The sequence below is a fragment of the Cupriavidus sp. 05N39 genome, assembly GCF_056397325.1.
This window is the reverse complement of record NZ_JBFTNE010000017.1, coordinates 1-85,614: the sequence shown is the minus strand read 5'-3', so window position 1 is coordinate 85,614 and position 85,614 is coordinate 1. Positions and strand designations below refer to the sequence as shown.

The following is an 85,614-nucleotide window of genomic DNA, read 5'->3' as shown; positions in this document are numbered from 1 at the left end:
AAATAGAAGGCATTGCCGATCTCGCCGGCATCAAGGAACCGCTTGATCGTCGCCGACTGTGTTCCCAGCAACCGGGTTGTCTTGCTTTCGGCATGCTGAAGCGAGTCGAGTTCGGCCTGCGGCAGATACCGCGCAAGCGCCTGTTCCAATGGAGTCTCCCACTCTGGAACCCGGTAGTACTTTCGATACTCCACGTTCRATACCTTGCCCGCATTTTCCCAGATCCTTGGGGTTCTCAGCTGATAGCGAAGCGCCGTCAACCACGCGCAATGCCGGAGAATCAGTTCCCGCCCGGCTGCCTGCCCCGCCAGAAAGTCCCGGCCCATCACACCCAGACATCGGCTGCCATTCAGTATCTCAGTCCAGATTTGCTGCGCCTCCAAGGCTCTGCTGTAGGTCTGCACGTTCCTGAAACCCACGATGAATGACGTGGCCGTGCCCAGCAGCAGCACAACCGAGACCGGAATCGACAGCCATTTCAGCCCGAAGAACTGATAAAGGAGAACGGGCAGCGAACCGCATGCTAGCGAGGCATAGAGTTGCCGTCTCGACCAGAACGTGAACTCGGATACGGTGTACGATTTTCCCAGGTGCATGGTGCGCATCTCCCGGCAGTGTGGCAGCTCGCAGGGCCGCGGTCCGAACTGCCGACAGGCAATATCGCCAACCGCCCTCACCACTGACAAGATAGCTGCCGGGGACCTGATTCTGCAATGGTGGATTGCCGTTCGGCCGCTCGAGACAAAACAGGTCGGCTCCGCCGTTCGCTGAAACCCAGCGGCTGACCAGTCTCCAAACGCGCCCTCAGACGCGATATCCGTAGAGTGTTCCGTCGGCTTCGCGCGCGTTGTCCAGCGGGTCGCCCGCAAGTTCGCTGCAGGCATTGCCGTTCGGCTGAACTGTGCCGACAGCTGGCCCTCCCGCGTGGTCATTGACCGTAGCCAGGACAAGGTTGGCGGCAACGGCGAAAGCGGCGGCTGTAATCGCCCGCCTTAGCATGTGTGTGCGGATCATCTGAAATCCCTTAGTTGAGTAGGAAACATGCAAAACGCAGGTTTCATGGGCAGTTGGCCAGCAGCTGCACGAATACTTGCAAGCGCCGGTCGACGTCCTCGGGCATGCGCAGCCAGTTGAACGGGCTGGCCACAGTTGCGGGAAGAGCGAGGCAACGGCGATGACAGTGCCATCTGCAAGCGCTTACGCGGACCTACGCGCGGATGATCGGCAGGACCGGGATGACTTCCGTAAATCCGGCTGATGAGCTGGGGCTGCGCTCAGCCCAGTTCAAAGCCTCTTCCAGCGTCTCGACATTGATCACCACAAAGCCGCCAAATAGCGCGCGCCCTTCCGGGGATGGGCCATCCTGGACTTCGCGCTGGCCGTCCCCTGCTCGAAGGTGCCGGTCATGCGGTCGTAGCGGTTATCGCGATGTAGCTGGGCCATGACGACCAGGTGTGCGGTCAGATGCGCCGGCTGCTGGATCTCCTGGAGCTTGGCCTCCCAGATCTGCGGTGGCACGTTGACGTATTGGATGGTGCGGCCCAGAGCGCCGCTGAACTCCTGTGCGAGCTCCGCCATCGTCAGCGACTGGGGGCCGGTCAGTTCGTAGAGCTTGCCGATATGCGGCTCCGGGTTGGCCAGCACAGCTGCGGCGACAGCCCCCACATCGGCGGCGGCGATCGGCGAGGTCTTGCCGTCGGCGAACGGCAGGCGGATGGCGTTGTCGTCGCGGATGCCCTTGGCCGCCGGCAGGAACAAGCCTTCGAAGAAAGCAGTTGGACGCAGGTAGACCACCGGCAGGCCGGACCAACGCAGCATCTGCTCTGCGAGCCAGTGCTGCTTCTGTTGCGGGCTGCCGGTGGTCTCTGTCTCGCTCATCTGCGACAGCGTCATCTGCGACAGATTGACGAAGGCCTTCACACCCAGGCTCTTGGCTGTGACCGCGACGTTGGCGGCTGCTTCCAGGTAGTCGGGCGAAACCGACATCGTGAAATAGACCACTGAGCAGCCTTGCATGGCCGCGCGCACGGCAACGATGTCGAGCATGTCGGCGACCACGACTTCGGCGCCCAGGTCGCCCAGCATGTCGGCGCGCTTGTCCAGATTGCGCACCATGGCGCGTACGCGATGGCCTTGCTCCAGCAGGATGGCGATGGCCGCGCGCGCGGTCGAGCCGACGCTGCCGGCGGCGCCGGTGACGAGGATGGTTTCTTGGGACATGAGTCTCTTCCTTGTATCAATGATCAAAAYGAAACCGGTGTAGCTGATGTTGTCGGCACCGGCCGGCGCCGCCTCGTCCAGGCAACCTTGGCGCTCAGAGGCGGCGACACGGCGGACTGGCCGCACCCGGTCAACGCCGCCACGCCTGGCGCAGTCGCTGCCCTGGGAATAGGGTAAGATTCAGTATGTAGAAAAATACATAGTGGCACGGTTTTTTGACTATGTCAAAAAAAACATAGTCATTCCGCGTGCGCGCTGACGCAATCAAGGAGCAATGCGAGTGAGTGATCTGAAGGAAGCCAGGGCAAGCAAGGAAAAGCCGCTGAAGCATGTTCTTCTTGCCGGGATACATTGCCAGCCGCGTTCCGGCTATGAACTGACCAAATGGCTGCAGATGGCGGGCCAGCATTGCTGGTCGGTCGAGCACAGCTCGGTGTACCCGGCTTTGCGAGAACTGGAGACGGATGGACTCATCACATCGGAGCGCTTGCCGGGAACGCGCGGGCCGGAACGCTCGATCTACAGCATGACTGTTGCCGGACGCGAGAAGCTGAGGTCTTGGGTGGCGAAAGGTTCACCGCGCCCGGCCATCAAGGACGAACAGATACTGCGGGTGTTGTGCTTCGATTTGCTGTCGCGCGAGGCAGCGTTGCAGCAGATCCGTGAGGTGCGTGCAGACCACCAGGTCCAGCTTGAATTTTTTCTCGCAAGGCAGGCCGAGCTGAGCGAGGATCAGCTTGGACCGCTGTTGGTGACGCGCCGCGGCGTGCTGGCTGAACAGGCCTATATCGCGTGGTGTGACGAGGTGGCGGAAATGATTGCTCGCAGGCCAGCCTGATGTCCGACTGAATTCAGGCTGGTGCGCCAGCTACTGGACTTTGCTGGCCGCTGCGATGATCGCGGCGGCAACCGCCTTCGGATGACTCAACATTGCGACGTGACTTGAATCGACGTGTATCGTTGTTGCGCCGATCTGCTTTGCCATTGCTTCCTCGGCTCGCGGATCGATCATGCGATCCTGGTTGGCGACCACGAACCACGACGGCTTCGTGTGCCACGCGGCGATGCTCACCTTGTCGTCCAGAGAGCCCGCGAACCACGGTCCTTGCGTCGCTGCGAGGGTGCGTGCTTGTGCCGGCGTCAGATCCTGGGCGAAATCATTCACCACGGCGTCGGTGGACAACGTCAGGAAGTTTGCGGAGTCTTTCCTCAATTTCCCTGCCCAGGCCGGCGCCGGCTTGCCTTTCATCATGTCGTTGACCGATACGCCGCTATCCGGAACGAGAGCGGCCACGTACACGAGTGCCTTGACTTTATCGTCGTTGCCGGCCTGGGTGATCACGAAACCGCCCCACGAATGGCCTACGAGCACAACCGGACCGGTTTGCAGTTCTATCGCACGCCTGGTCGCCGCCGTATCATCCGCAAGCGAGCTGAGCGGGTTCTGAACCGAAACCACGTGAAGACCGTGCGCTTCGAGCAGCGGGATCACCCGATTCCAGCTGGAACCGTCGGCGAAAGCGCCGTGCACAAGCACGACGTTCGTTCCTTTCAGATCCTGCGGCTGGGCGGCATGGGCCGCATTCAGCGGAAACACGCTGGCGAGCAACATCGCCGATGCGAGACATCTCTTCAACAAACGGTTCATGATGGGCTTTTCCTCAAATGTGTGGAGTGAGCCGTTAGCATCGCAGGCAGCCCACGCGACACGTTGGCACTTAGTAGCCGGCAACCTCGATCACCGCGTCCGCAAAGGCCTTGGGCGCTTCCTGCGGCAGATTGTGGCCGATTCCGCCTCCCATGGTCCGGTGCGTGTATTTGCCGGAAAATTTCTTCGCGTACGCTGCAGGCTCGGGATGAGACGCACCATTGGCGTCGCCTTCGAGAGTGATGGTCGGCACGGTGATGACCGGCGCGGCTGCGAGACGCTTTTCGAGCGCGTCGTACTGCGGCTCCCCGTCCGCAAGACCCAATCGCCAGCGGTAGTTGTAGATCACGATTGCCACGTGATCCGGGTTCTGGAAGGCTTTTGCGGATCGCTCGAACGTCGCATCGTCGAAATGCCATTTCGGCGATGCGAGTTGCCAGATGAGCTTCGTGAAGTCGTGCCGGTTGGCTTCATAGCCGCGCCTGCCACGCTCCGTCGCGAAGTAGAACTGGTACCACCACGTGAGCTCCGCCTGCGGCGGCAAGGGCGCCTTGTTGGCTTGCTGGCTGCCGATCAAATAGCCGCTCACCGATACCAGCGCCTTGCAGCGCTCCGGCCACAGCGCCGCGACGACGTTGGCCGTGCGTGCACCCCAGTCGAAACCGCCGATGATCGCCCTCTCGATCTTCAGCGCATCCATCAGCGCGATGACGTCGACGGCGAGCACCGCCTGCTGGCCATTGCGGACCGCGTCGCTGGAAAGAAACCGCGTCGTCCCGTAGCCGCGCAGGTACGGAACCACCACCCGATAGCCCGCCGACGCGAGCCGAGGCGCGACGTCGACGAAGCTGTGGATGTCGTATGGCCAGCCATGGAGCAAGATCACGACCGGGCCGGTACCCGGGCCGACTTCGGCATAACCGACATTCAGAGCGCCGGCATCGATCTGCCTGATCTCGGTGAACGATGCACTCGACGCTGAGGCGTTCGCGCCTGCAGCAGGCCCGCTGGCTTGACTGGACTGTGCGTGCGCCAGCCCGCTCAAGACCAGTTCCATCGCACCTGCGCTGACGGCCGCCGTCCCAACAAAGCGCCGACGACCGGTGTTGATCCGATTCGACATCAGTACCTCTCCTCTTCAGGTCGATTCAATGTGCTCGAATGCGCGCCGCACGCTTCGCTCTCTGCGCAGAACACGAATGCTTCGCTCCATTGCACCGGGGCACGCGCACATGCAATGCCGGTAACCGGGCGGATGGTCAGCCCTTGCAACGTGAAGCTTGGCGAACGAAGGGCCACACCAGGACCCCAGGATCCGGCATGAAATCAGACCGCGCGACGCGGCCAGAGAGCTAGCGGCCGTTGAGCAATGCAACACAGAGGGCTATCCCGAACGCGTAAGTTCCCAAGGCTCCGATAGCGCGAGCCGGATTGGGCTTCGTCATCGATGGCCAAGCAAGTAGTCCAACCACCAGGAGCAAGCGGCAGGCAGTTGCACCTGCCATGCACCAGAGCTGCCAGTGAGGCGGATTCCGAAAGCCGAGGTACAGAAAAAGCAACGCGAAGAACGGGACGTACTCGGCAGTGTTGCCGTGAGCGCGAACCAGTTTCGTCAGCAGCCGATCAGGCTCAGGAGCGTATCCGCTCAGCACGCCGACACGAGTGCGCAGGACCGAGATGGCGAGTCCAAGTGCGAACAAGAGCAGACCAAGCACGGCGGTGCAGGCCAGTGCAGTGCTATTCATTCGACACCCCCTTCCTGACATTCGAAACCAGCCATGCCCCAAGCGACCGCCAGGGTGAGCCGGGTCAGCGCAGCCACGTTCAGTTGAATCGTGTTTCCCTTCGAGCTGTCGGTAGCGCTCATCTGGAGTCCTCATGCCGAGCGGATTGACAGCTCCATGGTAGATGCCCACCCTGAGGCCTGAATGACGAATTTCCCTCCTTTTAGGACAAGATGAAGCGCATCGGAGTCGTGGTGTTCCCCGGCTTCCAGTCCGTCGATATGGCCGCCGCTTCTTTCTTCGAGATGGCCAACTTCAAGGTGCCGGCCCATGCCTGCGAAATCCATGTCGTCTCGGAAGCCGGCGGCGCCGTGAAGAGCGCTATGGGTACGGCAGTCCACACGATCGCGTTTGACCCGTACACGTACGAGCCGATTCAATGGTTCCATCTGTTCGCGCGTTCGCCCCCCGGACTTGCCCATGCACAAAGACCTGATCGTGCCTGAGCGTTCTGCCGCCCATGGCGTGGTTATATGGCGGACGTCGTGCGACATTACCTGCGCGAAGAACGAATTCGCCCCGATGACCTCGTCGCGCACCGTAGCAATCGCTGCCGCGAGTTCCTCCTTCGCCCACGAGGATGGCAAGCCGCAGAGGCGGATGCAGTGTCTGCAGGCATGAAGGTCTCCTTGCGGATCCATGGAAGAGACTTGCTCTGTGGTGCCGCGCCTGGCCCAATCCCCCTGATGTGATACGCCAGGCCGGCGTACAAACAGATCACAAACCAGAGCGCGCCGAAGGCAATCAGGAAGTCATCCATGATCTCTCCGTTTTCTCTGCCATGTCGGCCACCTCGCGGGTCAGCCGTCGTGCTTGCGAGAAAGAGTTGTCGGACGATTTCAATTGCGCTCCTTCATATCAGGTTGAGTTCGGACTGACCCCAGCAACACTCGACGGCCCCATTTCTGGACGGGCAGACGAATCTTCGGCGCTGATGCTCGCTTCACCACCAGGGCGATGCCGGCCAACTGGGCTACGGCGCCATCGTAAATCCGACAACCAGTACATTCAAATAATTGTCATGGATACACTCTGCGATGCTCGGATGCGCTACAAGCAATGTGTCGACCGCCTTGCTGCCAATATCTGCAAAGGTCGATTGCCGCTGGGACAAGTTTGCCCTTCGGCGGCGCCCCCTCCGCGCTTGCAAACGCTGCACCGCGATGCGCGTGGCTAGCCAGAGGCGGCTACAGTTTGAGTCAGCTTCCGCAGGTGGGATGGGGCGCTCGATTTGGCACTCGCGATGAGTGAGGCATGCCTGAGCGTATCCATGACAATTATTTGGATGTATTGAATATCGGTTCTACGATGGCGCAATACAGCGTTTCCACTCGCACGAGGACCGACATGCACATCGCCATCCTGACCTTTGAAGGTTTCAACGAACTCGACTCGCTGATCGCACTCGGCATCCTCAACCGGATCAAGCAGCCGGGCTGGCGGGTGTCGATCGCCAGTCCGGCGGACAAGGTGCGCTCGATGAACGGTGTGGTGATGGAGGCGCAAGCGTCGCTGAAGGACGCATGCGACGCGGACGCCGTGCTGGTGGGTAGCGGGATACGGACCCGGGACGTCGTCGCCGATGCCGCGCTGATGTCGCAGCTGAGGTTCGACCCGACGCGCCAGTTGCTGGGCGCGCAGTGCTCGGGCACGCTCATGCTTGCCAAGCTGGGCCTGCTGGACGACGTTCCGGCCTGCACGGACCTGACCACCAAGCCGTGGGTCGAGGAGGCAGGTGTGGCTGTGCTCAATCAGCCATTCGTGGCCAAGGGAAACGTCGCGACCGCCGGCGGATGTCTGTCCTCGCAGTATCTGGCGGCCTGGTTCATCGCACGCCTGGAAGGCGTCGACGCTGCACGTAGCGCGATTCACTATGTGGCGCCAGTGGGGGAAAAGGAGGCCTACGTGACGCGCGCGATGGCGAACATTTTGCCGTTCCTCTAATGCGTACTGCGTCTCGCACGGCTGCCCACTGCAGGCACTCGCCGTCGAGACCCGCTCCCGGCAAGTCATTTCCGGGGGGGCAGATATGGTTCTCGATCGGCCAGCGGTTTACTTCGCACGCGAATTACATATATACTTCGCATGCGAAGTTAAATTGAATGCCTGCACGGCATTACGCAACCCATCTGGAGACAGACCATGAGCTCGGAAATTCGTGTTGACCTTAGCGGCGGCGTCCTGACCATTACGCTTGCCCGGCCGGACAAGAAGAATGCATTGACGAACGAGATGTACGGCGCGCTCGCCGACACTATCGAGCAGGCACAGCAGGACCGCAATATCCGGGTATTGCTGCTGCAAGGCGACGGGGACATTTTTACGGCGGGCAATGATGTGGGCGAATTCGCAGCGATAGCGGCAGGAAATGGCCCCGGCGAACGCCACGTGCACCGCTTTCTGCGCGCCCTTGCCAACTCGACCGTACCGATTGTCGCCGCGGTCAACGGCAAGGCCGTCGGCGTCGGCACCACCATGCTGCTGCATTGCGATTACGTCGTGCTCGCGCAGGATGCGCTGCTGATCACGCCCTTCGTGAACCTTGCCCTTGTTCCCGAGGCGGCTTCAAGTTACCTGCTTCCCCTGCGTATCGGGCACGTCAGGGCCTTTGAGATGTTCGCGCTGGGCGAGCCGCTTGACGCGCAAACCGCCGTGGCATGGGGCATCGCGAACAAAGTTTGCGCCAATGACCAGCTGCGGGCGGACGCGCGCCTGATGGCCGAAAAGATTGCCGCCAGGCCCGCCGGCTCCCTTAGTGCAATGAAAAAGCTCATGCGCGACGCGGAGAAACTGGTTTCGCAGATGAACAGCGAAAGCGCCAGGTTCGAGGAGCGGCTGGCCAGTGCCGAAGCCAAGGAAGCATTCTCGGCCTTCGCCGAGAAGCGCAAACCGGACTTCACCAAGGTCGCCCTGCAGTAAGTCGAGTGATTCGCTGTCCGGCCGCTGCCCAGGTTACAACTCGCCTTCGTCGGCGGCCGGAAACTTCGTCTGCAGGCTGGTCAGCCACCGCGCCACCACGTCAATTTCGGCCGTGGTGAAACCTTCGGTCAGCCTGGCATTTGTTTCCTTCATGCCAGCCTTCGAACGCCGGCGAGCCAAGCGTCCTGCCTCCGTCAGCCATAGGCGCGATGCACGGCGATCGGTCTCGTCCGGCCGGCGCTCGATCAGGCCCGCCCTTTCGGTCCGGTCAGCCAGACCGCTCATCCCGGGTGCGCCCAGATCCAGCGCTGCGGCAGCCTCGCCCATCAGCGCCCCGTCGTTCCTGCCCAGAAAGAAAAGCAGTCCAGCCTGGGCCGCTGTCACGCCACCCGCGGCCGTGCGCGCTTGTGACCACCTATGCAGTCGACGCTGGCCGACGTTCAATAGATAGACGAGTCGATGCTCCATGTCTTTGACGGATAAAAGATGCCATTTAGTTCACATGCGAATGTTATCACGTACCCGGTGCCTGACTTTGGTCGGTCACGGCAATGAACTTCTGTCGACTCCGCCGACGCCTCACCTCGAAGGTTCGCCATCCCTGGTAGCAATCAGTTCTTTCGGCGTCAGCGGGATCAAGAGCAGGATCAGTGCGTACACCACGGTCGTCGCGATCACACAATATGTGAATCCGTGCGTTGAACTGCTGTTGTAGATCCATGAGCCCAATAGATCGCCGGCACGCGCCGAAAGCGCGAGAACGCCTTCCACCAGCATCATCAAGGTTCCTTGCAAGCCTGGCGGGCAGGACCGCATCGCGAGATCGAAGTATGCTGCCGTGGCTACACCGCCCATCAGCCCTATCGGTGCCGCCAATACAAGCGCAAGATTCGCAGAGTGAATGAATGCCAGCGGAATCATCTGCGGCACTGCGACGATCGTTCCCCACCACAGCAGCTTGTTCAGCGATACGCTCTTGCACAGAAAGCCATACAGCAGGAATGTCGGGATGAACGCGGCGGCAAAGATCCCGTTGTAGTACGAGTAAACGGAATCCGATGCATGCAGCTCATTGGTCAGATAGAACTGCAGCGGAGTGGCCGATCCTGGCGCAAAGTTCCACAGAAAGCAGATGAGAACCGCTGGATAAACGGCCTTATGCTTCGCCAGCCGCCTGACATTCCCAACAAGATCCGCGCCCCTGGCTTGCGGGTGCTCGTAGGTATGGCCGAAGACGGAAACGGGCTTCCAGAGTCCCATCACGGCAATCAATAAAGTGAACATCGCAGCCAGGACGAAGGCTTCTTTCGCGGCAAGATGATCGGAAAAGTACCCGGAAGCAAACGCTCCCGCAACGACCGGGACGGAACTGACCACATTCAACAGAGCGCTCAGGCGCCCGGACATGCGCTTCTCCTGGCCCACCAGAGCGACCAGCCCCTGATAGGCTGCGGCGATAAATCGGGACGACAGCATCGCCAGCAGCATCCCGATGACCAGTCCCGCGTATGAGAAACCCGAAAACGCCATCCAGATGAATGCCACCGCGGTCGCCGGAGCGAAAATCAGGAAGAAGCCGCGATCGCGCAATCCCATCGGGTCCCATTGGTCGCGCGCGAGGCCGAAAGCGAACGCAAAGTACACGGGTATGCCCGTAACCAGCCGGAATGTCGAGATCTGCGTCGCCGTCGCATGCAACTGGTTCTTGAGTATGTACGACGTCTGTATGTCAATCAGATAACCGGCCGGCGTTGCCAGATAGATGAACAGGGTCAGCCAACCGAAATACAGCAGGGTTCGGTCGCTGCCCTCGGAACCATTAGTTGGGGGTGGAAAAATTTCAGCCCGATAGGCGCGTCTGGCGTTCTTGGACATGGGGGGAACACGTACACGTCCTCAAAAAACCGATCCAGGGTGCACCCGTGAATGTGCGGGCTACTCCACCGGAAAACGGTTACTGAATTCAGCGTTCAGCGCGGGAAAGTATAGGTAAAAAACGGGATTGGATGTTCCGAGGCCTACCGCATCGAAGCGAGAGAGAATTTCGGACGCACACGCTTACTCACTTGTACCTCTGGACAGCCAGTTGGGGTCGCCGGACGTCGACCTTCTCCTGCCCTTGCTTGGCCGAAGTCGGTGTGGAATCAACCGGTCGATGCCGCAACGGATACCGACAAACTCCCTCCCCTTCGCGCAGTGGTCCAGCGAGGCATCATCGCTACCCATACCATGGCCACGATCCGCGCCGCCAGCCAGGGCTGGTGCGGCCGCCACGGAGCGTCCAGGCTCGCGTACAAGCGCAACTACGCGCGCCAGGCCCTGGTGCGCCGCAGCACGAAAAACCATCCTTTAGGTGGGCTGCTCATCCGCCCGCGCCTGTTGCAATGTCTCCACCGCCGATCACAGGCGGACAGGAGACAACGACATGATCGAACTACAGGGCCGCAACGCCCTCATCACCGGTGCGGCGCAGGGGCTCGGCCTTGCCATCGCCCGGTTGTTCGTCGAACGCGGTGCACGGGTAATGCTGGCCGACATCGACGAGGCCGGGGCCGCCAGCGCCGCGGACGAACTGGGCCCGCAGGCGCGCTTCGTGCCCTGCGACGTCACCAGGAGCGCTGWCTGGGTCCGCGCGGTGGAGGCGGCCACGGCCGCCTTCGGCGGGCTCGATACGCTGGTCAACAACGCCGGCATCGAGATCGTCAAGCCGCTGTTCGACCAGAGCGAGGAAGGGGTCGGCCGCCTCATGAGCATCAACGTCATGGGCGTGTTCCTCGGCATGAAGCACTCGCTGGGCGCGCTCGCCGCCTCGGGCAAGGGTGCGGTGGTCAACATCTCGTCGCTGGCCGGCACCAACGGTGTGCCGCTGTTTGGCTCCTACGCCGCCTCGAAATCGGCCGTGATACTGGCGCAAAGCCTGTTCGTGTCGGAGGCCACGGTCAAATGGCACCTTCACAACATCTTTGCGAAGCTCGGCGTGCGCAACCGCACGAGCGCGCTGGCGCGCGCGCAGGAGAACTCACTGCCCTGATCCGCGAAGTGCCGTACCCGGCCTCTTTCGCCGCCTGATACTGCCTATCAATGCCAGAAATCTGGATGCAGCCGGGCGAAAAAAAGCCCGCAGAATCGCGGGCTTGGATCACTTACTGCTACTGCCTGTCATTGCCAGGTGGCGCCAGAAAATGCACCAAAATGAGGTTCACTCCCACTCGATCGTAGCCGGCGGTTTCCCCGACACGTCATACACCACGCGGTTCAAACCACGCACCTCATTGATGATGCGGTTCGAGCAACGACCCAACAGCGCGTACGGCAGGTGCGCCCAGTGCGCCGTCATGAAGTCGGTGGTCTGTACCGCGCGCAGCGCCACGACGTAGTCGTAGGTGCGTCCGTCGCCCATCACGCCGACCGACTTGACCGGCAGGAACACCGCAAAGGCCTGGCTGGTCAGGTCGTACCAGCTCTTGCCTACTTGCGAAGGCTCGCACATGCCCGCTGCAGCGTCCTGCTCGGTGGCAACCGTGCCACGCAGTTCTTCGATAAAGATCGCGTCGGCCCGGCGCAGCAGCTCGGCGTAGTCGCGCTTGACCTCACCCAGGATACGCACGCCCAGGCCCGGGCCCGGGAAGGGATGGCGGTAGACCATCTCCGGCGGCAGGCCAAGCGCCACGCCGAGTTCGCGGACTTCGTCCTTGAACAGGTCGCGCAGCGGCTCGAGCAGCTTCAGGCCCAGCGTTTCCGGCAGGCCGCCCACGTTGTGGTGGCTCTTGATGGTGGTGGCCTTCTTGGTCTTGGTGCCGCCGGACTCGACCACGTCGGGGTAGATCGTGCCCTGCGCCAGCCATTTGGCGTTGGTCAGTTTCTTGGCCTCGGCCTGGAACACTTCGACGAATTCGCGGCCGATGATCTTGCGTTTCTGCTCGGGATCGGTCACGCCGGCGAGGTGGCCGAGGAACTGCTCGGACGCGTCGATGGCAATGACCTTGGCGTGCAGGCGGCCGGCGAACATGTCCATGACCATCTTGCCTTCGTTCAGGCGAAGCAGGCCGTGGTCGACGAATACGCAGGTGAGCTGGTCGCCGATGGCGCGATGGATCAGGGCTGCGGCCACCGAGGAATCAACGCCGCCGGACAGGCCGAGAATCACTTCCTCGTCACCCACCTGCTCGCGGATCTTGGCGACGGCTTCAGCGATATGGTCGTGCATCACCCAGTCAGCCTTGGCGCCGGCGATCTTCAGCACGAAGCGCTCCAGAATGTCGCGGCCCTTGGCGGTATGCGTAACTTCCGGGTGGAACTGCACGGCGTAGTAGCCGCGCGCTTCGTCGGCCATGGCGGCGATCGGGCAACTGGGCGTGGAGGCCATCAGCTTGAAGCCCGGCGGCAGCTCGGCGACCTTGTCACCGTGGCTCATCCAGACCTTGAGCATGCCGTGGCCTTCGGGCGTGGAGAAATCCTCCAGGTCCTTGAGCAGCGCGGTATGGCCATGCGCGCGCATCTCGGCGTAACCGAACTCGCGATGGTCGCTCCACTCCACCTTGCCGCCCAGTTGCACGGCCATGGTCTGCATGCCGTAGCAGATGCCCAGCACCGGCACACCGAGGTCCCACACCGCCTGCGGCGCGCGCAGCTGGTGGTCTTCGTAGGTGCTGGCGTGGCTGCCGGACAGGATGATGCCCTTGGGCGCGAACTCGCGCACGAATTCTTCCGTGACGTCGTTCGGGTGAATCTCGCAGTAGACGTGCGCTTCGCGCACGCGGCGGGCGATCAGCTGCGTAACCTGCGAGCCGAAATCAAGGATTAGGATTTTGTCGTGCATGATGGGCGGATGGCGTTTCGTCCGGCAGGGGCTCGGGCATCACTTCGGTGCCCGGACCATAACCGGGCGGAGGCGTGACACCGGGCTCACGCCGGTATTCAGGTGATTGCGGCCGGCGTGCCACGGGGGCCGCGCCGGCATCCTTGTTTTGCGTCTCTTTTTGCAGCTCGCGCTGCGCGCGTTCTCGCACGCGCACGCGCTTGGCGGCCGGGATCTGCACCGCCGCGAAGAAGGCCATTACCGCGGCCAGCACCGGCAGCCAGATCTTTCCGGCGCCCTGCACCGGCAGGTCGAGCATAAGCATCCAGGTCACGATCAGCAGCGCGCTGGCCAGGTTGACCTGTCCAACCGTCCGCGCCACCGCGACCGTGAGCTGCCCGTTGACGGTCGCCTGCCACAGCAGCAAGGCCAGGCCGACCAGCGCCACGCCAAGCAGTTGCCCGTACATGGGGGGCTGCGGCTGCGGCAATTGCAGCGCGCTGTAAAAGGTCGTGAAAGGCGAAAGCAGCAAGACGGCGCCGAGCAGCAGATTCAGCAAGGCATCGAGGAACAGCACGGCACGCAGCAATACTTTCATCAGAGCTCCTCCGGCCAGGCAAGTAGCGTGGCTTGGGGGCGCAGCGTGGCCGGCAATCCCGGCCGCGCTGGCCCTTGCAGGCTACGCCGGTGGGCGCAGCCGGCGCGCGGCTGGCAGGACCGTCGGGTCCCGCGCAGCCGCCAGTTCATCGAGACCGGCTTAGTCGATGTAGTAGTTCGGCGCTTCCTTGGTGATCTGCACGTCGTGCACATGCGATTCGCGCATGCCGGCGGCCGTGATCTGCACGAACTCTGCGGTGTCGTGCCAGCTTTCGATGGAGCTGCTGCCGCAGTAACCCATCGAGGCGCGCACGCCGCCGCACATCTGGTGGATGATGGCCGTGACCGAACCCTTGTAGGCCACGCGGCCTTCAATCCCCTCGGGAACCAGCTTGTCGACGTTGGCGGTGTTGTCTTCCTGGAAGTAGCGATCGGCAGCGCCGTCCTTCATCGCGCCCACCGAACCCATGCCGCGGTAGCTCTTGAACGAGCGGCCCTGGTACAGGAACACTTCGCCCGGGGCCTCTTCGGTACCGGAGAACATGCCGCCCATCATGACCACATGCGCGCCGGCTGCCAGCGCCTTGGCGATGTCGCCCGAGTAGCGGATGCCGCCGTCGGCCACCAGCGGCACGCCGGTGCCCTTGAGGGCTTCGGCCACGTTGGAGACCGCGGTGATCTGCGGCACGCCCACGCCTGCCACGATACGGGTGGTACAGATCGAGCCCGGGCCGATGCCGACCTTGACACCGTCGGCGCCATGATCGACCAGCGCGCGCGCGGCAGCGCCGGTGGCGATATTGCCGCCGATCACCTGCACCTGCGGGAAGTTCTGCTTGACCCAGCGCACGCGGTCCAGCACGCCCTGGCTGTGGCCGTGCGCGGTGTCGACCACGATCACGTCGACGCCGGCCTTGACCAGCAACTCGATACGCTCGTCGTTGTCGGGGCCCACGCCAACCGCCGCGCCTACGCGCAGCTGGCCGCGGTCATCCTTGCTGGCCAGCGGATGCTCCACTGCCTTCTGGATGTCCTTGACCGTGATCAGGCCGCGCAGTTCGAAGGCCTGGTTGACCACCAGCACGCGCTCGAGGCGGTGGCGGTTCATCAGGCGCTTGGCGTCTTCCAGCGAGGCGTCTTCGCCAACCGTGACCAGCTTCTCGCGCGGGGTCATCTTGGCGCGCGCGGGCGCGTCCAGCTCTTCCTCGAAACGCAGGTCGCGGTTGGTGATGATGCCAACCACGGTCTTGCCTTCCAGCACCGGGAAACCCGAGATGCCGTACTGATGTGATAGTGCAATCACATCGCGGATCTTCATGTCGGGGGGAATGGTGATCGGATCGCGCAGCACGCCGGATTCATAGCGCTTCACGCGCGCCACTTCCCGGGCCTGGTCGGCCGGTTTCAGGTTCTTGTGGACGATGCCGATACCGCCGGCCTGCGCCATGGCAATCGCCAGGCGGGCTTCCGTCACGGTATCCATGGCGGCGGATACCAGCGGAATGTTCAGTTCGATCGAACGGGTCAGGCGGGTACGGAGCGAAACATCCCGGGGCAGCACCGACGAATAAGCCGGCACGAGGAGCACGTCATCGAATGTGAGTGCTTTCTGGACAAGACGCATAGCAATTCCTCTAGGCGCAAAACCGAATTATACAGGAATGGCTTGTTTCTTGACGCGCCTGAGGGTGCCCTTGTTCAAGTCTGCTATGCTCGTCGTCCTTTTTCCGGCATAGGCAAGCAACGATGGGTATCGGCGTACTGTGCGGCCTGCTGGCCGGCGCGTTCTGGGGCATGGTGTTTATCGCCCCCAAGCTGCTGCCCGTCTTCTCGCCCTGGGAACTTGCGATTGGTCGCTACCTCGCTTATGGGCTGGTGGCGTTTATCGCCGCGCTGCCGCTGATGCGGCGCATTGCACGCAAGCTCACCCGCGCCGATTGCGTTGCCCTGCTCCGCCAGGCCTTCACCGGCAACCTGCTGTACTACGTGCTGCTGGCCTTCGGCGTGCAGCTTGCGGGGGTGGGTCCGACCTCGCTGATCATCGGCATCCTGCCGATCTCGGTCACCATCATGGGCCGGCGCGACCACGGCGCAGTGCCGCTGTCGCGCCTGATCTGGCCGTTGCTGGTGGTCGCCGCGGGCATCGCCTGCATCAATATCGACCTGTTCGCCGGCGGCGGCGCCCATGGCGCCAGCGCCGGGGGAGAGGCGCTGCGCACCGTCTGGCAGCGCCTGGCCGGCGTGCTCTGCGCGGCCGGCGCCCTGGTGTGCTGGACGCTCTATGCCGTAGACAACGCGCGCTACCTGCAGCGCAATCCGCAATACAGCGGCAATGAATGGTCCGCCCTCTATGGCATTTCCACCGGCGTGGTGTCGGTCGTGCTGGCGCTGGCGGGCTGGCTGCTGGCCAGCGACAGCCTGGGCACCGCCGGCAGCGGCCGCGACTGGCAATGGTTCTGGATGGTCAACGCCGCGGTGGCGCTCGGTGCGTCGCTGATTGGCAACAACCTGTGGAACATCTCCAGCCGCCGCCTGCCGCTTACGCTGTCGGGCCAGATGATCGTCTTCGAGACGCTGTTCGCGCTGGCGTATGGCTTTGTCTTCGACCACCGCCTGCCGCGCCCCCTGGAGATCGCCGCCATTGTGTTGTTGATGATCGGCGTGGCCTGGTCGGTGCGCTTGCACGCCACCGACAAGTCTGCATAAACTAGCGGCCAACCCCGGCAGACAAGGGCGCATGCGTCACTCGTGAGACGGGGTCTCTCGCCCTACTCGCGGATCTCGCAGGCGTGCTTGCCTGCTGCCGTATTGTCACCGCAGAGCCACCACAACCCACAAGCCATGAAACGATCGACCGCGCTGTCCAAGCTCGCCACGCTCGCCGCCCTCGCCTGCCTCTGCCAGGGAGCCGCCGCCCAGGCACAATGGCAGTGGCGCGACGGCAGCGGCCGCATGGTCTATAGCGACGTGCCACCACCGCCCTCGGTTCCGGTAGCCAGCGTGATCAAGGCACCGGGACGCTTCGCCGGGACCCTGCGCCCGCTCGAGGCTGCGCCTTCGGCGGTCGCGCCGGCCAGCCCGGCGGGCGTTGCCGCCGGCATCCAGCCTGCGCCCAAGGGAAGTGAACCGAAGGGCAATGGCAAGGCGGAGTCCACGGCAAGTGCGGAGGAAGCCTTCGAAAAGCGCCGGACGGCCAGACTGAAAGCGGAAGCCGACCAGGCCCTCAAGGACCAGGCCGCACAGGAACGGCAGGTACGTTGCGCGCGGATGCAGAACTACGCCGTCGCGCTGCAGCAAAACCGGCGCGTCGCCGTCTCGGCGCCGGATGGCTCCGCGCAGCACCTGGATGACGAGCAGCGCCAGGCCGAGTTGCAGAGGACCGGCGCCAGCCTCGAACAGAACTGCGTCTGAGCGCCGGCGGCGGTCAGCCGCCGCGCAGCCACTTCAGCCCTTCGCGCGTGCCGCCCTGGCGGGTCTTCTGCACGCGCTTGCGGCGCGCCGACTTGGGGTCGGCCACCAACGGGCGATAGACTTCGATGCGATCACCGGCCCGCACCTGCGTGTCCGGCGTCTTGAGCTTGCTGAAGATGCCGACCCGCATGGTGGCCGGATCCACCTCCGGACAGGCCTGCAGCAAACCCGAAGCGCCGATCGCGGCGAGGATGCTGGTGCCTGGCGCGACCTCCAGCTCTTTCAGGAAGGCGCCGCCCGGCTGGGCGTAGCACACGGAGATGCTTACCGGACGTGCTCCGGCTTCTTCAGCCATTGCCATAGACCGCTTCGGCGCGTTTGACGAAGGCATCGACAAAGGTATTGGCGATCACGTTGAACACCGGCCCGATGATCTTCTCCAGCAGGAAGTTGGAAAACTCATAATGCAGGTGAAACTCGATCTTGCAGGCGTCCTCGCGCAGCGGCGTGAAGCGCCAGGAGCCATTGAAGGTCTTGAAGGGCCCGTCCTCGAACACCATATCGATCCGGGTAGGCGGCTCCTGCGTATTGCGGGTGTGGAAGTACTGCTTGATGCCTTTGAAGTGGATATGGATCTTGGCATCGAGCAGCGTTTCGGTCTGCTCGAACACCTCCACGCCACCGCACCATGGGAGGAACTTGGGATAGTCCTCGACGCACGTGACCAGGTTGTACATCTGCTCGGCGGAGTGGCCGACCAGCACGGATTTTTGGACGTCTGCCATTATTGGAAGTGATGGCCCGCGCAGGCCCCGCCTGCAATATGACGCAGTGCGGAATCCACCGGGGCGGGCCGGTTTGCTAGAATCGCGATTTTAGCCCACGTGCGCCCCGGCGGCATACCGGATGTGCATGACAGCGGCATGTACGCCGCAAGCGGCGCGGCGGCACCGGATTCTTCCCTAGTTCCGGGTGTTGTTTGGCTTTTTTTGTTTTACCTATCTCCATTTCCTCTATCCGGACCGCATGACCATCGCAGACAACAAGAAAGCCTTTTTCGACTACTTCATCGAAGAGCGATATGAGGCGGGGATCGTGCTCGAGGGCTGGGAAGTCAAGGCGATCCGCGCGGGACGCGTGCAGATCAAGGAAGGCTACGTGGTCATCCGCGATGCCGAGCTGTTCCTGATCGGCGCCCACATCAGCGCGCTGAACAGTGCCTCGACCCATATCTCGCCCGATGCGGTGCGTACCCGCAAGCTGCTGCTCAAGGCGGAAGAGATCAAGCGGCTGATCGGCAAGGTGGAGCAGCGCGGCTTCACGATCGTGCCGCTCAACCTGCATTACACGCGCGGACGCGTCAAATGCGAAATCGGCTTGGCCAAGGGCAAGAAGATGTTCGACAAGCGCGAGACCGAGAAGGATCGCGACTGGCAGCGCGAGAAGGCGCGCATCATGAAGGGCGCCGGGAAAGAGTAAGGCTGCAAGACAGTTCGAGCACTTGCGCCACCGGTATGCCCACCCTCTCCCGCCTGAGCAGGGAGAGGGCAGATGCCCGCAATAGTGGGACGTGAGACGCCCCACTCCGGCGCCCTCCTTCCCCCCCGAACTCAGGCCCCCTTCTGCTGCCCTTTAACGATCTGCAGCGCGGAAGCAATCATGCTGCTCATCTCGCCGAGATTGCCCGGCACGATGAGCGTGTTGCCCTGCTTGGCCAGATTGCCGAAGGCGCTCACGTATTCCTCCGCAACCTTCAGGTTGACCGCTTCCATGCCGCCCTCAGTCCGGATGGCGCGCCCGATTTTCTCAATCGCCTGCGCATTGGCTTCCGCCACTGCCAGGATGGCCGAGGCCTCGCCCTGCGCCCGGTTGATGGCCGCCTGCCGCTCGCCTTCTGACTTCTGGATCGCGGCCTCGCGCGCGCCGGTGGCCAGGTTGATCTGTTCCTGCCGCTTGCCTTCGGAGGCSGCGATCAGCGCGCGCTTCTCCCGCTCGGCGGTGATCTGCGCCTGCATCGCGTGCAGGATCTCCTTGGGCGGTGTGAGATCCTTGATCTCGTAGCGCAGCACCTTCACGCCCCAGCTCGCGGCGGCCTCGTCCAGCGAGTTGACTACGCTGTGGTTGATGTACTCGCGCTCCTCGAAGGTCTTGTCCAGTTCCAGCTTGCCGATCACCGAGCGCAGCGTGGTCTGCGACAACTGCGTGATTGCCACCACGAAATTGCTCGAGCCGTAGGAAGCCTTCATCGGGTCGGTGACCTGGTAGTACAGCACGCCGTCCACCTGTAGCTGCGTATTGTCCCTGGTGATGCAGATCTGGCTGGGCACATCGAGCGGGATTTCCTTGAGGACGTGCTTGTAGGCAACCCGATCGACGAAGGGCAGCACCACGGTCAGCCCCGGAGTCAGCGTGGCGCGGTACTTGCCGAGGCGCTCCAGCACCCAGGCATGTTGCTGCGGCACGATCTTGAAGCTCTTCGCCACCAGGACGATGACAGCGACAAGAACCAGCAGGGGCAGCAGGCTGCCAAAGAATTCAAACATGAGACCTCCGTGACGGGGTTGGGAAGACGAACTGCTAGAACCTGGAAACCAGCACGGGCGCGGCCCGCACCGCTATCTCGGGCTGACGAACAGCGTGTTGCCGCGTACCTCGACAATGCGGAAGCGCCCCGGAGCCGCCAGCCCATTGGCCTGGAACTCGACGTCCCATTCCGTACCGCGGTAGCGCACCCGTGCCCGCCCGTCAGCCCCCCAGGCCGGCACTTCCAGTTCCTGGCCGATGTCCGGGTTGACGTTCGGATCGCGCTCCGCCACGTCGCGCCGCGTACGGCCGTAGCGGGACCGCCGCAGCACCAGGAAGCCAGCCAGGGCCACCAGCGCGGCCAGAATGGTCTGGCTGGCTGCTTCCAGCCCCGCCAGCGCACCGAGCCCGCCTGCCGCCGCGCCCAGCGCCACCATCAGCAGATACAAGGTGCCGAAACCCAGTTCCACGATCACCAGCACCGCTGCCAATGCAAACCAGATGTAATACGGCGCCATAGCCTCCCTTCGCGTTGCCTGCCTTCATGCCCGTCCGGACCAGGACCGCCGCATCGCGCACGGCCGCGGCCAAAACAAAAAACCCCCGCGGCGCCAGAGCGCCTGCGGGGGTTAGGAACACCTGGCGCAGGGCCGGTGTACCGCTATTGTGACGTCAAATGCTTCAGGAGGCCAGTTGCTTCCAGGTATCGATCACGGAATCGGGATTCAGCGAAATCGACTTGATGCCTTCCTTGGCCAGCCACAGCGCAAAGTCCGGGTGATCGGAAGGACCCTGGCCGCAGATGCCGACGTACTTGTCCAGGCGCAGCGCGGTGGAAATGGCACGCGACAGCATGAACTTGACCGCCGGGTCGCGTTCGTCGAAGTCCTTGGCCAGCAGTTCCATGCCGGAGTCGCGGTCCAGGCCCAGCGTGAGCTGGGTCAGGTCGTTCGAGCCGATCGAGAAGCCGTCGAAATACTGCAGGAACTCTTCGGCCAGGATGGCGTTGGACGGCACTTCGCACATCATGATGACGCGCAGGCCGTTTTCGCCGCGCTTCAGGCCGTGCTTGGCCAACAGGCCGATGACCTTCTCGGCCTGGCCCAGGGTCCGCACGAACGGCACCATGATCTCGACGTTGGTCAGGCCCATGTCGTCGCGCACGCGCTTCATGGCCTTGCATTCCATCTCGAAGGCTTCGGCGAAGTCTTCGGAGATGTAGCGCGAGGCGCCGCGGAAGCCCAGCATGGGGTTTTCTTCATCCGGCTCGTAGCGCGAGCCGCCGATCAGCTTCTTGTACTCGTTGGACTTGAAGTCCGACAGGCGCACGATGACCGGCTTCGGGTAGAAGGCCGCGCCAATCGTGGCGATGCCTTCGGCCAGCTTGTCCACGTAGAAGGCGCGCGGGCTGGCATGGCCACGGGCCACGCTTTCCACTGCTTTCTTCAGGTCGGCGTCGACTTGCGGGTAGTCGAGGATGGCCTTGGGGTGGACGCCGATATTGTTGTTGATGATGAACTCGAGGCGAGCCAGGCCAACGCCCTGGTTCGGGATCTGGCAGAAGTCGAAGGCCAGTTGCGGGTTACCGACGTTCATCATGATCTTGACGTCGATTTCCGGCATCTCGCCGCGCTGCACTTCGGTCACTTCGGTCTCGAGCAGGCCGTCGTAGACGCGGCCTTCGTCGCCCTCGGCGCACGACACCGTCACCAGCGTGCCGTCCTTGAGCAGGTCGGTGGCATCGCCGCAACCGACCACGGCGGGCACGCCCAGTTCGCGTGCGATGATGGCCGCGTGGCAGGTACGGCCACCACGGTTGGTCACGATGGCGGCGGCGCGCTTCATCACCGGCTCCCAGTTGGGATCGGTCATGTCGGCAACCAGCACGTCACCGGGCTGCACGCGTTCCATTTCGGACGGGTCATTGATCACACGGACGCGGCCGGTGCCGATCTTCTGGCCAATGGCGCGGCCGCTGGTGAGCACGGGCGCGGTGCCCTTGAGCTTGAAGCGCTGCTCTGCCTTGCCGGCGGACTGGCTCTTCACCGTTTCCGGGCGGGCCTGCAGGATGTAGATCTTGCCGTCGCGGCCGTCCTTGCCCCACTCGATGTCCATCGGGCGGCCGTAATGCTTCTCGATGATCATCGCGTACTTGGCCAGCTCCGACACATCGGCGTCGGTGATGGAGTAGCGGTTGCGCAGTTCGATGGGTACGTCGACGGTCTTGACGCGGCCGGCTTCGCCCGGCGCGGTGAATTCCATCTTGATCAGCTTGGAGCCGATCGAGCGGCGAATGATGGGGTACTTGCCCGCTTGCAGCGTGGGCTTGAAGACGTAGAACTCGTCCGGGTTGACCGCGCCCTGCACCACCGTTTCGCCCAGGCCGTAGCTGGAGGTGATGAAGACGACATCGGGGAAGCCGGATTCGGTGTCGATGGTGAACATCACGCCTGCGGCGCCCACATCCGAGCGCACCATGCGCTGCACGCCGGCGGACAGCGCGACGATGTCGTGCGCGAAGCCCTTGTGCACGCGATAGGAAATGGCGCGGTCGTTGTACAGCGAGGCAAACACGTGGCGGATCTTGTCCAGCACATCGTCAATGCCGCTGACGTTGAGGTACGACTCCTGCTGGCCGGCGAACGATGCATCCGGCAGGTCTTCGGCGGTCGCCGACGAACGCACGGCGAACGAAGCCTCGGCGCCTTCGCGCTCTTCGGCACGCGCGTAGAACTCGCGGATTTCCTTTTCCAGGCGCGGCTGGAACGGCGCTTCGATAACCCAGTTGCGGATCTCGGCGCCGGCTTCGGCCAGGGCCTTGACGTCGTCGACGTTGAGGGCCTTGAGGCGATCGGAAATGCGCTGGGTCAGGTTGCTGTGGGCGAGGAAATCGCGGAAAGCCAGCGAGGTGGTGGCAAAGCCACCGGGCACCCGCACGCCGGCTTCGGCCAGCTGCGAGATCATCTCGCCGAGCGACGAATTCTTGCCGCCCACGGTTTCCACATCTTCCTTGCGCAACTGCTCGAACGGCAGCACGTATGCGCCGTCAATTGCCGGGTTGTTCATAAAAGCCTCAAAACAAAGTAAGAAACCTGTTGCTGACGCCCGGAATATTGTTGGAGTTCTGCTACCGGACGGATCGCTTGGCTAAACAACCCCAGCGTTGTCACGATCGGCGCGCGATCGTGATTGCTGCAGCGCACATTGTTGACAATTCGTGCCCGAATCGTTGCACCAACAGCGCTGGTGGAATTGCTTAGCGAAAAGATCGCCGCTATTCTACCGTGCCGCACCGCACTTTCGCGGAGCGCGGATTCAAAAATATTGTCCTAACATGTCCCAGCCCGACGCTCCCATTGCACCGCAGGAACCCCAGGAACCGCGTACGGAGGAGCGCCCCGCCATCCGTACGGTCTTTATCGTCTCCGATGGTACCGGCATCACTGCCGAGACCTTCAGCCACTCGATCCTGGCCCAGTTCGAGATGCGTTTCCGCAAGGTGCGCATGCCTTTTGTCGACACGCCCGAGAAAGCACATATCGCGGTCGGCAAGATCAATGAGGCCCTCTACGCGGAAGGGGTGCAGCCCATCGTCTTCACCACCCTGGTCAACCAGGAGTCGAACAAGGCGATCCGCCGCGCCAAGGCCATGATACTGGACATGTTCCAGACCTTCATCGAGCCGCTGGAGAAGGAACTCGGCCTCAAGTCCACCCATGCGATCGGGCGCTTCCACCAGAACGCCGACACCGAGGCTTACCAGAACCGCATCGAGGCGATCAACTTCTCGCTCGCGCATGACGACGGCCAGTCGCACAAGAACCTGGCCGAGGCCGACATCATCCTGGTCGGCGTTTCGCGCAGCGGCAAGACCCCGACCAGCCTGTACCTGGCCATGCAGTACGGCCTCAAGGCGGCCAACTACCCGCTGATTCCCGACGACTTCGAGCGCGGCAAGCTGCCGAGCGCCCTGTATGCGTTCAAACCCAAGATCTTCGGCCTGTCGATCAATCCGCAGCGCCTGGCCGAGATCCGCAACGAGCGGCGGCCGGGCAGCAAATACGCGGCGCCGGAAAACTGCCGGTACGAGGTCAATGAGGCCGAGGCCATGATGCGTCGCGAGGGCATCAAGTGGCTGTCGTCCACGCACAAGTCGATCGAAGAGATCGCCACCACGATCCTGCAGGAGATCAAGGTGGATCGGGATAGCAATTATTGAGAAGGCAGCCGGCGCGCCGAACGAAGCTGAACGGTGCGCCTAAGCCGCCCGATGCCTCTGCCGGTGTTGATTCCTGCCGCCCTCAGGGGGCGTGAGAAACAATCCGCCCGTGGGCCTTACAGCATCAACCGGGCCGCCGCTGCCGCACCGCCTCGAACAGGCAGATCGCCGTAGCCGCCGCCACATTCAGCGATTCCAGCCCGCCCGGCTGCGGAATGCCCACCGTGCGGCTGACCCTGGCCATCCACTCCGGGCTGACGCCCGCGCCTTCATTGCCCACCACCCAGCCCACCGGACCACGCAAATCGGTGTCGAACACGGCCGCCTGGGCATGCGAGGATGTCGCCAGCAGCGGCACCGCCAGGCGCGGCGCCAGCATGTCCAGCGTGCAGTGCTCGACGATATTCAGGTGGAAATTGGCACCCATGGCCGCACGCAAGGTCTTGGTGGACCAGGCGAAGGCGCTGCCCGTGACGAGGAACGCATGGCCGATGCCCGCGGCGGCCGCGCTGCGCAGGATCGAGCCCACGTTGCCGGCATCCTGCACGCCGTCCAGGATGATRCAATCGGTATCGATATGCGATGGCAGGTGGCCGGACGGCGTCTCGATAACCAGCATCAGGTCGATGCCGTTGACCACGCCGGCAATCAGGTCGAACAAGGCGTCCGCCAGCAGTACCACGCGTTCGGGCGCGATCTGCCTGAGCAGCGGCGCCACCTCGGCGTGATCGTAGTGCCGCTCCGACACCACGCACTGCACCGGCTGGCCCAGCGCATCCAGGTAGGCCTGCGCAAGATGCACGCCATCGAGCACCGATTGCCCGGCCTTGCGGCGGGCATGCGTGGAGCCCGTCAGGGCCTTGAGATGCTTGAACAGCGCGTTGTCGCGCGACGTGACGTGCTTCACGATACCTGCTCCGGGAAAGACGACGGCGGCAGGCCGGCGGCAGGCGCGATGCGCCCTTGCGCGATGGCCTCGCGCACCGGCGCGAACGAGCGCCGATGGTGCGGCGTGGCGCCGTGCTGCGTGAGCGCGGCCAGGTGCTGCGGCGTGCCGTAGCCCGAGTGGGCGTCGAAGCCATACTGCGGGTACGACGCGTGCAGCGTCAGCAATTCACGATCGCGCGCCACCTTGGCGAGGATCGACGCCGCCGATATCGCCTGCACCTTTGCATCGCCCTTGACGATGGCCTCGACCGCAAAGCGCACCTGCGGGCAGCGGTTGCCGTCGACCTGCACCAGGTCTGGCTCCAGACCGGCATCCGCCAGGCCGTGCACCGCGCGCTGCATGGCCAGCATGGTGGCGTGCAGGATGTTGATGGTGTCGATCTCTTCCACCGTGGCGAAGGCGATATGCCAGCCCAGAGCGCGTTCGCAGATCTGCTCGAACAGCGCCTCCCGGCGCAGGGCGGTCAGCACTTTCGAGTCGGCCAGGCCCTTGATCGGACGCTCCGGATCAAGCACCACGGCAGCGGCATAGACGGGGCCGGCCAGCGGACCCCTGCCCGCCTCGTCCACGCCACACAGGTGGCGGACCTGCGCGGCGGTGTCGGCGAGGTCGAAACCAAGTTGGGCCGGATTGCCCTTGGCAGCGGGACGGCGCGCCATTACCCGCCCCTGCGCTGCCGGATCAGGCCGGCGACCACCTCCGAGGCGATCTCGGCGGTATTGCGTTTAAGGGTCTGGTGCATCTGGGTAAAATGTTCGCGCAGGAACGCGGTATTGCCATCGTCGTTCAACTGCAGCAACGTCTCGCGCGCCAGCGCCTCGGGCGTGGCGTCGTCCTGCAACAGTTCGGGCACGACAAAGCGCCCCGACAGGATGTTGGGCAAGCCCACATACGGCAGGTACCCCTGCCGCTTCATGATCTGCGCGGTCAGCCAGGGCACCTTGTACGAGATTACCATCGGCTTCTTGTACAGCGCCGCCTCCAGCGTGGCGGTGCCGCTGGCCAGCAGGATCACGTCGGCGGCTTCCATGGCAAGGTGCGACTGCCCGTCGATGACGGTCAGCGGAATCTGCGGATACTGCTGATGCAGGCCCTTGACGATCTCGCGCAGCGGCGCGCTGGCGACCGGCAACACGAAGGCAAGATTGCCGTCCATGCCGTGCATGCGTGCCATGGCGTCGAAGAACGTCGCCCCAAGGTTGCGCACCTCGGATTGCCGGCTGCCGGGCAACACCGCCACCACGCGGGGCCCGGCCGGCAGGCCCAGCCGCGCGCGCGCGCCCTGCGTATCCGGCACCATCGGGATCACGTCAGCCAGCGGATGGCCCACGTAGGTAGCGGGAATGCCTGCCCGGGCGTAGATCTCCGGTTCGAACGGGAACAGGCACAGGATGTGATCGACCGCGCGTGCGATGGTACGGATGCGTCCGCCCCGCCATGCCCAGATCGAAGGACTGACAAAATGCACCACGGGAATGCCGGCACGGCGCAGCGGCACTTCCAGCCCGAAGTTGAAATCCGGCGCATCCACCCCGATGAAGCACAGCGGCGGCTGCGCGATCAGCTGTTCCCTGATGGCGCGGCGCGTGGCCAGGATCTCGCGCAGCGAGCCCAGCACCTCCACATAGCCGTTGACCGAGAGCGTATCCATCGGCCATTGCGACTCGAACCCCTGCGCCATCATGCGCGGCCCGCCAATGCCGGCGTAGCGAACGGTTTCGCCGAGCCGGGCCTTGAGCCCGCCCATCAGCAGTGAAGCCAGCAGATCACCCGAGTTCTCGCCGGCCACCATGGCAATGGTGCCGCGCGTACCCGCGCCTGCTACGTCCCGCGTGGCACCCGTGGCCGGTAGGACACCGTCGACCATGGCGTGGGCCGGCTTCAGCGCACAATGCCGCGCTGCGTGGCGGCAATGAAGTCGAGGAAACCCTGCAGCGGCACCTTGGCGCTGCCTTCGGCATGCGCGATCAGTTGCGCGATCTCGTTGCGGGCGGCTTCGAAGCTCAGGTCGGACTTGTACAGTACCTTGTAGGCCTGGCGCAGGGCCGCGATCTGCGCGGCGTCGAATCCACGGCGGCGCATGCCTTCCACGTTGATGCCGTGCGGCGTGGCCTTGTTGCCGCCCTTGTCGCCCGCGGCGATCACGAACGGCGGCAGGTCCTGCACCAGTGCCGAGGCGCCGCCCAGCATGGCGTGGTCGCCAATGCGCACGAACTGGTGAACCCCGCTCATGCCGCCAAGGATGGCCCAGTCGCCCACCTGCACATGGCCGGCAATCTGCGCATTGCTGGAAAACACCGTATGGTTGCCCACCCGGCAATCGTGCGCGATGTGGACATAGGCCATGATCCAGTTGTCGTCGCCGATACTGGTCACGCCCTGATCCTGCACCGTGCCGGTGTGGATGGTGGTGAACTCGCGAATGGTATTGCGATCGCCGATCACGAGCCGGGTCGGCTCGTTGCGGTACTTCATGTCCTGCGGCGTGCCGCCAACCGAGGCATATGGCCCAATGCGGTTATCCGCGCCGACGGTCGTATGCCCTTCGATGGTCGTGTGCGCGCCAACCTGGGTACCGCTGCCAAGGCGAACGTTGGGACCAACGATGGAAAACGGCCCGACGGTCACGTCGGCTGCAAGCTCGGCCTTCGGGTCGACCAGTGCGCTGGGATGGATTTGCGTCATGCGTCCTGTCCTATGGTCTGAGATTGAAAAGTTGAACGATCGAAACAATGAACCAACACGTCCAAATTCGCTTTCAGGGTGTAGCTAGCGGCCGTCAGGTGGTGCCGCCCCCAGCGCAGGAACCGGCACGTACATGGGTACGCGAGGGTTCCGAGCAGCGGACGGTGCCGCATGGCGGCCGCGCGGTAGCCCTGAATGCGAATGTTCAGGCGTCGGCTTGTTTGACGGTGCACATCAACTCAGCTTCGCAAGCCACCTTCTCGTCGACGGTGGCAAACGCCTTGAACTTCCAGATGCCGCGGATATAGCGCTCTACGGATACGGTCATGTGCAGCTGGTCGCCCGGCGTCACAACCTGCTTGAAGCGCGCGCCGTCGATGCCGACGAAGTAGTAAAGCGAGCCTTCCTTGCGCTCCATGTCGGCGCCAAAGGTCAGCAGGCCGGCCGACTGCGCCAGCGCTTCAAGGATCATCACGCCCGGCATCACGGGGTGACCCGGGAAATGGCCCTGGAAGTACGGCTCGTTCATGGTGACGTTCTTCAGCGTTTTGATACGCTTCTGCGGCTCCAGTTCAAGCACGCGGTCTACCATCAGGAACGGGTAACGATGCGGCAGCAGCTTGAGGATCTTGCGGATGTCGATATCGACGGCGTTCATGATTTTTTCTCTTCGGTATGCTGGATAGAATTGCCGGCGTCCTGGCCTTGCAGGCGTTTTTCGAGCTGGATCACGCGCTCGCGCAATTTGCTCAGCCCTCGCAAGGTGGCCGCGGTGCGTTCCCAGTCGCCATGCGGCTGGACCGGGAACACGCTGGTGAAATGACCGCCGGGCTTGGTAATGGATTTAGTGATCGACGTGCCACCGGAAACCGTGGTGCGGTCGGCAATGTTCAGATGGCCGGCAAAGTTGGCCGAGCCCCCGATGACGCTAAAGCGGCCGACCTTGGTACTGCCGGCAATCGCCGCGCAGCCCGCGATCACAGTATGCGCGCCCACGCGCACGTTATGCGCGATCTGCACCTGGTTGTCGAGCTTGCAGCCGTCCTCGATGACCGTATCGGCCATGGCGCCGCGATCGATCGCGGTATTGGCGCCCACCTCGACATCGTTACCCAACACCGCGCGGCCGGTCTGGGGAATCTTGACGTACTCCACGCCGCCCGGGCCGATGTCCGGGGCAAAGCCAAAGCCATCGGCGCCCAGCACCGCCCCGCTGTGCAGTATGCATCGCATGCCCACCACGCATTGATGATAGATCGAGACATTGGCGTAGATCAGCGTGTCGTCGCCAATCCGCGCCCCGGTACCGACAAAGCCGTTGGCCAGGATACGCACCCGTTCGCCTAGCCGTGCCCCGCTCTCGATCACCACATTGGGCCCGATAAAGCACGAAGCCGGCACTACGGCATCCGGCGCCACGCTGGCGCGCGGGTCGATGCCGGTACGATGGTCGGTATTGGCACGGCGCTCGAAGCCCTGCGCGATACGTGCAAAGCACACGTAGGGATTGCGCGCGACCAGCCAGTTGCGGCCGTCGGCCTGGCCTTCAGCCCGGATGCGCTCGAGGTCGGCTGCGGACACGATCACGGCACCGGCGCCGGACGCCAGCGCCTGTGGCAGGTACAGGGGGTTGGAGAGGAACGAGAGCTGGTCGGAGCCGGCCTGGTCGAGCGGCGCGAGGCCGCGCACGGCGAGGTCGGGATCACCCACAACCTGCGCGCCGGTATCGGTGGCGAGCTGACCCAGTGTGGGTGTTTGCATGGCAGTACTTCCTTGGACTGTGAAAACAGGCAGGCTTACTTGCTGCCGGCGTTCAGCGCTTTCATCACATCGTCGGTGATGTCGATGCGAGGATTGACATAGACGGCTTCCTGCACGATCAGGTCGTACTTGCGCTGTTCTGCAAGCTGGCGGATCACGCGGTTGGCACGCTCGAGCACCTGGGCCAGTTCCTCATTGCGGCGCTGGTTCAGGTCCTCGCGGAATTCGCGTTGCTTGCGCTGGAATTCGCGGTCGAGATCGGCGACTTCGCGCTGACGGCGTTGGCGGTCGGCGTCAGCCAGCACGGCAGTGTCCTTGTCGAGCTTGTCGGCCATGCCCTTGATCTTCTGGGCCATGTCCTGCAGCTCGCGGTCGCGCTTGGAGAATTCCTGTTCCAGCTTGACCTGGGCCTGCTTGGCAGGCACCGAGTCACGCAGGATACGCTCGGAATTCACCGCGGCAATGCGTGCTTCCTGCGCCATGGCGGGCGCGGCAGCCAGCAGCGCGCCAGCCGTCAGCGCGGCGGCCGTCAGGCTCTTGATCAGTGGGAATGTTGTTTTCATGAATACGTTCCTCAATCTTCTATTCTCTATTCTCGCTCAGAACGCGGTACCGATCTGGAACTGGAAGCGCTGTACCTTGTCGGTCTCATCCTTCTTCAGCGGGAAGCCCACGCTGATCTTGAGCGGACYGATCGGCGACAGCCACGACATGCCCACACCCGTCGAATACTTCAGCTGGCTGAACAACAGCGGCGTGCCTTCCTGGTACACGTTACCAAAGTCGAAGAAGGTGAACAGGCGCAGCGTCCGGTCCACGCCCGAACCCGGCAGCGGGAAGATGAACTCGACGTTACCAATCATCTTGGAGGCGCCGCCAGTCGGGTTGCCGTTCTGGTCCTTCGGGCCCAGCGTGCTGGTCTGGTAGCCGCGAACCGAGCCGATACCGCCGGCGTAGAAGTTCTTGAACACCGGGAACGGCGTGTTGCCATAGCCATGACCGTAGGCCACTTCACCGTTGAAAGCCATCGTGAAGGCTTTCGACAGCGGATAGAAATACTGCTGCTGGATACTGGCGCGATAGTACTGCGTATCGCCACCGGGCACGCCCACTTCAAGGTTGGCCTGCGTGTAGGGTCCCTTGGTCGGGACCAGCGCGCTGTCGCGCCGGTCGCGGGCCCAGCCGATCGTGAACGGGAAGTTGTTGATCGGGTCGCCGCTGTTTTTGCCGATCTTCGTCAGCCACTGGGTGTACTGGATCGGCGTGTTCACCGAGGTGTAGACCTGGCTGCGCTCGTAGCCGATACCGAAGAACACCGTATCGACTTCCGAGAACGGCACGCCGAACTTGAAGCCACCGCCCATCGACACGATCTTGTAGTCCTGGTCGCCGGTGTAGTACAGCGGCCGCGACGTACGATAGTAAACATCGGTCGAGCGGCTGATGCCGTCGACCGTGAAGTACGGATCGTACTGCGTCAGCGAGATGGTGCGGAAGGACTTCGCGGTGTTGACGTCCAGGCCCAGGCTGGTACCCGAACCGAACACGTTGTCCTGGCGCAGGCCGGCCTGCAGCACCAGCTTGTCCGTGGAGGAGAAGCCCAGGCCCAGGCTGATCTGCCCGGTCGGCTTCTCGGTCACGTTGACGTTCACATCGACCTGGTCGGGCGCGCCGGGCACGTCCTCGGTCGTGATGTTGGTATCGGTGAAGTAGCCGGTACGGTTGATACGCGCCTGCGACTGGGTCAGCTTTTCGCTGTCGAACCACGAGCTTTCCATCTGGCGCATTTCGCGCCGCACCACTTCATCGCGGGTCTTGCTGTTGCCCACCACGTTGACGCGGCGCACATAGACGCGACGGCCCGGATCGACCATCAGGGTCAGCGCGACCTCGCGCTTTTCCTTGTCGATCTGCGGCTGCGGATTGATGGTGGTGAACGCATAGCCGTAGGTGCCCAGCAGATCGGTAATGGCCTTGGTGCTCTGGGTCAGCTTCTCGGATGAAAAGACCTCGCCCTTCTGCAGCTTGAGCAGCTTTTCCATCTCGGCCTGCTTGCCGAGCAGTTCGCCTGCCAGGCGGATGTCCGACACCTTGTACTGGTCGCCTTCCTTGATGTTCAGCGTCAGGAAGATGTCCTTCTTGTCCGGCGTGATCGACACCTGGGTCGATTCGATGGCGAACTCGAGGTAGCCGCGGTTCAGGTAATACGAACGCAGCGATTCCAGGTCGGCAGTGAGCTTCTGCTTGGAATACAGGTCGTTCTTGGTGTACCAGGACAGCCAGTTCGGGGTCGACAGCTGCATTTCATCGCGCAGCGTGCTTTCCTTGAAGGCCTTGTTGCCGACGATATTGATCTGGCGGATCTTGGCCACCGGGCCTTCGTCGACATTGAACACCACCGACACGCGATTGCGGTCGACCGGGGTGATCGTGGTCTGAACGTCGGCGGCATAGTAGCCGCGCGCCACGTACTGGCGCTTGAGTTCCTGCTCTGCCTTGTCGATCAGGGCCTTGTCGTAATACCGGGCTTCGGCCACGCCCACCGCGCGCAACGAGCGGCGCAGGGTGTCCTTGTCGAACTCCTTGATGCCGACGAATTCGAGCTGGGAAATGGCGGGACGCTCTTCCACCTGGACCACCAGCACGCCGTCCTCGGAACGGATCTGGACGTCCTTGAAGAACCCGGTGTTATACAGGGCACGAATGGCGTCCGCGCCCTTGTCGTCGCTGAAGGTCTCGCCGACCTTGACCGGCAGGTAGCCGAACACCGTACCCGGCTCGACCCGCTGCAGGCCCTCGACACGAATGTCCTTGACGACGAATGGCTCCGCGGCCCAACTCACTGGGGTCCAGGCCGCGATGATGGCACTCGCCAGCACGCCCAGCGAGATGCGCTTATGTCTGATCAATCTTGATCCCCTCTTTGATTCCATGCAGGATTGGGCTCCGATGCTTCACGGGGCTGCGCCTTGGCTCAGCATCCGGCGCGTGGTGCCAGTGACACCGACACGCCGCTGCCGGCAACCTACGTCTAGCCGCGCGCAAGAAACAGCCGGCTGACGTCGTTGAACAAGGCGAGCGAAGTCAGGAGCAAGACGCAGGCGATGCCGACCTTCTGCAGCACAGCCTGCCAATGGTCTGGTACGGGCCTGCCAGTCAAAAATTCAACGCAATAATACAGCAAATGACCCCCATCCAATACCGGAATAGGTAACAAATTCAATACACCGAGGCTAACACTGACCAACGCCAGGAAGCCGACAAAGGGCTGCCATCCGAGGTGGGCGGCACGCCCGGCGTAGTCCGCCACGGTCAGCGGCCCGCTCAGGTTTTGCAGCGACGCCTGCCCCACCAGCATCTTGCCAAGCAGCTTGAGCGAGAGCGCGCTGGTGCTCCACACCTGCCCGATGGAGCGCGTCAGCGCTTCGACCGGCTGGTAGCGCACGGTCTCCATCTCGACCGCCTGGCTCAGCGCGGCACCCAGCTTGCCGGTGCCAGCCGCGGGTGCGCTGGCACCCTCGGCGGCGGGCACCGTGTCGAGTTTCACCGGCACGTCCAGGCGTCGCCCGTCGCGCTCGATGCCGAGCGTGACCTCCGCGCCGGGCCGCGCCCTGACGCCACGGATCAGTTCGCCGGCCTGGGTAAGCGCTTGTCCTTGCCAGGCCACGACGCGGTCGCCCTGGCGCAGGCCGGCGCGTTGCGCGGCGGAATCCGGCAGGACCTCGGTAATGGTGACCGGACCGCCCTTGAGGGCCAGCCCCAGCGTGGCAAGCGGATCCTGCTCCGGGTTGCCGCCAGTATTCGGCAAGCGCGGCAGTTTCACATCGCGCTCAGCGCCGTCGGCCGCGCGCACGTGCAGCACCGCGCTGGCGTCGCCGAATCCCTGCGCGAATATGGCCATGCGCAGGTCATTCCAGGAACGCACCTGCTCGGTCTCGCCGTTGGCCTGCAACGCGAGGACGCGATCGCCCTCCCGCAAGCCCGCCTCTGCCGCGGGCGTGCCTGCGGACGGCGCCGCGACGATGGGAGCCGCCTCTCGCATGCCGCCGGCAAACAGTACGAAATACAGCACCACCGCCAGGGCAAAATTGGCCAGCGGCCCGGCCGCGACAATCGCGAAACGCTTGCCGACCGGCTGCCGGTTGAACGCGCGCGGCAAATCCGCCGGATCAATGGGCGCGTCATGCTCTGGATCGCTCTCGCGCTCGTCGAGCATCTTGACATAGCCCCCGAGCGGAATCGCGGCGATGGTCCATTCGGTGCGATCGCGCCCCTTGGACACCCAGCGCAGCAGCGGCCGGCCGAAGCCGATCGAGAAACGCAACACCTTGACTCCGCACAGGCGTGCGGCCAGGTAGTGCCCCATCTCATGGAAATAGATCAGGATGCACAGGGCAGCGACGAAAGCGATTACGGTTTGCATGGCTGGCAGCTTGTCGTCAGGGGCTTACCGCCCCGATGGCACAAAGGACACACCGGGCGTCAGGCCCGGCAACCGGCGGTCCGGCATTTGCCGGAACACCGCTATTGTCGCCGATCCCGGCATCGCCCCCCGCCGGTTTCAGCACGAGCCGGCGCTATCCAGCAAGGCGCCGGCGCGGCGGCGCGCCTCGCGGTCGGCGTCCAGCACGCCCTCCAGGGTGTCGGCGCTGCCTTGCGTGGCCTGCCCGAGCACATCGCCCACAATGCGCGCGATGTCGGTGAACCGTATCCGACCTTGCAGGAACGCATCGACCGCGACCTCGTTGGCCGCGTTCAGGATCACCGGTGCGACCCCGCCCGCGCGCAGGGCGTCGAACGCCAGGCCGAGGCAGGGAAAGCGCACGAGGTCCGGGGTTTCGAAGGTGAGCGCGCCGGCGCGGGTGAGATCCAGCGGAGAAACGCCGGCGCGCATGCGCTCGGGATACGCCAGCCCGTAGGCGATCGGCGTGCGCATATCGGGGTTGCCGAGCTGGGCCAGCACCGAACCGTCGGCGTAGGACACCATGGAATGCACGATGCTCTGCGGATGGATCAGGACTTCGATGCGCTCGGCGGGCGCGGCGAACAGCCAGTGCGCCTCGATCACCTCCAGCCCCTTGTTCATCATGGTGGCGGAGTCCACCGAGATCTTGCGGCCCATCACCCAGTTAGGGTGGGCGCAGGCCTCGTCGGGCGAGATATCGCGCAGCGTGGCCGGGTCGCGGGTCCTGAAAGGCCCGCCGGATGCGGTCAGCACGATCTTGGACACACCCGCGCGGAAACGTGGATCGTCGGCCGGCAGGCATTGGAAGATGGCATTGTGCTCGCTGTCGATCGGCAGCAGCGTGGCACCATGCTCGCGTACGGCATCCATGAAGAGCCGGCCCGACATCACCAGCGCTTCCTTGTTGGCCAGCAGCACGCGCTTGCCGGCCCGCGCCGCGGCGAGCGTGGGGCGCAGCCCGGCAGCGCCGACGATGGCGGCCATCACCGAATCGACCGCCGGATCCGCCGCGACCGCTTCCAGCGCCGCCTCGCCGTAGCCAACCTCGGTCTTGACGCCATCGGCCCGCAGCAGCGCTTCCAGCTCGCCAGCGGCCTGCGCGGTGCCCACCACGGCATGGGCCGGGCGGAACTCGCGGCACAGGGCGGCCAGCTTGTCGACCTGCCGGTGCGCCGTCAGCGCATGCACGGCATAGCGTTCGGGGTGGCGCTTGACCACATCAAGCGTGCTGTCCCCGATCGAGCCAGTGGCACCCAGTACGGTAATACGACGCATATCAGATCAACTCAAAGATAAATGGCCAGCAACGCGGCCAGCGGGAATACGGGCAGCAGCGCGTCGATGCGATCGAGCACGCCGCCATGGCCTGGCAACAGCCTGCTGCTGTCCTTCATGCCGACCTGCCGCTTGAGCAGCGACTCGAACAGGTCGCCGACCACGCTGGCGATCACCAGCAGTGTCGAGAGCAGCGTCACGGCGGCCAGGCCGCTATGACCGGCCATGCGCGAAAACCAGGTCGGCGCAAAAGCCTGGGTAGCGGCCAGCGACAGGGCAATCGCCAGGACCAGCGCCCAGCCGCCGAAGGCACCTTCCCAGGACTTGCCCGGGCTGATGGCGGGTGCGAGTTTGCGCTTTCCGATGGCCTTGCCGACGAAATAGGCGCCGATATCGGCCGCCCAGACCAGCACTGCCACCGACAGCAGCACCCCGATGCCCAGCTCGCGCAGGATCAGGGTGGCCTGGCCGAAGGCGGGCAGCATGAACAAACCGAGAATGGCGCCCAGCAGCGTAAAGGCCGGTGTGGCACGACGCACGCCCCGTGCCAGCAAGACCACCGCCACACCCCAGCAAGCCACGCCGATCTGCAGCAGGAGCGTCAGCGCCTGCCGGCCAGCGGCATCATGCCAGCCAATCAGCGCCACCAGGCAGGCCAGGGCATAGACATAGGGCCAGGGGCCGCGCAGCCCGATCAGCCTGCCGAACTCCCAGCCCGCCAGGACGACAATCACCGCCACCAGGCCGGCCAGCGCCGACGGCGGCGCCAGGAAGAGGATCGGCAGGATCAGCAGCAACAAGCATACGGCGGTGATGACACGGGTAAGGAGCATGCGCTGCGGAGTTCCGGTGAAAAAAGAAAACGATCAGGCGGTGCCGGAAAGGCCGGAGGGCGCCACCACTTGCGCGCTGGTACGGCCGAAACGGCGCTCGCGCTGCCGGTACGAGGCAAACGCCTTGTCGAGCTCGGCCGCACCGAAATCCGGCCAGAACACATCGGTGAAATAAAGTTCGGAGTATGCCAGTTGCCACAGTAGGAAATTGCTGATGCGCTGTTCGCCGCCGGTACGGATGAACAAGTCCGGCTCGGGCGCATAGGCCATGGCCAAGTGCGGGGCGAGTACGGCTTCATCGACTGCCTCCGGCTCGAGCATGGGCGAGCGCGCCAGCATCTTGCGCATCGCCTGCAGCAAGTCCCAGCGGCCGCCATAATTGGCGGCGATGGTCACTGTCAGCCCGGTGTTGCCGGCCGTGCGGGCCTCGGCATCGGCGATCAGCTGCTGGATGCGCGGGCTGAAGCGGCTCAGGTCGCCAACCACCCTCACCCGGATGTTGTTGGCGTGCATCTTGACCACCTCGCGGCGCAGCGCGGTCATGAACAGCCGCATCAGGAACGAGACTTCGTCGGCCGGGCGGCGCCAGTTCTCGGAACTGAACGCGAACAGGGTCAGGTACTGCACGCCACGCGCCGCGCAAGCCTCCACCACCGCCCGGACTGCATCCAGGCCACGGCTGTGGCCGGCAACGCGCGGCAGATGCCGCTGGGTCGCCCAACGGCCGTTGCCATCCATGATGATGGCAACGTGACGGGGCACATAGGTGGATTCGGGGACGCTAAGCGTGGAACTGATGTGATGCATGATTGGAAACGGTAGCGGACACAGCGGCGGCTTGCAAGCCGCCGCACTTTGCGTCACACCGTCATGATCTCCTTGTCCTTCTCGGCAACCATCCTGTCGATTTCGGCAACGAACTTGTCGGTCAGCTTCTGGACGTCGTCCTGGCCGCGGCGCTCGTCATCCTCGGAAATCGACTTGTCCTTGACCAGCTTCTTGAACTGCTCGTTGGCATCGCGGCGCAGGTTGCGCACGGCGACCTTGGCACCCTCGGCCTCGCCCTTGACGACCTTGGCGAGTTCCTTGCGGCGCTCTTCGGTCAGCATGGGCATCGGCACGCGAATGGTTTCGCCCATGGTGGCCGGGTTCAGGCCGAGATCGGCATCGCGGATAGCCTTCTCGATGGCGCCGACCATCTTCTTTTCCCACGGCTGCACGCTGATGGTGCGGGAATCGGCCAGGCCGACGTTGGCCACCTGGCTGATCGGCACCGGCGAACCGTAATAATCCACCTGGACATGGTCAAGCAGACCCGTATGGGCACGACCAGTGCGAATCTTGGCCAGGTCGGCCTTGAACGCTTCAATGGTCTTCACCATCTTCTGCTCGGCGCTCTTCTTGATGTCGGCGACGCTCATCTTTACCTCCAAAACGGGTAATCATGACCCCGGATACCGGGATCGAAAATGAATCATTCTACTCTTTGCCGGACCGCATGCCACTCCTGGCGGCCACGCACCGGCGGCTGGCCAGCGATCAGACGTGCACCAGCGTACCCTCATCCTCGCCAAGAATCACGCGCTTGAGCGCACCCGGCTTCACAATCGAGAACACCTTGATCGGCAGCTTCTGGTCGCGGCAAAGGGCAAATGCCGTGGCATCCATCACCTGCAGGTTGCGCGAGATGGCCTCGTCGAAGGAAATGGTCGTGTAGCGCGTGGCGCTGGGGTCTTTCTTGGGGTCGGCCGTATAAACGCCGTCCACCTTGGTTGCCTTGAGCACGATCTCCGCGCCGATTTCCGCGCCGCGCAGGGCTGCCGCGGTGTCGGTCGTGAAAAAGGGATTGCCGGTGCCGGCGGCGAAGATCACCACCTTGCCCTCTTCCAGCTGGCGGATGGCGCGCGGGCGGATGTAAGGCTCGACCACCTGGTCCATGCGCAGGGCCGATTGCACGCGGCCCACGATGTCGGCGTGGCGCATCGCGTCCTGCAGCGCCAGCGCATTCATCATGGTGGCCAGCATGCCCATGTAGTCGGCCGTGGCGCGGTCCATGCCCGCCGCCCCGCCGGCCACGCCGCGGAAGATATTGCCGCCGCCAATCACCACCGCGACCTGGACGCCGAGCCTGACGATCTCGGCAATATCATTGACCATGGCCTCGATAGTGGCGCGGTTGATGCCGAAGGCATCATCGCCCATCAGGGCCTCGCCGGACAATTTCAGTAGGACGCGCTTATAGGCTGGCATATTGATCCCCGGAGCTGGTTCGGCTCGCACGAGCGAGCCGGAAATTTGAATGCGTGCGGCACGGATCGGCGTGCCGCCGCTGTAAAAGCCGGTTTTCGGGGTGGCCTGCTCCTGCACGGCAAACGCACGGCAAGTCAGACGACCGCGGAAACGGGCTACGGCGCCCGCGCCGCACGGGTAAGCGTGGCGCGGTCATTTGTGCCGAGGGGCACCTCGCGGTGCCCCTCGGCATTATACGGCGGCCGCCGGGGCACCCTGCCGGGTACCCGCCTGGCCGCCAGGACTTCAGGCCTTCTGGGCGGCTGCCACCTGGGCGGCCACTTCGGCGGCGAAGTCGTCCTGCTTCTTCTCGATGCCTTCGCCGACCACGTACAGGGTGAAGCCCTTGACCGTGGTGTTGACGGACTTGAGCATCTGCTCGACGGTCTGCTTGTCGTTCTTCACGAAGGCCTGGTTGAACAGCGACACTTCCTTCAGGTACTTCTGCACCGAACCGTCGACCATCTTGGCGACGATTTCAGCCGGCTTGCCCGATTCGGCGGCCTTCTGCTCGGCGATGCTGCGCTCCTTGGCGATCAGCTCGGCGGGCACGTCGGCGGACGACAGAGACACCGGCTTCATCGCGGCAACGTGCATGGCCACGTCCTTGGCAGCGGTTTCGTCGCCTTCGAACTCGACCATCACGCCGATGCGGGTGCCGTGCAGGTAGGCGGCCAGCTTGCCGCCGTTTGCGTAGCGCACGAAGCGGCGGATCGCCAGGTTTTCGCCGATCTTGCCGATCAGGGCGGTACGGGTGGCTTCAACGGAAACACCGTCGATTTCCAGCGCCGACAGCGCGGCCACGTCGGCCGGGTTCTGCTTGGCGACCAGTTCGGCGACCTTGGCCGAGAACGCCAGGAAGTCGTCGTTCTTCGACACGAAGTCGGTTTCGCAGTTCAGTTCCACCAGCGCACCGGTGTTGCCGTCGATGTACGACACGACCACGCCTTCGGCGGTGACGCGCGAAGCGGCCTTGCTGGCCTTGTTGCCCAGCTTGACGCGCAGCAGCTCTTCAGCTTTTTCCAGGTTGCCGTCGGCCTCGGTCAGGGCCTTCTTGCATTCCATCATCGGCGCGTCGGTCTTTGCGCGCAGTTCTGCCACCATGCTTGCGGTAATTGCCGCCATTTGTCACTCCTTGAATGGTTCGCCCCGRCCTGCCCGCAATCGATCTGGCGGGCCCGGGACCGGGGGTATGTTCAACTTCACCCGCGCCAGATGATGCCTGCGGCGGATGACAACAATTCGAAAAAAGGGGGCGTAAGATTCGCCCCCTTGATTGCCGGAAAGCCCCGGCTGCGCGCAGCGCACCGGCCCAGGGGCCGGTCGGCTAGCGGTGATGGTCAGCTTGCTGTGCGCGCGGTACGGGGTCCTTTCGGCAGCAAGCGCTTAGGCTTCTTCGACTTCGACGAAATCGTCGCCGCCGCGAGCGGCTTCAACCACGTCCTGCACGGCGTTTGCACGGCCTTCCAGGATCGCGTCGGCCACGCCGCGCACGTACAGGGCAACTGCCTTGCTCGAGTCGTCGTTACCGGGGATCACATAGTCGATGCCTTCCGGCGAGTGGTTGGTATCGACCACGCCGATCACGGGCACGCCCAGCTTCTTGGCTTCGGTCACGGCAATCTTGTGGTAGCCGACGTCGACCACGAAGATAGCGTCAGGCACGCCGTTCATGTCCTTGATGCCGCCGATGGACTTTTGCAGCTTGTCCATTTCGCGCTCGAACATCAGCGCTTCCTTCTTGCTCATGGTTTCCAGCGCGCCGGCTTCCTTGGCGGCTTCCATGTCCTTCAGGCGCTTGATCGAGATCTTGACGGTCTTGAAGTTGGTCATCATGCCGCCGAGCCAGCGGGCGTCGACGTAAGGCATGCCTGCGCGGCCTGCTTCTTCAGCCAGGATTTCGCGCGATTGACGCTTGGTGYCCACGAACAGCACGGTGCCGCGGTTTGCTGCCAGTTGACGCACGTACTTCAGCGCGTCCTGGAACATCGGCAACGTCTTTTCGAGGTTGATAATATGGATCTTGTTGCGATGGCCGAAGATGTACGGAGCCATCTTGGGGTTCCAGAAGCGGGTTTGGTGGCCGAAGTGGCAACCGGCTTCCAGCATTTCGCGCATGGTAACGGACATGAAAATCTCCAAAAGGGTTAGGTCTGAAGGCCGCCCCGACATTCCTGAAAAGGAACACCCCGGATGGACGGACTCGCAATTTCAAACTTCAAACAATTCACAAGCGCCGGGCGCCTGCAAACAAAGCGAACACGCAACAACAAGTAACGTGCCCGGCCTAGCAACCACCAGCCACGCCACCGCATGCATCGCCGGGTGACGAAAAGCCGAAAGAAAGCCAGCCCAAGATTGTAGCAACAAAACAGGACTTCGCTCAAGAGGCTAACTATGATGGGGAAGGTGGGCAGCCGTCGGAAAGCCCCGGGGCGCCTCGCGCGCCTCCCCGCGCTTGCGCCGCCCGCCCGGACCGCGCCCGCATCCGGCGCAGCCCGTTTTCGGCTGCGGTCGATGCCCGATGGTGCGATAATCCCACTTTCAGATTCGAATTAAGGCGCAGCCAGTGGCTTCGCCGCCACTTTTGCGAGTAGCATGAGCATCCATATCAAGAACGCCGACGACATCGCCCAAATGCGGGTAGCCTGCCGGCTGGCCTCCGAGGTCCTCGACTACATCACGCCCTTCGTCAAGCCGGGCGTCACCACCGGCGAACTCGACCGGCTGTGCCACGCCTATATGCGCGATGTGCAGGGCACGGTGCCGGCGCCGCTGAATTATGCGCCCCCGGGCTACCCCCCCTTCCCTGGCGCCATCTGCACCTCGGTCAACGACGTGATCTGCCACGGCATCCCGGGCGAGCGCGTGCTGAAGTCCGGCGACGCGGTCAATCTCGATATCACCGTGATCACCAAGGAAGGCTACTACGGCGACACCAGCCGCATGTTCATCGCCGGCGAGGGCTCGATCCTGGCCAAGCGCCTGGCCCAGATCACGTTCGAGTGCATGTGGAAAGGCATCGCCCAGGTGCGCCCCGGTGCCCGCCTCGGCGACATCGGCCATGTGATCCAGGTCCATGCGGAAGCCGCCGGCTATACCGTGGTGCGCGAATACTGCGGCCACGGCATCGGCAAGAACTTCCACGAAGACCCGCAGATCCTGCATTACGGCCGCCCGGGCACCGGCATGGAGATCCAGGCCGGCATGATCTTCACGATCGAGCCGATGGTCAACGCCGGCAAGCGCGACATCCGCACCATGCCAGACCACTGGACCGTCAAGACCCGCGACCGCAGCCTGTCGGCGCAATGGGAGCACACCATCCTGGTGACCGAGACCGGCTATGACGTGCTGACGGTCTCCGAGGGTACGCAGGCGCCACCCGCCTTCATTACGGATTCTGTCGCAGCCTGACGCTACGGGCGCCAAAGTTGGCGCCCTTCTTATTTCAGCCGTCCCTTCGATGCACTCAGCCCCAGCCATGGACGCCACGCCGGAACTCATCCTCGCCACCCGTGTTCGCGATCAGCTCAAAGCCGACAAGCAAGCCGTGTTCGAGGATTTCAACGCGCACGGCCACGTCGGCCAGCTGCTGACGCGCCTGCGGCGCGCGGTGGACAACGCGCTGACCGAAGCCTGGCGCGGACTGGGCCTGCCGGCGCATAGCGCGCTGGTGGCCGTGGGGGGCTACGGGCGCGGCGAACTGTTCCCGTATTCCGACGTGGACGTGCTGCTGCTGCTGCCGTCGGAACCCGACCAGGACACCACCGAACGGCTGGAGAAGTTCATCGGCCTGTGCTGGGATCTCGGGCTCGAAATCGGCTCCGCCGTGCGTACCGTGGACGACTGCATCCGCGAATCGCGCCAGGACGTGACCATCCAGACGTCCCTGCTCGAAGCGCGCCTGCTGACGGGCAACCGCGCGCTCTTCACCGAGCTGCAGACGCGCTACCAGGCCGACCTGGACCCGCGCGCCTTCTTCCAGGCCAAGCTGCTGGAAATGCGCCAGCGCCATGCCAAATATCAGGACACGCCCTACTCGCTCGAACCCAACAGCAAGGAAAGCCCCGGCGGCCTGCGCGACCTGCAGGTCATCCTGTGGATGACCAAGGCGGCGGGCCTGGGGGATAGCTGGAAAGAACTGTTCGAGCGCGACCTGCTGAGCGAACGCGAAGCGCAGGAACTGGCGCGCAACGAGCGACTGCTCAAGACCATCCGCGCGCGCCTGCACCTGGTCGCCGGACGCCGCCAGGACGTATTGGTGTTCGACCTGCAGACCGCGCTGGCCGAGGCCTTCGGCTACCGCCAGAACAACAACAAGCGCGCCAGCGAGCAGCTGATGCGCCGTTACTACTGGGCGGCCAAGGCGGTCACGCAGCTCAATATCGTGCTGCTGCTCAATATCGAGGCCATGCTGTTCCCCAGCGAATCCAAGGTGACGCGCGTCATCAACGAGCGCTTCGTGGAACGCCAGGGCATGCTGGAGATCACCAGCGACGATCTCTACGAGCGCGAACCCCACGCCATCCTGGAAACCTTCCTGGTGTACGAGCGCACACCCGGCGTCAAGGGCCTGTCGCCCCGCACGCTGCGCGGCCTGTACAACGCCCGCACGGTGATGGATGCCGGCTGGCGCAACGATCCGGAAAACCGCCGCCTGTTCCTTGCCATCGTGCAGGAGCCGCAGGGCATCACCCACGCGCTGCGGCTGATGAACCAGACCAGCGTGCTGGGCCGCTACCTGATCAACTTCCGCCGCATCGTCGGGCAGATGCAGCACGACCTGTTCCACGTCTATACGGTGGACCAGCACATCCTGATGGTGGTGCGCAACATGCGCCGCTTCGCCATTGTCGAGCACACCCACGAGTTCCCCTTCTGCAGCCAGTTGATGGCAACCTTCGACCGTCCCTGGGTGCTGTGGGTGGCTGCGCTGTTCCACGATATCGCCAAAGGCCGCGGCGGCGACCACTCCAAGCTCGGCACCGCCGATGCGCGGCGCTTTTGCAAGCAGCACGGCATCGGCCGCGAGGATACCGACCTGATCGCCTGGCTGGTCGAGCATCACCTGACCATGAGCCATGTGGCGCAGAAGCAGGACCTGACCGATGCCGACGTGATCCATGCGTTCGCGCGGGTGGTCGGCACCGAGCGCAACCTGACCGCGCTCTACCTGCTGACCGTGGCCGATATCCGCGGCACCAGCCCCAAGGTGTGGAACGCGTGGAAAGGCAAACTGCTGGAAGACCTCTACCGCATCACGCTGCGCGTGCTGGGCGGCGCCCGCGTCGATCCGCATTCGCTGTGGGCGCAGCGCAGGGACGACACGATCGCCCAGCTACGGCTCAAGGCGTTTGACCCGGAACTGGGCAAGCCGYTGTGGGCCCAGCTCGACGTSGCCTTTTTCCTGCGCCACGATGCGCGCGACATCGCCTGGCTCACGCGCCACCTGTACAACAAGGTGGACAGCCCAACGCCGGTGGTCAAGGCGCGCCTGTCGCCCGCCGGCGAAGGCCTGCAGGTAGCGGTCTACGTCAAGGACCAGCCCGACGTATTCGCCCGCATCTGCGGCTATTTCGAACGCAAGAGCTTCTCCATCCAGGAAGCCAAGATCCACACCACCCGGCACGGCTACGCGCTCGATACCTTCCAGGTAACCGATCCGGGCATCAGCAGCGATGCGAGCGGCAATTACCGCGACATCATTGCGCTGGTAGAGCACGAACTGGCCGAGCGCCTGCAGCAGCAGGCTGCCCTGCCGGAACCCACCCAGGGACGGCTGTCGCGCCAGTCGCGCAGCTTCCCGATCAAGCCGCGTGTCGACCTGCGTGCCGACGAGCGCGGCCAGTATTACCTGCTGTCGCTCTCGGCCAACGACCGCACCGGTCTTTTGTACGCCATCTCGCGCGTATTGGCCAAACATCGCATCTCGGTGCATACCGCCCGCATCAACACGCTCGGTGAGCGGGTGGAAGACGTTTTCCTGGTCGACGGCAGCCGCCTCGCCTCGGATAACAAACTGCAGTTACAGCTCGAACAGGACCTGCTGGCGGCGCTGGCCATCTAGGCCGGACGCCCCACATAGAAGATATGACCGATAGCAATTCGCCCAAGCGCAAGACGCTGGGCATCAAGGCCGCCTCCGAAGGCAACGCCCGCAAACCCGGCGCCACCCGGCCGGTGCGCGTGTCAGACCTGAACCGCGGTCGCGTACGCGCCGTGGTCGACGGCATCAAGCAGGCACAGGAGCGCGCCGGCGGCGGCGAGCGCTCGCGCAAGAAGGCGGAAGACGGTGCCCAGCGCCCGCCACGTGGCCCGCGCACCGGTGAAGGCCAGGACCGTCCCCGCCGCTTTGCCGGCGAAGGCGACGACCGTCCGCGCCGTTTCGGTTCAGGCGAAGGGCAGGATCGTCCGCGGCGCTTTGCTGGCGAAGGCCAGGACCGCCCGCGCCGTTTCCCCCCCGGTGAAGGCCAGGATCGTCCCCGCCGCTTTGCTGGCGAAGGCCAGGATCGCCCGCGCCGTTTCGACTCAGGTGAGGGTCAGGACCGCCCGCGCCGTTTCACCCCCGGTGAAGGCCAGGATCGCCCCCGCCGTTTCGGCCCYGGCGAAGGTCAGGATCGTCCCCGCCGCTTTGCTGGCGAAGGYAATGATCGCCCGCGCAATTTCGGTCCCGGTGAAGGCCAGGACCGCCCGCGCCGTTTCACCCCCGGTGAAGGCCAGGATCGCCCCCGCCGTTTCGGCCCTGGCGAAGGTCAGGATCGTCCCCGCCGCTTTGCTGGCGAARGTAATGATCGCCCGCGCCGTTTCGACTCCGGTGAAGGCCAGGATCGTCCGCGCCGTTTCGCCCCCGGCGAAGGCCAGGATCGCCCCCGCCGCTTCACCCCTGGAGAAGGTCAGGATCGTCCGCGCCGCTTCACCCCCGGCGAAGGTCAGGATCGTCTGCGCCGTTTCGCCCCCGGTGAAAGCCAGGATCGCCCGCGCCGCTTTGCCGGCGAAGGCAATGATCGCCCGCGCAACTTCGCCCCCGGCGAAGGACAAAGCCGTCCGCGCCGCGCGCACGATGCCGGCCAGGGCACGGGCGCGGAGCGCGCCGCGCCCGCGCGGCATGCGCCCCAGCCCAGCTCCGATGGCCTGGTACGCCTGTCCAAGCGGATGTCGGAACTCGGCCTGTGCTCGCGCCGCGAAGCCGACGAATGGATTCCGCGCGGCTGGGTGCTGGTCGACGGCCAGCCCGTCACTGAACTCGGCTCGCGCATCAGCCCGGACGCCAACATCGAGATCCACCAGGCTGCCCGCTCCGAGCAGGGCGAACGCGTGACCGTGTTGCTGCACAAGCCCGTCGGCTACGTGTCGGGCCAGGCCGAGGACGGCTATGAGCCGGCCGCGGTGCTGTTCGCGCCGGAGAACCAGTGGGAACTCGACCCCACCCGCAAGCGCTTCGCCCCGTGGCAGCGCAAGAGCCTGGCCCCCGCCGGCCGGCTCGACATCGACTCCACCGGCCTGCTGGTGCTGACCCAGGACGGCCGCGTTGCGCGCCACCTGATCGGTGAAGACTCGACGGTGGAGAAGGAATACCTGGTGCGGGTGAGCTGGGATTCGCCCGAAGGCCTGGTCGAGCGCGATATCTCGAAAGTCTTCCCCGCGGAGCTGATCGAGAAGCTGCGCCACGGCCTGTCCCTGGACGGCGAGGCGCTCAAGCCGGCCAAGGTCAGCTGGCAGAACGAGGAGCAATTGCGCTTCGTGCTGCGCGAGGGCAAGAAGCGGCAGATCCGCCGCATGTGCGAACAGGTCGGCCTGCGGGTCGTGGGCCTGAAGCGCGTGCGCATGGGCCGCATCGTGCTGGGCGACCTGCCGGTCGGCCAGTGGCGCTTCCTCGGCGCGTTCGAGAAGTTCTGAGCGCCTTGCCCTGAACGCTGGCGGCCAGGTGGCCGCCAGCGTTCACACTGATCGGCGCGTGCCAGCGCCCTGCCCCACTCCCGTCACCTCATAGCTGCGGCGCCCGGCAAGCCGCGCCATCGGCATTGGCCGTCTCCGCCAGCCCGAATACCGCTTTCGCCCCGCATTGCGAGCCAAGCATGCGCCCCTGGTTATGGCCGACGCCGACCACCTCGAAGGCCTGGTGGCGGACCGGCGGGCGCTGGCTGCCCAACGGGGCGGCAAGATAGCGCTCGTAGCGCAGGTAGCCGCGCGCCCGCTCCAGCCTGGTCGGGCCTTCGGCTTCGGCGCCGCAGGCCTTGTCGAGCACGCGGTGGTTGGGGTCGTTGTCTTCCGTCCCCACCAGATAGGTCACCTGGCGCTGCAGATAGCGGCGGAACAGCGCGTCGCCCGTCGCGCCGCGCGCATACGGCACCATGTCGCGCATGCCGTACCGGTATTTGTCGTAGTCCGCGCAAATGGCCGTGTCATAGCGTGCGAAGCCCTTGCCGCTCGGGCGCTCCGGCGTGAAATAGAGATACGACGAAGGATTCGCCACCACGTAGCGCAGGTCGATACCGCCCGCGCGAATGCGCTCGTCGACATTGTTCAGTACCGCATAGCGGTGCACCAGTTGCGCGCCGCCCGAATGGCCGGCAATCGTTACGCGGGTCACGGCCGGGAAGCGGCGCTTGTCGGTCACCATGCCGACGAGATCGTCCAGCACCTGCAGCGAGCTGGTCGAGTACGGTGGGTTGAGGGCATCCTCGCCGCCCATCCAGCCCTGCACGCTCCACACCGGCATATGGTCGAAGACCTTGCCCTTGGCCACGTCCGGCGTGCCGGGGAAATTGGGCGCCAGCAGCAGCACCTCGTCGGGATTGCGGCCGGTTTGCCTGAGCAAGTCCGCGCCGGCGGCGAAGTAGTCGTCGCCGTTACGCTGCAGCCCGTGCTGAACAAAGATCACCTCGCGGATGCCGCTCAGATCACCGTCCAGCGGATGGTTGGCATAGACCGGGAAATCGTAGGTCTGCGCGCCCGTGCCAAGCTTTACGCGCTGCCAGTGGGAGGCCGCCGCCTGTGGCGCCGCGGCGGTTGCCGGCCTGGCCTGCGCGGCACCGTTGTCCACGCCGGTCGCCGCGCAGCCGAACTGCGCGGCGACCGCGAGCGCAAGCAGCGCGATCGGCGCGTAACGCCCACGGCGCAATGTCCTCATGTCCCGTCTCCTGATACCGAAGCGGCACAACGCCTGGCCGCCGCTCCATTCTCGTTGGTGAAGTCGCACCGCGCCAGGAAGCGCGGCGACGGGAAGGCCCCCGCCGCGCCGGGCGAAGCGATCAGTCGTCGCTATTGGGAGGCAACTCGGGGAACAGTACCTCGGTAAAGCCGAATCGCGTGAAATCCCGCACTCGCATGGGATAAAGGATACCCTGCAGGTGATCGCATTCATGCTGCACCACCCGCGCATGGAAGTCCTCCGCCACCCGCTCGATGCGCGCCCCCATCATGTCGAATCCGGTGTACTTCAGCCGGGTATAGCGAGGCACCACGCCACGCAAGCCCGGTACCGACAGGCAGCCTTCCCAGGCCTCGTCCTGCTCCTCGCCAATCGGCGTCAGCTCGGGATTGATCAGCACGGTCTTGGGCACGGTCGGCGCATCCGGATAGCGCGGATTGCGATCGAAACCGAAGATCACCACCTGGAGGTCCACGCCGATCTGCGGCGCGGCGAGGCCAGCGCCGTTGGCGTGATCCATGGTGTCGAACATATCGTCGATCAGCAGCCGCAACTCCGGCGTATTGAAGCGCGTGACCGGGCGCGCTACCTGCAGCAGGCGTGGGTCGCCCATCTTTAGAATGTCACGGATCATCCTTGATCTCCGGTTTGAATCTCGGCCAGCAAGGCCAGCATGGCGGCCTCGTCAAGCACGGGCACGCCGAGCGCCTCGGCCTTTTCCAGTTTGCTGCCAGCTTCCGCGCCGGCCACCACGTAGTCGGTCTTCTTCGACACCGAACCGGCCACCTTGGCGCCGGCGGCTTCCAGCATTTCCTTGGCGGCCTCGCGCGACAGCGTGGGCAGCGTGCCGGTGAGCACGAAGGTCTTGCCGGCCAGCGGCGCGGGCGCGGCGCGCGCCGCCGGTTCGCTTTCCTGCCAGTGCACGCCGGCCGCGCGCAATTGCTCGATGACTTCCACATTGTGCGGCTCGGCAAGGAAGTTGGCGATCGACTGCGCCACCACCGGGCCTACGTCGTTGACCTCCAGCAAGGCGGCCTCATCGGCGGCCAGCAGGCCATCCAGCTTGCCGAAGTGCTTGGCCAGGTCCTTGGCCGTCGCCTCGCCCACATGGCGGATGCCCAGCGCGAAGATGAAGCGGTTAAGCGTGGTCTCACGCGACACTTCGATGGCCGCCACCAGGTTGGTGGCCGACTTGTCGGCCATCCGGTCCAGCGCTGCCAGCTTGGCGACGCCGAGCTTGTACAGGTCGGCGGGCGTATGCACGATGCCCAGGTCGACCAGTTGCTCGACTACCTTATCGCCCAGGCCCTCGATATCCATGGCGCGGCGTTGCGCGAAATGCAGCAGCGCCTGCTTGCGCTGCGCCGCGCAGATCAGCCCGCCGGTGCAGCGCGCGATCACCTCGCCTTCCAGCTTTTCGATATGCGATCCGCACACGGGGCACGTTGTCGGCATGACAAAGGCGCGGGCATCGGCGGGCCGGCGCTCCGGCACCACCGCCACCACTTCCGGAATCACATCGCCGGCGCGCCGCACGATCACGGTATCGCCGATATGGACGTCCTTGCGGCGGATCTCGTCCTCGTTGTGCAGCGTGGCATTGGTCACGGTCACGCCGCCCACGAACACCGGCGCCAGCCGTGCCACCGGCGTGATGGCGCCGGTGCGGCCAACCTGCACTTCAATGTCCTCGACCACCGTGGTCATTTCCTGGGCGGGAAACTTGTGCGCCAGGGCAAAGCGCGGCGCGCGCGACACGAAACCGAGCTGCTCCTGCTCCGCCAGCGCATTAACCTTGTACACCACGCCATCGATGTCGTACGGCAAGCTGCCACGGCGCTCGCCCACGCCACGGTAGAAGTCCAGCAGCCCCTCGGCGCCGCGCACTACCGCGCGTTCCGCGCAGACCGGCATCCCAAGCCCGGCAAACCAGTCGAGCATGGCGCTGTGCGTATCGGGACGCGGCGCGCCCTGCAGTTCGCCCAGCCCGTAGGCGAAGAACGACAGGGGCCGCCTGGCGGTGATGCGCGGGTCCAGCTGGCGCAGGCTGCCGGCAGCGGCATTGCGCGGATTGACGAAGGTCTTTTCGCCCGCCTCGGCCTGCCGCGCGTTGAGCTTGTCGAACTCGCGGCGGTACATGAAGACCTCGCCGCGCACTTCCAGCACCGCCGGCGCCGCCCCGCGCAAACGCAGCGGAATGGCCTTGATGGTGCGGACATTGACGGTTACGTCTTCGCCGGTTTCGCCGTCGCCGCGCGTGGCGGCCTGCACCAGCCGGCCGTCTTCATAGCGCAAGGACATGGCCAGGCCATCGAACTTCAGCTCGCTGGCATATTCCACGGCATCGGCGGTGCCGAACAGGTCGGCCGTGCCCTCCGCCGGCGCGGTCCGCGCCAGCCCCTGCGCGCAACGGCGATCGAATGCCACCACATCTTCGTCTTCGAAGGCGTTGTTGAGCGACAGCATCGGAATGGCGTGGCGCACCGTGTCGAATGCCGACAGCGGCTGTCCGCCCACGCGCTGGGTGGGCGACTCCGGCGTCAGCAAGTCGGGATGGGCCGCCTCGATGTCCTGCAGCTCGCGGAACAGCGCGTCGTATTCCGCATCGGGAACCGACGGCGCGTCGAGCACGTAATACTGATAGTTATGCCGCTCCAGCTCGGCGCGCAGCCAGTCAGCGCGCGCGGCGGGAGAATCGCCGGCAGGTGCGGGGGCTTGCGCCGCCGCACCTTCTCGTTGGGAACTCATGCTGAATGACCGGATCCGATGTCGTACTGCTGTTTCAGAGACTGAACAAACGTAGGGTCACGGGCGAGCCTGCGGGCATGCCGCGCGCCTCGAGCTTGTCGTAGAGCGTTTGCAGCTGGCCGAAGATGGCGACGAAGGACGACTCGCTCAGCGGCCGCATATTGTCGTCGACCAGTTGCGCACCCATGCGCTGCGCCAGGCTGTAGCCATACTCGCACACCGTCTTGAACGGCTTGGTCGCCTGCGCCGCCGACGGCACGTCGAGCAGCAGCGTGATCTGACGGCCAGCCTTGGCCGTCAGATCGTCGCGCAGGAAGTTGGTGTCGCCGAACTGCAGCGTGAACAAGGCACGCTGAACGCCATCGGCGCCGGCCTGGTAGCGGGTAAAGCGGGTGCCGTCGCGCGACAGCACCAGGCCGTCCTGGGTCGCCACAGTCTGCACGTAGGCGGCCGACCACGGCGCGCCGTCGGAGATCACATTGACGCCAAGCTGCACGTCGCAGCTTGCGGCAAACCCATCCAGCTCGCGACCGTTGGCGACCGTCTCGCTCATGTCGGGCAGCTCGGCAGACGCATCGAGCGACTCCGCCAGCGCTTCCACCGCGTTGACGAACTCGGAAAACTCGAGCGCATTGAGCGCCCCACCCCGATTGGCGAGTTGTACCGCTACCTGCAGGTCTTCGTACTGGTGACCGGCGGTGACCGCTTCCCACGCATTGGCCTCGGCGCGCAGGCCCTCGATATGCACCTGTTTGGTCCCCGCGCGGCGCAGGCGGCCGGTGAGCGGCAGGATGCGGTCACCGGAGCTCTTGCGCTCCAGGTGCAGCGGCACGATGCAGTCGATCAGCGGATCAATCACCGCGGGCGTGGGCTGGCCGTCGGGGACGGCGGGCTCGACATAGGCTTCCTTGCGCGGCGCGGCTTCCTGCTGCGCGGTCGCGTGGCCTTCGCCTTCCTCGTGCGCTGCGTGTTCGGCATGCCCCCCGTGTTCGGCGTGCGCCTGCGCCACCGGCTGGCCAGCCGCGGCTTGCACACCTTCGGCGTCCGCTGGCTTGCGCGAGGCGGCATGGCCGGATGCCGGCGCGGCGGCGATGGCGACTTCGTCGGCCACCGCTTCATCGGCATCCGCCGAACTGGCGGCCATGCCGGCCGCCACGGCGGCAGCGTCCAGCGGCGAGCCCGACAGCGTGGGCTCGCGCCGCTCGACGACATGCGCGGCCGGCGGCTCGTGCAGCTTGGCACTGACTTCCGGCGTCACCACCGGGCTGACCACCGGCTCGCGCATCGGCGGCAGGTCGTCCTCGGGCTGCAGCGCGCGCGGGCGGCGCGCCTTGCGGATCTGCCATTGGTTATAAGCCACCACCAGCAGCAGCAGGACAATGCCTGCCACGATAAGGGCAGTCTGGAGCGTCATGCTGCCTCCGCCATCGACATCGCTGCGTCCATATCCACGGCGACGATACGCGAGACGCCTTGCTCCTGCATCGTCACGCCAATCAACTGGTGTGCCATTTCCATTGCGATTTTATTGTGGGAAATGAAAACAAACTGGGTCTTGTCCGACATGCGCGCCACCATATTGGCGTAGCGCTCGGTATTGGCATCGTCCAGCGGCGCGTCCACCTCGTCGAGCAGGCAGAACGGTGCGGGGTTGAGCTGGAACATGGCGAACACCAGCGCAATCGCGGTCAGGGCCTTCTCGCCGCCGGACAGCAGGTGAATCGTCGAGTTCTTCTTGCCTGGCGGCTGCGCCATCACCTGCACGCCCGCGTCGAGGATTTCGTCGCCGGTCATGATGAGCTTGGCCTGGCCGCCGCCGAACAGCGACGGGAACAGCTCGCCGAAGTGGTGGTTGACCTGGTCGAAGGTCCCCTGCAGCATCGCGCGGGTTTCCTGGTCGATCTTGTGGATCGCGTCTTCCAGCGTGGTGATGGCGTCGATCAGGTCGGCCGATTGCGCATCGAGGAAGGTCTTGCGCTCGCGCGCGGCCGCCAGCTCGTCCAGCGCCGCCATGTTCACCGGCCCAAGCGCGTTGATGGCGTTGTTCAGGCGGGTGACTTCGCCTTGCAGGTAGGAAGGCTTGAGGTCCGGGGTCAGCTTCTCGGCCAGCGCGTCCTCGTCCACCTCGGCGGTGGTCAGTTGTTCGCTGAACTGCTCCTGGTTCAGGCGCGCGGCCTGTTCCTTCAACTGGTATTCGGTGATGCGGTCGCGCAGCGGCTGCAGGCTGCGTTCGGCGGCCAGGCGCTGGTCGTCGTACTGGCGCAGCTGCGCTGACAGCGCATCGAGTTCCGTGCGGGCGAGCTGGAGCTTTTCTTCCTTCTCGGCACGGCGCTCCAGCGCATCCTGCAGGCCGGTGTGGGCGGTCTGCTCGTTGATGGTTTCCAGTTCGGCGCGCGCGTCTTCCAGCGACTGGGCAAGGCGCTCCGACTGGTCGCCGGCTGTCTGGATATTGCGGCGCAGCTCTTCGATGCGGTTGGCGAGATTGCGCTCGGCGAACAGGGCTTCCTGCGCCGCGCGCTCGAAATCGCGCAACTGGTGCCGTGCCGAAGACAGCTTGCTGTCCAGCGCCTCGAAGGCCATCTGGTGGTCTTCGTGCGTGGCCTGCATTTCGGCCAGCGCGGCGTCGTGATGCTCGAAGCTGGCTTCGGATTCGGCGCGGATGGCGCGCTGCTCTTCGATCTGCGCGCCGATTTCCGCCAGCTCCTCGCGGATCTGGCCGCTGCGCGCGGCATAGCGCTCCATGGCCTGCGACAGCTTGAGCACGTCCATCTGCAGCGCGTGCACGCGGCGGGTGGCCTGCTCGCTGCCCCCGCGTGCCTCCGTCAGAGCGGCGCTGGCCTGGGTGTAGGCCGCTTCGGCGCGTACCGCCTGGCTCTTGGCCTCATCCGACAGCAGCATCTGGGCGCGCGCCTGCTTCTGCAGGTTCTCGATTTCCTGCTCGCGAGCCAGCATGCCGGCCTGCTCGGAATCGGCAGCGTAGAGGTGGACCGAGCTGCGGCCCACCAGGTGGCCCTCGGCCACGACAAAAGATGCGCCTTCCGGCAGCGTGGCGCGCTGGGCGAGCGCCGAAGCCATGTCGGTGGCGGTATAGACATCGGCCAGCCAGTCTTGCATCACGGCCCGGATGCCGGGCTCGGTGATCTGCACCAGCGCCATCAGCGGGCGCAGGCCGGCAGGGGTTTCCTGCGGGCGTGCGGCCGGCGGCGGCGAGTAGAAGGCCAGCTTGGCGGGCGGCGCGTCGGACAGGAAGGACGTGATCCAGTCCAGGTTGGAGACTTCGAGCGCGGCGAGTTTTTCGCGCAGCACGGATTCCAGCGCGCTTTCCCAGCCCGGCTCGATATGAACCTTCTTCCACAGGCGCGGCAGTTCGGCCAGGCCGTGCTTGGCCAGCCAGGGCTGCACCTTGCCTTCGGTCTGAACGTTTTCCTGGAGCTGCTTCAGCGCGGCCAGGCGGGCTTCCAGCGATGCGATCGCCGCGGCCTCGCTCTGCACACGTTCCTGCGCGCTGCGGCGCCCGGCGTCCAGGCGCGGCACGCTTTCGGCGGAATCGGCCAGGATGGCCTGCGCTTCTTCCAGCACGGCTTCCTGCTCGGCCAGTTCGGCGCGCTGCTCTTCCAGGCGGATTTCATCCGGGCGGTCGAGCCCCTTCTCCTCGCCGGACAGGCGTTCGCGGCGCTGTTCCAGCTGCTGCAGCATCTGGTCGGCGCTGCGCTGCTGCGCGGCTTCGAGCTTGAGCGCCTGCTCGGCCTGCATGATGCTGGCGCGCTGCTCGTTGGACAGCGTCTGGGCATCGCGCCACTGGGCTTCCAGCGTGGGCAGCTCGTCGGTCTTGTGCGCCACCGCCTCCTGTGCCTCGACGGTGCGGCCTTCCGCCACCGCCAGTTCTTCCTCGGCCTGCGCGAGCGCGTCGGTGGCCTGCTCGGCCTTGCCCTGCCACTGCTCGCGCTGCGCGGTCAACGCGGCGATCTGCGCCTGCACGCGATTGCGCGATTCCACCACATAGCGGATCTCGGCCTCGAGCTTGCTGACCTCGGCATTGGCTTCGTACAGCGCGCCCTGCGCGGTGTGCATGTTGTCCGACGCCGCATAATGCGCGGCGCGCATGGTTTCGAGTTCGGCCTCGACGTGACGCAACTGCGCGGTCTGGGCTTCGAGATCGATCTGCGCCTGTTCGATGGCGCGCGTGTGCCGTTCCTGCTCGGCCTGCGCCTCGCGCTTGCGCAGCAGCCACAGCAGGTGCTGCTTTTCCTCGCCGTCGGACTGCAGCGTCTTGAAGCGCTGGGCCACTTCGGCCTGGCCTTCGAGCTTGTCCAGGTTGGTGCCGAGTTCGCGCAGGATGTCTTCGACGCGGGTCAGGTTCTCGCGTGTGTCGGACAGGCGGTTTTCGGTCTCGCGGCGGCGTTCCTTGTATTTGGACACGCCGGCGGCTTCTTCCAGGAAAATCCGCATGTCGTCGGGCTTGGCCTCGATGATGCGCGAGATCATGCCCTGCCCGATGATGGCGTAGGCGCGCGGCCCCAGGCCGGTACCCAGGAAGATGTCCTGGATGTCGCGGCGGCGCACGGCCTGGTTATTGATGTAGTACGAGGACGTGCCGTCGCGGGTCAGCACCCGCTTGACGGCGATCTCGGCATATTGGCTCCATTGCCCGCCGGCACGCCCCTCGGGGTTGTCGAACACCAGTTCGACGCTGGCGCGCCCGGCCTGCTTGCGGGCCGTGGAGCCATTGAAGATCACGTCCTGCATGGACTCGCCGCGCAGCTCGGAGGCACGCGACTCACCCAGCACCCAGCGCACCGCATCGATGATGTTCGACTTGCCGCAGCCGTTGGGACCGACGATGCCGACCAGCTGGCCGGGCACTTGAAAATTGGTGGGATCGACAAAGGACTTGAAGCCCGCCAGTTTGATCGAGGACAGTCGCACGGTTGGTCGTGGGGTATTTAGCGTAATGCAGCGTTCAGGAAGCCGGGCTCAACGAGAAGCCAGGCGACGCGTGCCGCTTGCGCCCCATGCCTGGCTCTTGTGCCCGATAGTTGGCGCTAATCATACCATCGTGCCTTCCGCGTCCGCGCGCTTTCCGGGCTAAGCGGAAGCCATTTCCCAATGGTGTTTGAGCCATTTCCGATRCACCTTGTACAGTCCCAGCCCCACACTCCGGGGTGACGTTTCGCATGCCAGGGAGCGCTTGTATTGCCGGAAACGACACTGCCTTGTGCACCCTGCGGGAAACTTCCGAGGGTTAATGCTAGTCTCTTCACTGTCAGCGTGATCTTTGATGCCCATTGCGCCCCTCATTCCGAGGCCAGTACGCCATCTCTCGCCGGTACAACGCGAAGCCTGCCTCGCTACTCTTCTGGGAGTGTCCAGCATGACCGCCTACACACCGGCGACATCACACGAAAGCTCGCCCGGCCAGGCTGCCGGTCCCACGGCAAAAGCGCTGCCCTGGTCTCTCAGCCAGATCGATTTCGGGGCGATCGACATCGCCCGGGTGCGGCCCGATCGGGAGTTGTTCTACCTGCTGGTGTCCGCCTCGTTCGTTGAGAGCGGCTCGGACACTTACGCCGGCAATCTGGCCGGCTATTACGCCGCCCATCCGGAGGCTTCCGGCTGGCTGTCCGAACACTGGGAGGCCGAGGAGCTGCAGCACGGCCTGGCCCTGCGGCGTTACGTGGAACATGTCTGGCCGGAGTTCGACTGGGAACGCGGTTACGCGCGGTTCTTCGAGGAATACCGCCACACCTGCTCGGTGGACAATTTTGAGACGTCAGAAGCACTTGAAATGGCCGCCCGATGCGTAGTCGAAACCGGCACCGCGGCGCTCTACCGCGCGCTGGAGCAAGCCAGCGACGAACCGGTGCTGCGCAGCCTGACGCGCCGCATCGCCAACGACGAAGTGCGCCACTACAAGCACTTCTACCGCTACTTCAACAGCTTCAACGCCGCGGAACGGCTCGGCCGCCTGCGCGTGCTGGGCGCGCTGGTGCGCCGCCTGCTGGAGATCAAGAACGAAGACGCGGAGATCGCACTGCGCAATGTGCTGCGCATCGAGCGCGGCACCGAGCATATTCCACAGAAGGACGTGCGCAAGCTCAATTCCAGGGTCAGCGCGGTAATCCGGCGCAACCTGCCGATCGAAATGACAGTCAAGATGCTGCTGCGCCCGCTGCACCTGCCCGCGGGCGTCGAACGCGCGATACGCAGGCCGCTGGTGGCGGTTGTCTCGCGGGCGATGCTTTACTAAGCCCTTACCAGGCCAGGCCGCTGGCTATTGCGGCTGCAGCGCCGGATCCCCGGCTCCACCCGCGCCGGCGGCGGCGCTGGCCCTGGCGCGGTGCACCAGCCCGGACAAGGCGCCGGCCGCCACGATGCACAGGCCACCGGCGGCCTCCTTCCAGCTCAGCGTCTCGGTCGCCAGCCACCACGACGACACCGCCGCGATCACGATCTCGAACAGCATCAGCAGGGATACCCGATTGGCCGGAAGGCGCTGCAACCCGTACTGGACCACCGAATTGCTCAGGACCAGGGTGGCGGCCAGGCCCAGCATCAGCGCCAGGCCGCCCCAGCCGATTGCCGGCGCCAAGGCGACGCCGCCCGGCTCCAGCCAGAGCGCGCAGGGCAAGCCGACCGCGGTGCAACCCAGGTAGACCATGACGGTGCGCAGGCGCGCATCCATTTCCGGGTAGAGCTGGCCGGCCCGGCGCGACAGCACATTGTTCACGGCGAATCCCATGCCGCCGATCAGGCCCGACCATTCGGCGGCATGCGTCGGCAGCGGCAGGCCGACTTCCGGCGTCCACAGCATCAGGCCCGCGCCAAACAGCGCCAGCGCCACCAGCAGCAAGCCGGCCGCGGACAGCTTCTCGCCAAGGAAGGCGCGGGCGAACAAGGCCGTCCACACCGGCGTCAGGTAGAACAGCAGCAAGACCCGCATCACGTGGCCGTTGACGCTGCCCCACACGAACCCGGCGTTGGTCACGCCGGCCGCCAGCCCGATGGCGACAAACAGCCACGACCAGCGCAGGCCGCCCAAGTGGCGCGCGAACGCGGCCAGTGCGATCAGCGCGGCCAGCGCGCTGACCAGCGCCGCCGCCGTCATGCCGCCCAGCCCCCAGCCTGCCAGCAGCCGGTACGGAAACCAGGCGATACCCCAGACCGAGGCACCCAGCAGGATGGATAAAGTGGATTTGAAGGCATGCGGCTCGGAACCGGCCGGGGCGCAGGAAGATGCAGGCGAAGCAGGCAGATTGCTCATAAAAGCGAGATAGGGCCGCCGGGTGGGCGGCCTGTTTGTATTCGGTATCGGAAAATCGTCCAGGGACACACGGGCGCCCCGTCCACCGGTAACCGGCATCGGGCCGGACGGGTGACTACAGGCGAGCGGGGCTTGCATCATGCCGCGCTGATGGATCCGGCGCGCCGCCAGGCCCTTGCGGGCGCGCGGGAAAGCCCGGCAATCCTTTATAATGACCGGCTTTGAGCTTGGCCCTACCGGCCTGAACCTGACCGTGAATCCCCGCCTCGACCTGCTCCAGCCCTATCCGTTCGAAAAACTGCGCGTGATGCTGGCTGACGTCAAACCGAACGGCGCGTTGCCCGCTATCAGCTTCGGCATTGGCGAACCCAAGCATCCCACGCCCGAATTCATCAAGACGGCGCTGTCGGAGTCACTTGCGGGACTGGCGAATTATCCCACAACGGCAGGTTCGGACGCACTACGACAGTGCATAGCCGCGTGGCTGCAGCGCCGCTACGGCCTGCCGGCGGTCAATGCCGCCACCCAGGTCCTGCCGGTGACCGGCTCGCGCGAGGCGCTGTTCGCCTTCGCCCAGACCGTGGTCGACGCCAGCCGGCCTGGCGCGCTGGTGCTCTGCCCCAACCCGTTCTACCAGATCTACGAAGGCGCGGCGCTGCTGGCCGGCGCCACCCCGGTGTTCGCCAACAGCGACCCGGCGCGCAATTTCGCCCCGGCCTTCGATCGCATCTCCGACGACACCTGGGCCAGGGTGCAACTGGTCTATGTGTGCTCCCCTGGCAACCCGACCGGCGCCGTGCTGTCGCTGGAAGACTGGCGCGAGCTGTTCGCGCTGTCCGACCGTCACGGCTTCGTGATCGCCTCGGACGAGTGCTACTCGGAAATCTATTTCAAGGAAGGCGAGCCGCCATTGGGCGCGCTGGAAGCGGCGCACAAGCTGGGCCGCGCCGAAGGCACCCATCCCTTCGAGCGGCTGGTGATGTTCTCCAGCCTGTCCAAGCGCTCCAATGTGCCCGGCCTGCGCTCGGGCTTCGTGGCGGGCGACGCCGCCCTGCTGAAGAAATTCCTGCTATACCGTACCTATCACGGCGGCGCCATGAACCCGGCGGTGCAGGCAGCCAGCGTGGCAGCCTGGAACGACGAGGCCCATGTGCGCGACAACCGCGCCGCCTATGTGCGCAAGTTCGCCGAAGTCACGCCGATGCTGGCCGAAGTGCTGGACGTGGCCCTGCCCGATGCCGGCTTCTACCTGTGGGCGGATGTTTCGCGCACGGGACTGACGGATACCGAATTCGCCGCCCGCCTGCTGGCCGAACAGAACGTCACCGTGCTGCCGGGCAGCTTCCTGGCGCGCGAGGCCGACGGCATCAACCCGGGCGCCAACCGCGTGCGCATGGCGCTGGTGGCCACGCCCGGGGAATGCCTGGAAGGCGCGCGCCGCATCGTCGCCTTCTGCAAGTCGCTGGGCTGAGCCCCGCGTGCAAGCCACACACTGAGTTTTGTTGTAGACAACGATCAACCACTGAAAACACGCATATGACGCAAGCACTGCAAGCCCTGATCGACCAGGCATGGGAAGACCGCGCAAGCCTCTCGCCCAAGTCCGCCCCCAACGACATCCGCGAAGCTGTCGCCAACGTGATCGGCCAGCTCGACACCGGCGCCCTGCGCGTGGCCGAGAAGCAAGGCAAGGAATGGATCGTCAACCAGTGGATCAAGAAGGCCGTGCTGCTGTCGTTCCGCCTGGAAGACAACGCGCCGATGTCCGCCGGCGGATTCGCCCAGTTCTACGACAAGGTGCCGACCAAGTTCGCCAACTGGACCGCTGACGATTTCGCCAAGGGCGGCTTCCGCGTGGTGCCCCCGGCCGTGGCCCGCCGTGGCTCGTTCATCGCCAGGAACGCCGTGCTGATGCCGTCGTACGTCAACATCGGCGCCTACGTCGATGAAGGCACCATGGTCGACACCTGGGCCACCGTCGGTTCCTGCGCCCAGATCGGCAAGAACGTCCACCTGTCCGGCGGCGTCGGCATCGGCGGCGTGCTCGAGCCGCTGCAGGCCAACCCGGTCATCATCGAAGACAACTGCTTCATCGGCGCGCGTTCGGAAGTGGTGGAAGGTGTGATCATCGAGGAAAACTCGGTGATCTCGATGGGCGTGTACCTCGGCCAGTCGACCAAGATCTATGACCGCGAAACCGGCGAGATCCACTACGGCCGCGTGCCGGCTGGCTCGGTGGTGGTGGCGGGCAACCTGCCGTCCAAGGACGGCAAGTACAGCCTGTACTGCGCCGTGATCGTCAAGAAGGTGGACGCGCAGACCCGCGCCAAGACCAGCCTGAACGACCTGCTGCGCGGCGACTGATTTCGCCGGCAGTAAAAGAGGGAGCAGACGCAAGCCGGAACCGCGCGCGTGCGCGGCCGGTCTGACCCGGAATGCCGGATCAGACTAGCACTCCCCTTCCCCCGCTTCCCAACGGTGCCCGTTCCACGGGCACCGCCGCCGGCATGAGCTGGCCCGCCCTTCGCAAGCGACTCATGGCCCTGGACCCGACCACCGTCACCACCGTTCTTTCGCTGTTGCCCACGATCCTCGAACAGGCCAACAAGACCATCGAGAAGCTCAAGAAAGGCAAGCGCAAGGATGGCGGCACCGACATGCCCGGCCCGGACTCGCGCGATGCGGCCGCCCGCATCGCCGACCTGGAAAACGCCGCCATGCAGCAGGCCGAGGCCGTCAAGCTGCTGGCCGAGCAACACGCCATCACCATCGAGGCCCTGCGCCGCGAGGCCGCGCGGCTGGACCGCCGGCTGCGCCTGATGACCGCGGTGGCCATGGCCGGTTTCGCGCTGGGCCTCGCCGGCCTGGTGGTCGCCCTCAACCTCTTGCTGCGCTAGCCCCGGCTGGCCCCGAATTCGCCATGACTGTCCTGCTATACGGCATTCCCAACTGCGATACCGTCAAGAAAGCCCGCACCTGGCTCGAAGCCAACGGCGTGGACTACACCTTCCACGACTTCAAGAAGCAAGGCGTGGACGAAGCCATGCTGCGGGGCTGGCTCGCGCATGTGCCGCTGGCGAGCCTGCTCAACCGCAAGGGCACGACCTGGCGCGCGCTGTCGGACGCCGACAAGGCCCGCGCCGAGCAGGAAGCCGGCGCGATTGCGCTGATGCAGCAAAGCCCTTCGCTGATCAAGCGTCCTGTGCTGGCCCACAAGGGCAGCGTCAGCGTGGGGTTTTCGCCGGATAATTACGCAAGCCTCTTTTAAGCCCGATGGCAGCGCCAGGACATGCGCGCTGCCAGGATGCAAGATTCGAACAATGCACCCCGCCGGATTCCGGCGCCACGTGCCTCCTCGCTGCCACCATGAACCCCACACTCGCCCTCACCGAAGACCTGATCCGCCGCCGCTCCGTCACGCCCGCCGATGAAGGCTGCCAGGCCGTGCTGGAGACACGCCTGAAGGCGCTCGGCTTTGCCTGCGAAGCCATCGTCAGCGGCCCGGACGATTTCCGCGTGACCAACCTGTGGGCCGTCAAGCGCGGCACGCGCGGGCAGGACGGCAAGCTGCTGGCCTTCGCCGGCCACACCGACGTGGTGCCCACCGGCCCGCTGGAGCAATGGGGCTCGGACCCCTTCCTGCCCTCCCACCGCGACGGCAAGCTGTACGGCCGCGGCGCCGCCGACATGAAGACCTCGATCGCGGGCTTCGTAGTGGCCGTGGAAGAATTCGTCAAGGCGCATCCGGATCACGCCGGCTCCATCGCGTTCCTGATCACCAGCGACGAGGAAGGCCCCGCGCACGACGGCACCGTCAAGGTGGTCGAAGCGCTGAAGGCGCGCGGCGAGCGGCTTGATTACTGCGTGATCGGCGAGCCCACCTCGGTCGACACGCTCGGCGACATGGTCAAGAACGGCCGCCGCGGCTCGCTCTCGGGCAAGCTCACCGTGAAGGGCGTGCAAGGCCATATCGCCTACCCGCACCTGGCGAAGAACCCCATCCATCTGGCCGCGCCCGCGCTGGCCGAACTGGTCGGCGAGCGCTGGGACGAGGGCAATGAGTACTTCCCGCCGACCACCTGGCAGATGTCGAATATCCACGCTGGCACCGGCGCCACCAACGTGATTCCCGGCCACGTCACCATCGACTTCAACTTCCGCTTTTCCACCGCCAGCACGCCCGAGGGCCTGAAGGCGCGCGTGCATGCGATCCTGGACCGCCACCAGCTCGAATACGACCTGGCCTGGACCCTGGGTGGCGAGCCCTTCCTGACCGCGCGCGGCGATCTCTCCGATGCGCTGGCCGGTGCCATCGCGGCGGAAACGGGCGTCAAGACCGAACTGTCCACCACCGGCGGCACCTCGGATGGCCGCTTTATCGCCAAGATCTGCCCGCAGGTGATCGAGTTCGGGCCACCCAATGCAAGCATCCACAAGATCGACGAGCACGTGGAAGTGCGCTTTATCGAACCCCTGAAGAACATCTACCGCGGCGTGCTGGAACGTCTGATCGCCTGACCGCCTGATCACGTTATTGCCCGAACACCCGGATACAAGAAAGAACCCATGGCCACACCCTCCCCCCTGCGCACTGTGCGCGACCTGCTGCGCCTGGCGGTCTCGCGCTTCACCCAAGCCAAGCTGTCTTTTGGCCACGGCAGCGCCAACGCCTACGACGAAGCCGCCTACCTGGTCCTGCACACGCTGCACCTGCCGCTGGACACGCTCGACCCCTTCCTCGACGCGCGCCTGCTGCCCGAGGAAGTCGAGGCCGTGCTGAACGTCATCGAGCGCCGCGTCACCGAACGCGTGCCCGCGGCCTACATTACCAACGAGGCCTTCATGCATGGCCTGCGCTTCTACGTGGATGCGCGCGTGATCGTGCCGCGCAGCTTCATTGGTGAACTGCTGCAGGAAGGACTGGAACCCTGGGTGGGCGACAGCGCCGAAATTGGCCCTGTGCTGGAACTGTGCACCGGTTCCGGCTGCCTGCCCATCATCGCCGCGCATGTCTGGCCGAAGGCCCGCATCGATGCGGTCGACATCTCGCCGGACGCGCTGGCTGTGGCTCGCCGCAATGTGGCGGACTACAAGATGGAAGACCGCATCAGCCTGTATGAGGGCGACCTGTACGCACCGCTGCCCGCGGGCGCCAAATACGATGTGATTCTCACCAACCCGCCCTACGTCAACGAAACCTCCATGCAAGCGCTGCCGGCCGAATACCAGGCCGAGCCGCGCATCGCGCTGGCTGGTGGCGACGACGGCATGGACGTGGTCCGCCGCATCATCGCCGGCGCCAAGGCGCACCTGAACCCCGGCGGGGCGCTGGTGGTGGAGATTGGCAACGAGCATGCCAACGTGGAAGCGGCATTCCCCGACCTGGAGATCGTCTGGCTGCCGGTCAGCGCCGGCGAGGAGCAGGTGTTCCTGCTGACCTATGAAGCGCTGCCTGGTTGAAGGCTTGCTCAAGACACGGCCGCGGATTCCTGCGGTCTTTTTCTTCCCGGCACCAGCGGCGCTGCCGTTTTCGACGGCTCCGCGCGGTTTTGACTGATCAAGCCGGCGGAGGCGACAACCAGCCTGACATGGTGGGGCGGTGTCAGTTTTTGTCAGTTTTGCTGTGATGCATTTGGATAGGATCGCTGTCGTTATCGACACCTGATTCCTATCCGCCATGCGTCATAAAGCCCATCGCACCCGTTGCGAGACCAACCCCGAAGTCCCGCGACACCAGCAAGCCCTTTCTCCCGCATACAGCAAACTGGCGCTCCCGTCCTGCCTGATGTTGACGCTTGCCCTGCTGGCCGGCTGCGGCGGGGATGGTTCCTCCACAACCGCCAGCCCGTCTTCCACTGGTCCGACTAGTCCCGCTCCCACGCCGCAACCGACCTACTCCATCGGCGGCAGCGTCTCCGGCCTGGCCGACGGGACCCCGATCACGCTGCTCGACAATGGCAGCGATGCGCTGATGGTGAAAGCCAGCGGCCCCTTTACCTTTGCCACGCCGATCGCCTTTAACGCCAGCTATGCGGTGACGCTGGGCACCCAGCCGCTGTGGCATTTCTGCGCCGTCGGCAATGGCAGCGGCACGGCCACGGCCAATGTGACCAACGTGGCCATCGCCTGCCCGCAGGCGCTGGCGCAAGTCACCACCGTGGCGGGCACCACCACCCCAGGCTCGGCCAACGGCGTCGGCTCCGCCGCGTCGTTCGACTTCCCGTTCGGCGCGGCGGTGGACGCCAGCGGCTACCTCTATGTGGCCGATAGAAGCAACAACATGATCCGCAAGATCTCGCCCGCGGGCGTGGTCACCACCCTGGCCGGCTCCGGCGCCACAGGCAGCGCCGACGGCACCGGCTCCGCCGCGTCGTTCAACACCCCGGTCGGCATGGCAGTGGACGGCAATGGCAACGTGTACGTGGCCGAGACGGTAGGCAACGTGGTCCGCAAGATCTCGCCCGCGGGCGTGGTCACCACCCTGGCCGGTTCCGGCGCGTCAGGCTACGCCGACGGCACCGGCTCCGCCGCGTCGTTCCACACCCCGGCCGGCCTGGCGGTGGATGCCGCTGGCAACCTCTATTTGGCCGATTCAGGCAACCACATGATCCGCAGGATCTCGCCCGCTGGCGTGGTCACCACCCTGGCCGGCTCCGCCGCATCAGGCCACGCCGACGGCACCGGCTCCGCCGCGTCGTTCAAAAATCCGGCTGCCGTGGCGGTGGACGCGGGCGGCAACCTTTACGTGGCCGATATGGGCAACCATATGATCCGCAAAGTCTCGCCCGCTGGCGCCGTCACCACCCTGGCCGGCTCCACCGCCTCGGGCTTCGCCGACGGCACCGGCTCCGCCGCGTCGTTCAACGGTCCTTACGGCATCGCGGTTGACGCCATCGGCCACGTCTACGTGGCCGATACGTTCAACAGCGCAATCCGCAGGATCTCGCCCGCCGGCGTGGTCACCACCCTGGCCGGATCCCCCACCTCGGGCCAGGCCGATGGCACCGGCTCCGCCGCGTCGTTCAGGAACCCGACCGCCGTCGCGGTCGACGCTGGCGGCAGCGTCTATGTGAGCGATGCGAACAACAACATGGTCCGCAAGATCACGCCAGTCCGCGCGCCACAGTGACCGCATCGCACGCGTGACCACACGATCCGCTGGATCACTCCCGCTGACGTGGTCACCACCCTGGCTCGGCTCCGGCACCGGAGGCCGAGCCGATGGCGCCGGGCCGGCCGCATCGTTCAGGAGCCCGCCTGGCATAGCGGTGGACACCGGCGGCAACCTTTACGTGGCCGATACGGGCAACTATATGAGCGCAAGATCGCGCAGGTTCAACTGCCCCGGTAACCGGCGTTACGTCTGGCCTTTTTCGGATTCCTACAGGCTCGCCGAAAGAGTCCTTGGCAGGGATCAGCGACCGGCAGCCGCCGCGCCGTATGGCAAGGCGGTTCCGCGGCCACCCCCTCACCACCCCGCCAATCCCTTCAGCACGGCCTCCCTGACCTGCTCCACGACGCTCTCGCGCCAGTCATCGGTATCCCCGTAGAAGGCATGCCACATCGCCTGCCGGATCAGGTTCCGCTGGCCTTCGTCCGCCTCCGGATGCAGGTGCAGCCAATGATCGCCACGTAATGCCTCCAGGACCTCGGTGACAGGCAAGGTGCCGAACTCAAGTGCGATGCCGTTGTACGCCAGCGTCGGCAACGTCTCCGGCGCGGCCATCCAGGCCATGCCGTTGAGATTGGCCGATGCCGACGAGCCGTCGTAGATCGAAGTGACATTGCTGCCCCAGATGGCGCGCGCCTCGCCGATTTCCTCTTCGCGGTCCGGACCCATATAGATAGGCTCGCCGTAGCCCCAAGGCCCCAGACCGGTATGCAGGTCGATCCAGCGCAAGGCTTCGCGCCCGGCACCGAAGCGCGCCAGGATGCGGCGCAGCGTGTAGTTGCTCCACGTTGCCTTGTTGCCGCCGAAGAACAGCCCTTCGGGCGCCTGATACTGGCCGGCGCTCACCGCCGCCTGGTACCAGGACAAGCCCTTCTCGGCCACGGTCTTCATCAGCGCCGCCTGGGCGGCCTCGGAAGGCGGCCACTGCTCGGGCAACAGCATGGGCGCCACTTCGGCGTATGGCGCGTTCTCCGGCAACGGCCTGGTGAAATCCATGAAATTGCGGTTGAGGTCGACATTGTCCTCATTGACGCGCCGCATATGCGAGAAGCCGTAGGGATTGACCGCATGCACCATCAGCAGCGCCACGCCGGCATCGGCGCACGCCTGCAGCAACGCGGCGTCGCCCAGCATGGCGACCTGCGCCCCTGAACCGCAGAAACCCTCCACGCCATGCATGCCCGAAGTCACCATCAGGAAGCGCCTGGCCTCGGCGTCGCCGACCCAGGCCACATCCATGGCGAGTTCCTCGCCGGCACTGCCGCGCTTGGTGGGATGGGGAAAATCGGTCAGCGTGGCGCCGGCGGCATGGGCAGCATCGCGGAATTTCTGCCTGGCTTCGGCATAGCTGCGGGAAAAGCTGGTGTGCAGGGACATGACAGCAGATTTCGCGCTTGGCGAGGAGTGAGGGTGCCGCTATTAAACGCCAACTTGCCTGCCAATGCCATCCGAAGCCACCCGAAGCCGGCCAGCTAGCCCTTGGCGCCCCTGGCGCCCCTGACACTCTTGACACCCTTGGCATCCTTAATGCCTTTAGCGTCGTCGGGATCCGCCTGCGGGGCCTCGCGAAGCAACAGGGAGCGAAACGCATGTGGATGCATCTGGATGCCCGCGGCAGCGATCTGTGCGGCGGACAGCACCAAGTGCCGCGCCAGCCAGTCATGGATGCTGCGCAGGAACCTGCGCTGTTCCAGCCGGTTGGATTCCCTGATCACGCGCTCCAGCTTGACGTGGGCGGTGTAGACATCGAGCAGGTTGATGCTCTTGAGCTTGGGTGGAGTGGCCGCGCTGCGCTCGATGGCGAGGATGCGCCTGACCTGGGCATCCGGCAGTTCGCCGCTTTGCAGATAGGCCTGGTAGACCTCTTCCAGCGCCGGAAACCGCACGGTCGGCTGTACGCGGGGGACACCGGCCACCTTCTCCATGCGCAGGACCAGGTAGCGGATGGCGGCCGCGCGACGCAGCGCGGCATCGCCAGCCTTGCCGCCACGTCCGCCGCCGGCAACGGCCCGCGCGCGCACCACGGCGGGGGTAGGCGCCTCGAATTCCTCGTTGTCCGCGGCAGTGGGCTCGGGCACGGGCTGGCCTGCATCCCGCTCCGTGTAGTCGGGAACCAGGTCGAGCAAGCCCGGTTCGGCCAGCACGGCACGCGCGCAGGCTTCGCCGAAGGGGTGCTCGTGGCCCTGCGCGTCACGCAGGATATAGGCCTGCCCGTTGCCGAAGCCGTGATGCCGGCCACGGCCGACATGCTGCCGGCAGCGCGTGCCGGGTTCGACGAAATCCTTGCATACGGGCGTCCAGCTCCCGTCGTTGACTGCGATCATGAATCTGCGTGTGCCTGCGGTTGCCCGCGCTTGCCGGTCCGGGCCGGCGCGCTGCGTGGTGGATGCTACGCGATGCTGCGGGATGCTGCGAACGGCCCGCCACCCGCGGCGCGCCACCCGCTATTGTCCACCATCGCGCCAGCGCCGGCCATGCAGGCTGGCCAATGCCCTACTTCAGCATGAACGACATCGCCGACAGGCAGTTCAGCATGCGCACGGCCGCCTGCACCGAGGCAGCCTCGAACACCAGCGTGACACCGTCCATGCGCTCCAGCGTTGGCCACTGGCAAAACAGGTCGGCGAACGCCGGGCTCTGGGTCTGCAGGCGGCAACGGATCGGGCCTTCGATCTTCAGGGGGCGCYCGTCCGCATTGCGCACCGCCAGTTCGGCGGCCGCCGCGATGGCCTCGCGCGAGGCGGCAGGCGACAGCGTGGTGCCGCTGCCGTTGCCGCCGGCTTCCTTGGTCTGCACATAGCGCACCCACGGCATCAGCGGGCGGGTTTCATCCACGAAGACATCGTCGCCGCTGGCCATCAGCACCGGCACGCCGAATTCGCCCGCCAGCGCGCCGTACAGGCCGGCCTCGCCCAGTTCCTGCCCGTTGAGCCAGATACGGGCGAACGCGCCGCTGTTGATGGTGTGCGCCAGGATGCCGCGGCTCTGCGCGCGGCCGTGGTAGCCGATCATGAAGACGCCGTCGCAGTCCTGCACGCCGGCCATCATGCCCAGGTAGCGCGGCTTGCCCAACACCAGCCGCGCGCGCGGGTCGAGCTGGTCGGGGAGCAGGTTGCGAAAGCCACCGTGCGAATCGTTGACCAGCACATCGCTCGCACCGCCCGCGAAGGCGCCCTGGACGGCGGCATTGGCCTCTGCCGTCATCCAGGCGCGGGCGCGTTCGTACTCGCCGTTGCCGGCACGCGTCTGCTCGGGATGGAAAACCCCGGCTACGCCTTCGATGTCGGTGGAAATCAGGATCTTCATAGCTTGTGGAGATTCAGTTCGTCGGTGCCGCGCGCTGCAGCCATTGCGGCAGCCCGGGCATCAGTTCGCGCAACGCGACACGCTGGTGTCCATCACGGCCATGCACGGTTTCCGCCTGCCACAGCGCATGCAGGATGGCCTGCTCGACGCTGTCGGCGGCGGCATGGAACAGCGCGTCGAGCCCGGTTTCATGCAGCATGGCCAGCGCCGGCATGGGCGTGCCGGCTTGCTGGGGCACGGTGTAGGCGGTGGAAAAAGCGAGCGCGATGTCGCCCGAGCCGTGGCCGAATACCGAGCCGGTACGCGCCAGGCCCGCGCCCGCGCGTAGCGAAAGGCGGCGCAACTGGCGGGCGTCGAGCGGCGCGTCGGTGGCCAGGATCATGATGATCGAGCCCTTCTCCGGCCCGGACTCCGCCGGCGCTTGCGTATGCGCCTGGAGCCGTTCGGCCAGCACGCCGCCAAGGCGCGCGCCGGCCACGGTGAAATTGGGCAAGGTGCCGAAGTTCGCCTGCACCAGCACGCCCACATGGTATTCGCCCACCTGGCGGGACGCGGAGCCGATGCCGCCTTTCAGCCCGAACGACGACATGCCACGCCCTGCCCCGACAGCGCCCTGCGCGAAATCCACGCTGGCCGCGGCGCAAGCCTGCGCATAGTGCGCCTCCTGCACAGCCATGGCCTGTATGTCGTTCAGGTAGCCGTCGTTGCACTCGAACACCAGCGGGTTGACCGTGGGCCAGGCGCGGCCGATCTCCGGGTTGGCCGCGATCGCCTGCCGGATCTGCGCCTGCGACAGCGCGCCCACGGCAAAGGTGTTGCTCAGCGCGATGGGCGTCTCCAGCACGCCGAGCTCTTCCACCTGCACCAGGCCCACGCTCTTGCCGAAGCCATTGAGCACGGTCGCGGCGGCCGGCACCTTGTCGGTAAACAAGTTGCCGCTATGCGGCAGCACCACCGTCACGCCGGTCTGGCAGGCGCCGTCGGCCAGCGTGCATTGGCCCACCGTCACCCCCGGCACGTCGGTGATGCTGTTGCGCGCGCCGGCTGGCAACGCGCCGATATGCGGCATGCATGCGGACATCTGCGTGCGTTCCTTAGCGCCGGTCGATCTTCGGATCCAGCGCGTCGCGCAGCCCGTCGCCCAGCAGGTTGAACGCCAGCACGGTCAGGAAAATGGCAAGGCTGGGGAAGATCGYCACGTGCGGCGCGGTCACCATGTCGGCGCGGGCTTCGTTGAGCATCGCGCCCCACTCCGGCGTGGGCGGCTGCGCGCCGAGCCCGAGGAAAGACAGGCTGGCCGCGGTGATGATCGAGGTGCCGATACGCATCGAGAAATACACCACGATGGACGAGATGGTGCCCGGCAGGATGTGCCGCATCAGGATGGTGAAGTCGGAYGCGCCGATGCTGCGCGCGGCTTCCACATAGGTCAGGCGCTTGAGCATCAGCGTATTGCCGCGCACCAGGCGGGCAAAGGCCGGGATGCTGAACACCGCCACCGCGAAGATCACGTTGGTCATGCCGTTGCCGAGGATGGCGACGATGCCGATCGCCAGCAGGATGCCGGGGAAAGCGAACAGGACGTCGGAGATGCGCATCACGATGCGGTCCCACCAACCCTCGTAGTAACCGGCCAGCAAACCCAGCACGGTACCGACGATGGCGCCGATGATGACCGAGAAGAAGCCGGCCGCCAGCGAGATGCGGGCGCCGGCCAGGATGCGGCTGAAAATATCGCGTCCGAGCGAATCGACGCCGAACCAATGCGCGGCGGAGGGGCCGGCATTGAGCGCGTCATAGTCGAAGAAATTCTCCGGGTCGTAAGGCACCAGGTGCGGCGCGAGGACCGCCACCGCCACCAGCAGCAGCACGAACACGCCGGCGCCGAGCGCCAGGTGCTGCTTGCGGAATTTGCGCCAGAACTCGGTCCAGGGCGTACGCACGGCTTCTTGCGTGGCGGCTGCGGCCGGGATGGCGGTGTCGCCGTTGGCGGGCGTGGAAAGCTGGGTCATGCCGGCCTCACTTACTTGTAACGAATGGCGGGGTTGATGACGGTGTACAACACGTCGACCACCAGGTTGATCAGGATGAACTCGAGCGAGAACAGCAGCACYTCSGCCTGGATGACCGGGTAGTCGCGCATCTCSACCGMGTCSACCAGCAGGCGTCCGAGGCCAGGCCAGTTGAACACCTTCTCCACCACGATCGAGCCGCCCAGCAGGAAGCCGAACTGCAGGCCCATCATGGTGACCACCGGAATCATGGCGTTGCGCAGGCAGTGCTTGGCCACCACCAGGAACTCGCCCACGCCCTTGGCCCGCGCGGTGCGCACGAAATCCTCGTTCAGCACTTCGACGAAGGAGGCGCGGGTGAAGCGGGCCATCACGGCGGCCACCGCGGCGCCCAGCGTGATGGACGGCAAGATGTAGTGCTTCCAGGTATCGGCGCCGATCGACGGCAGCCAGCCCAGTTGCACCGAGAACACTTCCATCAGCAGCATGCCGAGCGCGAAGGCGGGAAAGGAAATGCCCGACACCGCCAGCGTCATGCCGAAACGGTCGGGCCAGCGATTGCGCCAGACCGCCGAACTGATCCCGATCACCATGCCGAAGATTACTGCCCACACCATCGAGGCCAGCGTCAGGTACAGCGTCGGCTTGAAGCGGTCGCCGATTTCCTCGCTGACCGGGCGCTTGGTGCGCAGCGAATTGCCGAACTCCCAGCGCAGCGCGTTCGAGAAGAAGTTCACGAACTGCTCGGGCAGCGGCTTGTCCAGGCCGAGATCGCGGCGTACCAGTTCCACCGTGGTCTGGTCAGCCTCGGGGCCGGCCGCGAGCCGGGCGGGATCGCCCGGCAACAGGTGGACGAACAGGAACACCAGCACTGCCACGATCAGCAATGTGGGGATCACGCCCAGGAATCGTTTAAGAAAGTAGTTCAGCATGAAGCACCGGATGATTAGAGACCGCGGGCCGCCCGCCCTGCCCCCGCATCTGTGGGCAGGCGGCCGTGCACGGCTTACTGCGCTGTACCGCCAAGCGATGGCTGAGAGCGTGGCGCCTGCTTGTGGGACGCGCCACGCGTCGTGCCGATACGCTTACTCTTACTGCTTGATATCGATCTCGTCGAAGCTGAACGAACCGTCGGGCATCACGTAGGCGCCGGTCAGGCGCTTGGCGCGCGCGAACAGCACCTTCTCGGTCACCAGGAAGGCCCAGGGCGCATCCTTCCAGATGTGTTCCTGCGCATCCTTGTACAGGCGGGCCTTCTCGCCGCGGTCGGTGGTGCGCAGCGCGCCGGCGATGTCGGCGTCGACCTGGTCGTTCTTGTAGTAGGCGGTGTTCAGCAGCTTGGGCGGCATCGACTCGGAAGCCAGCAGCGGGCGCAGCGCCCAGTCCGACTCGCCGGTCGACGACGACCAACCCACGTAGTACATGCGCACGCCGGCGTCTTCCGGCTTCTGCACGCTCTCCACCTTCTCCACGCGCTGGCCGGCTTCGAGCGCCTGCACCTGCGCCTTGATGCCGACCTGCTGCAACTGCTGCTGCACGAACTGGATCACCTTCTGCGCGGTGGTGTGGTTGTAGGCGGACCACAGCGTGGTCTCGAAGCCGTTCGGGTAGCCGGCTTCCTTCAGCAGCGCGCGCGCCTTGGCCGGGTCATACGGCCACGGGCCCAGCTTCTCGGCATAGTCCACGCCCGCGGGCACCACGCCATCGGACGGCGTGGCGTAGCCGGCAAACGCGACCTTGGCCAGCGCTTCCTTGTTGATGGCGTAATTGATGGCCTGGCGCACCTTCGGGTCGTTGAACGGCTTGACCATGGTGTTCATGGTCAGGTAGCGCTGGATGATCGACGGCGAGGCGATCAGGTCTACCTTGGCGCTGCCCTTGAGCACGGCCGCCTGCTCGAACGGAATGCTGAAGGCGAAGTCCGCTTCGCCGGTCTGCATGATGGCGGCGCGGGTGTTGTTGTCCACCACCGGCTTCCAGGTGATGGTGTCGATCTTGGGATAGCCGGTCTTCCAGAAGCCGGCGAACTTCTTGCCCTTCAGGTGATCGGGCTGCTTCCACTCGACGAACTCGAACGGGCCGGTGCCGACCGGGTGGAAGGCGATGTCCTTGCCGTACTTCTGCAGCGCGGCGGGCGAGATCATCACGGCGGACGGGTGGGCCAGCACGTTGATGAACGGCGAGAACGGCTCCTTCAGCGTGACCTTGACGGTGTTGGCGTCGACCACGTCGGTCTTGGCCACGCGGTTGAACAGCGTGTAGCGCTTGAGCTTGTTGGCCGGGTTGGTGACGCGGTCGAAGTTGGCCTTGACTGCGGCGGCATCGAAGGTGGTGCCGTCGTGGAACTTGACGTTCTTCTTCAGCTTGATGGTGTACGTCAGGCCGTCCTTGCTGGCTTCATAGCTCTCGGCCAGCACGTTGATCAGCTTCATGTCCTTGTCGAAGCCGAACAGGCCCTGGTAGAAGGACTTGGCGGCGGCTTGCGACAGCGTGTCGTTGGCGTCGTACGGGTCGAGCGTGGTGAAGGTGGAATACACCGCCATCACGGCATCCTTGGCGGCAAAGGCGGGACCTGCGCCTAGCGCGGCCAGGGCCAGGCCACCGGCGATCAGCTTCGAAGGGACCAAACGGGACATCATCGATTCTCCTTGGGAAATTCTTCGGTTCATGCTTAGGTTCAATAAGCGCCGCCAATGGCGTGCCGGGCTACAAAATGATGGGAAGCGGCATTGCCGCCAACCGCCACCAGGGGCTGAACCAGCGGCTCGTCGCCGAGCGCGCGGATCGGGCTGGGCATCTCGTCCGAGAGCGGCTCGCGCTTGAGGTGGCGGCGCGCCGGATCGGCGATCGGCACGGCCGACATCAGCTTCCTGGTGTACGGGTGCTGCGGGTTCTCGAAGATCGCGCGGCGCGGGCCGATCTCGACGATCTGGCCCAGGTACATCACCGCCACGCGGTGGCTCACACGCTCCACCACCGCCATGTCGTGCGAGATAAACAGGAAGGCGATGCCCAGTTCGCGCTGCAGGTCGAGCATCAGGTTGACGATCTGCGCCTGGATGGAGACATCGAGCGCGGAGACCGATTCGTCGGCCACCACCACCTTCGGGTTGAGCGCCAGGGCGCGGGCAATGCAGATGCGCTGGCGCTGGCCGCCCGAGAACTCATGCGGATAGCGCGAGGCATGCGCCGCAGGCAGGCCGACCTTCTCCAGCAGCCACGCCACCCGTTGCTCGGCCTCCTTGCCGCTGGCGACCTTGTGCACCAGCAGCGGCTCCATGATGGAGTAGCCCACCGGCACGCGCGGATCGAGCGAGGCGAACGGGTCCTGGAAGATGAACTGGATATTGCGGCGCAGGGTCTGCAGGGCGCCGCCGCGCATCTGGCTGATGTCCTGCCCGTTGAACTCGATGGTGCCGCTCTGGCTGTCGACCAGGCGCAGCAGCGAGCGCCCGGTGGTGGACTTGCCGCAACCGGACTCACCCACCAGCGCCAGCGTCTCGCCGGGGTAGAGGTCGAAGCTCACCCGCTCCACCGCATGCACGCGGCGCGCCACGCGGCCCAGCAGGCCGCCCGGCACGTCGAAGCGGGTCACCAGGTCGCGCACGCGCAGGATGGGCGAGGCGTGCGCCGGCACCGTGTCCTGCGGCACCGGCGCCACCGGCTCGCCCTCTTCCAGTTGCACCAGCGGGAACTTGGCCGGCCAGTCGGTGCCACGCATGGCGCCCAGCTTGGGCACGGCGGACAGCAGGGCGCGGGTGTACGGATGCGCCGGCTTGCCGAACACCTGTTCGGACGTGCCCTCCTCCACCTTCTCACCGCGGAACATCACCAGCACGCGGTCGGCCACTTCCGCCACCACGCCCATGTCGTGGGTGATGAAGACCACGGCCATGTCCATCTCGGCCTGCAGGTTGCGGATCAATTGCAGGATCTCGGCCTGGATGGTTACGTCGAGCGCCGTGGTGGGCTCGTCGGCAATCAGCAGCGCCGGCTTGCACGACAGCGCCATGGCGATCATCACGCGCTGGCGCATGCCGCCGGAGAGCTGGTGCGGGAAGCGGTCCAGCACGCGGCGCGCTTCGGGAATGCGCACGATCTCCAGCATGCGCAGCGCTTCGGCGCGCGCCTCGGCGCGGCTCTTGCCCTGGTGCAGGCGGATCGATTCGGCAATCTGCTCGCCGACCGGGAACACCGGGTTGAGCGAGGTCATCGGCTCCTGGAARATCATCGCCACGTCGCTGCCGCGCACGCCGCGCATGGTGGCGCCGTCGGCCGTGGCGAGATCGAGCACCGCGCCATTGCGGCGGCGCAGCGCCATGCTGCCGCTGGCGATCTTGCCGCCGCCGTGTTCCACCAGGCGCATCAGCGCGAGGGAGGTCACCGACTTGCCCGAGCCCGATTCGCCCACCACGGCCAGCGTTTCGCCGCGATCGACGTGGAAGGACAGGTTGCGCACCGCGTCCACCGTGCGCTCCGAGGTGGAGAAACGCACGCTGAGATCGTTGACGGAAACCACCCGTTGCGGTGGCAGGACGATGGTCGACTTGGAAGAGGATGCAGCCACTGGGCCCCCTTAGTGCCTAGGTTGATGCTTTGCTTGATGCTTTGCCTGGTGCGGTGCGGATGCCGTGCCCTGGCACGCTCACCCGTAGATCCACACGTTGGCCGCTTCGCCCACCCGGGCGAAACCGCGGTACATGCCTTCGGTATTGAAGGGCAGCGTGACGTTGCCTTCGCGGTCCACCGCGATCAGGCCGCCGCGGCCATGGATGGCGGGCAGCTTGTCCATCACCACCCGGCGCGCGGCTTCCTCCAGCGGCAGGCCGGCGTAGCGCATCTGCGCCGCCACGTCGTAGGCGGCCACCGTGCGGATGAACATTTCGCCGGTACCGGTGGTGGAAACCGCGGCCACGTCGTCAGCAAAGCAGCCGGCGCCGACGATGGGCGTATCGCCCACCCGGCCCACCTGCTTGTTGGTAACGCCCCCGGTTGAGGTCGCCGCGGCAAGGCGCCMTTGCGCGTCGAACGCAACGGCGCCTACCGTGCCGAACTTGTTGTCCGGGTCGATCGGCTCGGCGGCCAGCGTGGCGGCATCGTGGTCCAGCAGGGTCATGCCGCTGGCTGCGCGGGCGCGTTCCCACTGATCGGTGCGCGCCTGCGTGAAGTAGTAGCCGGGCGTGACAAGCTCCAGGCCCTGCGCTTGCGCAAATGACTCTGCGCCCTCGCCGGCGAACAGCACATGCTCGCTCTTTTCCATGACCGCGCGCGCGGCCAGCACCGGATTGCGCAGCCGCTTGACACAGGCCACGGCGCCGGCGCCCAGCGTGGCGCCGTCCATSAYGGCGGCGTCCAGCTCAWASGTACCGGCGTGGGTCAGCACGGCGCCCTTGCCCGCATTGAACAGCGGGCAATCCTCAAGCAGGCGCACGGCCTCGGTCACGGCGTCGAGCGCGCTGCCGCCATCGGCCAGCACACGCTGGCCGGCTTCAAGCACGGCGCTGAGCGCGGCGGTGTATTCGGCCTCCTTGGCGGGGTTCATGGCGGCACGGGTGATGGTGCCGGCGCCGCCGTGGATGGCRATGACTGGGGTGTTCATTGGATTCACGATGCGTTCGGGGTAGTGTTCTTGCGGCGTGCCGGGGCACGCCTGGCGCGGCCTTCGGCAGCCTCGTCCTGGCGCGGCTCGCGCGCGTCGCGCCCTTGTCCGGGCGGGGCGCCGTGCAGCCACGGCAGCAGGAACTCGGTCATCTCGGCGGCCGCCTTCACGGCGTGCGCGGCGCGGTAGGCCACGGCGCCGCACAGCGCTTCGATGTAGGCAAGCACCGCGGCGTCCGAGTTGGCGGAAAGCTGGCGGCCGGTATGCGCATACAGCGCGATATCGGCGAGCGACGCCAGCGGCGAGGTGGGCGCGTCGGTCAGCGCCAGGATGCGCGCGCCACGCGAGCGGGCGCGCCGGGCAATGGTCACGGTGTCGTACACGTAGCGCGGGAAACCGATCACGATCAGCAGGTCGCTGCGCTGCAGCTTGAACAACTGGCGCGCGGCGGTGGACGCGCCACCGGCACCGGATACCGAAATCACCGTGCGGCAGGACATGTCCAGCCCATGTTGCAACAACCCGGCGAGAAAGCCGCTGGCGCCGAAGCCCACCACAAAGATGCGCTCGGCAGCCAGGATGGCCTCCACCGCGCGTTCGCAGGTCTCGGCGTCAAGCGCGCGGCGCGAGGCTTCCAGGTTGCGCACGTCCTCTTCCAGCGAGGCGGCGAACACTTCGGCCACCGTGGCCGGACGCGCCAGTTCGGTGCGTAGTTTCTCAACGGGTGCAAGAGTGGCTTCGAAACCGCGCACCAGTTCGGCGCGAAATTGCGGAAAGCCCTCGAATCCCAGCGCACGCGCGAAGCGATTGGCGGTGGCCACGGACACCTCCACGGCATCGGCGAATTCGTCGATACGCATGGTGGCGGCACGGAACGGGTTGCCCAGCACGTACTCCGCCATGCGCTGGTGCGCCGGCGTCAGCGTGGGCAGGGCGCGGGCAATACGCTCCGTGATTGAAGCGTTGCCATTGCCACCGTTACCGCCATTGCCACCGTCAGGGGCAGTCATGCCGGGAGAGCCTTGGGTACCGTTGGACATGGCGCGCGCCTTTGGTTGGTTGGAGATGCGCGCGCCGGAAACCAGGCCTTCATCCGGTGCGCATCGATGTAAATAAATTTACACGCAAAGCGCGTGCCATGAAAATAGAGTTTTACCAGCCCAAGGGTTTTCACCTATGACCGCTATCGGCCGGCCTGGCACCGTGCGGCGCGCAATCCACATTGATGAAGGGCTGGCGCAGCGCGTTGCGCGTTCCGGAGGTATCGGCATACGAAGCGGCTACAATGCCGGGTTGCCCCGTGCCATGCCGGGGCCGGATTGACCGAACGCCCAGACCCGCCCTTCTCCAGCCTCTCCCTCCCGTGATCCGAATCGACCAGCTAGTCCTCCAGCGCGGCACCAAGGTGCTGTTCGACCACACCAGCGTGACGCTGAACCCCGGCGAGCGCGTCGGCCTTGTCGGCGCCAACGGCAGCGGCAAGTCGACCTTGTTCGCCATGCTGCGCGGCGAGTTGCAGGCGGACGGCGGCGACGTGGCGATCCCGCCGCAGTGGCGCACCGCCCATGTGGCGCAGGAAACCCCGGCCGTGATGCGCAGCGCGGTGGAATACGTCATCGACGGCGACACCCAGCTGCGCGATATCGAAGCGCGCATCGCCGCGGCCCAGGCCAGCGGCGACGGCACCGCGGAGGGCGACGCCCACGCGGCGTTTGCCGACGCCGATGGCTACACCGCGCCGGCGCGCGCCGAAGCGCTGCTGCTGGGCCTGGGCTTCACGCTGCCGCAGGTGTCGCAGCCGGTGGCCTCCTTCTCGGGCGGCTGGCGCATGCGGCTGAACCTGGCGCAGGCGCTGATGTGCCCGTCCGACCTGCTGCTGCTAGACGAACCCACCAATCACCTGGATCTGGATGCCATCGTCTGGCTGGAAGACTGGCTGGCGCGCTATCCCGGCACGCTGGTGATGATTTCCCACGATCGCGAGTTCCTCGATGCGATCTGCAACGTCACGGTGCATATCGAGAACCAGCAGCTGCGCCGCTACGGCGGCAACTACAGCCAGTTCGAGACGCTGCGCCTGCAGCAGATGGCCTTGCAACAGTCCGCCTACTCGCGCCAGCAAAAGGAAATCGCCCACCTCGAGTCCTTCATCACCCGCTTCAAGGCCAAGGCCAGCAAGGCGCGCCAGGCACAGAGCCGGGTCAAGGCGCTGGAGAAGATGGAGCGGCTGGCGCCGGTGCATATCGCCGCGGGCTTTGCCTTCGAGTTCCGCGAGCCGGATTCGGCGCCCAACCCGATGATGGTGCTGGAAGGCGTGGACTGCGGCTACCCCGCCCCCGCGCCGGACGCGCCGCCCGTGACCATCCTGCATAACCTCACGCTATCGATCCAGACCGGCCAGCGCATCGGCCTGCTGGGCGCCAACGGCCAGGGCAAGTCGACGCTGGTGAAGACGCTGGCCGGCTCGCAGGAAGCGCTGGCCGGCACGCTGCGCCTGGGCAAGGGGCTGCAGATCGGCTATTTCGCCCAGCACCAGCTGGAAACGCTGCGCGACCAGGACTCGCCGCTGCAGCACCTGGCGCGGCTCGCGCCGGACACGCGCGAGCAGGAGCTGCGCGACTTCCTCGGCAGCTTCAATTTCCGCGGCGACATGGCCACCGCATCGATCGAGCCGTTCTCCGGAGGCGAGAAGGCACGCCTGGCGCTGTCGCTGATCGTCTGGCAGAAGCCCAACCTGCTGCTGCTCGACGAACCGACCAACCACCTGGACCTCGACACCCGCGAAGCACTCACCATGGCGCTGGCGCAGTTCGAGGGCACGCTGATCGTGGTCTCGCACGACCGGCACCTGCTGCGCGCCACCACCGACCAGTTCATCCTGGTAGCGGACGGCACCATCAAACCCTTCGACGGCGACCTGGACGACTATCGCGACTGGCTGCTGCAGCAAGCCGCCGCCAAGCGCAACGCGGCCAGCGCCTCGCACGCGCCGGCGGACGGCGATGCCTCGGCCACATCGAACGCCAACCGCCGCGACCAGCGCCGCGCCGAAGCGGACGAGCGCCAGCGCCTGACGCAGTTGCGCAAGCCGCTGACCAAGGAACTGGAAAAGGTGGAGAAGCGCATGGCCGTGCTGCAACAGGCCAAGACCGAGATCGACGCCTTCATGGCCGACGAGACCAGTTATGCGGAAGCCAACAAGGCCAGGCTGATGGAGATGCTCAAGCGCCAGGGCGAAGTCGGCGGCGAGCTGGACACGCTGGAGGAGCGCTGGCTCGAACTGCAGGAGCAGATCGAACAGATCGTGTAAGCCTGCGAGGGATGCCGGGGGCGCCAGCCCCCGGGAAGCGCGCGCCGGCAGCAGCCGGCCGCGCCAGGCAGATCAGCGGAAGTTTTTCTCGCGCCGGATCATGCCCACCGCCAGCGTGGCGGTCAGGATAAACAGCCAGATCAGCGACCACGCCGGGATCGACAGGCCGAAGATCGGGGGCAGCGGCGTGGTGCACATGCCATCCGAGAAGAACACCTGCGGCAGGACCTTGGCCGTGGGCAACCGGTTGACCCAGTTCTCCAGCGGATCGATGCCGCAGCTGGCCTTGGGATTCAGCAACAGCGACACGTGATAGCCCGCCACCGCGATGCCAGCCACACCGGACAGCATGCCCAACCCTTGCCACAGGCTGCGCGTGTTCTGCGCGATGGCGGCCAGCAGCGAGAACAGGCCGATTGCCACGAAGGCAAAACGCTGCATCACGCACAGCGGGCACGGCTGGTACCCCTCGACATGCTGCAGGTAGAGGGCATAGCCGACCAGCCCGAAGGAAATCGCGGCGATCAGCAGAAAGAAACTACGGGAATTGGCTTGCATGGCTCACTAGCAAAAAAATGGCCGGGCGGCACCCGTCGAAGCGCTAGACAGGCACCGCGAGGCCCTCCATCGGTGCGCCGGACGGCGTTGCCGTCCGCGCAATACGAGGCACATTATTACCGATTTTGCGAAAGACGCCCCCACAATCCCGCGCGACGGGCCCGACGCCGCTTGCGGCGGATTGACGCAGGCCACGCGGCGCGCAGGGCCACGCTCAGGCGCCCGCAAAACAGGCTGGCGCATGGCTCGCGCAAGGCGGGTGGAAACCGCCACAGTAAGCGGCCAGCCTCCCGCGAGCGCGCCGCCGTCAGGGTGCGCGGACGTTGCCGGACAGCGATTGCCAGCGCTGCGCTGACATGCGGTACAGCCAGTGCAACAGCAGCGGGCTGTCTTGCGCGAGCGCAGGGTGCTCGAAGGTGCCGTCCGCCACCATGCCCAGCCGCTCCATCACGGCGCGGGAACGCACATTGGGCAGCGCGGTGAACGAGACGATCTCCGCCAGCGCCAGCCGCCCGAAGCCAAATTGCAGCGCTGCCCGCGCCGCCTCCGCGGCATAGCCCTGCCCCCAGTGCGCCCGCGCCAGGCGCCAGCCGATTTCCACGCAGGGGGAGAACGGCAGCGTCGCGGCAGGCTCATGCAGGCCGACGAAGCCGATAAAGGCACCATCCTCCTTGCGCTCGACCGCCCAGAAGCCCCAGCCGCGCGCCGCGATCAGCGACTGGCAACGCAACGCCGTGGCGTCGCTGGCGGCGCGGTCCAGCGGCGCCGGAAAGCACGCCATCACCACCGGATCGGCATTGAGCGCGGCAAAGGGCGCGAAATCCGCCTCGCGCCACTGGCGCAAGCGCAGGCGGGCAGTGTCCAGGACGACCGGCTCATTACCGGCCGCGCCTGACAGGGAAGTCTGTCGATCGGGCATGTTGACGATATCTCCCGGCTTAGCGCGCGGCCGCGCCCTGCCCGGCCTGGCTGCGCTCGTAGGCTTTCAGCGCCTGCGCGTCCTGATGGCTGACGAGCTCGCAAATCAACAGTGTCTTGCCCGGCAGCGCGGCGCTTTCGCGCGCCACGATGGAAACGGTGCCGAGACTGGGCAGGGGCTGCTGAGCGGCCGGCAGAGCGCGGGCAAAACCCTTGGTGGCGGTGCCCAGCAAGGTCGAAGTCTCTTGCTTGAGCTGGTAGCGCGCGGCCAGCGCTTCGGCCTGCTGGCCCTGCACCAGCACACCCACCGACGTACCGGCGAATATCACTTCATCGCTAGCGAAGCCGTCCTGCGCGATGGGCAGCGGCAGCTTGTAGATGGCCGCGCCCAGCCTGGACAGATCCGGCTTGGCGAGCTTCTCGGCGGCCTCGTAGAGCGCGGTGGCGGCCTTGGTCGTGTAGGCCGGCTTGCACAGCGCCGCGTCGAAGAACGGCCTGGCGCCATCGGCTGCGGCTGCAGCCGCGTGCAGCAATGCTGCGCCGCAGCCGATCGCGGCGATCATGCCGTGGCGGCGATGGACGTTGAAAATGCGCATGGATGAACTCCGATTGAAAAAGTGCTTCGGAATATACCCAAAATTGCCACTGGAGGGGGTCGGGAAAGGGCTGGCGCCCTCACTCCAGGTGCCGGACCCGGTCGATTGCCTGTTCCAGCCGCTCCACCGCCATCACCTCCAGCCCGTCGATCTTCTGCTTGGGCGCATTGGCCTTGGGAATCACCGCCATCGAGAAGCCAAGCTTGGCCGCTTCGCGCAAGCGTTCCTGCCCGCGCGGGCTGGGACGGATCTCGCCGGCCAGGCCGACTTCGCCGAAGACCACCAGCCCGCGCGGCAGCGGCTTGTTGCGCATGGAGGAATGGATAGCCAGCAGCACCGCCAGGTCGGCCGCCGGCTCGGAGATCTTGACCCCGCCCACGGCGTTGAGAAACACGTCCTGGTCGAAGCAGGCAATGCCGGCATGGCGGTGCAACACCGCCAGCAGCATGGCCAGCCGGTTCTGCTCCAGCCCCACGGCCAGGCGCCGGGGATTCGGCACGTGCGCGGTATCCACCAGCGCCTGTACCTCCACCAGCAGCGGCCGCGTGCCCTCCTGCGTCACCAGCACGCAGGAGCCGGGCACCACCTGCTCGTGCTGCGACAGGAACAGCGCGGAGGGATTGCTGACGCCGCGCAGGCCACGCTCGGTCATGGCGAACACGCCCAGCTCGTTGACCGCGCCGAAGCGGTTCTTGAAGGCGCGGATCAGGCGGTGCGAGGAATGCGTGTCGCCCTCGAAATACAAAACGGTATCGACGATATGCTCCAGCACGCGCGGGCCGGCCAGGCTGCCGTCCTTGGTCACGTGCCCGACCAGGATGATGGTGGTACCCGTGCTCTTGGCGATGCGGGTGAGCTGGGCCGCGCACTCGCGCACCTGGGCCACCGAGCCGGGCGCCGAGGTCAGCGCCTCCGAGAACAAGGTCTGGATCGAATCGATCACCGCCACCTCGGGCTTCTCCGCCTCCAGCGTGGCCTGGATCTTTTCCAGCTGGATCTCAGCCAGCAGCGCCAGGTGCGGACTGTCAACGCCGAGGCGCTGCGCGCGCAACGCAATCTGCGCGCCGGACTCCTCGCCGCTGACGTACAGCACGCGCCGCTCAGCGGCCAGGTTGGCCAGCGCCTGCAACAGCAGGGTGGACTTGCCGATGCCGGGATCGCCGCCGATCAGCACCACGCCGCCGGAAACCAGGCCGCCGCCCAGCACGCGGTCGAACTCATCGATGCCGCTGGAGAAACGCGGCACGTCGGCGGCGTCGATTTCCGACAGGCGCTGCACCATCGCGGAAGCCGCCAGCGGCTGGAAGCGCTTGGCCGAGCCGGTTTCCGCCACGGTCTCCACCAGGGTGTTCCATTGCTGGCACTGCGGGCACTGGCCTTGCCAGCGTGGCGAGGTGCCGCCGCATTCGGTGCAGGTGTAGACGTTCTTGGGCTTGGCCAACTGGAGTCCTCGGGAATGGGGGGATGTGGCGGGTACACGCACGTGGGTGAGCCGCGCCTTCAATGCGGAGCACATGCGCGGCCCGGAGCCGCCCCGGCCTGCCCGCGAACGGACCGGCCGGGCTGGATGTGGCAGCGCTCCGCGCGGCCGCTCAGGCCAGTGCAGGCTGCTCGGGCGCGGTCAGCGTCGCCACAGTCACCGGCACGCGGAGCGACAGCGCGCACATCAGCTCGTAGCCCACGGTACCGCTGGCGGCGGCGACGTCGTCGATCGGCAAGCCCTGGCCCCACAGGGTCACGGGACTGCCCACCTTGGCCTTGGGGCAAGGGGTCAGGTCGACGCAGATCATATCCATGGAGACCCGGCCCACCAGACGGGTGCGCACGCCGTCGACCAGCACCGGCGCCGGGTTGTCGCCCCAGCCCGCCGCATGCCGAGGATAGCCGTCGGCATAGCCGCAGGCCACCACGCCGATGCGCATCGGCCGCTCGGCCTTGAACAGCGAACCGTAGCCAACGGTATCGCCCGGCTGGAGGTCCTGTATCGAGATCAGCTCGCTGTGCAGCGACATGGCCGGCTGCAGGCCGAAGCTGGACACATCGGCCGCCTGGCCCGAGGGCGATGCGCCGTACAGCACCACCCCTGGCCGGACCCAGGCGCGGTGGGCCTGCGGATGCCACAGCGTGGCGGCGGAGTTGGACAAGCTGGCCTCGCCCGGCAGGTTCGCGGTGGTGGCGTCGAACACTTCCATCTGGTGCGCGATGCCGCGCGCGCTGTCGGCGTCCGAGAAATGGGTCATATGCACGATACTGCCCACGCATGAGAGGGTTCGCGCACGCTCCCAGGCGGTCCGGTATTGCTCCGGGCGGAAGCCCAGGCGGTTCATGCCGGTATTGAGCTTGAGCTGGATCGCCAGCGGACCCTTGGGCCGCGCCACTTCCAGCATGCGGAGTTGTTCGTCGCAGTGCACCACGGTGGTGAGGCGGTACTGCTCCAGCAGGGCCACATCCTGCGGCTGGAAGAAGCCCTCCAGCAGCAGGATCGGGCCCTGCCAGCCCAGCTCGCGCAACAGCACGGCTTCGTTCAGGTCGAGCAGGCCGAAACCGTCGGCGGCGCGCAGGCCGGCGAAAGCACGGCGGATGCCGTGGCCATAGGCGTTGGCCTTGATCACGGCCCAGACCCGCGACTGGGGTGCGCAACGGCGCACAACGTCCAGGTTGTTGGCCAGGGCCGGTTGGTGAATGACGGCGTGAATGGGTCTTGGCATGAGATCGCTTCTAGAGGCTTGCGGCGCGGTGGCGCGGCAGGGATCCTGGCTGTCTGGCCTGAATGCCCCCGCCCGATGGTTGCACCATATCCGGGAAGACCCGGTACGCGCGGCACGTTGCACAGACGTTATTTGAACACATTAGAGCAAACATTTAGGGAATCGCGGCGCGCTTGCGTTGTCCAACCGGCGGCCCGTGGATGCTCGGAATCGCCTTATTTTCGTGTTATAAAGCCGGACGTTCCGGCCATGTTTTAAAAGTGATGCAATATGTCAAACACGGTCAGGCAAACTGCGCGGCACTCCCGGGGTTGGCACGAGCATCACTTTGACAACGACGCGGGCCCAGGTTCCCTACAGGCAACAACGGCGCCGAGCGGCGCGCTGGTGCCAGTCACGTACGGTAATAGCGATGGAGATAGAGTCCAAAGTATGAAGAAGGGTTTTTATACCATCATGGCGGCGCAGTTCTTCTCATCGCTGGCCGACAATGCGCTGCTCATCGCCGCCATCGCCCTTCTCACCGAACTGCATTCCCCGCAGTGGATGACCCCGCTGCTCAAGTTGTTCTTCGTGCTCTCCTACGTCGTGCTGGCCGCCTTCGTGGGCGCCTTCGCGGACTCCATGCCCAAGGGCAAGGTGATGTTCATCACGAACACCATCAAGATCGGCGGTTGCGCCATCATGATGTTCGGGCTGCACCCGCTGCTGGCCTATGGCATCGTCGGATTCGGCGCGGCGGCCTACTCGCCCGCCAAGTACGGCATCCTCACCGAACTGCTCCCCCCCGAAAAGCTGGTGGCCGCCAATGGCTGGATCGAAGGCCTGACCGTGGGCTCGATCATCCTCGGCACCGTGGTGGGTGGCGCGCTGATCTCGGTGCACATCTCGCAACTTCTGCTGGGCATCGACGTACCCGGCGTCAATACCGGCATCAATACGCCGGCCGAGGCTGCGATGGTGGTGATCATGCTGTTCTACGTGATCGCAGCCATCTTCAACCTGTTCATTCCCGAGACCGGCGCGCGTTACCCGCAGCAGGAAAAGAACCCGATCAAGCTGATTGCCGAATTCGCCGACTGCTTTACCGCGCTGTGGCGCGACAAGCTGGGCCAGATCTCGCTGGCCGTGACCACGCTGTTCTGGGGCGCCGGCGCCACGCTGCAGTTCATCGTGTTGAAATGGGCAGAGAAGTCGCTCAGCCTGAACCTCTCGCAAGGCGCGCTGCTGCAGGCCGTGGTGGCAGTGGGCGTCGCGGTCGGCGCGATCATGGCGGCCATGCGCATTCCCCTGCGCAAGTCGCTGTCGGTGCTGCCCTTCGGCGTGGCGATGGGCGTGGTGGTGATGCTGATGGCCTTCTACACCAAGAACAGCATGCCCGACATTACGTTCCAGTTCTTCGGCATGCACATGCCGTTGTACATGGCCATCGCCTACGTGTTCCTGATGCTGGTGGGCGGCATGTCCGGCTACTTCGTGGTGCCGATGAACGCGCTGCTGCAGCACCGCGGGCACGTGCTGCTATCGGCCGGGCACTCGATTGCCGTGCAGAACTTCAACGAGAACGTTTCCGTGCTGCTGATGCTGTGCCTGTACGCATTGCTGATCAAGCTCAATGTGCCCATCGGCATCGTCATCGTCGCGTTCGGCATTTTTGTCTGCGTGACCATGCTGCTGGTGATGCGCCAGCACCGCTACAACGTGCGGACCTTCAATTCGCTGGCCATGATCGGCGAAGACAAGCACCACTAGTGTCCCGCGTCAGAAGTTCCTTGCATTATTGACGCCACGTTGTAGTCTGCGTTGAAGGCACGCAAACGGCGAGGCGGTGATGAGAGGAAGACCAAAGGCGGAACTCGTGTTGAATGAGGTCGAACGTGAGCAACTCAAAGCGCTG

The 85,614-nt window shown here is 65.3% G+C and carries 77 protein-coding genes and 2 pseudogenes; 24 read left to right on the top strand and 55 right to left on the bottom strand.

What is annotated here, in order from left to right; all coding sequences use genetic code 11:
• From AC1DN0_RS11195 to AC1DN0_RS11180, 4 genes and pseudogenes are all read right to left on the bottom strand, one after another.
• Positions 1-596 (bottom strand): bestrophin family protein (locus AC1DN0_RS11195; protein ID WP_477145719.1); only part of this gene is annotated, 596 nt, incomplete at its 3' end.
• Positions 597-804: 208 nt separating this feature from the next.
• Positions 805-1,014, bottom strand: a complete 210-nt coding sequence (locus AC1DN0_RS11190; protein ID WP_441631937.1) for a hypothetical protein — start codon at positions 1,012-1,014, stop codon at positions 805-807.
• Between the two features lie 193 nt (positions 1,015-1,207).
• Positions 1,208-1,330, bottom strand: a pseudogene (locus AC1DN0_RS11185) (YciI family protein); the annotation flags it as partial.
• Positions 1,315-2,220, bottom strand: coding sequence for an NmrA family NAD(P)-binding protein (locus AC1DN0_RS11180; protein ID WP_477145718.1), 906 nt, complete (start codon positions 2,218-2,220; stop codon positions 1,315-1,317). The gene AC1DN0_RS11180 and the pseudogene AC1DN0_RS11185, both read right to left, overlap by 16 nt.
• A 274-nt stretch (positions 2,221-2,494) precedes the next feature.
• Here AC1DN0_RS11180 and AC1DN0_RS11175 point away from each other — a divergent pair, with 274 nt between their 5' ends.
• Positions 2,495-3,058 carry a PadR family transcriptional regulator gene (locus AC1DN0_RS11175; protein WP_477102521.1) on the top strand — a complete coding sequence of 188 codons (564 nt, stop codon included), beginning with the start codon at positions 2,495-2,497 and terminating at the stop codon, positions 3,056-3,058.
• Between the two features lie 30 nt (positions 3,059-3,088).
• On the opposite strand, the gene AC1DN0_RS11170 is transcribed toward AC1DN0_RS11175, so the two are convergent.
• The 4 genes from AC1DN0_RS11170 to AC1DN0_RS11155 all read right to left on the bottom strand — a co-directional run bounded on the left by AC1DN0_RS11170 (position 3,089) and on the right by AC1DN0_RS11155 (position 5,735).
• The gene (locus tag AC1DN0_RS11170) at positions 3,089-3,868 is read right to left on the bottom strand and encodes an alpha/beta fold hydrolase (RefSeq protein ID WP_441631945.1); all 780 of its coding nucleotides are present in this window, start codon (positions 3,866-3,868) and stop codon (positions 3,089-3,091) included.
• A 70-nt stretch (positions 3,869-3,938) separates the two neighbouring features.
• Entirely contained in the window at positions 3,939-4,991 is a 1,053-nt protein-coding gene (locus AC1DN0_RS11165) for an alpha/beta fold hydrolase (protein WP_441631947.1), read from the bottom strand.
• A 229-nt stretch (positions 4,992-5,220) separates the two neighbouring features.
• Entirely contained in the window at positions 5,221-5,613 is a 393-nt protein-coding gene (locus tag AC1DN0_RS11160; protein WP_441631949.1) for an MAPEG family protein, read from the bottom strand.
• On the bottom strand, positions 5,610-5,735 hold the full coding sequence (locus AC1DN0_RS11155; protein ID WP_441631951.1) for a hypothetical protein: 126 nt from the start codon (positions 5,733-5,735) through the stop codon (positions 5,610-5,612). Before AC1DN0_RS11155 ends, AC1DN0_RS11160 begins: the two co-directional genes overlap by 4 nt.
• Positions 5,736-5,825: 90 nt before the next feature.
• Between AC1DN0_RS11155 and AC1DN0_RS11150 the strand changes: the two genes are divergently transcribed.
• The 3 genes from AC1DN0_RS11150 (at position 5,826) to AC1DN0_RS11140 (ending at position 8,571) form a co-directional block, all read left to right on the top strand.
• On the top strand, positions 5,826-6,098 hold the full coding sequence (locus tag AC1DN0_RS11150; RefSeq protein ID WP_441631953.1) for a type 1 glutamine amidotransferase family protein: 273 nt from the start codon (positions 5,826-5,828) through the stop codon (positions 6,096-6,098).
• Between the two features lie 901 nt (positions 6,099-6,999).
• Positions 7,000-7,596: a DJ-1/PfpI family protein gene (locus AC1DN0_RS11145; protein WP_441632000.1), complete on the top strand. Its 597-nt coding sequence runs from the start codon at positions 7,000-7,002 to the stop codon at positions 7,594-7,596.
• A 198-nt stretch (positions 7,597-7,794) separates the two neighbouring features.
• Positions 7,795-8,571, top strand: coding sequence for an enoyl-CoA hydratase (locus AC1DN0_RS11140; RefSeq protein ID WP_441631955.1), 777 nt, complete (start codon positions 7,795-7,797; stop codon positions 8,569-8,571).
• Positions 8,572-8,604: 33 nt separating this feature from the next.
• Here the strand turns inward: AC1DN0_RS11140 and AC1DN0_RS11135 are convergent, their stop codons facing one another.
• Both AC1DN0_RS11135 and AC1DN0_RS11130 read right to left on the bottom strand, forming a co-directional pair.
• Positions 8,605-9,039 carry a MarR family winged helix-turn-helix transcriptional regulator gene (locus AC1DN0_RS11135; protein WP_441631957.1) on the bottom strand — a complete coding sequence of 145 codons (435 nt, stop codon included), beginning with the start codon at positions 9,037-9,039 and terminating at the stop codon, positions 8,605-8,607.
• 111 nt (positions 9,040-9,150) lie between these two features.
• Complete coding sequence (locus AC1DN0_RS11130) at positions 9,151-10,446, bottom strand: MFS transporter (protein ID WP_441631959.1); 1,296 nt, start codon at positions 10,444-10,446, stop codon at positions 9,151-9,153.
• Positions 10,447-10,996: 550 nt separating this feature from the next.
• On the opposite strand from AC1DN0_RS11130, the gene AC1DN0_RS11125 reads away from it, so the two are divergent.
• Positions 10,997-11,602, top strand: coding sequence for an SDR family NAD(P)-dependent oxidoreductase (locus AC1DN0_RS11125; RefSeq protein ID WP_477145717.1), 606 nt, complete (start codon positions 10,997-10,999; stop codon positions 11,600-11,602).
• Between the two features lie 168 nt (positions 11,603-11,770).
• On the opposite strand, the gene guaA is transcribed toward AC1DN0_RS11125, so the two are convergent.
• The 3 genes from guaA to guaB all read right to left on the bottom strand — a co-directional run bounded on the left by guaA (position 11,771) and on the right by guaB (position 15,590).
• Complete coding sequence (gene guaA / locus AC1DN0_RS11120; RefSeq protein WP_428179046.1) at positions 11,771-13,390, bottom strand: glutamine-hydrolyzing GMP synthase; 1,620 nt, start codon at positions 13,388-13,390, stop codon at positions 11,771-11,773.
• Complete coding sequence (locus tag AC1DN0_RS11115; protein ID WP_441631963.1) at positions 13,365-13,967, bottom strand: hypothetical protein; 603 nt, start codon at positions 13,965-13,967, stop codon at positions 13,365-13,367. The genes guaA and AC1DN0_RS11115 overlap by 26 nt, the downstream gene beginning before the upstream one ends.
• Positions 13,968-14,126: 159 nt before the next feature.
• The gene (gene guaB, locus AC1DN0_RS11110) at positions 14,127-15,590 is read right to left on the bottom strand and encodes an IMP dehydrogenase (RefSeq protein ID WP_441631965.1); all 1,464 of its coding nucleotides are present in this window, start codon (positions 15,588-15,590) and stop codon (positions 14,127-14,129) included.
• A gap of 122 nt (positions 15,591-15,712) precedes the next feature.
• Between guaB and AC1DN0_RS11105 the strand changes: the two genes are divergently transcribed.
• Together AC1DN0_RS11105 and AC1DN0_RS11100 are read left to right on the top strand one after the other, a co-directional pair.
• Entirely contained in the window at positions 15,713-16,672 is a 960-nt protein-coding gene (locus AC1DN0_RS11105) for a DMT family transporter (protein WP_276290192.1), read from the top strand.
• 135 nt (positions 16,673-16,807) lie between these two features.
• Positions 16,808-17,377, top strand: a complete 570-nt coding sequence (locus AC1DN0_RS11100; protein WP_477102516.1) for a DUF4124 domain-containing protein — start codon at positions 16,808-16,810, stop codon at positions 17,375-17,377.
• 13 nt (positions 17,378-17,390) lie between these two features.
• Here AC1DN0_RS11100 and AC1DN0_RS11095 read toward each other — a convergent pair whose 3' ends face one another.
• Positions 17,391-17,732, bottom strand: a complete 342-nt coding sequence (locus AC1DN0_RS11095; protein WP_276290210.1) for an RnfH family protein — start codon at positions 17,730-17,732, stop codon at positions 17,391-17,393.
• Positions 17,725-18,162 (bottom strand): type II toxin-antitoxin system RatA family toxin, encoded by a 438-nt coding sequence (locus AC1DN0_RS11090; RefSeq protein ID WP_441631970.1) that lies wholly within the window; start codon positions 18,160-18,162, stop codon positions 17,725-17,727. The genes AC1DN0_RS11095 and AC1DN0_RS11090 overlap by 8 nt, the downstream gene beginning before the upstream one ends.
• A 241-nt stretch (positions 18,163-18,403) precedes the next feature.
• Here AC1DN0_RS11090 and smpB point away from each other — a divergent pair, with 241 nt between their 5' ends.
• A complete protein-coding gene (gene smpB, locus AC1DN0_RS11085; RefSeq protein WP_006164727.1) occupies positions 18,404-18,856 on the top strand; it encodes an SsrA-binding protein SmpB in 453 nt (150 codons plus the stop codon).
• 131 nt (positions 18,857-18,987) lie between these two features.
• Here smpB and AC1DN0_RS11080 read toward each other — a convergent pair whose 3' ends face one another.
• The 3 genes from AC1DN0_RS11080 to ppsA all read right to left on the bottom strand — a co-directional run bounded on the left by AC1DN0_RS11080 (position 18,988) and on the right by ppsA (position 22,966).
• The gene (locus AC1DN0_RS11080) at positions 18,988-19,920 is read right to left on the bottom strand and encodes an SPFH domain-containing protein (protein ID WP_276290195.1); all 933 of its coding nucleotides are present in this window, start codon (positions 19,918-19,920) and stop codon (positions 18,988-18,990) included.
• Positions 19,921-19,992: 72 nt separating this feature from the next.
• Positions 19,993-20,418, bottom strand: coding sequence for an NfeD family protein (locus AC1DN0_RS11075; RefSeq protein ID WP_441631973.1), 426 nt, complete (start codon positions 20,416-20,418; stop codon positions 19,993-19,995).
• A 163-nt stretch (positions 20,419-20,581) separates the two neighbouring features.
• On the bottom strand, positions 20,582-22,966 hold the full coding sequence (gene ppsA / locus AC1DN0_RS11070; protein WP_441631975.1) for a phosphoenolpyruvate synthase: 2,385 nt from the start codon (positions 22,964-22,966) through the stop codon (positions 20,582-20,584).
• A gap of 337 nt (positions 22,967-23,303) precedes the next feature.
• On the opposite strand from ppsA, the gene ppsR reads away from it, so the two are divergent.
• Entirely contained in the window at positions 23,304-24,119 is an 816-nt protein-coding gene (gene ppsR / locus AC1DN0_RS11065; RefSeq protein ID WP_477144137.1) for a posphoenolpyruvate synthetase regulatory kinase/phosphorylase PpsR, read from the top strand.
• 124 nt (positions 24,120-24,243) lie between these two features.
• On the opposite strand, the gene AC1DN0_RS11060 is transcribed toward ppsR, so the two are convergent.
• From AC1DN0_RS11060 to rpsB, 16 genes are all read right to left on the bottom strand, one after another.
• Positions 24,244-25,026 carry a TrmH family RNA methyltransferase gene (locus AC1DN0_RS11060; RefSeq protein ID WP_045241476.1) on the bottom strand — a complete coding sequence of 261 codons (783 nt, stop codon included), beginning with the start codon at positions 25,024-25,026 and terminating at the stop codon, positions 24,244-24,246.
• Positions 25,023-25,727: a ribonuclease HII gene (gene rnhB / locus AC1DN0_RS11055; protein ID WP_441631977.1), complete on the bottom strand. Its 705-nt coding sequence runs from the start codon at positions 25,725-25,727 to the stop codon at positions 25,023-25,025. The genes AC1DN0_RS11060 and rnhB overlap by 4 nt, the downstream gene beginning before the upstream one ends.
• Positions 25,727-26,935, bottom strand: coding sequence for a lipid-A-disaccharide synthase (gene lpxB / locus AC1DN0_RS11050; RefSeq protein ID WP_441631979.1), 1,209 nt, complete (start codon positions 26,933-26,935; stop codon positions 25,727-25,729). The genes rnhB and lpxB overlap by 1 nt, the downstream gene beginning before the upstream one ends.
• Positions 26,936-26,949: 14 nt before the next feature.
• Positions 26,950-27,753: an acyl-ACP--UDP-N-acetylglucosamine O-acyltransferase gene (gene lpxA / locus AC1DN0_RS11045; protein WP_276290202.1), complete on the bottom strand. Its 804-nt coding sequence runs from the start codon at positions 27,751-27,753 to the stop codon at positions 26,950-26,952.
• A gap of 205 nt (positions 27,754-27,958) precedes the next feature.
• Positions 27,959-28,411, bottom strand: coding sequence for a 3-hydroxyacyl-ACP dehydratase FabZ (gene fabZ / locus AC1DN0_RS11040; RefSeq protein WP_045241480.1), 453 nt, complete (start codon positions 28,409-28,411; stop codon positions 27,959-27,961).
• The gene (gene lpxD / locus AC1DN0_RS11035; RefSeq protein ID WP_441631982.1) at positions 28,408-29,514 is read right to left on the bottom strand and encodes a UDP-3-O-(3-hydroxymyristoyl)glucosamine N-acyltransferase; all 1,107 of its coding nucleotides are present in this window, start codon (positions 29,512-29,514) and stop codon (positions 28,408-28,410) included. The genes fabZ and lpxD overlap by 4 nt, the downstream gene beginning before the upstream one ends.
• 35 nt (positions 29,515-29,549) lie before the next feature.
• Positions 29,550-30,077, bottom strand: a complete 528-nt coding sequence (locus tag AC1DN0_RS11030) for an OmpH/Skp family outer membrane protein (protein WP_276290204.1) — start codon at positions 30,075-30,077, stop codon at positions 29,550-29,552.
• A 36-nt stretch (positions 30,078-30,113) separates the two neighbouring features.
• Positions 30,114-32,447, bottom strand: coding sequence for an outer membrane protein assembly factor BamA (gene bamA, locus AC1DN0_RS11025; RefSeq protein WP_477145716.1), 2,334 nt, complete (start codon positions 32,445-32,447; stop codon positions 30,114-30,116).
• A 98-nt stretch (positions 32,448-32,545) separates the two neighbouring features.
• Positions 32,546-33,937, bottom strand: coding sequence for an RIP metalloprotease RseP (rseP, locus tag AC1DN0_RS11020; protein WP_441631984.1), 1,392 nt, complete (start codon positions 33,935-33,937; stop codon positions 32,546-32,548).
• Positions 33,938-34,075: 138 nt separating this feature from the next.
• Positions 34,076-35,254 (bottom strand): 1-deoxy-D-xylulose-5-phosphate reductoisomerase, encoded by a 1,179-nt coding sequence (ispC, locus tag AC1DN0_RS11015; RefSeq protein WP_441631986.1) that lies wholly within the window; start codon positions 35,252-35,254, stop codon positions 34,076-34,078.
• An 11-nt stretch (positions 35,255-35,265) separates the two neighbouring features.
• On the bottom strand, positions 35,266-36,087 hold the full coding sequence (locus AC1DN0_RS11010) for a phosphatidate cytidylyltransferase (RefSeq protein WP_441631988.1): 822 nt from the start codon (positions 36,085-36,087) through the stop codon (positions 35,266-35,268).
• 33 nt (positions 36,088-36,120) lie between these two features.
• Complete coding sequence (locus AC1DN0_RS11005; protein WP_441631990.1) at positions 36,121-36,894, bottom strand: isoprenyl transferase; 774 nt, start codon at positions 36,892-36,894, stop codon at positions 36,121-36,123.
• A gap of 53 nt (positions 36,895-36,947) precedes the next feature.
• On the bottom strand, positions 36,948-37,508 hold the full coding sequence (gene frr / locus AC1DN0_RS11000; protein ID WP_441631992.1) for a ribosome recycling factor: 561 nt from the start codon (positions 37,506-37,508) through the stop codon (positions 36,948-36,950).
• Positions 37,509-37,626: 118 nt separating this feature from the next.
• Positions 37,627-38,337 (bottom strand): UMP kinase, encoded by a 711-nt coding sequence (gene pyrH, locus AC1DN0_RS10995; protein ID WP_441631994.1) that lies wholly within the window; start codon positions 38,335-38,337, stop codon positions 37,627-37,629.
• 285 nt (positions 38,338-38,622) lie between these two features.
• Positions 38,623-39,501: a translation elongation factor Ts gene (gene tsf, locus AC1DN0_RS10990; protein ID WP_441631996.1), complete on the bottom strand. Its 879-nt coding sequence runs from the start codon at positions 39,499-39,501 to the stop codon at positions 38,623-38,625.
• Positions 39,502-39,762: 261 nt separating this feature from the next.
• Positions 39,763-40,506: a 30S ribosomal protein S2 gene (rpsB, locus tag AC1DN0_RS10985; RefSeq protein ID WP_477145715.1), complete on the bottom strand. Its 744-nt coding sequence runs from the start codon at positions 40,504-40,506 to the stop codon at positions 39,763-39,765.
• Between rpsB and AC1DN0_RS10980 the strand changes: the two genes are divergently transcribed.
• The 4 genes and pseudogenes from AC1DN0_RS10980 (at position 40,505) to AC1DN0_RS10965 (ending at position 46,275) form a co-directional block, all read left to right on the top strand.
• Positions 40,505-40,705, top strand: coding sequence for a hypothetical protein (locus AC1DN0_RS10980; RefSeq protein WP_441631998.1), 201 nt, complete (start codon positions 40,505-40,507; stop codon positions 40,703-40,705). The two genes, rpsB and AC1DN0_RS10980, sit on opposite strands and share 2 nt — an antisense overlap.
• Before the next feature lie 266 nt (positions 40,706-40,971).
• Positions 40,972-41,793 (top strand): annotated as a pseudogene (map, locus tag AC1DN0_RS10975) (type I methionyl aminopeptidase); the annotation flags it as partial.
• Positions 41,794-41,842: 49 nt separating this feature from the next.
• Positions 41,843-44,446: a [protein-PII] uridylyltransferase gene (locus AC1DN0_RS10970; protein WP_477111677.1), complete on the top strand. Its 2,604-nt coding sequence runs from the start codon at positions 41,843-41,845 to the stop codon at positions 44,444-44,446.
• A 23-nt stretch (positions 44,447-44,469) separates the two neighbouring features.
• Positions 44,470-46,275 carry a pseudouridine synthase gene (locus tag AC1DN0_RS10965; RefSeq protein ID WP_477145714.1) on the top strand — a complete coding sequence of 602 codons (1,806 nt, stop codon included), beginning with the start codon at positions 44,470-44,472 and terminating at the stop codon, positions 46,273-46,275.
• A gap of 88 nt (positions 46,276-46,363) precedes the next feature.
• On the opposite strand, the gene AC1DN0_RS10960 is transcribed toward AC1DN0_RS10965, so the two are convergent.
• The 5 genes from AC1DN0_RS10960 to smc all read right to left on the bottom strand — a co-directional run bounded on the left by AC1DN0_RS10960 (position 46,364) and on the right by smc (position 55,204).
• Positions 46,364-47,509 carry a hypothetical protein gene (locus AC1DN0_RS10960; RefSeq protein ID WP_441633439.1) on the bottom strand — a complete coding sequence of 382 codons (1,146 nt, stop codon included), beginning with the start codon at positions 47,507-47,509 and terminating at the stop codon, positions 46,364-46,366.
• Between the two features lie 121 nt (positions 47,510-47,630).
• Positions 47,631-48,164, bottom strand: coding sequence for a peptide deformylase (gene def, locus AC1DN0_RS10955; RefSeq protein ID WP_035864901.1), 534 nt, complete (start codon positions 48,162-48,164; stop codon positions 47,631-47,633).
• Complete coding sequence (gene ligA / locus AC1DN0_RS10950) at positions 48,161-50,278, bottom strand: NAD-dependent DNA ligase LigA (RefSeq protein ID WP_477102506.1); 2,118 nt, start codon at positions 50,276-50,278, stop codon at positions 48,161-48,163. Before ligA ends, def begins: the two co-directional genes overlap by 4 nt.
• 34 nt (positions 50,279-50,312) lie before the next feature.
• On the bottom strand, positions 50,313-51,692 hold the full coding sequence (locus AC1DN0_RS10945) for a cell division protein ZipA C-terminal FtsZ-binding domain-containing protein (protein ID WP_441633435.1): 1,380 nt from the start codon (positions 51,690-51,692) through the stop codon (positions 50,313-50,315).
• Entirely contained in the window at positions 51,689-55,204 is a 3,516-nt protein-coding gene (smc, locus tag AC1DN0_RS10940; RefSeq protein ID WP_441633433.1) for a chromosome segregation protein SMC, read from the bottom strand. Before smc ends, AC1DN0_RS10945 begins: the two co-directional genes overlap by 4 nt.
• A 445-nt stretch (positions 55,205-55,649) precedes the next feature.
• Between smc and AC1DN0_RS10935 the strand changes: the two genes are divergently transcribed.
• The gene (locus tag AC1DN0_RS10935) at positions 55,650-56,525 is read left to right on the top strand and encodes a ferritin family protein (RefSeq protein WP_441633431.1); all 876 of its coding nucleotides are present in this window, start codon (positions 55,650-55,652) and stop codon (positions 56,523-56,525) included.
• Positions 56,526-56,549: 24 nt separating this feature from the next.
• On the opposite strand, the gene AC1DN0_RS10930 is transcribed toward AC1DN0_RS10935, so the two are convergent.
• A complete protein-coding gene (locus AC1DN0_RS10930; protein ID WP_441633429.1) occupies positions 56,550-57,539 on the bottom strand; it encodes a DMT family transporter in 990 nt (329 codons plus the stop codon).
• Between the two features lie 253 nt (positions 57,540-57,792).
• Between AC1DN0_RS10930 and dapC the strand changes: the two genes are divergently transcribed.
• The 8 genes from dapC to AC1DN0_RS10890 all read left to right on the top strand — a co-directional run bounded on the left by dapC (position 57,793) and on the right by AC1DN0_RS10890 (position 65,089).
• Positions 57,793-59,010, top strand: coding sequence for a succinyldiaminopimelate transaminase (dapC, locus tag AC1DN0_RS10925; RefSeq protein ID WP_441633445.1), 1,218 nt, complete (start codon positions 57,793-57,795; stop codon positions 59,008-59,010).
• A gap of 65 nt (positions 59,011-59,075) precedes the next feature.
• The gene (dapD, locus tag AC1DN0_RS10920; RefSeq protein WP_441633427.1) at positions 59,076-59,903 is read left to right on the top strand and encodes a 2,3,4,5-tetrahydropyridine-2,6-dicarboxylate N-succinyltransferase; all 828 of its coding nucleotides are present in this window, start codon (positions 59,076-59,078) and stop codon (positions 59,901-59,903) included.
• Between the two features lie 173 nt (positions 59,904-60,076).
• On the top strand, positions 60,077-60,436 hold the full coding sequence (locus AC1DN0_RS10915; RefSeq protein WP_441633425.1) for a hypothetical protein: 360 nt from the start codon (positions 60,077-60,079) through the stop codon (positions 60,434-60,436).
• Between the two features lie 23 nt (positions 60,437-60,459).
• The gene (locus AC1DN0_RS10910) at positions 60,460-60,807 is read left to right on the top strand and encodes an ArsC family reductase (RefSeq protein ID WP_441633423.1); all 348 of its coding nucleotides are present in this window, start codon (positions 60,460-60,462) and stop codon (positions 60,805-60,807) included.
• 98 nt (positions 60,808-60,905) lie between these two features.
• Positions 60,906-62,057, top strand: a complete 1,152-nt coding sequence (gene dapE / locus AC1DN0_RS10905; RefSeq protein ID WP_045241502.1) for a succinyl-diaminopimelate desuccinylase — start codon at positions 60,906-60,908, stop codon at positions 62,055-62,057.
• 48 nt (positions 62,058-62,105) lie between these two features.
• Positions 62,106-62,999 (top strand): 50S ribosomal protein L3 N(5)-glutamine methyltransferase, encoded by an 894-nt coding sequence (gene prmB / locus AC1DN0_RS10900; RefSeq protein ID WP_441633421.1) that lies wholly within the window; start codon positions 62,106-62,108, stop codon positions 62,997-62,999.
• Between the two features lie 325 nt (positions 63,000-63,324).
• Positions 63,325-64,668: an NHL repeat-containing protein gene (locus tag AC1DN0_RS10895; protein ID WP_441633419.1), complete on the top strand. Its 1,344-nt coding sequence runs from the start codon at positions 63,325-63,327 to the stop codon at positions 64,666-64,668.
• A complete protein-coding gene (locus AC1DN0_RS10890; RefSeq protein ID WP_441633417.1) occupies positions 64,616-65,089 on the top strand; it encodes a hypothetical protein in 474 nt (157 codons plus the stop codon). Before AC1DN0_RS10895 ends, AC1DN0_RS10890 begins: the two co-directional genes overlap by 53 nt.
• Here the strand turns inward: AC1DN0_RS10890 and AC1DN0_RS10885 are convergent.
• The 10 genes from AC1DN0_RS10885 to AC1DN0_RS10840 all read right to left on the bottom strand — a co-directional run bounded on the left by AC1DN0_RS10885 (position 65,008) and on the right by AC1DN0_RS10840 (position 76,637).
• Positions 65,008-66,087 (bottom strand): M14 family metallopeptidase, encoded by a 1,080-nt coding sequence (locus AC1DN0_RS10885; protein ID WP_441633415.1) that lies wholly within the window; start codon positions 66,085-66,087, stop codon positions 65,008-65,010. The two genes, AC1DN0_RS10890 and AC1DN0_RS10885, sit on opposite strands and share 82 nt — an antisense overlap.
• 95 nt (positions 66,088-66,182) lie before the next feature.
• Positions 66,183-67,034, bottom strand: a complete 852-nt coding sequence (locus tag AC1DN0_RS10880) for a hypothetical protein (RefSeq protein ID WP_441633413.1) — start codon at positions 67,032-67,034, stop codon at positions 66,183-66,185.
• Between the two features lie 169 nt (positions 67,035-67,203).
• Positions 67,204-68,016 carry a M55 family metallopeptidase gene (locus AC1DN0_RS10875; protein WP_477145713.1) on the bottom strand — a complete coding sequence of 271 codons (813 nt, stop codon included), beginning with the start codon at positions 68,014-68,016 and terminating at the stop codon, positions 67,204-67,206.
• Between the two features lie 13 nt (positions 68,017-68,029).
• Positions 68,030-69,097 (bottom strand): DmpA family aminopeptidase, encoded by a 1,068-nt coding sequence (locus AC1DN0_RS10870; RefSeq protein WP_441633409.1) that lies wholly within the window; start codon positions 69,095-69,097, stop codon positions 68,030-68,032.
• A 13-nt stretch (positions 69,098-69,110) separates the two neighbouring features.
• On the bottom strand, positions 69,111-70,028 hold the full coding sequence (gene gsiD, locus AC1DN0_RS10865; RefSeq protein ID WP_477145712.1) for a glutathione ABC transporter permease GsiD: 918 nt from the start codon (positions 70,026-70,028) through the stop codon (positions 69,111-69,113).
• An 11-nt stretch (positions 70,029-70,039) separates the two neighbouring features.
• Positions 70,040-70,960, bottom strand: a complete 921-nt coding sequence (gene gsiC / locus AC1DN0_RS10860; protein WP_477145711.1) for a glutathione ABC transporter permease GsiC — start codon at positions 70,958-70,960, stop codon at positions 70,040-70,042.
• A gap of 159 nt (positions 70,961-71,119) precedes the next feature.
• The gene (gene gsiB, locus AC1DN0_RS10855) at positions 71,120-72,667 is read right to left on the bottom strand and encodes a glutathione ABC transporter substrate-binding protein GsiB (protein WP_441633403.1); all 1,548 of its coding nucleotides are present in this window, start codon (positions 72,665-72,667) and stop codon (positions 71,120-71,122) included.
• 38 nt (positions 72,668-72,705) lie between these two features.
• A complete protein-coding gene (locus AC1DN0_RS10850) occupies positions 72,706-74,595 on the bottom strand; it encodes a dipeptide ABC transporter ATP-binding protein (protein WP_035864929.1) in 1,890 nt (629 codons plus the stop codon).
• 78 nt (positions 74,596-74,673) lie between these two features.
• A complete protein-coding gene (locus AC1DN0_RS10845; protein WP_477145710.1) occupies positions 74,674-75,627 on the bottom strand; it encodes an isoaspartyl peptidase/L-asparaginase family protein in 954 nt (317 codons plus the stop codon).
• 5 nt (positions 75,628-75,632) lie between these two features.
• Positions 75,633-76,637 carry a MurR/RpiR family transcriptional regulator gene (locus AC1DN0_RS10840; protein WP_441633443.1) on the bottom strand — a complete coding sequence of 335 codons (1,005 nt, stop codon included), beginning with the start codon at positions 76,635-76,637 and terminating at the stop codon, positions 75,633-75,635.
• Positions 76,638-76,990: 353 nt separating this feature from the next.
• Here AC1DN0_RS10840 and AC1DN0_RS10835 point away from each other — a divergent pair, with 353 nt between their 5' ends.
• Positions 76,991-78,937 carry an ATP-binding cassette domain-containing protein gene (locus AC1DN0_RS10835; protein WP_045241512.1) on the top strand — a complete coding sequence of 649 codons (1,947 nt, stop codon included), beginning with the start codon at positions 76,991-76,993 and terminating at the stop codon, positions 78,935-78,937.
• A gap of 72 nt (positions 78,938-79,009) precedes the next feature.
• Here the strand turns inward: AC1DN0_RS10835 and AC1DN0_RS10830 are convergent, their stop codons facing one another.
• From AC1DN0_RS10830 to alr, 5 genes are all read right to left on the bottom strand, one after another.
• Positions 79,010-79,495 carry a disulfide bond formation protein B gene (locus AC1DN0_RS10830; protein WP_441633398.1) on the bottom strand — a complete coding sequence of 162 codons (486 nt, stop codon included), beginning with the start codon at positions 79,493-79,495 and terminating at the stop codon, positions 79,010-79,012.
• 307 nt (positions 79,496-79,802) lie between these two features.
• The gene (locus AC1DN0_RS10825; RefSeq protein WP_441633396.1) at positions 79,803-80,414 is read right to left on the bottom strand and encodes a GNAT family N-acetyltransferase; all 612 of its coding nucleotides are present in this window, start codon (positions 80,412-80,414) and stop codon (positions 79,803-79,805) included.
• 19 nt (positions 80,415-80,433) lie between these two features.
• A complete protein-coding gene (locus AC1DN0_RS10820; protein WP_441633394.1) occupies positions 80,434-81,009 on the bottom strand; it encodes a hypothetical protein in 576 nt (191 codons plus the stop codon).
• Positions 81,010-81,088: 79 nt separating this feature from the next.
• Entirely contained in the window at positions 81,089-82,450 is a 1,362-nt protein-coding gene (gene radA / locus AC1DN0_RS10815; RefSeq protein WP_035864940.1) for a DNA repair protein RadA, read from the bottom strand.
• A gap of 151 nt (positions 82,451-82,601) precedes the next feature.
• Positions 82,602-83,717: an alanine racemase gene (gene alr, locus AC1DN0_RS10810; RefSeq protein ID WP_441633390.1), complete on the bottom strand. Its 1,116-nt coding sequence runs from the start codon at positions 83,715-83,717 to the stop codon at positions 82,602-82,604.
• Between the two features lie 432 nt (positions 83,718-84,149).
• Here alr and lplT point away from each other — a divergent pair, with 432 nt between their 5' ends.
• A complete protein-coding gene (gene lplT, locus AC1DN0_RS10805) occupies positions 84,150-85,469 on the top strand; it encodes a lysophospholipid transporter LplT (RefSeq protein ID WP_477102498.1) in 1,320 nt (439 codons plus the stop codon).
• Positions 85,470-85,614: the final 145 nt, after the last annotated feature.

What these genes read in the sequence shown, in the direction of transcription:
- AC1DN0_RS10895 (WP_441633419.1), top strand. Translation starts at nt 63,325, where the DNA reads ATGTTGACGCTTGCCCTGCTGGCCGGCTGCGGCGGGGATGGTTCCTCC.
- AC1DN0_RS10980 (WP_441631998.1), top strand. Translation starts at nt 40,505, where the DNA reads ATGAAAATCTCCAAAAGGGTTAGGTCTGAAGGCCGCCCCGACATTCCT.
- AC1DN0_RS11160 (WP_441631949.1), bottom strand. Translation starts at nt 5,613, where the DNA reads ATGAATAGCACTGCACTGGCCTGCACCGCCGTGCTTGGTCTGCTCTTG.
- dapE (WP_045241502.1), top strand. Translation starts at nt 60,906, where the DNA reads ATGAACCCCACACTCGCCCTCACCGAAGACCTGATCCGCCGCCGCTCC.
- AC1DN0_RS11010 (WP_441631988.1), bottom strand. Translation starts at nt 36,087, where the DNA reads ATGCTCCTTACCCGTGTCATCACCGCCGTATGCTTGTTGCTGCTGATC.
- AC1DN0_RS10915 (WP_441633425.1), top strand. Translation starts at nt 60,077, where the DNA reads ATGGCCCTGGACCCGACCACCGTCACCACCGTTCTTTCGCTGTTGCCC.
- pyrH (WP_441631994.1), bottom strand. Translation starts at nt 38,337, where the DNA reads ATGCCAGCCTATAAGCGCGTCCTACTGAAATTGTCCGGCGAGGCCCTG.
- AC1DN0_RS10910 (WP_441633423.1), top strand. Translation starts at nt 60,460, where the DNA reads ATGACTGTCCTGCTATACGGCATTCCCAACTGCGATACCGTCAAGAAA.
- AC1DN0_RS11170 (WP_441631945.1), bottom strand. Translation starts at nt 3,868, where the DNA reads ATGAACCGTTTGTTGAAGAGATGTCTCGCATCGGCGATGTTGCTCGCC.
- AC1DN0_RS11190 (WP_441631937.1), bottom strand. Translation starts at nt 1,014, where the DNA reads ATGATCCGCACACACATGCTAAGGCGGGCGATTACAGCCGCCGCTTTC.
- tsf (WP_441631996.1), bottom strand. Translation starts at nt 39,501, where the DNA reads ATGGCGGCAATTACCGCAAGCATGGTGGCAGAACTGCGCGCAAAGACC.
- lpxD (WP_441631982.1), bottom strand. Translation starts at nt 29,514, where the DNA reads ATGCAAACACCCACACTGGGTCAGCTCGCCACCGATACCGGCGCGCAG.
- dapD (WP_441633427.1), top strand. Translation starts at nt 59,076, where the DNA reads ATGACGCAAGCACTGCAAGCCCTGATCGACCAGGCATGGGAAGACCGC.
- AC1DN0_RS11075 (WP_441631973.1), bottom strand. Translation starts at nt 20,418, where the DNA reads ATGGCGCCGTATTACATCTGGTTTGCATTGGCAGCGGTGCTGGTGATC.
- smpB (WP_006164727.1), top strand. Translation starts at nt 18,404, where the DNA reads ATGACCATCGCAGACAACAAGAAAGCCTTTTTCGACTACTTCATCGAA.
- AC1DN0_RS10880 (WP_441633413.1), bottom strand. Translation starts at nt 67,034, where the DNA reads ATGATCGCAGTCAACGACGGGAGCTGGACGCCCGTATGCAAGGATTTC.
- AC1DN0_RS11165 (WP_441631947.1), bottom strand. Translation starts at nt 4,991, where the DNA reads ATGTCGAATCGGATCAACACCGGTCGTCGGCGCTTTGTTGGGACGGCG.
- AC1DN0_RS10885 (WP_441633415.1), bottom strand. Translation starts at nt 66,087, where the DNA reads ATGTCCCTGCACACCAGCTTTTCCCGCAGCTATGCCGAAGCCAGGCAG.
- lpxB (WP_441631979.1), bottom strand. Translation starts at nt 26,935, where the DNA reads ATGGTCGACGGTGTCCTACCGGCCACGGGTGCCACGCGGGACGTAGCA.
- rseP (WP_441631984.1), bottom strand. Translation starts at nt 33,937, where the DNA reads ATGCAAACCGTAATCGCTTTCGTCGCTGCCCTGTGCATCCTGATCTAT.
- AC1DN0_RS10870 (WP_441633409.1), bottom strand. Translation starts at nt 69,097, where the DNA reads ATGTCCGCATGCATGCCGCATATCGGCGCGTTGCCAGCCGGCGCGCGC.
- lplT (WP_477102498.1), top strand. Translation starts at nt 84,150, where the DNA reads ATGAAGAAGGGTTTTTATACCATCATGGCGGCGCAGTTCTTCTCATCG.
- AC1DN0_RS10825 (WP_441633396.1), bottom strand. Translation starts at nt 80,414, where the DNA reads ATGCCCGATCGACAGACTTCCCTGTCAGGCGCGGCCGGTAATGAGCCG.
- ispC (WP_441631986.1), bottom strand. Translation starts at nt 35,254, where the DNA reads ATGCGTCGTATTACCGTACTGGGTGCCACTGGCTCGATCGGGGACAGC.
- ppsA (WP_441631975.1), bottom strand. Translation starts at nt 22,966, where the DNA reads ATGAACAACCCGGCAATTGACGGCGCATACGTGCTGCCGTTCGAGCAG.
- AC1DN0_RS11095 (WP_276290210.1), bottom strand. Translation starts at nt 17,732, where the DNA reads ATGGCTGAAGAAGCCGGAGCACGTCCGGTAAGCATCTCCGTGTGCTAC.
- AC1DN0_RS10890 (WP_441633417.1), top strand. Translation starts at nt 64,616, where the DNA reads ATGCGAACAACAACATGGTCCGCAAGATCACGCCAGTCCGCGCGCCAC.
- AC1DN0_RS11135 (WP_441631957.1), bottom strand. Translation starts at nt 9,039, where the DNA reads ATGGAGCATCGACTCGTCTATCTATTGAACGTCGGCCAGCGTCGACTG.
- rnhB (WP_441631977.1), bottom strand. Translation starts at nt 25,727, where the DNA reads ATGGCGCGCCGTCCCGCTGCCAAGGGCAATCCGGCCCAACTTGGTTTC.
- lpxA (WP_276290202.1), bottom strand. Translation starts at nt 27,753, where the DNA reads ATGACGCAAATCCATCCCAGCGCACTGGTCGACCCGAAGGCCGAGCTT.
- AC1DN0_RS11105 (WP_276290192.1), top strand. Translation starts at nt 15,713, where the DNA reads ATGGGTATCGGCGTACTGTGCGGCCTGCTGGCCGGCGCGTTCTGGGGC.
- AC1DN0_RS11145 (WP_441632000.1), top strand. Translation starts at nt 7,000, where the DNA reads ATGCACATCGCCATCCTGACCTTTGAAGGTTTCAACGAACTCGACTCG.
- AC1DN0_RS10830 (WP_441633398.1), bottom strand. Translation starts at nt 79,495, where the DNA reads ATGCAAGCCAATTCCCGTAGTTTCTTTCTGCTGATCGCCGCGATTTCC.
- guaA (WP_428179046.1), bottom strand. Translation starts at nt 13,390, where the DNA reads ATGCACGACAAAATCCTAATCCTTGATTTCGGCTCGCAGGTTACGCAG.
- AC1DN0_RS10945 (WP_441633435.1), bottom strand. Translation starts at nt 51,692, where the DNA reads ATGACGCTCCAGACTGCCCTTATCGTGGCAGGCATTGTCCTGCTGCTG.
- AC1DN0_RS11115 (WP_441631963.1), bottom strand. Translation starts at nt 13,967, where the DNA reads ATGAAAGTATTGCTGCGTGCCGTGCTGTTCCTCGATGCCTTGCTGAAT.
- AC1DN0_RS11150 (WP_441631953.1), top strand. Translation starts at nt 5,826, where the DNA reads ATGAAGCGCATCGGAGTCGTGGTGTTCCCCGGCTTCCAGTCCGTCGAT.
- AC1DN0_RS11090 (WP_441631970.1), bottom strand. Translation starts at nt 18,162, where the DNA reads ATGGCAGACGTCCAAAAATCCGTGCTGGTCGGCCACTCCGCCGAGCAG.
- prmB (WP_441633421.1), top strand. Translation starts at nt 62,106, where the DNA reads ATGGCCACACCCTCCCCCCTGCGCACTGTGCGCGACCTGCTGCGCCTG.
- AC1DN0_RS10820 (WP_441633394.1), bottom strand. Translation starts at nt 81,009, where the DNA reads ATGCGCATTTTCAACGTCCATCGCCGCCACGGCATGATCGCCGCGATC.
- gsiB (WP_441633403.1), bottom strand. Translation starts at nt 72,667, where the DNA reads ATGATGTCCCGTTTGGTCCCTTCGAAGCTGATCGCCGGTGGCCTGGCC.
- guaB (WP_441631965.1), bottom strand. Translation starts at nt 15,590, where the DNA reads ATGCGTCTTGTCCAGAAAGCACTCACATTCGATGACGTGCTCCTCGTG.
- AC1DN0_RS10840 (WP_441633443.1), bottom strand. Translation starts at nt 76,637, where the DNA reads ATGACTGCCCCTGACGGTGGCAATGGCGGTAACGGTGGCAATGGCAAC.
- AC1DN0_RS11180 (WP_477145718.1), bottom strand. Translation starts at nt 2,220, where the DNA reads ATGTCCCAAGAAACCATCCTCGTCACCGGCGCCGCCGGCAGCGTCGGC.
- AC1DN0_RS11140 (WP_441631955.1), top strand. Translation starts at nt 7,795, where the DNA reads ATGAGCTCGGAAATTCGTGTTGACCTTAGCGGCGGCGTCCTGACCATT.
- def (WP_035864901.1), bottom strand. Translation starts at nt 48,164, where the DNA reads ATGATCCGTGACATTCTAAAGATGGGCGACCCACGCCTGCTGCAGGTA.
- alr (WP_441633390.1), bottom strand. Translation starts at nt 83,717, where the DNA reads ATGCCAAGACCCATTCACGCCGTCATTCACCAACCGGCCCTGGCCAAC.
- AC1DN0_RS10935 (WP_441633431.1), top strand. Translation starts at nt 55,650, where the DNA reads ATGACCGCCTACACACCGGCGACATCACACGAAAGCTCGCCCGGCCAG.
- AC1DN0_RS11155 (WP_441631951.1), bottom strand. Translation starts at nt 5,735, where the DNA reads ATGAGCGCTACCGACAGCTCGAAGGGAAACACGATTCAACTGAACGTG.
- fabZ (WP_045241480.1), bottom strand. Translation starts at nt 28,411, where the DNA reads ATGAACGCCGTCGATATCGACATCCGCAAGATCCTCAAGCTGCTGCCG.
- AC1DN0_RS11130 (WP_441631959.1), bottom strand. Translation starts at nt 10,446, where the DNA reads ATGTCCAAGAACGCCAGACGCGCCTATCGGGCTGAAATTTTTCCACCC.
- AC1DN0_RS11030 (WP_276290204.1), bottom strand. Translation starts at nt 30,077, where the DNA reads ATGAAAACAACATTCCCACTGATCAAGAGCCTGACGGCCGCCGCGCTG.
- AC1DN0_RS11175 (WP_477102521.1), top strand. Translation starts at nt 2,495, where the DNA reads ATGCGAGTGAGTGATCTGAAGGAAGCCAGGGCAAGCAAGGAAAAGCCG.
- frr (WP_441631992.1), bottom strand. Translation starts at nt 37,508, where the DNA reads ATGAGCGTCGCCGACATCAAGAAGAGCGCCGAGCAGAAGATGGTGAAG.
- AC1DN0_RS10930 (WP_441633429.1), bottom strand. Translation starts at nt 57,539, where the DNA reads ATGAGCAATCTGCCTGCTTCGCCTGCATCTTCCTGCGCCCCGGCCGGT.
- AC1DN0_RS10960 (WP_441633439.1), bottom strand. Translation starts at nt 47,509, where the DNA reads ATGAGGACATTGCGCCGTGGGCGTTACGCGCCGATCGCGCTGCTTGCG.
- AC1DN0_RS11005 (WP_441631990.1), bottom strand. Translation starts at nt 36,894, where the DNA reads ATGCATCACATCAGTTCCACGCTTAGCGTCCCCGAATCCACCTATGTG.
- AC1DN0_RS11100 (WP_477102516.1), top strand. Translation starts at nt 16,808, where the DNA reads ATGAAACGATCGACCGCGCTGTCCAAGCTCGCCACGCTCGCCGCCCTC.
- ligA (WP_477102506.1), bottom strand. Translation starts at nt 50,278, where the DNA reads ATGAGTTCCCAACGAGAAGGTGCGGCGGCGCAAGCCCCCGCACCTGCC.